Annotated in this window: 127 protein-coding genes and 1 tRNA gene (2 of these 128 running past the window's edge); 88 read left to right on the top strand and 40 right to left on the bottom strand. The window is 30.0% G+C overall.

Annotation, left to right across the window (positions count from 1 at the left end; translation table 11 throughout):
- From VP90_RS05005 to hemE, 9 genes are all read right to left on the bottom strand, one after another.
- Positions 1 to 729 carry the 5' portion of a ParB/RepB/Spo0J family partition protein gene (locus VP90_RS05005; RefSeq protein ID WP_262590020.1) on the bottom strand. The gene continues 111 nt to the left of window position 1, outside the view, so the window shows 729 of its 840 coding nt (coding positions 1-729); it begins with the start codon at positions 727 to 729; the stop codon falls past the left edge of the window.
- Positions 729 to 1523, bottom strand: a complete 795-nt coding sequence (locus tag VP90_RS05000) for a ParA family protein (RefSeq protein ID WP_262590018.1) — start codon at positions 1521 to 1523, stop codon at positions 729 to 731. The genes VP90_RS05005 and VP90_RS05000 overlap by 1 nt, the downstream gene beginning before the upstream one ends.
- Before the next feature lie 21 nt (positions 1524 to 1544).
- Complete coding sequence (locus VP90_RS04995; protein WP_262590017.1) at positions 1545 to 2189, bottom strand: 16S rRNA (guanine(527)-N(7))-methyltransferase RsmG; 645 nt, start codon at positions 2187 to 2189, stop codon at positions 1545 to 1547.
- On the bottom strand, positions 2189 to 4060 hold the full coding sequence (mnmG, locus tag VP90_RS04990) for a tRNA uridine-5-carboxymethylaminomethyl(34) synthesis enzyme MnmG (RefSeq protein ID WP_262590016.1): 1872 nt from the start codon (positions 4058 to 4060) through the stop codon (positions 2189 to 2191). Before mnmG ends, VP90_RS04995 begins: the two co-directional genes overlap by 1 nt.
- A gap of 116 nt (positions 4061 to 4176) precedes the next feature.
- Complete coding sequence (gene mnmE / locus VP90_RS04985; RefSeq protein WP_262590015.1) at positions 4177 to 5508, bottom strand: tRNA uridine-5-carboxymethylaminomethyl(34) synthesis GTPase MnmE; 1332 nt, start codon at positions 5506 to 5508, stop codon at positions 4177 to 4179.
- Positions 5509 to 5567: 59 nt separating this feature from the next.
- Positions 5568 to 6836 carry a transcription termination factor Rho gene (gene rho / locus VP90_RS04980; protein WP_262590014.1) on the bottom strand — a complete coding sequence of 423 codons (1269 nt, stop codon included), beginning with the start codon at positions 6834 to 6836 and terminating at the stop codon, positions 5568 to 5570.
- A gap of 66 nt (positions 6837 to 6902) precedes the next feature.
- Positions 6903 to 7337, bottom strand: a complete 435-nt coding sequence (hemJ, locus tag VP90_RS04975; protein WP_262590012.1) for a protoporphyrinogen oxidase HemJ — start codon at positions 7335 to 7337, stop codon at positions 6903 to 6905.
- 3 nt (positions 7338 to 7340) lie between these two features.
- Complete coding sequence (hemH, locus tag VP90_RS04970; protein ID WP_262590011.1) at positions 7341 to 8333, bottom strand: ferrochelatase; 993 nt, start codon at positions 8331 to 8333, stop codon at positions 7341 to 7343.
- 3 nt (positions 8334 to 8336) lie between these two features.
- Entirely contained in the window at positions 8337 to 9338 is a 1002-nt protein-coding gene (gene hemE / locus VP90_RS04965; protein WP_262590010.1) for a uroporphyrinogen decarboxylase, read from the bottom strand.
- A gap of 267 nt (positions 9339 to 9605) precedes the next feature.
- Here hemE and VP90_RS04960 point away from each other — a divergent pair, with 267 nt between their 5' ends.
- The 5 genes from VP90_RS04960 to dnaQ are packed head-to-tail and all read left to right on the top strand — an operon-like array spanning position 9606 to position 13023.
- Positions 9606 to 10433, top strand: a complete 828-nt coding sequence (locus tag VP90_RS04960; RefSeq protein ID WP_262590009.1) for a pyruvate, water dikinase regulatory protein — start codon at positions 9606 to 9608, stop codon at positions 10431 to 10433.
- Entirely contained in the window at positions 10423 to 11010 is a 588-nt protein-coding gene (locus VP90_RS04955) for a Maf family nucleotide pyrophosphatase (RefSeq protein WP_262590007.1), read from the top strand. Before VP90_RS04960 ends, VP90_RS04955 begins: the two co-directional genes overlap by 11 nt.
- On the top strand, positions 11007 to 11801 hold the full coding sequence (gene aroE / locus VP90_RS04950) for a shikimate dehydrogenase (RefSeq protein ID WP_262590005.1): 795 nt from the start codon (positions 11007 to 11009) through the stop codon (positions 11799 to 11801). Before VP90_RS04955 ends, aroE begins: the two co-directional genes overlap by 4 nt.
- Entirely contained in the window at positions 11791 to 12363 is a 573-nt protein-coding gene (coaE, locus tag VP90_RS04945; protein WP_262590004.1) for a dephospho-CoA kinase, read from the top strand. Before aroE ends, coaE begins: the two co-directional genes overlap by 11 nt.
- The gene (gene dnaQ / locus VP90_RS04940) at positions 12364 to 13023 is read left to right on the top strand and encodes a DNA polymerase III subunit epsilon (protein WP_262590003.1); all 660 of its coding nucleotides are present in this window, start codon (positions 12364 to 12366) and stop codon (positions 13021 to 13023) included.
- On the opposite strand, the gene VP90_RS04935 is transcribed toward dnaQ, so the two are convergent.
- Together VP90_RS04935 and VP90_RS04930 are read right to left on the bottom strand one after the other, a co-directional pair.
- On the bottom strand, positions 13020 to 13445 hold the full coding sequence (locus tag VP90_RS04935) for a protein-export chaperone SecB (protein ID WP_262590001.1): 426 nt from the start codon (positions 13443 to 13445) through the stop codon (positions 13020 to 13022). The genes dnaQ and VP90_RS04935 overlap by 4 nt on opposite strands.
- A complete protein-coding gene (locus VP90_RS04930) occupies positions 13426 to 13854 on the bottom strand; it encodes an FxsA family protein (RefSeq protein WP_262590000.1) in 429 nt (142 codons plus the stop codon). Before VP90_RS04930 ends, VP90_RS04935 begins: the two co-directional genes overlap by 20 nt.
- Positions 13855 to 13912: 58 nt before the next feature.
- On the opposite strand from VP90_RS04930, the gene VP90_RS04925 reads away from it, so the two are divergent.
- From VP90_RS04925 to VP90_RS04915, 3 genes are read left to right on the top strand one after another with little or no spacing between them, the layout of a single operon-like run.
- A complete protein-coding gene (locus VP90_RS04925) occupies positions 13913 to 14509 on the top strand; it encodes a Tim44/TimA family putative adaptor protein (protein ID WP_262589998.1) in 597 nt (198 codons plus the stop codon).
- Positions 14510 to 14926, top strand: a complete 417-nt coding sequence (locus VP90_RS04920) for a Smr/MutS family protein (RefSeq protein ID WP_262589997.1) — start codon at positions 14510 to 14512, stop codon at positions 14924 to 14926.
- Complete coding sequence (locus tag VP90_RS04915; RefSeq protein WP_262589996.1) at positions 14923 to 15762, top strand: sulfotransferase domain-containing protein; 840 nt, start codon at positions 14923 to 14925, stop codon at positions 15760 to 15762. The genes VP90_RS04920 and VP90_RS04915 overlap by 4 nt, the downstream gene beginning before the upstream one ends.
- Positions 15763 to 15769: 7 nt before the next feature.
- On the opposite strand, the gene hslU is transcribed toward VP90_RS04915, so the two are convergent.
- Complete coding sequence (gene hslU, locus VP90_RS04910; RefSeq protein WP_262589995.1) at positions 15770 to 17143, bottom strand: ATP-dependent protease ATPase subunit HslU; 1374 nt, start codon at positions 17141 to 17143, stop codon at positions 15770 to 15772.
- Positions 17143 to 17658 (bottom strand): ATP-dependent protease subunit HslV, encoded by a 516-nt coding sequence (gene hslV / locus VP90_RS04905; RefSeq protein WP_262589994.1) that lies wholly within the window; start codon positions 17656 to 17658, stop codon positions 17143 to 17145. The genes hslU and hslV overlap by 1 nt, the downstream gene beginning before the upstream one ends.
- Before the next feature lie 89 nt (positions 17659 to 17747).
- Here hslV and hisB point away from each other — a divergent pair, with 89 nt between their 5' ends.
- From hisB to VP90_RS04870, 7 genes are read left to right on the top strand one after another with little or no spacing between them, the layout of a single operon-like run.
- Positions 17748 to 18338 (top strand): imidazoleglycerol-phosphate dehydratase HisB, encoded by a 591-nt coding sequence (hisB, locus tag VP90_RS04900; RefSeq protein WP_262589993.1) that lies wholly within the window; start codon positions 17748 to 17750, stop codon positions 18336 to 18338.
- 5 nt (positions 18339 to 18343) lie between these two features.
- On the top strand, positions 18344 to 18970 hold the full coding sequence (hisH, locus tag VP90_RS04895; protein WP_262589992.1) for an imidazole glycerol phosphate synthase subunit HisH: 627 nt from the start codon (positions 18344 to 18346) through the stop codon (positions 18968 to 18970).
- Positions 18970 to 19695, top strand: a complete 726-nt coding sequence (gene hisA / locus VP90_RS04890; protein WP_262589991.1) for a 1-(5-phosphoribosyl)-5-[(5-phosphoribosylamino)methylideneamino]imidazole-4-carboxamide isomerase — start codon at positions 18970 to 18972, stop codon at positions 19693 to 19695. Before hisH ends, hisA begins: the two co-directional genes overlap by 1 nt.
- Complete coding sequence (hisF, locus tag VP90_RS04885) at positions 19688 to 20443, top strand: imidazole glycerol phosphate synthase subunit HisF (protein ID WP_262589990.1); 756 nt, start codon at positions 19688 to 19690, stop codon at positions 20441 to 20443. Before hisA ends, hisF begins: the two co-directional genes overlap by 8 nt.
- A 1-nt stretch (position 20444) precedes the next feature.
- On the top strand, positions 20445 to 20717 hold the full coding sequence (hisE, locus tag VP90_RS04880) for a phosphoribosyl-ATP diphosphatase (protein WP_075506069.1): 273 nt from the start codon (positions 20445 to 20447) through the stop codon (positions 20715 to 20717).
- The gene (locus VP90_RS04875; protein ID WP_262589989.1) at positions 20714 to 21079 is read left to right on the top strand and encodes a histidine triad nucleotide-binding protein; all 366 of its coding nucleotides are present in this window, start codon (positions 20714 to 20716) and stop codon (positions 21077 to 21079) included. The genes hisE and VP90_RS04875 overlap by 4 nt, the downstream gene beginning before the upstream one ends.
- Positions 21076 to 21579: a GNAT family N-acetyltransferase gene (locus VP90_RS04870; protein WP_262589988.1), complete on the top strand. Its 504-nt coding sequence runs from the start codon at positions 21076 to 21078 to the stop codon at positions 21577 to 21579. Before VP90_RS04875 ends, VP90_RS04870 begins: the two co-directional genes overlap by 4 nt.
- Here VP90_RS04870 and VP90_RS04865 read toward each other — a convergent pair.
- Together VP90_RS04865 and VP90_RS04860 are read right to left on the bottom strand one after the other, a co-directional pair.
- Positions 21576 to 22121 (bottom strand): outer-membrane lipoprotein carrier protein LolA, encoded by a 546-nt coding sequence (locus VP90_RS04865; RefSeq protein WP_262589987.1) that lies wholly within the window; start codon positions 22119 to 22121, stop codon positions 21576 to 21578. The genes VP90_RS04870 and VP90_RS04865 overlap by 4 nt on opposite strands.
- Positions 22121 to 24205 carry a DNA translocase FtsK gene (locus VP90_RS04860; protein WP_262589986.1) on the bottom strand — a complete coding sequence of 695 codons (2085 nt, stop codon included), beginning with the start codon at positions 24203 to 24205 and terminating at the stop codon, positions 22121 to 22123. The genes VP90_RS04865 and VP90_RS04860 overlap by 1 nt, the downstream gene beginning before the upstream one ends.
- 62 nt (positions 24206 to 24267) lie before the next feature.
- On the opposite strand from VP90_RS04860, the gene VP90_RS04855 reads away from it, so the two are divergent.
- Positions 24268 to 25344, top strand: a complete 1077-nt coding sequence (locus VP90_RS04855; RefSeq protein WP_262589985.1) for a ubiquinone biosynthesis protein UbiB — start codon at positions 24268 to 24270, stop codon at positions 25342 to 25344.
- On the opposite strand, the gene VP90_RS04850 is transcribed toward VP90_RS04855, so the two are convergent.
- Complete coding sequence (locus tag VP90_RS04850; protein ID WP_262589984.1) at positions 25345 to 25989, bottom strand: LON peptidase substrate-binding domain-containing protein; 645 nt, start codon at positions 25987 to 25989, stop codon at positions 25345 to 25347. It abuts the gene before it with no gap.
- A gap of 82 nt (positions 25990 to 26071) precedes the next feature.
- On the opposite strand from VP90_RS04850, the gene VP90_RS04845 reads away from it, so the two are divergent.
- Together VP90_RS04845 and VP90_RS04840 are read left to right on the top strand one after the other, a co-directional pair.
- Positions 26072 to 26146: transfer RNA gene (locus tag VP90_RS04845), tRNA-Gly, on the top strand.
- 6 nt (positions 26147 to 26152) lie between these two features.
- Positions 26153 to 26500: a 4a-hydroxytetrahydrobiopterin dehydratase gene (locus tag VP90_RS04840; RefSeq protein WP_262589983.1), complete on the top strand. Its 348-nt coding sequence runs from the start codon at positions 26153 to 26155 to the stop codon at positions 26498 to 26500.
- Here VP90_RS04840 and purH read toward each other — a convergent pair.
- The 6 genes from purH to VP90_RS04810 all read right to left on the bottom strand — a co-directional run bounded on the left by purH (position 26490) and on the right by VP90_RS04810 (position 32843).
- Positions 26490 to 28025 carry a bifunctional phosphoribosylaminoimidazolecarboxamide formyltransferase/IMP cyclohydrolase gene (purH, locus tag VP90_RS04835; protein ID WP_262589982.1) on the bottom strand — a complete coding sequence of 512 codons (1536 nt, stop codon included), beginning with the start codon at positions 28023 to 28025 and terminating at the stop codon, positions 26490 to 26492. The two genes, VP90_RS04840 and purH, sit on opposite strands and share 11 nt — an antisense overlap.
- Positions 28025 to 29650 (bottom strand): heparinase II/III family protein, encoded by a 1626-nt coding sequence (locus tag VP90_RS04830; RefSeq protein WP_262589981.1) that lies wholly within the window; start codon positions 29648 to 29650, stop codon positions 28025 to 28027. Before VP90_RS04830 ends, purH begins: the two co-directional genes overlap by 1 nt.
- Before the next feature lie 4 nt (positions 29651 to 29654).
- Complete coding sequence (gene rpe, locus VP90_RS04825) at positions 29655 to 30314, bottom strand: ribulose-phosphate 3-epimerase (protein WP_262589980.1); 660 nt, start codon at positions 30312 to 30314, stop codon at positions 29655 to 29657.
- Positions 30315 to 30342: 28 nt separating this feature from the next.
- On the bottom strand, positions 30343 to 30699 hold the full coding sequence (locus VP90_RS04820; protein WP_262589979.1) for a hypothetical protein: 357 nt from the start codon (positions 30697 to 30699) through the stop codon (positions 30343 to 30345).
- A gap of 69 nt (positions 30700 to 30768) precedes the next feature.
- A complete protein-coding gene (locus VP90_RS04815) occupies positions 30769 to 32583 on the bottom strand; it encodes a sodium:solute symporter family protein (RefSeq protein ID WP_262589978.1) in 1815 nt (604 codons plus the stop codon).
- On the bottom strand, positions 32583 to 32843 hold the full coding sequence (locus tag VP90_RS04810) for a DUF4212 domain-containing protein (protein WP_262589977.1): 261 nt from the start codon (positions 32841 to 32843) through the stop codon (positions 32583 to 32585). Before VP90_RS04810 ends, VP90_RS04815 begins: the two co-directional genes overlap by 1 nt.
- 121 nt (positions 32844 to 32964) lie before the next feature.
- Between VP90_RS04810 and VP90_RS04805 the strand changes: the two genes are divergently transcribed.
- Positions 32965 to 33588: an esterase gene (locus VP90_RS04805; protein WP_262589976.1), complete on the top strand. Its 624-nt coding sequence runs from the start codon at positions 32965 to 32967 to the stop codon at positions 33586 to 33588.
- Here the strand turns inward: VP90_RS04805 and acs are convergent.
- From acs to tsaD, 3 genes are read right to left on the bottom strand one after another with little or no spacing between them, the layout of a single operon-like run.
- Positions 33585 to 35651 (bottom strand): acetate--CoA ligase, encoded by a 2067-nt coding sequence (acs, locus tag VP90_RS04800; protein ID WP_262589975.1) that lies wholly within the window; start codon positions 35649 to 35651, stop codon positions 33585 to 33587. The genes VP90_RS04805 and acs overlap by 4 nt on opposite strands.
- 13 nt (positions 35652 to 35664) lie before the next feature.
- Positions 35665 to 36078 (bottom strand): EVE domain-containing protein, encoded by a 414-nt coding sequence (locus VP90_RS04795; RefSeq protein WP_262589974.1) that lies wholly within the window; start codon positions 36076 to 36078, stop codon positions 35665 to 35667.
- Positions 36078 to 37151: a tRNA (adenosine(37)-N6)-threonylcarbamoyltransferase complex transferase subunit TsaD gene (gene tsaD / locus VP90_RS04790; RefSeq protein ID WP_262589972.1), complete on the bottom strand. Its 1074-nt coding sequence runs from the start codon at positions 37149 to 37151 to the stop codon at positions 36078 to 36080. The genes VP90_RS04795 and tsaD overlap by 1 nt, the downstream gene beginning before the upstream one ends.
- Before the next feature lie 55 nt (positions 37152 to 37206).
- On the opposite strand from tsaD, the gene hemC reads away from it, so the two are divergent.
- The 8 genes from hemC to VP90_RS04750 all read left to right on the top strand — a co-directional run bounded on the left by hemC (position 37207) and on the right by VP90_RS04750 (position 42412).
- On the top strand, positions 37207 to 38124 hold the full coding sequence (gene hemC, locus VP90_RS04785) for a hydroxymethylbilane synthase (RefSeq protein WP_262589971.1): 918 nt from the start codon (positions 37207 to 37209) through the stop codon (positions 38122 to 38124).
- 1 nt (position 38125) lies between these two features.
- Positions 38126 to 38824 (top strand): uroporphyrinogen-III synthase, encoded by a 699-nt coding sequence (locus VP90_RS04780; RefSeq protein WP_262589970.1) that lies wholly within the window; start codon positions 38126 to 38128, stop codon positions 38822 to 38824.
- Between the two features lie 2 nt (positions 38825 to 38826).
- Positions 38827 to 39912, top strand: coding sequence for a mechanosensitive ion channel family protein (locus VP90_RS04775; RefSeq protein WP_262589969.1), 1086 nt, complete (start codon positions 38827 to 38829; stop codon positions 39910 to 39912).
- Positions 39909 to 40199: a YggT family protein gene (locus VP90_RS04770; protein WP_262589968.1), complete on the top strand. Its 291-nt coding sequence runs from the start codon at positions 39909 to 39911 to the stop codon at positions 40197 to 40199. Before VP90_RS04775 ends, VP90_RS04770 begins: the two co-directional genes overlap by 4 nt.
- An 8-nt stretch (positions 40200 to 40207) precedes the next feature.
- Complete coding sequence (locus VP90_RS04765; RefSeq protein WP_262589967.1) at positions 40208 to 41053, top strand: bifunctional 5,10-methylenetetrahydrofolate dehydrogenase/5,10-methenyltetrahydrofolate cyclohydrolase; 846 nt, start codon at positions 40208 to 40210, stop codon at positions 41051 to 41053.
- Between the two features lie 79 nt (positions 41054 to 41132).
- On the top strand, positions 41133 to 41336 hold the full coding sequence (locus VP90_RS04760) for a hypothetical protein (protein ID WP_262589965.1): 204 nt from the start codon (positions 41133 to 41135) through the stop codon (positions 41334 to 41336).
- A gap of 3 nt (positions 41337 to 41339) precedes the next feature.
- Complete coding sequence (locus tag VP90_RS04755; RefSeq protein WP_262589964.1) at positions 41340 to 41612, top strand: SHOCT domain-containing protein; 273 nt, start codon at positions 41340 to 41342, stop codon at positions 41610 to 41612.
- 8 nt (positions 41613 to 41620) lie between these two features.
- Complete coding sequence (locus VP90_RS04750) at positions 41621 to 42412, top strand: TauD/TfdA dioxygenase family protein (RefSeq protein ID WP_262589962.1); 792 nt, start codon at positions 41621 to 41623, stop codon at positions 42410 to 42412.
- Here the strand turns inward: VP90_RS04750 and VP90_RS04745 are convergent, their stop codons facing one another.
- Genes VP90_RS04745 through VP90_RS04735 form a run of 3 tightly spaced genes read right to left on the bottom strand, consistent with a single transcriptional unit; the run spans position 42413 to position 45176 of the window.
- Positions 42413 to 43396, bottom strand: coding sequence for an MBL fold metallo-hydrolase (locus VP90_RS04745; protein WP_262589961.1), 984 nt, complete (start codon positions 43394 to 43396; stop codon positions 42413 to 42415).
- A gap of 3 nt (positions 43397 to 43399) precedes the next feature.
- Complete coding sequence (locus VP90_RS04740; RefSeq protein WP_262589960.1) at positions 43400 to 44491, bottom strand: PQQ-dependent sugar dehydrogenase; 1092 nt, start codon at positions 44489 to 44491, stop codon at positions 43400 to 43402.
- Entirely contained in the window at positions 44466 to 45176 is a 711-nt protein-coding gene (locus VP90_RS04735; protein WP_262589959.1) for an SDR family NAD(P)-dependent oxidoreductase, read from the bottom strand. Before VP90_RS04735 ends, VP90_RS04740 begins: the two co-directional genes overlap by 26 nt.
- A gap of 27 nt (positions 45177 to 45203) precedes the next feature.
- Here VP90_RS04735 and VP90_RS04730 point away from each other — a divergent pair, with 27 nt between their 5' ends.
- Genes VP90_RS04730 through VP90_RS04700 form a run of 7 tightly spaced genes read left to right on the top strand, consistent with a single transcriptional unit; the run spans position 45204 to position 49694 of the window.
- Positions 45204 to 46697 (top strand): cryptochrome/photolyase family protein, encoded by a 1494-nt coding sequence (locus tag VP90_RS04730; RefSeq protein ID WP_262589958.1) that lies wholly within the window; start codon positions 45204 to 45206, stop codon positions 46695 to 46697.
- Positions 46694 to 48097, top strand: coding sequence for an FAD-binding oxidoreductase (locus VP90_RS04725; RefSeq protein WP_262589957.1), 1404 nt, complete (start codon positions 46694 to 46696; stop codon positions 48095 to 48097). Before VP90_RS04730 ends, VP90_RS04725 begins: the two co-directional genes overlap by 4 nt.
- A gap of 10 nt (positions 48098 to 48107) precedes the next feature.
- Positions 48108 to 48437, top strand: coding sequence for a hypothetical protein (locus VP90_RS04720; RefSeq protein ID WP_262589956.1), 330 nt, complete (start codon positions 48108 to 48110; stop codon positions 48435 to 48437).
- 1 nt (position 48438) lies between these two features.
- Positions 48439 to 48567, top strand: a complete 129-nt coding sequence (locus VP90_RS04715) for a DUF2256 domain-containing protein (RefSeq protein WP_262589955.1) — start codon at positions 48439 to 48441, stop codon at positions 48565 to 48567.
- Between the two features lie 5 nt (positions 48568 to 48572).
- On the top strand, positions 48573 to 49292 hold the full coding sequence (locus VP90_RS04710; RefSeq protein ID WP_262589954.1) for a type 1 glutamine amidotransferase: 720 nt from the start codon (positions 48573 to 48575) through the stop codon (positions 49290 to 49292).
- Entirely contained in the window at positions 49289 to 49480 is a 192-nt protein-coding gene (locus VP90_RS04705; protein ID WP_262589953.1) for a hypothetical protein, read from the top strand. The genes VP90_RS04710 and VP90_RS04705 overlap by 4 nt, the downstream gene beginning before the upstream one ends.
- The gene (locus VP90_RS04700) at positions 49473 to 49694 is read left to right on the top strand and encodes a hypothetical protein (RefSeq protein WP_023854586.1); all 222 of its coding nucleotides are present in this window, start codon (positions 49473 to 49475) and stop codon (positions 49692 to 49694) included. Before VP90_RS04705 ends, VP90_RS04700 begins: the two co-directional genes overlap by 8 nt.
- On the opposite strand, the gene VP90_RS04695 is transcribed toward VP90_RS04700, so the two are convergent.
- Genes VP90_RS04695 through VP90_RS04665 form a run of 7 tightly spaced genes read right to left on the bottom strand, consistent with a single transcriptional unit; the run spans position 49691 to position 55077 of the window.
- A complete protein-coding gene (locus tag VP90_RS04695; protein WP_262589951.1) occupies positions 49691 to 50830 on the bottom strand; it encodes an FAD-binding domain-containing protein in 1140 nt (379 codons plus the stop codon). The genes VP90_RS04700 and VP90_RS04695 overlap by 4 nt on opposite strands.
- 6 nt (positions 50831 to 50836) lie before the next feature.
- Positions 50837 to 51217 carry a phosphate-starvation-inducible PsiE family protein gene (locus VP90_RS04690; protein WP_075504930.1) on the bottom strand — a complete coding sequence of 127 codons (381 nt, stop codon included), beginning with the start codon at positions 51215 to 51217 and terminating at the stop codon, positions 50837 to 50839.
- Positions 51217 to 51675, bottom strand: coding sequence for a hypothetical protein (locus tag VP90_RS04685; RefSeq protein ID WP_262589950.1), 459 nt, complete (start codon positions 51673 to 51675; stop codon positions 51217 to 51219). The genes VP90_RS04690 and VP90_RS04685 overlap by 1 nt, the downstream gene beginning before the upstream one ends.
- Positions 51676 to 51728: 53 nt before the next feature.
- Positions 51729 to 52346 carry a DsbA family oxidoreductase gene (locus VP90_RS04680; protein ID WP_262589949.1) on the bottom strand — a complete coding sequence of 206 codons (618 nt, stop codon included), beginning with the start codon at positions 52344 to 52346 and terminating at the stop codon, positions 51729 to 51731.
- A 4-nt stretch (positions 52347 to 52350) separates the two neighbouring features.
- On the bottom strand, positions 52351 to 53538 hold the full coding sequence (locus VP90_RS04675; protein WP_262589948.1) for an argininosuccinate synthase: 1188 nt from the start codon (positions 53536 to 53538) through the stop codon (positions 52351 to 52353).
- A 4-nt stretch (positions 53539 to 53542) separates the two neighbouring features.
- Positions 53543 to 54052 (bottom strand): invasion associated locus B family protein, encoded by a 510-nt coding sequence (locus tag VP90_RS04670; RefSeq protein ID WP_262589947.1) that lies wholly within the window; start codon positions 54050 to 54052, stop codon positions 53543 to 53545.
- A complete protein-coding gene (locus VP90_RS04665) occupies positions 54043 to 55077 on the bottom strand; it encodes an aldo/keto reductase (protein ID WP_262589946.1) in 1035 nt (344 codons plus the stop codon). The genes VP90_RS04670 and VP90_RS04665 overlap by 10 nt, the downstream gene beginning before the upstream one ends.
- A gap of 79 nt (positions 55078 to 55156) precedes the next feature.
- Between VP90_RS04665 and VP90_RS04660 the strand changes: the two genes are divergently transcribed.
- Positions 55157 to 55918: a Bax inhibitor-1/YccA family protein gene (locus tag VP90_RS04660; protein ID WP_262589945.1), complete on the top strand. Its 762-nt coding sequence runs from the start codon at positions 55157 to 55159 to the stop codon at positions 55916 to 55918.
- Position 55919: 1 nt separating this feature from the next.
- Here VP90_RS04660 and VP90_RS04655 read toward each other — a convergent pair whose 3' ends face one another.
- Positions 55920 to 56264, bottom strand: coding sequence for a DUF2794 domain-containing protein (locus VP90_RS04655; protein ID WP_262589944.1), 345 nt, complete (start codon positions 56262 to 56264; stop codon positions 55920 to 55922).
- A complete protein-coding gene (locus VP90_RS04650) occupies positions 56257 to 56808 on the bottom strand; it encodes a septation protein A (RefSeq protein ID WP_262589943.1) in 552 nt (183 codons plus the stop codon). The genes VP90_RS04655 and VP90_RS04650 overlap by 8 nt, the downstream gene beginning before the upstream one ends.
- Positions 56809 to 56894: 86 nt before the next feature.
- Between VP90_RS04650 and hspQ the strand changes: the two genes are divergently transcribed.
- From hspQ to VP90_RS04575, 15 genes are all read left to right on the top strand, one after another.
- Positions 56895 to 57215: a heat shock protein HspQ gene (gene hspQ, locus VP90_RS04645; protein ID WP_262589942.1), complete on the top strand. Its 321-nt coding sequence runs from the start codon at positions 56895 to 56897 to the stop codon at positions 57213 to 57215.
- Between the two features lie 177 nt (positions 57216 to 57392).
- Positions 57393 to 58100: a heme ABC transporter permease CcmC gene (ccmC, locus tag VP90_RS04640; protein WP_262589941.1), complete on the top strand. Its 708-nt coding sequence runs from the start codon at positions 57393 to 57395 to the stop codon at positions 58098 to 58100.
- Positions 58097 to 58324, top strand: a complete 228-nt coding sequence (locus VP90_RS04635) for a heme exporter protein CcmD (protein WP_262589940.1) — start codon at positions 58097 to 58099, stop codon at positions 58322 to 58324. Before ccmC ends, VP90_RS04635 begins: the two co-directional genes overlap by 4 nt.
- Before the next feature lie 10 nt (positions 58325 to 58334).
- On the top strand, positions 58335 to 58754 hold the full coding sequence (ccmE, locus tag VP90_RS04630) for a cytochrome c maturation protein CcmE (protein ID WP_262589939.1): 420 nt from the start codon (positions 58335 to 58337) through the stop codon (positions 58752 to 58754).
- The gene (locus VP90_RS04625) at positions 58755 to 60629 is read left to right on the top strand and encodes a heme lyase CcmF/NrfE family subunit (protein ID WP_262589938.1); all 1875 of its coding nucleotides are present in this window, start codon (positions 58755 to 58757) and stop codon (positions 60627 to 60629) included.
- Positions 60626 to 61144: a DsbE family thiol:disulfide interchange protein gene (locus VP90_RS04620; protein ID WP_262589937.1), complete on the top strand. Its 519-nt coding sequence runs from the start codon at positions 60626 to 60628 to the stop codon at positions 61142 to 61144. The genes VP90_RS04625 and VP90_RS04620 overlap by 4 nt, the downstream gene beginning before the upstream one ends.
- A complete protein-coding gene (locus tag VP90_RS04615; RefSeq protein ID WP_262589936.1) occupies positions 61141 to 61500 on the top strand; it encodes a cytochrome c-type biogenesis protein in 360 nt (119 codons plus the stop codon). The genes VP90_RS04620 and VP90_RS04615 overlap by 4 nt, the downstream gene beginning before the upstream one ends.
- A 6-nt stretch (positions 61501 to 61506) precedes the next feature.
- Positions 61507 to 62019 carry an acyloxyacyl hydrolase gene (locus tag VP90_RS04610; protein ID WP_262589935.1) on the top strand — a complete coding sequence of 171 codons (513 nt, stop codon included), beginning with the start codon at positions 61507 to 61509 and terminating at the stop codon, positions 62017 to 62019.
- Positions 62020 to 62028: 9 nt separating this feature from the next.
- Entirely contained in the window at positions 62029 to 63180 is a 1152-nt protein-coding gene (locus VP90_RS04605) for an alpha-hydroxy acid oxidase (RefSeq protein ID WP_262589934.1), read from the top strand.
- Positions 63181 to 63253: 73 nt separating this feature from the next.
- Complete coding sequence (locus tag VP90_RS04600) at positions 63254 to 64417, top strand: pyridoxal phosphate-dependent aminotransferase (RefSeq protein ID WP_262589933.1); 1164 nt, start codon at positions 63254 to 63256, stop codon at positions 64415 to 64417.
- Between the two features lie 3 nt (positions 64418 to 64420).
- A complete protein-coding gene (locus VP90_RS04595) occupies positions 64421 to 65917 on the top strand; it encodes an FAD-linked oxidase C-terminal domain-containing protein (protein WP_262589932.1) in 1497 nt (498 codons plus the stop codon).
- The gene (locus tag VP90_RS04590) at positions 65871 to 67151 is read left to right on the top strand and encodes an FAD-binding protein (RefSeq protein ID WP_262589931.1); all 1281 of its coding nucleotides are present in this window, start codon (positions 65871 to 65873) and stop codon (positions 67149 to 67151) included. The genes VP90_RS04595 and VP90_RS04590 overlap by 47 nt, the downstream gene beginning before the upstream one ends.
- Entirely contained in the window at positions 67151 to 68440 is a 1290-nt protein-coding gene (gene glcF / locus VP90_RS04585; RefSeq protein WP_262589930.1) for a glycolate oxidase subunit GlcF, read from the top strand. The genes VP90_RS04590 and glcF overlap by 1 nt, the downstream gene beginning before the upstream one ends.
- A gap of 7 nt (positions 68441 to 68447) precedes the next feature.
- Positions 68448 to 69401: a 2-hydroxyacid dehydrogenase gene (locus tag VP90_RS04580; protein WP_262589929.1), complete on the top strand. Its 954-nt coding sequence runs from the start codon at positions 68448 to 68450 to the stop codon at positions 69399 to 69401.
- 6 nt (positions 69402 to 69407) lie between these two features.
- On the top strand, positions 69408 to 70613 hold the full coding sequence (locus tag VP90_RS04575; RefSeq protein WP_262589928.1) for an MFS transporter: 1206 nt from the start codon (positions 69408 to 69410) through the stop codon (positions 70611 to 70613).
- Here the strand turns inward: VP90_RS04575 and VP90_RS04570 are convergent.
- Positions 70610 to 71698 carry a sigma-54-dependent Fis family transcriptional regulator gene (locus tag VP90_RS04570; protein ID WP_262589927.1) on the bottom strand — a complete coding sequence of 363 codons (1089 nt, stop codon included), beginning with the start codon at positions 71696 to 71698 and terminating at the stop codon, positions 70610 to 70612. The two genes, VP90_RS04575 and VP90_RS04570, sit on opposite strands and share 4 nt — an antisense overlap.
- A gap of 143 nt (positions 71699 to 71841) precedes the next feature.
- Between VP90_RS04570 and VP90_RS04565 the strand changes: the two genes are divergently transcribed.
- The 14 genes from VP90_RS04565 to VP90_RS04500 all read left to right on the top strand — a co-directional run bounded on the left by VP90_RS04565 (position 71842) and on the right by VP90_RS04500 (position 85543).
- Positions 71842 to 72903 (top strand): NAD(P)-dependent alcohol dehydrogenase, encoded by a 1062-nt coding sequence (locus tag VP90_RS04565; protein ID WP_262589926.1) that lies wholly within the window; start codon positions 71842 to 71844, stop codon positions 72901 to 72903.
- Positions 72904 to 72923: 20 nt separating this feature from the next.
- Positions 72924 to 74462 (top strand): extracellular solute-binding protein, encoded by a 1539-nt coding sequence (locus VP90_RS04560; protein WP_262589925.1) that lies wholly within the window; start codon positions 72924 to 72926, stop codon positions 74460 to 74462.
- A gap of 72 nt (positions 74463 to 74534) precedes the next feature.
- A complete protein-coding gene (locus VP90_RS04555; protein WP_085114993.1) occupies positions 74535 to 75398 on the top strand; it encodes a carbohydrate ABC transporter permease in 864 nt (287 codons plus the stop codon).
- A 3-nt stretch (positions 75399 to 75401) separates the two neighbouring features.
- Entirely contained in the window at positions 75402 to 76250 is an 849-nt protein-coding gene (locus tag VP90_RS04550) for a carbohydrate ABC transporter permease (protein ID WP_262589924.1), read from the top strand.
- Positions 76250 to 77329: an ABC transporter ATP-binding protein gene (locus tag VP90_RS04545; RefSeq protein WP_262589923.1), complete on the top strand. Its 1080-nt coding sequence runs from the start codon at positions 76250 to 76252 to the stop codon at positions 77327 to 77329. The genes VP90_RS04550 and VP90_RS04545 overlap by 1 nt, the downstream gene beginning before the upstream one ends.
- On the top strand, positions 77322 to 78395 hold the full coding sequence (locus tag VP90_RS04540) for an ABC transporter ATP-binding protein (RefSeq protein ID WP_262589922.1): 1074 nt from the start codon (positions 77322 to 77324) through the stop codon (positions 78393 to 78395). The genes VP90_RS04545 and VP90_RS04540 overlap by 8 nt, the downstream gene beginning before the upstream one ends.
- 125 nt (positions 78396 to 78520) lie before the next feature.
- Positions 78521 to 79681 carry a TRAP transporter substrate-binding protein gene (locus tag VP90_RS04535; RefSeq protein WP_262589921.1) on the top strand — a complete coding sequence of 387 codons (1161 nt, stop codon included), beginning with the start codon at positions 78521 to 78523 and terminating at the stop codon, positions 79679 to 79681.
- A gap of 76 nt (positions 79682 to 79757) precedes the next feature.
- A complete protein-coding gene (locus VP90_RS04530; protein WP_262589920.1) occupies positions 79758 to 80342 on the top strand; it encodes a TRAP transporter small permease subunit in 585 nt (194 codons plus the stop codon).
- On the top strand, positions 80332 to 81693 hold the full coding sequence (locus VP90_RS04525; protein WP_262589918.1) for a TRAP transporter large permease: 1362 nt from the start codon (positions 80332 to 80334) through the stop codon (positions 81691 to 81693). Before VP90_RS04530 ends, VP90_RS04525 begins: the two co-directional genes overlap by 11 nt.
- Before the next feature lie 6 nt (positions 81694 to 81699).
- Positions 81700 to 83028, top strand: a complete 1329-nt coding sequence (locus VP90_RS04520) for an amidase (RefSeq protein WP_262589917.1) — start codon at positions 81700 to 81702, stop codon at positions 83026 to 83028.
- Positions 83029 to 83205 carry a hypothetical protein gene (locus tag VP90_RS04515; protein ID WP_179850415.1) on the top strand — a complete coding sequence of 59 codons (177 nt, stop codon included), beginning with the start codon at positions 83029 to 83031 and terminating at the stop codon, positions 83203 to 83205. It begins immediately after the preceding gene.
- A 17-nt stretch (positions 83206 to 83222) separates the two neighbouring features.
- Entirely contained in the window at positions 83223 to 84128 is a 906-nt protein-coding gene (locus VP90_RS04510) for a DMT family transporter (protein WP_262589916.1), read from the top strand.
- Between the two features lie 85 nt (positions 84129 to 84213).
- Positions 84214 to 84930: an alpha/beta hydrolase gene (locus VP90_RS04505; protein ID WP_262589915.1), complete on the top strand. Its 717-nt coding sequence runs from the start codon at positions 84214 to 84216 to the stop codon at positions 84928 to 84930.
- Positions 84931 to 84979: 49 nt separating this feature from the next.
- On the top strand, positions 84980 to 85543 hold the full coding sequence (locus VP90_RS04500) for a hypothetical protein (RefSeq protein WP_262589914.1): 564 nt from the start codon (positions 84980 to 84982) through the stop codon (positions 85541 to 85543).
- On the opposite strand, the gene ftsY is transcribed toward VP90_RS04500, so the two are convergent.
- Both ftsY and dapF read right to left on the bottom strand, forming a co-directional pair.
- Entirely contained in the window at positions 85536 to 86453 is a 918-nt protein-coding gene (ftsY, locus tag VP90_RS04495) for a signal recognition particle-docking protein FtsY (RefSeq protein ID WP_262589913.1), read from the bottom strand. The two genes, VP90_RS04500 and ftsY, sit on opposite strands and share 8 nt — an antisense overlap.
- Positions 86453 to 87277, bottom strand: a complete 825-nt coding sequence (gene dapF / locus VP90_RS04490; protein WP_262589912.1) for a diaminopimelate epimerase — start codon at positions 87275 to 87277, stop codon at positions 86453 to 86455. Before dapF ends, ftsY begins: the two co-directional genes overlap by 1 nt.
- A 166-nt stretch (positions 87278 to 87443) precedes the next feature.
- On the opposite strand from dapF, the gene ffh reads away from it, so the two are divergent.
- The 24 genes in view from ffh to priA are tightly spaced (at most 39 nt apart) and all read left to right on the top strand, a layout consistent with a single transcriptional unit that may run on beyond the window.
- Complete coding sequence (gene ffh, locus VP90_RS04485) at positions 87444 to 88802, top strand: signal recognition particle protein (protein ID WP_262589911.1); 1359 nt, start codon at positions 87444 to 87446, stop codon at positions 88800 to 88802.
- A gap of 17 nt (positions 88803 to 88819) precedes the next feature.
- Positions 88820 to 89290: a 30S ribosomal protein S16 gene (rpsP, locus tag VP90_RS07685; RefSeq protein ID WP_316963601.1), complete on the top strand. Its 471-nt coding sequence runs from the start codon at positions 88820 to 88822 to the stop codon at positions 89288 to 89290.
- 14 nt (positions 89291 to 89304) lie between these two features.
- Positions 89305 to 89991 (top strand): tRNA (guanosine(37)-N1)-methyltransferase TrmD, encoded by a 687-nt coding sequence (gene trmD, locus VP90_RS04475; RefSeq protein ID WP_262589910.1) that lies wholly within the window; start codon positions 89305 to 89307, stop codon positions 89989 to 89991.
- 16 nt (positions 89992 to 90007) lie between these two features.
- Positions 90008 to 90562 carry a 50S ribosomal protein L19 gene (gene rplS, locus VP90_RS07700; protein WP_262589909.1) on the top strand — a complete coding sequence of 185 codons (555 nt, stop codon included), beginning with the start codon at positions 90008 to 90010 and terminating at the stop codon, positions 90560 to 90562.
- An 11-nt stretch (positions 90563 to 90573) separates the two neighbouring features.
- Positions 90574 to 91977, top strand: coding sequence for a 3-isopropylmalate dehydratase large subunit (leuC, locus tag VP90_RS04465; RefSeq protein WP_262589908.1), 1404 nt, complete (start codon positions 90574 to 90576; stop codon positions 91975 to 91977).
- Positions 91978 to 92583: a 3-isopropylmalate dehydratase small subunit gene (gene leuD / locus VP90_RS04460; RefSeq protein ID WP_262589907.1), complete on the top strand. Its 606-nt coding sequence runs from the start codon at positions 91978 to 91980 to the stop codon at positions 92581 to 92583.
- A complete protein-coding gene (gene leuB / locus VP90_RS04455) occupies positions 92576 to 93682 on the top strand; it encodes a 3-isopropylmalate dehydrogenase (RefSeq protein WP_262589906.1) in 1107 nt (368 codons plus the stop codon). Before leuD ends, leuB begins: the two co-directional genes overlap by 8 nt.
- 26 nt (positions 93683 to 93708) lie before the next feature.
- On the top strand, positions 93709 to 95472 hold the full coding sequence (locus VP90_RS04450) for an acyl-CoA dehydrogenase family protein (RefSeq protein ID WP_262589905.1): 1764 nt from the start codon (positions 93709 to 93711) through the stop codon (positions 95470 to 95472).
- Between the two features lie 2 nt (positions 95473 to 95474).
- Positions 95475 to 97091, top strand: coding sequence for an acyl-CoA synthetase (locus tag VP90_RS04445; protein WP_262589904.1), 1617 nt, complete (start codon positions 95475 to 95477; stop codon positions 97089 to 97091).
- 8 nt (positions 97092 to 97099) lie between these two features.
- Positions 97100 to 97876, top strand: a complete 777-nt coding sequence (locus VP90_RS04440; RefSeq protein ID WP_262589903.1) for an alpha/beta fold hydrolase — start codon at positions 97100 to 97102, stop codon at positions 97874 to 97876.
- Entirely contained in the window at positions 97873 to 98982 is a 1110-nt protein-coding gene (locus VP90_RS04435) for a dimethylsulfoniopropionate demethylase (protein ID WP_262589902.1), read from the top strand. Before VP90_RS04440 ends, VP90_RS04435 begins: the two co-directional genes overlap by 4 nt.
- Positions 98983 to 98997: 15 nt before the next feature.
- Positions 98998 to 100005 carry an aspartate-semialdehyde dehydrogenase gene (locus tag VP90_RS04430; RefSeq protein WP_262589901.1) on the top strand — a complete coding sequence of 336 codons (1008 nt, stop codon included), beginning with the start codon at positions 98998 to 99000 and terminating at the stop codon, positions 100003 to 100005.
- Entirely contained in the window at positions 99995 to 100378 is a 384-nt protein-coding gene (gene sdhC / locus VP90_RS04425) for a succinate dehydrogenase, cytochrome b556 subunit (protein WP_262589900.1), read from the top strand. The genes VP90_RS04430 and sdhC overlap by 11 nt, the downstream gene beginning before the upstream one ends.
- A 1-nt stretch (position 100379) precedes the next feature.
- Entirely contained in the window at positions 100380 to 100706 is a 327-nt protein-coding gene (gene sdhD / locus VP90_RS04420; RefSeq protein ID WP_262589899.1) for a succinate dehydrogenase, hydrophobic membrane anchor protein, read from the top strand.
- Entirely contained in the window at positions 100706 to 102481 is a 1776-nt protein-coding gene (gene sdhA, locus VP90_RS04415) for a succinate dehydrogenase flavoprotein subunit (RefSeq protein ID WP_262589897.1), read from the top strand. The genes sdhD and sdhA overlap by 1 nt, the downstream gene beginning before the upstream one ends.
- A complete protein-coding gene (locus VP90_RS04410; RefSeq protein ID WP_262589896.1) occupies positions 102481 to 103260 on the top strand; it encodes a succinate dehydrogenase iron-sulfur subunit in 780 nt (259 codons plus the stop codon). Before sdhA ends, VP90_RS04410 begins: the two co-directional genes overlap by 1 nt.
- Positions 103261 to 103299: 39 nt before the next feature.
- Entirely contained in the window at positions 103300 to 104799 is a 1500-nt protein-coding gene (locus VP90_RS04405; protein WP_262589895.1) for a CoA-acylating methylmalonate-semialdehyde dehydrogenase, read from the top strand.
- A gap of 10 nt (positions 104800 to 104809) precedes the next feature.
- Positions 104810 to 105772 (top strand): malate dehydrogenase, encoded by a 963-nt coding sequence (mdh, locus tag VP90_RS04400; RefSeq protein WP_262589894.1) that lies wholly within the window; start codon positions 104810 to 104812, stop codon positions 105770 to 105772.
- A 2-nt stretch (positions 105773 to 105774) separates the two neighbouring features.
- Positions 105775 to 106935 carry an ADP-forming succinate--CoA ligase subunit beta gene (sucC, locus tag VP90_RS04395; RefSeq protein ID WP_262589893.1) on the top strand — a complete coding sequence of 387 codons (1161 nt, stop codon included), beginning with the start codon at positions 105775 to 105777 and terminating at the stop codon, positions 106933 to 106935.
- Entirely contained in the window at positions 106936 to 107811 is an 876-nt protein-coding gene (gene sucD / locus VP90_RS04390) for a succinate--CoA ligase subunit alpha (protein ID WP_075506079.1), read from the top strand.
- Between the two features lie 36 nt (positions 107812 to 107847).
- A complete protein-coding gene (locus VP90_RS04385; protein WP_262589892.1) occupies positions 107848 to 110766 on the top strand; it encodes a 2-oxoglutarate dehydrogenase E1 component in 2919 nt (972 codons plus the stop codon).
- 6 nt (positions 110767 to 110772) lie between these two features.
- Positions 110773 to 112074: a 2-oxoglutarate dehydrogenase complex dihydrolipoyllysine-residue succinyltransferase gene (gene odhB / locus VP90_RS04380; protein WP_262589891.1), complete on the top strand. Its 1302-nt coding sequence runs from the start codon at positions 110773 to 110775 to the stop codon at positions 112072 to 112074.
- Positions 112075 to 113475: a dihydrolipoyl dehydrogenase gene (lpdA, locus tag VP90_RS04375; RefSeq protein ID WP_262589889.1), complete on the top strand. Its 1401-nt coding sequence runs from the start codon at positions 112075 to 112077 to the stop codon at positions 113473 to 113475. It begins immediately after the preceding gene.
- 22 nt (positions 113476 to 113497) lie between these two features.
- Positions 113498 to 115343, top strand: partial view of a replication restart helicase PriA gene (priA, locus tag VP90_RS04370; protein WP_262589888.1) — the 5' portion only. It continues 110 nt past the right edge of the window; 1846 of the gene's 1956 nt are visible here — the first part of the coding sequence; it begins with the start codon at positions 113498 to 113500; its stop codon lies off the right edge, out of view.

The raw sequence follows: 115343 nt of genomic DNA, 5'->3' as shown, positions 1-115343 counted from the left end.
GCCAATTTTATTTGAAATAGAAAGCTCAAGTGAAATAATATTTGAATCTTTAGTAGTTTTAGATTTTTTTCTAGTTTTAAAAATTTTAACAAGATTTTCTGCCTGCCTTACTGATAATTTTTTTTCAATAATTTTATTTGCAATAAAAATAGCATTATCAAGACCAACTAAAATTTTCGCATGACCAGCTGTTAATTTTTGAGTTTCAATTAATTTTATCACATCATCTGGCAAGCTTAAAAGTCTTAAAGAATTGGTAATGTGAGACCTGCTTTTACCAATAAATTTTGATACTTTTTGTTGATCATAGGAAAACTCATCTATTAATCTTTTATAACCTTGAGCTTCCTCAAGAGGGTTTAAATCATGTCTTTGAACATTTTCTACAATTGCAAATTCTAAAGATTTTAAATCGTCAGCTTCAGTAATAACAACAGGAACATTATGTAAACCTGCTCTTTGTGCGGCAAGCCACCTTCTCTCTCCAGCTATTATCTCAAATTTTCCGTCACTACCATTTGATTTTCTGACAATGATTGGTTGTATCATTCCCCTTTCTTTAATTGAATTAGTAAGATCAATTAAATTATTTTCATCAAATATTTTTCTTGGCTGATACTTGTTTGGAACAAGATCACTTATTTGTAATTGATTTTTCTCTGGCTCTACTTTAGCCTCACCAATCAATGATGATAAACCTCTCCCTAGACCCTTTTTAATTTTATCCATTAAGCAGCACTTCCTATTGTTGACTCTTGATTTATAAATTCATCTGTAAAACTAAAATATGACTTACTGCCTGGACATGATTTATCATAAATTAAAACTGGCATACCATGCGAAGGTGCTTCAGATAATCTAACGTTCCTTGGTATTACTGTTGAGTAAACTTTTTCATTAAAATAATCTCTTGCTTCTTTTTCAACTTGTGAAGATAGTTTGTTTCTTTTGTCATACATTGTTAAAAGTATACCCCTGATTTTTAATTCTGGGTTTAAACTTGCTTTTATTCTTTCAATAGTTTTCATAAGCTGCGTTAGCCCCTCAAGAGCAAAAAATTCTGTCTGCAGAGGAACCAGAAGCGAGCCTGAACATACAAGAGCCATAACAGTCAATAGGCTAAGTGAAGGAGGGCAGTCTATCAGAATATAATCATAGGATCCACTAGAATCATTTAAATAAGCGGCTAATTTGCGCTTTAAGATAAAAGCTCTATTTGAATCATCAGCTATTTCAACCTCTAGACCTGATAAGTCAACATTGGAGGTTACCAAATCCAAATTTTCAAACTGGGTTTTCTTTATTACTTGATAAATTTCTTTAGTTCCATTCAAGACTCCATAGATTGTATCGCTTGAGTTTTCCATATTAGATAATCCAAGACCTGTAGTAGCATTTCCCTGAGGATCTAGATCAATAACTAGAATTTTTTTATTCAGTTGTGACAGACCAGCTGCTAAATTGATTACTGTTGTGGTTTTTCCCACCCCACCCTTTTGATTTATGACTGAAATAATTTGCATTTGATTTTTTTTAATTTTTTTTTAATTTTTTTTTTTAATTTTTTTTATATTTATTAAAAATGAATCATTGCTTGTTAAACTTTTCTTTTCTATATATTCCAAACTCCATTTTTTTTTAGAATTTTCAAAAACTTTTTTTCCACTTTTGCCCATAAAAAAAATTAAATTTTTATATTTCGAAAAATTTTCATAAACTAAATCTAAAACAACAGGCATAGGTTTAAATGCTCTCGACATAATCGTACCTGTCTCTAAATTTTTTATCTCAAAAATATTTTTTTGAAATACTTTTGTATTTAAATTTAATTTTTCTGAAACTTCTTTCAAAAAATGGCTTTTATGGTAGCTTTTTTCATATAGATGGACATTCATTTTATTTTTCATGTTTTTTAGTATAATTGCTACTATAATCCCTGGTAAACCAGCTCCAGATCCTAAATCTGTGGTTGTATTGCAATTTAAATCAATAAAATCAATTATTTGTGCTGAATCTATAATATGACGATCAATTATTGTATTTTTTGATGCTGTATTTTGACCAATTATGTTAATTTTTTTATTTTTTTCCAGAATCAGAGATATATAGTTTTCAAAGTCTAAAAATGTTTCACGTGAAACATTTAGATCATTAAGTCTAGAGTAAGAATTTAAAATTTCTTGATCCATTAAGCTATATGCTTAATAGACTTTCTTTTTACATGTGACAACAAAATATATACAGCTGCTGGGGTTATTCCATCAATTCTTAAAGCTTGACCCATAGTTTTAGGCTTTATTTCTTTAAATTTAGCTTTAACCTCATTAGACAAACCTGAAAGCCCATCATAATTGATTTTATCAGGAATAATTAAGTTCTCATCCCTCTTAAATGCTAAAATATCTGCTTTTTGCTTCTTTAAATACCCCCTGTAATGAGCATTAATTTCTACTTGTTCATCAATTTCTTTACTAAAATAGGGGATTTCAGGCCATATTTCTCTAATTTTACTCATATTTACGTCTTTTTGAGTTAGTACCTCATTTGAAGATCTCAATATTCCATCTTTCGCTATTTTAATCCCAAATTTTTCTGCTTTAGATGGTGAAATACTAGATTTATTCATTTTGAAATTAATTTTTTCAATTTTGTCAAATTTATCCAAATATAAAGCTTTTCTTTCCTCTCTAATTAACCCAATTTCTATTCCCTTAGCTGTTAATCTTTGATCTGCATTATCTGCTCTCAAACTTAATCGATATTCTGCTCTTGAAGTAAACATACGGTATGGCTCTGCAACTCCCTTAGTAACTAAATCATCAATCATTACACCAATATAGGCATCGGATCTATCAAGGATAAAAGGCTCAGAATTTTTAACAGATAAAGCTGCATTTATCCCGGCTATAAGGCCTTGCGCAGCTGCTTCTTCATATCCTGTTGTTCCGTTAATCTGCCCAGCAAGATAAAGATTGCTGATCTTCTTAGTTTCAAGGGTCAAGAATAGTTCACGTGGATCTATATAGTCATATTCTATAGCATATCCTGGTCTTATAATAGTAACATTCTCTAAACCATTGATATTATTACATATTTCTTCTTGTACTTCCGAGGGAAGCGATGTGGAGATCCCATTTGGGTAAATTGTGTGATCATTAAGCCCTTCTGGCTCTAAAAAAATCTGATGACGAACTTTATCTGCAAATTTTACTATCTTGTCTTCTATAGATGGACAATATCTTGGGCCTATTCCTTTAATATTACCTGAGTACATTGCACTTTTAGATAAATTTTTTTCTATAATTTTATGAACCTTCTCATTGGTATAGGTCATTCGACATGACACTTGTTTGTTTAAATTTTTTTTAGTCAGGAAAGAAAAAAAATAAGGATCATCATCTGCAAATTGTTCTTCAAGGTTTTCAAAATTTATCGTTCTTGCATCTAGTCTTGGAGGCGTTCCAGTTTTTAATCTTCCAATTTTAAAATCATATTTTGCTAATTGTTCACTTAAACCTGTTGAAGGCTTTTCATCATACCTACCTGCTGGTGTTCTTTCATCACCTATATGTATCAAACCATTTAAAAAAGTTCCTGTTGTTAGTATTAACTTGTTGCATAATACTTTTTTACCTTCTTTAGTTTCAAAACCGCTTATAGTGTTTTTATTAAAAATAAACTTTATTACAGGATCTGAAAAAATGTTTAAATTACAGTAGTTTATAAGTTTTTCTTGCATAAATTTACGGTAAAGCGCTCTATCTGATTGAGTTCTTGGTCCACGTACTGCTGGACCTCTGCTTCTATTTAATAATCTAAATTGTATGCCTGATTTATCTGCAACATCTCCCATAACACCATCAAGTGCATCTATTTCTCGAACTAAATGACCTTTACCCAAACCACCAATTGCAGGGTTACATGACATCTCACCAATAGTTTCTATTTTATGGGTGAATAGGGCAGTGTTAACTCCTAGTCGAGCAGAAGCAGCAGCTGCCTCACATCCTGCATGACCTCCACCAATTACAACTACATCAAATGACAAATCATTTTTCATGGGTTGAATTTATATGTGAATACATAATTTACAAGACAGGCTTAATTTTTTGTAAATAAACGTTAATTATCAATAGTTTTGGATAAAAATCTCTAAAAAATAAGGAAAATAGGGGATTACTTACCGATGCAAAAATCGTTGAAAATACTACCTAATATCTCCTCTACATCAACTTTTCCAACGATCATGCCCAAATGTCTAGTAGCTAACCTTAAATCTTCTGCTGCTTTATCAAAATCTTCTATTTCTTTTTTTTGATTAAAGTTATTCAAATGATCTAAACACTGTTCCAAATGTTGTCTGTGTCTTTCTCTAGTAATTAAAATATCATCACTAGTTATAAATTTATTTTTTAAATTATTTTTTATTTTTGAAATTAGTTCATCAATATTTTTATTATCCTTAATTGAGATTAAAACATGATTTATATTTTTAATTTCTGGATCAATTTCTTTTTCTAAAAGATCAGACTTGTTTATAACTAAAATTGCATTTTCATCTAATAAACCCTTCAAAACATCATTAAAATCAAGGCTTTTTGCATCCACCACTACAAGCTTTAAATCTGCTTCTTCTGCTCTATTTAAAGATAATTTAATACCTTTTTTTTCTATCTCATCTTTAGATTCTCTGATACCAGCTGTGTCAGATATTATTACGGGATAACCATCTATACTAAGATGAGTTTCTATAACATCTCTTGTAGTACCAGCTATTTCAGAAACAATTGCAACATCTCTATTTGATAAATGATTTATTAAACTAGATTTCCCTGCATTAGTGGGTCCAAGAATTGCAATCTTAAAACCTTCTCTAATTCTTTCTCCAACTTTTTGATCATTTAAAATTTTTTCAATTTTTTTAATAACTTCACTTGAGTTATTTTTAATTTCATCAAGGATAGTGTTTGGCAAATCTTCATCCGGAAAATCTATTTGAGCTTCAACATGAGCCAGAATTTTTAAAAGTTTTTCTCTTAAAAAATTGAATTGATCTGCAGACTTACCATTCATAATATTAATTGCTTGTTGTCTTTGAATTTCTGTTTCCGATGAAATTAAATCAGCAATACTTTCTGCTTCTAATAGGTTTATTTTTCCATTTTGGAATGCAAGTTTAGTAAATTCACCTGGTTCTGCTAATCTACAATTTTCAATTTTAGAAATAGAGGATTGTAGGGCGTCTACCACAGCCTTACTACCATGGACTTGTATCTCAGCCATATCTTCGCCTGTGTAGCTCTGAGGCCCCGGAAACCACAATATTATACCTTCATCAATTAACTCAGAAGTGTTGATTTTATTGATTTTTCTTAATGTTGCTACTCTTGGCTGAGGAACCTTTTTACCTGTAAGGATCTTAATTACTTTTGAAGATTGTTCTCCTGAAATTCTAACAATTGCAACACCTGAAACACCGGGTCCAGTAGATAAAGCATAAATTGTCATTTGAAGATTATATCTTCAAATTTGCATCGCTGTAAAACTTAAAATGTTATAGAAAATTTTTATGCTGGTTTGTTCATTGAGTTAAAAAACTCAGCATTATTTTTAGTATCTTTTAATTTTGAATTTATAAACTCTATTGCATCCATAGTTCCCATTGGAGCAATTATTCTTCTTAATACATTCATTTTTTGTAAATCGTTTTTATCAAACAAGAGCTCTTCTCTTCTTGTTCCAGACTTTGTTATATCAATTGCAGGATAAATTCTTTTATCTGCAATTTTTCTATCTAGGACAGTTTCACTGTTACCTGTTCCTTTAAATTCCTCAAAAATAACTTCATCCATTCTACTTCCAGTATCAATCAAAGCAGTAGAAATAATAGTTAATGATCCACCTTCCTCTATATTTCTTGCAGCACCAAAAAATCTTTTTGGTCTCTGAAGTGCATTTGCATCTACACCTCCTGTTAAAACTTTTCCTGAACTTGGTATTACAGCATTATATGCTCTTCCCAATCTTGTTATCGAGTCTAATAGGATAACAACATCCTTTTTGTGTTCAGTTAATCTTTTTGCCTTTTCTATAACCATTTCAGCAACAGCTACGTGTCTTTGTGCTGGTTCGTCAAAAGTAGAACTAATTACTTCGCCTTTTACAGTCCTCTGCATGTCTGTAACTTCTTCAGGCCTTTCATCAATCAATAAAACAATAAGGTAACACTCAGGATAGTTTTTGGCTATTGAATTAGCAATACTTTGTAAAATCATAGTTTTACCAGCTTTAGGTGGAGATATAATTATTGATCTTTGACCTTTTCCAATTGGGCTAACTAAATCAATTAATCTTGGGGTAAGATCTGGCTTTTTTTCTACCTTTGTTGTTTCAATTTCCATTACCAATTGTTTGTCTGGGTATAATGGCGTTAAGTTGTCAAAAGCAATTTTATGTCTTGCTTTTTCTGGTTCTTCAAAATTTATCTTACTTACTTGTAACAACGCAAAATATCTTTCTCCTTCTTTAGGGGCTCTGACTGGTCCTTCAACAGTATCTCCAGTTCTTAAACCAAATCTTCTAATTTGGCTTGGACTCACATATATATCATCTGGTCCTGGAAGATAGTTCGACTCCATTGCTCTAAGAAAACCAAAACCATCTTGTAAAAGCTGTAAAACACCTACACCAGTTATTTCCTCTTTTTCAGCAACTTTTTTGAGGATAGCAAAGAGAATTTCTTGTTTTCTTAATGTGCTAGCATTTTCAATCCCAAGCTCTTCTGCCTGTGTAATGAGCTGTTCAGATGATTTAAGTTTTAGTTCTTGAATGTTCATGATTAATTTTTTGATAAGGACTTATCAACAAGGTTATATATATATGCTGATTTTTTTATTTCAACCCTAGATTGGCTTAAAAATAGCTAAAAATACAACAATAATCAAAATTACAGTTGGTATTTCATTAATAATTCTAAAAAATTTAGCAGATCTTGTGCTTGTAGAATTTTTTAAACTAACAAGACATTTTCCCAAAAAGTCATTATAGGCTGATAACAAAACTATCAGAACTATCTTAATCTGAAACCACAACTGTGCAAAAATTTCTATTCCATTTAAATAAATCAAAATCAATCCAAATACCCAAGTAAATATCATTGCGGGACGCATAATATAAAAGAATAATTTTCTCTCCATCACTTCAAATATATCGGTGGCTTCTTTTTTTTCTTTATTCTCGACATGATAAACAAAAATTCTTGGTAGATATAAAAGACCAGCCATCCAGGAAACAACTGCTATCAAATGTAAAGATTTAAATAGTAAATATGTATTCATTAATTAGATATTGTTTTCAATTAAAGATTTTAACAAAAATATATGATCATCATTGTCATTTAAACATGGAACCATATCAAAATTTAACCCTCCAGCATTTATAAAACTTTCTTTCCCTTGAATTAATATTTCTTCCAAAGTTTCTACGCAGTCTGATGAAAAACCTGGACAAATTGTGAGAATATTTTTAATTCCTTCTTTAGGTAAACTTTCTAAAGTTTTGTCAGTATATGGTTGAAGCCATTCTTGCGGACCAAATCGTGATTGAAAAGTAGTTTTAATTTTAATGGAGGTAAATTTTTCTGAAATAAGTCTTGTTGTTTTGTGACAATAGCAATGATACGGGTCTCCTTTATCAAAATATTTTTTTGGTATCCCATGGTATGAAGCTATAATTAAATCTGGTTTCCAATTAATTTCATTAATTTTTTTATTTATCGAATTAACTAATGCATCAATATAAAAAGAATTAGATTCATAATGTGGAATTATTTTTAGAGAAGGTTGCCATCTCATTTTCATTAAAGTTCTATAAACTTCATCACAGACTGTGGCCGTTGTAGCTGCCGCATATTGTGGATAAAGAGGAAGTATAACTAAATTTTCACAGCCCATATCATGCAGTTTTGCTATTTTGCTCTTTATACTTGGATTACCGTATCTCATCGCAAAGTCTATTATGATATTTTCTTTATTAAATAATTGAGAAGTCTTTTCACTTTGTTGTTTGGTATAATAGAGAAGCGGAGACATATTTTCGTTTTTCATCCAAATTTGTTTGTAAGCCTTGGCAGTTTTTGAAGGTCTAAGAGTTAAAATAAATAAATTCAAAATTATTTGCCAAATTATAGGATTTACTTCAATCACTCTTCTATCTGAAAGAAACTCTCTTAAATACTTTCTTATATCAAACCAGCTAGTTGAATCTGGTGTTCCTAAATTAATAATTAGAACACCTGTTTTTCCATATTTTATTGGTGGATGATTAACGTCCATATTTTAATTATTTTTTACTATTTTTATTAAATTTTCAACCATCACTGGATTAGTCTCTGGCAAAATACCATGACCTAAATTAAATATATATGGATGGTCTTTGAAAATTTCTAAATATCTAGAAGTTTCTTTTTTTAAATTTTCATAATCTGTTAAAAGAACTTTTGGATCTAAGCCTCCTTGAATAGGAATTTTTATATCTTTAAGTATTTTTTTAGGGTCCACATTATAATCAATGCTTATTGCATCAGGATTAACAACTTCGCAAAATTCCTTATAATTTTTAATTTCCCTAGGAAAACATATCACCGGTATATTAAAAGATTTAACATAATCTACTAAATTCAAAGTAGGTGTGTAAATATAATTAGGTAAGTCTTTTTCTTCTAGTAAACCAGCCCAACTATCAAAAATCTGAATAACATTTGCTCCACTATCTATTTGGTTTTTAATATGAACTTTTAAAAATTTTTCTATAATTAATAAAATTCTGTTTATTAAAAACTCATCTTTAAAAAAATTTTCATTTAAATCTTTCTTCGGAGATTTTAAATTAATCATATAAACTAAAAGAGTCCATGGAGCGCCTACAAAACCAATAGTATTTTTGTTTTCTACGATTGGATCTGAACTTACTTTTTTGATAGCTTTGTAAACTGGGTATATCTTTTCAACAAAATCTATTTCGTCCAATTTTGCTATTTTATTTAAATCTAAATTTTCTAGCTTCGGACCAAAATTTTTTTCAAATTTTACTTTTTGGCCTAGACCATAAGGTAACATTAAAATATCGGAAAAAATTATTGCAGCGTCAATATCAAATCTTTTTAATGGTTGTAATGTTATCTCAGCTGATAAGTTGTCATTTAAACATAGATTAATAAAATCAAGATTTTTCTTTCTAATTTCTCTAAATTCTGGCAAATATCTACCTGCTTGTCTCATTATCCAAAGAGGATTGAATGAAGTGTCTTTGTCGATAATTACTTTGTTTAAAGGTTTCATATAAAAGTCTTATAAATTATTGTAGTATTAATATATCTTGTGAATAAAGGTGATTATTTTTTATAAACATTATATTCACAACTTACAAACATGTTTGCTGATTAAAATTGTTTAAAATGAAGCTTTTTTGATTATTTTAATTTTTGTGGATTGTTTTAGCTTATTTATTATTATTGTTAATAAAAGTCAGGTTTTACGGATTTTATTGGAGAAATTTAAAATTGTATAATTTAATCAAAATAATACACATTTATTAACAATTTATTTATGAGTAATACATATCAAATTTATTTAATTTCTGATTCTACTGGCGAAACTTTAGATAGAATATTTTTGGCTCTAAAAGCACAATTTTTAAATATAGAATATAAAGTTCATTCATATTCATTTACAAGAACAGAAAATCAAATATTAAAAATTCTAGAAGACGCAAAAAAAAATGAAAATTCGATAATTTTATATACCATTGTAGACAACAACCTTGCAAAATATTTGTCAAACGAAAGTGAAAAAAAAAAGATTCCTTGTTTTGGAGTATTAGGTAATTTAATTTTAAATTTTTCTAAAATTTTAAATCAAAAAGCAACCCACGAACCAAGCGGACAACACGTTTTAAATGATGAATATTATGATAGAATTGAAGCAATTCAATTTACAATGAATCATGATGATGGAAATTTGATTAGTGAAGTTGAAGAATCCGATATTATTCTTGTAGGTGTTAGTAGAACCAGCAAAACACCAACTTCTATTTATCTTGCTAACAAAGGCTTTAAGACATCAAATATTCCCTTGGTTAATGAAAACTCCTTACCAGAAAAACTTAAACAGAATCCCCATATAACTTGTGTTGTTGGATTAAGTACAGAACCTGAACGATTAGCAGATCTAAGAAAAAATAGAATGAATTCCTTAAAAGAAACAGAAAGTATAGATTATACTAACTTAGAGAGTATAAAAAAAGAAGTTCTACAAGCAAAAAAAACATTTCAGAAATATAAATGGCCCTTAATAGATGTAACAAGAAAATCTGTTGAAGAAACAGCTGCTTCTATAATTAAAATTCACGAAATATTTTTAAATAATGCAAAATGAAATTATTCTAGCGTCTAAAAGTAAAGTTAGAAAATATATTTTAGATAAAAATAATATAAAAAACATCATAGAACCTTCAAACGTTGATGAAGATATTGTAAAACTCTCTTTACTTAAGGAAAATGCTAGCCCAGAAATAATTTCAAAAAATTTAGCAGAGTTAAAAGCAAACAAAGTTAGTGCTAAAATTCAAGACAGAATAGTACTTGGAGCAGATAGTGTTATTGATTTAAATGGAGAGTTAATTTCAAAACCTGAGAATAGAGATGAAGCAATGAAAATACTAAAAAAATTGAATGGAAAACCTCATTTCCTTATAAGCTCTGTTTGTATTTCAAAAAATGGTTCCATGATTTGGAACTATACTGATAAGGCAATCCTTAAAATGAAAAATTTTTCAGATTCGGAGTTGGTAGAATATTTATCTAAGATATCGGATGAAAATCTTTACGCTTATAATGTTTACCAAATTGAGGGGGAAGGTAGAAATTTATTCAGCAGTATCGAAGGGGATGAAGATACAGTAATGGGCTTACCTATAAAAAAAATTAAAGAATATTTAAATTTACAAAAATGAAAAAATATTTTGTAATCGGAAACCCAATTAATCATTCATTATCTCCAAAATTGCACAATTATTGGTTAAAACAAAATAGTATTAATGCAGTTTATGAAAAAATTAAACTTGAAAAAAACGAAATTGAAAATTTTTTTCTTAAAATAAAAAAACAAGAAATAAATGGTTGCAATGTTACTGTTCCATTTAAAAAAACAGTAATTCCCTTTTTAGATAGATTAAGTTTAGAAGCAGAACAGACACAGTCAGTAAATACAATTTGTTTTCATAACGGTAACCTTGTTGGTCACAATACAGATATAAGTGGTTTTCAGAAAGCAATAAATAGTTTGAACTACAAAATTAAAAATAAGAAAATTTTAATTTTAGGTGCTGGTGGAGTGGTCCCATCATTAATTTTTGCTTTAAGTAAAATGGAGGCTTCAGAAATAACTATAAGCAACAGAACTAGTAATAAAGCTCAGGATTTAAAAAATCAATTTAATAAAATTAATACTGTAAGTTGGGGTGAGTTACCTGATTTTGATATGATTATAAACGCCACAAGTTTAGGTTTAAATAATGAGACCATCAACTTAAACACTCTTAAGATTGGTACAGATAAGTTTTTCTATGATGTTATTTATAATCCTAAAGAAACTAATTTTTTAAAATTAGGAAAAAAATTAGGAAATCAAACAGAAAATGGTAAATTAATGTTTATTTATCAAGCTTTTGAAGCATTTAAATTGTGGCACAACATTGAGCCAAATATAAATAACAAAGTACTTGATTTACTAGATGATGATTAGAATAGGTATAGTTGGAGATATTGGGTCTGGAAAATCATTTGTAGCAAAAAATTTTGGATATCCTGTTTTTAATGCAGACCATGAAGTTTCAAAATTATACAAAAAAAACAAAAAGACATACCTTAAGTTAAAAAAAAAATTACCTAAATATATTTATACTTTTCCTGTAGATAAAATTGAGATTGCAAAAGCAATATTGGCAAACAAAAATAATCTTAAAAAGATAAATGACATTGTTCATAAAGAAATTAGAGAAAAATTAAAAACTTTTTTAAATAGAAATAAAAATAAAAAATTTGTTATCTTGGATATACCTTTACTAATTGAAAATAAAATTTTTGATAAAAAAGATATATTGATTTATGTAGACTCGAAAAGAAAAGACATTGATCGAAAACTTAAAAAAAGACAAAATTTTAATATTAAAGTTCTAAATATATTTAGAAAAATTCAGTTAAAACCAAGTTATAAAAAGAAAAAATCTCATTTCGTAATTAAAAATACTTTTAAGGAAAAGCCTGTTAAAATACAAATAAAAATAATTTTAAAAAAAATTTTATAGATGAATGAAATAGTTTTAGATACAGAGACAACCGGAATATCTATCAAAGATGGCCATAGGGTTGTAGAAATTGGGTGTATAGAATTAAATAATTTAATTCCAACTCAAAATAAATTCCACTGTTATTTAAATCCTGAAAGAAAAGTTTCAGAAAAAGCCTTTGAGGTACATGGATATTCTGATGAATTTTTATCAAAACAAAAAAAATTTGGTGAAATAGCTGACAGTTTTCTAGAATTTATAGATAACAAGAGACTTATTATACATAATGCTGAATTTGATTTAGCTCATTTAAATAATGAGCTTAATTTATTTGGTAAAAATAAACTTCAAAATGAAGTTGTAGATACATTGACTTTGGCAAGAGAAAAATATCCTGGATCTCAAATAAATTTAGATGCGTTATGTAAAAAATTTAGAATAGATAACTCTCGTAGAACTCGTCATACTGCATTAATAGACTGTGATTTATTAGCAAAAGTATATATTAATTTAATTGATCAGAAAGAACCTACCTTAGATTTTAGTAGTAATAAAATTTTAGATAATATTGGAAATATAGAAGTCGATTATTATAAAAAAATAATAACACCAACTAAAGAAGAAATTCAAAGACATAAAGAATATTTAAAAACTAATCTTAAAAAAAATTTTTTTTAATTAAGTCGTTGATTATATAAGTTTTCAAAATTAATTTTTTTGTCAAATTTTACACCTGGATAACCTGAATTATGCAACAAATCCAACAATGATTTTTCCATATGCGGGTAAATTTTTGTCTGAAGATCACATAATATTATTTTTTCTAATTCTTTTTTTTCTATGGTTTCATCATTTATTTTTATTATTGTGGAAAAAACAATTTCAAAATAAGATTTTTTTTTACTATCTTCACTATCATGAAATTTAAATTTTGTGTTAACTTCAATCATCTTATTTTTTAGTGCTACAGAATTTATATCTATACCTAGCTGATATTTATTTATTCTCTCTTTTACAAATAAGTATGTTTCTGTATCTGGAGTTTCAGCTGAAAGATCTTTTATATATTTTCCTAAAATTTTATATTTTTCTGTTTTCATCGTCATTTCCTATATCTTCATATTCTCCATCAATAAAATTATTTCTCTGTTTTTTTTTTATATTAAAATTTTCAAAAATAGTTTTAAAAATTAACTTTCTGCTAAATGGAAAAATTAGCAAAAATCCGGCCATATCAGTTGCAAAACCTGGAATTATCAAAAGTAATGCCGCGAAGGCAATTGCAGCACCTGATATAACCTCATAAGCCGGTGTTTCTTTTTTTTTTATTTGTAAAATTCCAGATTTAAGAGTGTTTAATCCCTCATATTTTGCATAATAAACCCCAATTATTGCAGTAAAAAAAATTAATAAAATAGTATAAATCGCTCCAATTTCTGCTCCAATTTTAATAAAAAGATATATTTCAATTATTGGCACTAAAATTATTAATATTAAGATTGTGTTCATTTGTCTTTAATCTAAATTGCCGGTTGAAATTAATCAATAGAGTAATTACTATCTCACCATGCAATATAGTTTTCAATACATTGATATTATTTTATTAGTCATGATCGCAGGATTTATTTTTTTAAGGTTGAGAGGAATTTTGGGGAAAAGAACAGGTTTTGAGGGAAAAACTCCAGCACAATTTAAAGAAGCTATTAAAAAAATAAATGTCGAGCGCAACAAAAGCTCAAAAAATAATTTTGATGATAAAGCAAAAAAAGAATTTTTGGATGGTGCAAAGATAGCTTATGAGACAATCATTACTGATTTTGGTGATAACGATAACAAAATTACTAATGCAAAACCTTTGTTAAACAATAAAATATATGATCAATTTGATGAAGCTTTAAAAGAGAGAACAAAGAGAGGTCACTTTGCCGAGATTACTTTCATTGGAATTAATAAAGCTGACATTAAAGAATATAAAAAGATTGGAAATATTTTAAATGTAACAGTAGATTTTATTGCTGAAGTAATAACATGCGTTAAGGATAAAGAAAAAAAAATTGTATCAGGGGATCCTGAAAAAATTAAAAAAATTTATGATACGTGGGTATTTTCAAGAGACACCACATCAACTAATCCTAACTGGCAGCTTATTAACATTTTAACATAATTGAACAATAATTTTTCAGGTAAAGATAAAAAAGATTGGGAAAACTTTTTGTCTAGTAAAGAGAAGTTAATTGATAAAGAAAATTATATTAAAAAAAAAACCACTAAAATTTCATATATTGATTTACATGGATATACTTTAGATGATGCAAATAAAAAAATAGAAAAATTTATTAAAGAGTCTTTCGAAAATAATATAAATTTAATAAGAGTGATAACTGGAAAAGGCCTTCATTCCAACAACGAAAGCAATCCATATATCTCTAAGGATTTAAGTATTTTAAAATATTCCGTTCCAGAGTATATAAAAAATAATAATGAACTAATGAAATTAATAATTGAATTTAAAAAAGCATCAATCGAAGATGGAGGTGAAGGGGCTTTTTATATATTATTAAAAAAAAATAAAATTAAATGATCGTTTGGCTTGCTTCCTATCCAAAAAGTGGAAATACACTTTTAAGATCTATTTTGAGTTCTTATTTCTTCTCTAATAATGGAGAATTTAGTTTTGAAAACTTATATAAAATAACGCAATTTCCTCTATTAAGTCATTTATTATCTGTTGGAGTAGATATTAACAATGAAAAAGATTCTTTTAAAAATTTTATTAAGGCCCAAGAATTTATAAATAAAGAAAAAGGAAATTTAAAATTTTTTAAAACTCATAGTTCATATGCAAAGGTTTATGATAGTGATTTTACAAATTTAAAGAACACATTAGGTACAATTCATATAGTTCGTGATCCTAGAAATGTAGTTTCTTCTTTAACTCACCATTATGATTATACTATCGATGAGGCAATTGAAACGATGATTAACAAAGAACAATTTATGGCCAAAACAGATTTAAATGCAAAAGTATTTATTGGATCATGGAGTTTTAATTTTAACTCATGGAAACAATTAAAAAATCATAGTAATTATTTGCTTATTAAATATGAGGATTTAATAAATAAAAAAAAAACAGTTATGCTTAAAGTTCTTAAATTTTTGAAATCACTAGGGGCAAATATAGATATAGATATGATTAAGTTAAATAGGGCAATTAAATCTACAGAATTTAAGAACATGAAAATTAAAGAACAAAAAGAAACATTTACGGAAGCAGTCATTGACAAGAAAACTGGTAAAAGAAAAAATTTTTTTAATCTTGGGCCAAAGAATGATTGGAAGAATAATTTGAGCGATGAAATTAGAAAAAAAATTGAAAAAGAGTTTGAAAAAGAAATGTCAGAGCTTGGATATTTATAGAGGCTGCTTAAAGTATAAATTTTGAAAGGTCGGTATCTTTGACTAAATTATCAAGATTTTTATTGATATAATCTTTGTTTATAACAATTTTTTCCCCAGCACGATCAGTTGCAGTGAAGCTTATTTCATCTAAAATTTTTTCAATTATTGTGTGCAACCTTCTGGCTCCAATATTTTCAACTGTAGTATTTACTTCTGATGCAATATTGGCAATGGCATCAATACCATCATCAGAAAATTCAAGATCAACATTTTCAGTTTTCAAAAGGGCCACATATTGTTTTATCAAACTAAAATCAGGCTCCCTTAAAATTCTTTTAAAATCTTCGCTAGTTAAAGCTTCAAGTTCCACCCTAATCGGTAATCTTCCTTGTAATTCAGGAAGCAGATCAGAGGGTTTTGCGAGCTGGAAAGCACCTGATGCAATAAATAAAATATGATCAGTTTTAATTGGACCATGTTTTGTATTAACAGTTGTTCCTTCAATCAAAGGTAATAAATCTCTTTGAACTCCTTCTCTTGAGACGTCTCCTCCAACCCTATCAGTTCTTGCAGAAATTTTATCTATCTCATCTAAAAAAACTATACCATTATTTTCTGTTGAGAGTTTTGCTGCTTTAATAATTTTATCTTGTTCGATTAGCTTATCTGACTCATCATTGATTAAAATTTCATGTGATTCTTTGACTGTCATTTTTTTCTTCTTTTCTTTAGTTCCCATTGATTTCCCAATCATTTCACCAATGTTAATCATACCAACGTTTGCTCCAGGCATGCCAGGAATTTCAAAAGAAGCACCATTTGAACCACTATCGCTGACTGAAATTTCAATTTCATTATCATCTAAATCACCATTTCGTAATCTTTTTCTAAAACTTTCTCTAGTAGCTAAACTTGCTTTTTTTCCAACTAAAGCATCTAAAACTTTTTCTTCTGCAGCTTTTTGAGCTTGAGTAAAAACTTCTTTTCTCTTTTTTACTTTTTCCATTGAGATTGCGATTTCAATTAAATCTCTTACAATTTGTTCAACGTCTCTTCCCACATATCCAACTTCTGTAAATCTTGTAGCTTCTACTTTTACGAAAGGAGCTTCAGCAAGCTTTGATAGTCTTCTTGAAATTTCTGTTTTACCAACACCAGTTGGTCCAATCATTAAAATGTTTTTTGGTAGAACTTCATTTTTCATTTCACCCTTTAAAGCTTGTCTTCTCCACCTGTTTCTTAAGGCAACAGCAACAGCTTTTTTTGCTTTGTTTTGTCCTACAACAAATCTGTCTAATTCTGAAACTATTTCTCTTGGAGACAAAGAACTAACTAAAGAGGTGTCTTCTTTTTGATTTTTTTCTTTTGGGTGTAGTGGGGTTACGTTTGAATTATCCATTATATTTTTTCAATTTTAACATTATCATTTGTAAAAACACAAATATCAGATGCAACTTTAATTGCTTTTTTTGCAACTTCTTCTGCAGATAAATTACTTTCCATTAAAACTTTTCCTGCTGCTAAGGCATAATTTCCACCAGAACCAATTCCAATTACATCACCTTCAGGCTCTAAAACATCTCCAGTTCCAGAAATTATATAACTTTTATTTTTGTCACCAACAGCCATTAATGCTTCTAATCTTCTTAAGTATTTATCCGTTCGCCAATCTTTTGCTAACTCAACAGCAGCTCTAGATAAATTACCAGCATGTTTTTCTAATTTTCCTTCTAGTCTTTCAAATAAAGTTAATGCATCAGCAGTTGATCCTGCAAATCCTGCAACCACATCTCTCTTTTCAATTTTTCTAACTTTCGATGCTGTGCTTTTAACAACAGTATTTCCCATACTTACTTGTCCGTCACCGGCAACTACAACTTCATTATTTTTTCTAACTAGTACAATTGTTGTCATATCTAATAAATGGTAACTATTTTTGATACTTCAAGTCTTTACACTAATATTGATATAGTTGGATTAAGTATGTATACCATTTAAAATATATGGCTAGAAAAGGAAAAGTTTCTCGAAAAACAAAAGAAACCAGTATTAATGTTGAATTAAACATTGATGGTAAAGGTAAATACCAGATTGATACTGGAATAGGTTTTTTAGATCATATGCTTGAACAACTGTCTAAGCATTCATTAATAGATTTAAAGGTTGAAGCAAAAGGTGATACTCATATTGATCTTCACCACACTACAGAAGATACAGGCATTGCGATTGGTGAAGCTTTAAAAAAAGCTGCAAACAAATTTGTAGGAATTAAAAGATATGCACACAGAGTTATTCCTATGGATGAAACATTAACTAGAGTTGCAATAGATGTATCGAACAGACCTTATTTAATTTGGAAAGTAAAAATAAAAGTTGAGAAACTTGGTGAGATGGATACTGAATTGTTTAAGGAATGGTTCCAGGCATTTTCACAGGCCGCAGGTATTACAATGCATGTTGAAAATATTTATGGTGATAACAGTCATCACATTATAGAGTCTTGTTATAAAGCATTAGCAAGATCATTAAGAGAGGCATTAGAGATGGATCCTAGAAGCAAAAAAAGTATTCCATCAACTAAAGGCTCATTATAAGTTTAATGAACGTAACTATTGTTGATTATAATTCGGGCAATATAAGCTCGGTAATAAACTCGTTTAATGAAGTTGCCAATAATAAAGTAAATATCGAAGTAACCTCAAATTTAAACAAGATTAAATCTTCCGATAAGGTGGTTTTGCCAGGGCAGGGTTCGTTTAAAAGTTGTGTTGATGCATTGAACAATATCAATGGTTTAGCCGATACTTTGAATGAATTTGCAAATAATAATAAAAAACCTCTTCTTGGCATTTGTGTTGGACTACAAATGTTTGCAGATATTGGATATGAAGAAATAGAAACCAAAGGCCTTGGTTGGATATCTGGCAAGGTATCTAAAATAGATAATCAAAATGGAAAATTTAAACTCCCTCACATTGGATGGAATGAAATTGATATAAAGAAAGATAGTAAAATATTTAAAGGTATTGATAATAAATCTCACATGTACTTTGTACACAGTTATGAGTTTATTCCAGAAGATAAAAATGTGATTTCTGCAACTACAGATTATTCTTCAAATATCGTTTGTTCAGTTGAAAAAGAAAATATTTTTGGAACACAGTTTCACCCTGAAAAAAGTGATAAAATTGGACTCAAAATAATTGATAATTTTATAAATTTATAATGAAGATATTTCCAGCAATAGACATTAAAGACAAAAAGTGTGTGAGGTTAGTAAAAGGAGACTTTGATAATAAAACTGAATATGAAATGTCTCCTGTTGAACAAGCTAGAAAATATAAAGATCATGGTTTTAAAAACTTACACATAGTTGATTTAGATGGGGCATTAACTGGTGAAACAGTTAATTTAGATATTATTCAAGAAATAGTTACTAAATTTGATCTTAAAATTGAGATTGGCGGAGGTGTAAGAAATTTTGAAAGTATTCAGAAATATACTGATGCTGGTGTTGAAAAAGTTATTTTAGGAAGTGCTGCCATAAAAGATAAAAATTTTTTAAAAGAAGCCTGTAAAATATTTCCAGACAAAATTGCCTTAGGTTTAGATGCTAAAGACGGTTATTTGTCTGTTTCTGGTTGGAAAGAAAATTCAAATCAATTGACTTTAGATTACTTAAAAGAAGTAAATGAATATGGAGCAAGTAGATTGATTTTTACTGATATCAATAGAGATGGAATGAAGCAAAGTCCTAATTTTGAAGAAACAGCTAAGGTTGCTGATACATCTCATTGTCCAGTTATTATATCAGGTGGAGTTTCTTCAATAGATGATATTAAAAAAGCAAAGGAATTAAATAATAAAAATATTGAAGGCATTATAGTTGGAAAAGCTATATACGATGGCGATATTAAATTGGATGAATTAGGCAAAGAAGTAAATGCTTAAGAATAGAATAATACCTTGTTTAGATGTTAAAAATGGCCGTGTTGTAAAAGGGATTAACTTTGTTGATCTGAAGGACGCAGGTGACCCTGTCGAACAAGCTAAAATTTATTCAGATGGTGGCGCAGATGAAATTTGTTTTTTAGATATTACTGCATCAAATGAAAATAGAGATACAATTTATGATGTCGTACAGAAAACTTCAAAAAAATGTTTTGTTCCATTAACAGTTGGAGGGGGCGTCAGAAGTATTGATGATATTAATAAATTACTTAATTGTGGAGCAGATAAAGTTTCTATTAATACGGCAGCAGTTAAAAATTCTGAGGTAGTAGTTGAAAGCTCAAAAAAATTTGGTTCACAATGTATAGTGGTTGCTATTGATGCTAAAAAAAATGCTGACAGATGGGAAATTTTTACACACGGTGGAAGAAATAATACTGGAATTGATGCAATAGAATTTGCATCAAAAATGGAAAGTAGTGGGGCAGGCGAGCTATTGATAACATCAATGGATAGAGATGGCACTCAAGTAGGTTATGATATTGAGCTTATGTCTAAAATTTCATCCAGGGTAAATATTCCTGTCATTGCTTCGGGGGGAGTAGGGAATCTGGATCATTTAGTTGATGGAATTAAATTGGGAAATGCTAGTGCAGTCTTAGCAGCATCAATATTTCATTATGGCAAACACTCTGTAAAAGAGGCGAAGGAATATTTGGATTCAAAAGGAATACCTGTTAGAATTTAATATGCTTAATACATTAGAAAATTTAATTAAACTTGCAAGAGAAAGAAAAACTAATCCAGTTGAAGGTTCATATACAAACAAATTGCTTACAGACAAATCTCTTAGTAAAGCAAAGGTCTTAGAAGAAATTGATGAATTAATTGAAGCTATAGAGGAAAATACAAACAAAATTCACGAAGCAGCTGATGTCTTTTATCATCTGCTAATGTATTTAGAAGCTAATGATGTAAAAATTGAAGAAGTAATGGAAGAATTAGAAAAAAGAAAAAAATGAACTACGATGAGAATAATATTTTTGCTAAAATTTTACGTGGAGAGATACCTTGTAATAAAATTTACGAAGATGATTATGTCTTGTCATTCCATGATATTAACCCACAAAAGAAAGTTCATGCTCTAGTAATTCCTAAGGGAAAATACATAGATCTTGACGATTTTAGTATCAATGCATCACCAGAAGAGATGGCCGGTCTTTTGAAAGGTATTAGCATAGTTGCAAAAAAGCTTGGTATTTCAACAGAAGTAGGTCAAGGTTATAGGGCACTGGCTAATATTAGTGAACATGGTGGTCAAGAGGTCCCTCATTTGCATTTTCATTTATTTGGCGGTGAACGTGTTGGAAAAATGGTCGAGTGACAGAAGAAGTTAAAAGAAATTATTTAGAAATAAACTCACTGCATGATTTAAAATACGGTGAACTACCTTCACAAGATTACAAAGTTAATTTAATTGAACCGATTGATTTTCAGTTAAATAAATTTTTTTATAAAAATATAGGTAAAAAACATAAATGGATCGATAGATTAATATGGACAGAAGAGCAGTGGATCAAATACGTATCTAACAAAAATGTTAAAACATTTGTATTAAAAAATAAAAAAGATTTAGTTGGTTTTTTCGAATTAATTATTCATTCAGATAAAAAAGAAGTAGAGATCGCGTACTTTGGAATATTAGAAGAATATCAAAATAAAAAATTAGGCTCATTTTTACTATCGGATGCTATTAAAAAATCATTTCAACAAAATGTAGAGAGAGTTTGGCTTCATACGTGTTCTTTGGATCATAAAAATGCACTTAATAATTATCTAGCTAGAGGAATGAAAATATTTAAATCAGAAATTGTTAAAATTTAATTTTGAAGAGGAATTTTAAATATTTTTTCATCAACAATTTGATTTGATTTAATTGAATAAAGAAGTGTGACAGCAATATTTTGATAAATATCCTTAGTTTGCCAGCCAATTAAATTATAATTATTTATATCAAAAAAAATCTCTATTGATTGATTATTTTCATTTATTGTAAATTTGACCAGAGAATTATTAATAATTTCTTCATTTAATTCGGATATTTTTTTTAATAAGAAATTTTTATCTAAAATAAAATTTAATGGTGTTTTGTCCAATGGATATCTATAGTAGCTCGAAGTAGATTTTATAACTAAAGATTTTCCATTTGAAACTATAACTTTGTTTTTTCGATCATACACACAAAACATTTTTTTTGGATATTGAATTGTACAGTTCCCAAACTCAATTTTTCCATTTATATCTTGCTCAAAATCAAAATTTAAATTTAAAGTATCTTTTAATTTATTAATTATTTGATTTTTATTATTTGCATTTACCTCGCTAGATAAACTAATTAGACAAACTAATAGAAACAATCTCAACATCAAAGAACGTCTCTTTTACCCACATGATTTGCTTTGCTAACAATTCCAGCAGCTTCCATCATATCAATTATTCGTGCAGCTCTATTGTACCCAATTTGAAGTTTTCTTTGTAAAAAAGAGGTAGAGGCTTTTCCTTCAGATCTAATTATTTCAACAGCTTGTTGATATAATTCATCTTTATCTCCTTGATCTGTATTTGATCCTAACTCTTTCTCATCTGCAAAATTTAAGATTTCATCAATATAGTCTGGTTCAGCTTGTGATCTTAAGAAATTGTTTATTTTCTCTATTTCATTATCTGAGACAAATGGAGCATGAATTCTTACTATTCTGTTAGCAGATGACATATAAAGCATATCTCCCTTTCCTAATAATTGTTCTGCTCCTTGTTCACCTAAAATTGTTCTACTATCTATTTTTGAAGTTACTTGAAAAGATATTCTTGTTGGAAAATTAGCTTTAATTGTACCTGTTATTACATCGACACTAGGCCTTTGCGTAGCCATAATAATATGAATTCCAGCTGCTCTAGCCATTTGAGATAATTTTTGAATATAGTTTTCTATCTCTTTTCCTGCCACTAACATTAAATCTGACATTTCATCTACCACTACCACTATGTAGGGCATTGGAAGTTTGTGCTTGGCATTGTAACCATCAATATTTCTAACTCCTTCTTTTGTCATCAACCTGTATCTACTTTCCATTTCTTTTACTACCCAACCAAGAACTGATGCAGCTTTCTTAGCTTCAGTTATTACAGGGCAAAGTAAGTGTGGTATGCCTTCATATGTTGAAAGCTCAAGCATTTTAGGATCAATTAATATAAACTTACATCTTTCAGGTGTGTGACGGTAAAGAAGAGATAAAATAATTGTATTGATACAAACAGATTTTCCTGAACCTGTGGTACCAGCAATCAGTAAATGCGGCATAGAAGATAGATCTCCTACAACAGGTTTTCCAGAAATATTTTTACCAAGAGCTATTGGTAATTTTGTTTCCTTCTTTTTAAAATCGACATTATTTAGAATTTCACTGAGATAAACGTTTTCTCTTGAATTATTAGGTAATTCAATTCCTATAGTATTACTCCCAGGTATAGTTGAAATTCTAGCAGATTCAGAGCTAGTATTTCTAGCGATATCATCTGATAAATTTATAATTTTAGAAACTTTTACTCCAGCAGCTGGCTCAAATTCATTGAGTGTTACAACTGGTCCATGACTTACTTTCTGAATTTCCCCCTTAACTCCAAAGTCCATTAGAATTTTTTCTAAAAATTTAGGATCATTTGTTTCATTTTTATTTGAGTTTTCTCTTTCTTTCTTGGTTGGAACTTTTAACAATTCTATTTTTGGTAATTGAAATTTATTTATAGAGTTTGATTTATTCTCTGCTTTAATAAATGGTAAGTCTTCCTGTATTAAGTTTTTGATTTCCTCTTGAGGAATATATTCGCTTATAAGTTCACTTTTATCAGTGTAAGATTTATTTTCTTTTTTATTCAAAAATTGAAAAATTTTAATTAAAAATTTATAAAATTTAATTGGATGGAAATTTATACTTAATAAAAATAAAGTAATTATCAGTATAACTAAGACATAGTAAATTAATGTTTCATTTATAAGAATTATTGAGTTTAAAAAAGTTTGTCCAAAATAGTCTCCAACAAAACCTCCATTTCCATTTATGTAAAGTGTAAAAGCATCAGAATAAAAATGGTTTAAAAATAGTGTTCCAATTGTAGTGTATAATATTGCTATAAATGTATTTTCAATTATTAAAAAAAATTCTTTTAATCGAAATATATTAATTCCAGTAATTATGTATGTGAAAGAAATTAGATAAGCAATAAATCCAAAAGATTGAAAAAACAGATCAGAAATAAAACTTCCTTGAAACCCTAACAAATTTTTAATTTCAGTATCTTTAGGAAAAATAAAGTTAGGGTCTTCAGGTGAATATGAAAAAAGTGCAATAAATAAAAGAATACCAGCAGAGAAAATTAATATACCAGATATTTCTGCTAATCGTTTTAAAGTAAAATTAAGTAATAAATTAGCTGTTTTTTTAATATCCATTTATACAAATCAATTATACCACTTTGTATCATCTAATTTTTGTTGTTAAAATTAAAAATAATATGAGGATTTGTTTAATAGGAAGTGGACTAACTAGTTTAGCTTTAGCTAAAGCTTTAGTTAATCAGAATATACATGTAGATATTTTAAGAGATAAAAAAAAACAAATAATAGATCAATCTAGAACAATAGGTATTACAAGAAGTAATGTTGAATATTTTAATAATAATATAGTCAATATTAATAAAATAATTTGGAAATTAAATAAAATAGAAATTCTTTCTGACAAACTAAATAAAGAAAAATTATTGGAGTTTAAAAATAATAATCAAGAACTTTTTTCAATGGTTAGAAGTTTTGATCTTTATAATATTTTAGAAAAAAGTCTCAAAAAAAATAAATTTTTTAAAATACAAAATCAAATAAATTTAGAAAATATTCAGAATAAATATAATCTCTTAATAAATTTAAATTTTACAAATGTAATTGCAAAAAAATTTTTTAGTAAAAAAATTATCAAAAAATATAAAAGCTTAGCTTACACTTTAATACTAGAACACGAGAAAATTGATAATATAATTGCAAGACAAGTATTTACAAAGATTGGACCTTTGGCATTTTTACCTATTTCTGATAAAGAAACTTCTGTTGTTTATTCTATAAAAAATAGTGCTCAAATTAAAAAAAAGAATTTAATAGAACTTATAAACTTATATAATCCAAAATATAAAATAAAAAAAATTAAAAAAATATCTTCATTTAAATTATTCTCTGCAAGTTTAAGAAATTATTATCATAAAAATATTCTGGCTTTTGGTGAATTAACTCACAAAATACATCCCTTAGCTGGACAAGGATTTAATATGACGATTAGAGATATAAAAATATTATTAGAGATAATTCAAAATAAAATAGATCTTGGATTACCAATAAATAATTCTGTTAATCAAGAATTTCAAAAAAATACAAAACATAGAAATTATATTTTTTCAAACGGCATTGACTTTATTTATGAATTTTTTAACCATGAAAGTAAGGTTAGGAATAATTTACTTTTAAGTTCTTTAAAATATATAGGAGGCAAAAATTCTATAAATAACATGCTAAAAAAATTAGCAGATACTGGTTTGAGTTATTGATTATTGAATAGTGTTATTTTCATAGATGTCGTGAGTATATGTTTTTAATATCTCAGCAATTTTATTTTTTCTAATATCTAAATTTTGAGCTTCTAATAAAACTTGTTTTTCCTCTAGAGAAAAAGGTGAGGCCATAGATAAGGCGTTTATTGTTTCATCTAGACTTTGTTTTTCCAGTGCTTTCCAATTAATGATGAAACCTTTTTTTTCAAACAAAGACTTTAGGTCTTTAAAGATTAACTCTAAATCTGAAAATTTAAGATCTTCTTTTTTATTATCTAAATCTTGAATGTAATCACTATAATCTACGTGTAAGATTCTATATTTAGTTAAAGTATCTAATTCTTCGACAGATTTAAATCTTATGACACCTTTTAATTCTATTAAATATCTACCGTCATCTGTTTCTCTAAAACTAGTTATTTTACCAATACAACCCACTTTATGAAGCTCAGGTTGAACTTTTTGATAGCTAGATGATTGAGGTTGTATCATTCCTATTATTTTATTTGATTTCATACTATCGTTAATCATATCAATATAACGAGGTTCAAAGATATTTAATGGGACTGTAGTTTTTGGAAAAATGATAAAATTACTTAATGGAAATACGGGAATATTAATTGGTAGATCTTCTTTTTTCATAATAAAATTAAATATAACATAGAAAATGTAAATTAGTATTGATTGAATTAAAAAAAGTGTTTAGTTATAATATTTTTTTTAAGCGGGCATAGCTCAGTGGTAGAGCGTCTCGTTGCCAACGAGAAGGTCGAGGGTTCGACCCCCTTTGCCCGCTCCAAATTTTATGAGTGATGATCTTTTAAGAAAAAAATGTTTACCTTGTGAAGGTGGAGTCCTTCCTTTTGATGTATCTGAAATTCATAAATATCAGAAGAAAGTTGATGGCTGGGATATTATAGAAGATGAAAATAAAATATTTTTTCTATTTAAAAAATTTAGATTTGAAAACTTTTTAAAAAGTCAAAATTTTGTTAATGAAGTTGGTAAAATTTCTGAGGAAGAGGGTCATCATCCAGATATAAATTTTGGTTGGGGTTATGCAGAAATTAAAATTACCACACATGCAATCAAAGGCCTCTCAGAAAATGATTTTATTTTAGCTGCTAAGATAGATAAAATTACTAATGTCTGAAATGTCTTGTCTTTGAAAAGAGTAGAATTGTATTTGTTTCATTTGCAAATTTAATAATTTCTTTATCTCTAATTGATCCAGAAGGCTGAATTACAGCTTGAACTCCTGATTGAACTAATTTTTCAATTCCATCTACAAATGGAAAGAAAGCATCTGATGCTGCAACTAAATTATTTCCAAATAAATTAAATTTTATCATTTTACTAATTGCTATCTCGCAGCTATCTAATCTGCTTGGTTGACCTGATCCAATACCAACAATTGATTCATTTCTTGCAAGAACTATTGCGTTGGATTTGACATATCTACAAACATTGAATGCAAAAATTAGATTTCTAAGCATCTTAGGGTTTGGTTTTCTTTTAGATACAACTTTAAAATCTGTATTTTTAAATATTTTTAAGTCTTCAGATTGAACTAATATTGCTTCGTTTGATGAATTGAATTTTGTAATTTCACTGAGTGAATAATTTGTTGCATCAATTACACGTAAATTTTTTTTAGTTTTAAGTATTTTTAAGGCGTTACTATCAAAACCATTAGCAATAATTACTTCTAAAAAAAGTTTATTTAGCTCAACTGCAAGATTTTTCGTTATTTTAAAATTACAAGAGACTATTCCCCCAAAAGCGCTTATGGGATCACATGCTAATGCAGATTTATAACTATCTATAGGATTTGAATTTATTGATACACCACAAGGGTTTGCATGTTTTACAATTACTGTGCCTTTATTTTTTGGTAATGATTTTGAAATAGTCAAGGCAGCAAATATATCATTATAATTATTATAACTTAGTTGCTTTCCATGAATTTGTTTTAAATTAGTTTTTAAATTTTTTGAGTAGTATCCACTGAATTGATGTGGATTTTCTCCATACCTAAGTTTTTCAATTAAATTTGCAGAAAAAACTTTTTTATCTGGCAGGTGTATGTTTGCTTTTTTATTAAAATAGTTTGAGATTATCGAGTCATAGTAAGCAGTTTCTGTAAAAGCTGTTCTTGATAGTTTTTCTCTGAAATTTAATGATGTAGCTCCGTTATTTTTATTCATCTCATCAATTAATTCTTGATATTGATTAGAAGAGGTAATCACGGTTACATCATTATAATTTTTAGCAGCAGACCTAACCATTGTGGGACCCCCCACATCTATATTTTCAATTATTTTTTTATGATTATTTGTAGTTTCTAAAGTTTTTTCAAAGGGATAAAAATTTACAATTACTAGATCAATATTTTCAAAATTGTTTTTTTTTAAGTCATTTAAATGTGTTTTATTATTTCTTTTATTAAGGATTCCTGCGTGTATTTTTGGATGCAAGGTTTTAACTCTTCCCTCTAAAATTTCAGGAGAATCTGTAAAATCAGATACTTCTAAACAATTAAATTTTAATTTCTTTATTTCTTTATAAGTTCCGCCAGAACTAATAATTTTGATTTGATATTTTTTTAAAATTTCTAAAACTGGTTTTAAATTATTTTTATCTGATACAGAAATAAGAGCTGTCTTTATTTTTTTCATTAAATTTTACTTATTTCCCATTTAATTATTTGTTCACTTTCATTACTCATGCCAGAGATAAATATATTTTGGTTTTCTTGATACGAATTTTTATTACCGAAATATAAACCATTATCAATATTTATATCATAGTTATCACAACTAAATTGCCAACCTTCATCTTCTAATTGTATTAATATAAACTTATTATTTTGTGTTTTCATAACTTTAGAGTCGGGATGAAGATGAAATCTAATATCAAATTTAATTTGCTTATCAGGATTTTTCCTTACTATTTTATCATGACCAATAAATTTAAATTGTTCAGGATAGAATTCTATTTCTCTATGATGATCTAATTTAAACTTTTTCAAGTAACCATTATGACTAGCTGAAATTTTCCAATAATTCTTCTCAAAAACTATATTTTTATTTTCAATTTTTAAATCTTTTTGTATCAAAAAATTATCTCCAGCTTTAATAAAATCACATGAAGAATAATCTTCAATTGAAAGTGTACTTTGCAAAGCAGTGCTTTTGGAAAATTTATTCAGTCTGTTTTTTGGATCTGGATAATATCCAGAATTTGAAATTAATTTTTTATCGTTAGAAAAAATTTCAAAAGATAAGGCGCCTGCCTGATAATTTTTGGTATATATTTTTTCAGGATTTGATCCAATATCAGCTGCAAGGATAAATTTTTTATTTTGTAATATTGTATACCCAGCTAACTCATTAATTTCATTTTTAAAAGTATATCCAAATCGTTTTAAATATTGGTCAAATTCATTATGATTAGATGAATAATTTCCATTAAAAAAGATATCTTGTTTTATGTTTTGCCATATAAAAGCATAACTGGATCCTAAATAATATATAGTTTCATCAACATATTCTGGAATTGGATTTTGTGATTCTTTAAACCATTCTCTAATAATGATTAGATATTTAAGATAAAAAACTAAATTTTGAATATTTCTTGATTTGGGAAAACCTTGTTTATCAAGAGAGTTTTTGATTAAATTTTTTAATATATTTAAACCACTCTCTAAATAATTTTTCTCATCTTTATACGCTAAACCTGTTAAAATTATTGCCGCACAGCCAATCAGTTTTTCTTCTGTTTCATCTAAATTTTTGATCTCATTTAATAAATGGTTAGTTTGTTTTTGAAGCATATGATTAAAATATAATCTATATTCCTCATTACTATCTTCATAAGTTAACTGATGATTGGAAAGCCAAGCAATAATTCTTTTTGCAGTAATATTGAATTCCCAAATATTTTCATCAAATTTTTCATTTTTATTAATCCAATTGAGAATAATAGATTGCGTGGTTTCTTTGGATGATTTTAAATCCAAACTAAAAAACCAAAAAAAATTGTTTAGTTTTTTAAAGTCTTTAGAAGAAATATTGTTTGTCCAGATAGTTTCAGTTACAAAATCTTCAATCTTATATTTTTTTTTCTGATACTTTATAATTGAAGATAAAAGATGAGGACTTGGTTTATATTCAAAATTGTTATCAAAAGTTTTTGAAATTCGTTTTTCATAAAAATTTGAATTTTTATATAATTTTTTAAATGAAGATTTTAACTTAAAAAATATTCCATTAGAAAGATTTAAGGAATTTCGAGATTGCATTAACTTATTTTGTTTTTAATAAATTAATATTCTTTTTAATATCTCCATCATTGCTTTTAAAAACCGTTGTACCAGATACAAGAATATTAGCACCAGCTTCAATTGCTATTTTACAATTATCAAAATTTATCCCACCGTCTATTTCAATATCAAAGTTAAGTTTTTCTATTTCTCTAATTTTTTTTAATTGTTTAATTTTTTCTAAAACTTCTGGCATAAATTTTTGTCCACCAAACCCAGGATTTACACTCATTATTAAAACTAAATCAATTTTATCTAAAAGATTTTTTATTAAATCTATACTTGTTTCAGGATTAAGAGAAACTCCTACCTTTTTTTTTAGATCTATTATTTTATTTATTGAATCTTCTAAATTGTCAGTTGCTTCTGGATGCACAGTAATTATATCTGCACCCGCATCCGCATAAGCTTCTATGTATTTATGTACTGGAGAAATCATTAAATGAACATCGAATTTTAATGAACAATGTTTTCTGAGAGCTTTAATTACTGGAGGGCCGATTGTTAAGTTTGGAACAAAGTGTCCATCCATAACATCTACATGAATCATGTCGGCCCCACCTTCCTCAAGTCTTTTTATTTCATTCCCTAATTGGCTAAAATCAGCTGATAAAATTGAAGGTGATATTTGTATATTTTTCATTGATATCTAGATTTACTAGTATCAATTTTTAAAATTTAATTGAATTAAAAAATTGATAAATCTGCCTAGAAATTTCACTTTCAAGAGGAAAAGACAACATCCCCATAACTGAATATCCTAAGATCCAAGGCATCAAATAAAATCTAATCATGAAAAAGAACCAAGCTACGTAAAGTGGCACTAATGGTTGTATAATAAATGATGGTGTGACAAGCTTAAAAATTCTCAATATGGGATTTGTAAATTTTACAAAAACTTTCATAAAGAAAAATTCAGAGTCTTCTCTTTGAAAGATATTCATTGCTACTCTTCCAACTAAAGTCCACATTATAATTCCAAGGATATAGTCAATTATATAAACTAAAGGATGAAAGTTAGCTGACATTAAGGGATTTATATTTGATCTTAAAAAGAAATAAAAGGGGCGAAATTAATCGCCCCTTAAAAAGATTATTTATTTTTGGCCGCCGATTACAGACGCACCCGCAGGTACCCTAGAATCATCAACCATTTTTTGTGTTGCAGCGCTCGGTGCTGAAGTCATTAAACTTACAACAACCATAGCCACTAAGCTAACAGTAGATCCGAAGATACCAAATGTTAACTGAGTAATTCCTAAGAATCCGCTTCCACCACTTCGTACCCAAACTAGATACGCGAAACCAGAAACTAATCCTAAGACCATACCAGCTATAGCACCTTCTTTATTAGCTCTCTTCCACCATACACCAAGTACAAGTGGCCAGAACAATCCAGACATCGCAAAGTCAAAAGCCCAGATTACTGAACCTAAGATACCTTGGATCTCCATTGCTGCTATAGTTGCTCCTGCAAAACCAATTACTACAAGTAATACCCTCGCAACAACTAGTCTCTTAGCAGTCTCAGCTTTAGGGTCTACCATTTTGTAGTAAACATCATGTGAGATTGCATTTGCGATTGCAAGAATCAAACCATCTGCAGTTGACATCGCAGCTGCCAAACCTCCAGCAGCAACTAGACCTGAGATTACATATGGTAATCCAGCAATTTCTGGTGTTGCTAATACAACGGCTTTACCACCCATGAAGAACTCGTTTAATTCAACAGTTCCATTTCCATTAAAGTCGTTTACAAACATCAGATTTGCTTGGTTCCAGTTTTGATACCAATCGATTGCTTGAACTTCTGCAATTGATTTACCAATAATACCTGTTGGTAAGTTTGGATCAATCAAAGCAAGTTTAGATAATGTCGCTAACATTGGTGCAGAAGAATATAGTAGGAAGATAAAGAATACCGACCAACCTACTGATTTTCTAGCTGCTTTTACACTTGGAGTAGTAAAGAACCTCATCATTACGTGTGGTAATGAAGCTGTTCCCATCATCATTGCTAATGCTAATGAGATGAAAGCCCAAGGTGTTGCGTTTACTTCAGAGTGAGCCTTAGTAATACCAGCTAACCCTTTAGGTACTGTAGCTAAATCAGCAGCAGAGTTTTTAACAAACCCATACTGTTGCTCTAACTCACCAATCCTAGCAACTTCATCAGCTAACATGAAATGTGGGAAGAAACCCGCACCAATGTTGTTACTGATCCAGAATACTGGAAGTAGGTAAGCTATGATTAGTACAATGTATTGTGCAACCTGTGTCCAAGTTACCCCTCTCATACCACCAAGCATTGAACATAGTAAAATACTAACTAGTCCAACATATACTGCGTATTGGAATGGGATATCTAAAGCAACAGCTGCAATAGTACCTGTAGCGTTAATTTGTGCAGTCACATATGTGAATGATGCAACAGTTAAAACGATAACCGCCATCAATCTTGCAGTATTACCACCGTATCTAGTACCTACGAAATCTGGAACTGTGTAACATCCAAATTTTCTTAAGTATGGTGCTAATAAAGTTGCAACTAACACATAACCACCTGTCCAACCTACAAGCAAAGCCATATATCCATAACCCTTGAAGTAAATACCACCTGCCATTGCAACGAACGAAGCACCAGACATCCAGTCGGCTGCTGTTGCCATTCCGTTGAACACAGTTGGAACCGTTCTTCCAGCTACGTAATAGTTACTTGCTTGGGCTGTTCGAGATAGCCAACCAATTGCTGCGTAGATGAAAATGGTAAAACCTACAAAGCAAATACCTATTGCTTTTGCAGACATACCCATCTGCTCACCAATCGCCATTAAGATTATGAAACCTATAAATCCACCTGTGTAGATTCCATAAACTTTAGGCAAGTTATCTATAAAATTACCCTTAATCATTAGTCGTCTCCTTTTTCACTAAAGCCGAACTCTTCATCAATTTTTTCTTGTCTACCTGCAAACCAGAAAATAAGGATTACAAATATTGCAAGAGAACCCTGACATGTGAACCAATAAGTTAATGGATACCCAAAAGGTCCAGAAACTTCGTTCATTTCAGCTCCGAAAAGGAATATACCCATTGAGAATACAGCCCAGATTGCAAGTGTTACAAACAACAAGCCTCTGGTCTTTTCCCAGTGTTGAGCGTTTTTCGCCATGTATACCTCTCTTTTTTAGTTATAACTGTTAAAACCTTAACCATTATGAAAGAGAATAAAAGTGTAAAATTAGCCGTATTAGGTTAATTTTTTCTAATAATTTCAATAAAATTAACTTTTTATGGATAAAAAAAAATTAAGTTGGAAAGATTTATCATTGAGTGATTTCAAAGTTTATTTTTTTTCATTGTTTAAAGCTTTTGTACCAAAAAAAAAAATTAAAACTTTAGATGAGTTAGAAGAGTTTGTTCAAACAAAATCTGCATGGATATCTCAAGTTACACTTTATAGTTATTTAAAAACTAGGATGGGGACAAGATATGTTCTTCATTTTGATAATGATGAATTTATGAAGTCTGTAAATGAAGCTAAATGGAATATATATTCTGTTGCTCTTCAAGATTTAACGTTTTTTACTTTTTCTTATTTAAAGGTTAATTCTAGTTTTAATGAACTAGATAAAGCTAAGGAAATTTTTTTAAAAATTTTAGATGATGAGACAACGAACAACATGCCTTTAAATGTCATCGAAGTTGCAAAAAAAGAATTTGATGAAAGACTAATTAATATTGATTGGGAAAAGTATCATAATGATCGTCCTTTCAACCCAAGTGCTTTATCAATGTATAAATGGGCACCAATAGCTGATGAGCTAAAAACACTTGATCGAAAAATAGTTTTAAATTCTGTTATTTTAAAATGGGATGTTATTAAAAAAGAATTTAAAGACAGAATACAGTTTTAAATATTTTTTCTGTTTTCAACCAAACTATCAACAACGCTAGGATCGGCCAAGGTAGTTGTGTCTCCTAATTGACCATGTTCATTTGCAGCAATTTTTCTTAAAATTCTTCTCATAATTTTTCCAGATCTTGTTTTTGGAAGTCCTGGAGTGAAATGAATTAAGTCAGGTGTAGCAAGTGGACCAATTTGTTTTCTTACCCAAAGTTTTAGATCTCTTTCGAGTTCACCAGTTTCCCTTTCACCAGCATTTAATGTTACATAACAATATAATCCATTACCTTTAATATCATGTGGGTAACCTACTACTGCTGCCTCTGCTACTTTTGGATGAGCTACAAATGCACTTTCAATTTCAGCTGTACCTAAGTTGTGTCCTGACACAATAATTACATCATCTACTCGACCTGTAATCCAATAATATCCATCTTTGTCTCTTCGACATCCGTCACCAGTAAAATATTTGCCTTCAAACTGAGAAAAGTAAGTATCAATAAATCTTTGATGATCCCCATATACTGTTCTCATTTGTCCAGGCCATGATTGTGCTATGCAAAGTCTTCCTTCTCCAGGTCCTTTTATCTCTTTGCCTGATTTATCAACCAACATGGGCTTAATTCCATAAAATGGTTTTGTTGCAGAGCCAGGTTTTAAAGGAATAGCACCTGTTTGAGGGGCAATTAATATCCCTCCTGTTTCTGTCTGCCACCATGTATCTACAATTGGGCACTTAGAATTTCCAACTGTTTTGTAATACCACATCCAAGCTTCTGGATTTATTGGTTCACCAACAGTTCCAAGTAACTTTAAAGATTTTCTAGATGTTTTTTTTACAGGCTTATCACCTTCTCTCATTAGAGCTCTGATTGCAGTGGGTGCAGTATAAAAAGTATTTACTTTGTATTTATCTACTATTTGCCACCATCTAGAACTATCAGGATAGTTTGGTATTCCCTCAAACATTATAGTTGTTGCACCGTTCGAAAGAGGACCATAGATAATATAACTGTGACCTGTTACCCAACCAATATCAGCAGTACACCAATAAATATCTTTTGGTTTGTAATTAAAAATATATTGATGAGTCATTGATGCATACACCATGTATCCACCTGTTGTGTGCAAAACTCCCTTTGGTTTTCCAGTTGAACCTGATGTGTATAAAATAAATAAAGGATCTTCTGCGTTCATTTCCTCTGGCTCACACTGTGAAGGAACATCTTTAATTAAATCATGATACCAAACATCTCTATCATAATTCCAACTAATTGAATTTCCTGTACGTTTAACAACGATACATTTTTTTACATTAGGACAGCTCTCTAATGCTTCATCAGTTGTTTCTTTTAATGGAATAGTTTTTCCTCCCCTAACACCTTCATCTGCTGTAATTATATATTCAGACTCACAGTCATTCACTCTTCCAGAAATAGAGTCTGCTGAAAAACCTCCAAAAATAATTGAGTGGACAGCACCAATTCTAACGCATGCTAACATTAAAATAGCAAGTTCTGGTATCATCGTAAGATAAATTGTAACTCTATCCCCTTTTTTAATACCTAATTTTTTTAAACCGTTTGCTGCTTTAGAAACTTTTTGATGAAGCTGTTTGTAAGTAATTTTTTGACTATCTTTTGGATCATCACCAACCCAAATTATTGCTGTTTTATCTTTTTTATCTTTTAGATGTCTATCGATACAGTTTGCAGATGCATTTAGTGTTCCATCTTCAAACCATTTAATTTTTACTTCTTTAGAACTGTATTTAACATCTTTAATTTTTTTATAAGGTTTAATCCAAGTAATTCTTTTTCCTTCTTTTTTCCAAAATTCGTCGTTATTTTTTATAGATTGAGAATATTTTTGCTCGTATTTACTTTTGTTGGCCAAACTACTTTTGATCCACTCAGGTTTAGTTTTTATAATTAATTCAGGAGCAGATTTTTCACTTTGTTTTAAAATTTTTTTTGATTTTTTTCTTTTAACTTTAGTTTTTTTCTTAACTGCAGTTTTCTTTCTTACTTTAGTTTTTTTTTTAGATTTAGCTTTTTTCTTTTTTTTTGGCATGGATTATTTTTTTTTAAATTTTACTCATGTTATTTATAATTTTCCAGCTTTTATCATCAATTGGCATTACTGAAAGTCTACTTTGTTTAATAAGCGCTAAATCGCTTAAATCCTTATTTTTTTTGATATTTTCAAGGGTCACTGGTTTAGAGAACTTACTTTTAAATTGGACTGTTACTGCAACAAATCTTCCAGTCTTATCAGTTTTATCTAAATAGTGTTCTTTAATTACTTTTACTATCCCAACCACTTCTTTGCCAATATTAGAGTGATAAAAAAAACATAGATCACCCTTCTTCATATTTTTTAGATTGTTTGCTGCTTGATAATTTCTAACACCATCCCAGGGTGCACCTTTTTTGCCAGCCTTAATTTGTTGCTCAATGGACCAAACATCTGGCTCAGATTTTAATAACCAATAATTCATTATAATTGTACTCCCGCACCTTTTAAAAATGCAGCTTTTTCATCTAAAGGCCATCTAGGTTTTGCTGGGTAATCTAAAGTATTAAATTTATTTAATTTATATTTTTCTAAACCTACCATTGCAATCATAGCAGCATTGTCCCCACAAAGTTCTATTGGTGGAAATATACTTTTATAATTTTTAGCCTCACATAAATTAATTAACATTGATCTAATTTTTTTGTTAGCAGCAACACCACCAGCAACTACAAAAACTTTTTCTTTTAATTTGTTTTCTTTTTCAAATTCTTCAAATGCTATCTTTGTTTTTTTATTAAGAATTTCTTCAACAGTTTTCTGAAAAGAGGCTGCTAAGTCAAATTTTTCTTGATCTGTTTTTATAGATTTTGCAATTTTTAAAATTGCAGTTTTTAATCCTGCAAAAGATAAATTACATCCACCTTTATTAAAAATTGGTTTAGGCAAATCATATTTTTCAGGATCTCCTTTTTTTGCCAAAACCTCGATTTGTGGTCCACCAGGAAATTCAATTCCTAAAAGTTTAGCTGTTTTATCAAATGCTTCACCTAATGCGTCATCAATAGTTGTTCCTAATCTTTTATATTTTCCAAGACCTTGAACACTTAAATACTGTGAGTGACCTCCTGAAATTAATAATAATAGATAGGGATAATTTAAATGGGAATTTAACTTAGGACTTAATGCATGACCTTCAAGATGGTTAACTGCTATAAAAGGTTTATTAATTGCGCTTGCAAAAGCTTTTCCAAAACTTAAACCAACTGACAAACAAACAATTAAACCTGGCCCAGCAGTTGAAGCAACAGCATCAATTTCTTCAATTTTTTTTCCACTATCTGAAATTGCTTTTTCAACAATCCAATCTATTTTTTCTATATGTGATCTTGCGGCTAGTTCGGGAACTACTCCCCCAAATTCTTTGTGAACATCTACCTGACTAGAAACAATATTGGATAAAACTGTTGGAATTCCTTTGTCATTTTCAGTTATTATAGATGCTGCAGTTTCATCACAGCTAGTTTCTATTCCAAGAATTAAGGGTTTTTTACTCATTCAAATAGTTTTTAATAATTGTACAATCTCAATACAAGTAAGAAATAAATTTTTAATGAATAGAAAAATTATAATTGGTTCAAGAGGAAGTAAATTGGCTTTGCTTTATGCGCAAAAAGCTAAAGATAAAATTATTGAAGTTTTAGACTTACCAGATGATCAGATTGTCATTCAAACAATAACCACAAAAGGTGATCAAATTCAGGATCGAAGATTGTCAGAGGTCGGTGGTAAAGGTTTATTTTCTAATACGATTGAGAAAGAACTGAAAGAAAAAAAAATTGATATAGCTGTGCATGCATTAAAAGATATGCCAGCCACTGAAACTGAGGGACTTAGAACAAATTCATTCTTAGAAAGGACAGATCCAAGAGAAATTTTAATAACAAATGACAAGAAAAATATTAAGGAATTAAAACAAAATGCAATAGTAGGAACCTCATCTTATAGAAGGGAATTTCAAATTAAAAAAATAAGATCAGATGTTATCTGTAAATTAATAAGAGGAAATGTAGATACTAGAATCAAAAAGCTAAAGGAAGGTATTTATGATGCAATAGTTTTGTCTTATGCGGGTATAAAATATTTAAATTTAGATAATGAAATTTCTGAAATTTTTCCGACTGATCAAATTATTCCAAGTGCAGGCCAAGGTATTATTGCTTTACAGTGTAGAGATGATGATGATGAAATTATAAAAGTTTTGGAAAAAATAAATCACAAAGATACTTATATGAGAGCTCACATAGAGAGAAACATTTTAAAGGTATTGGAAGGCGACTGCGAAACTGCAATAGGTGCTCATTCAATTATAGAAGGGAATAAAATTACCGTTGAAGCTGAACTATTCTCACTAGATGGTTCTCAAATATTTTATGAAAAAAAATCTGGTAATATTGATATGTTTAAAGAAATTGGAACAGAAGTTGGTAACACTTTAAAAATTAAATCTAATAATTCGTATAAAAAGTAAAATGCACATTTTGTTAACTAGACCTATAGAAGATTGCTCAGAAATGATAGTTAAGTTTCAATCTTTAGATCATAAAGTATCTCATCTACCATTAATAAATATTCAAAAAGTTCAACATGAAGAAATTAACTCTCGTGATTATGGTGGTTTAATTTTTACAAGTTCCAATGCTGTAAAAAATTTAAATGTAGAAAATTTAAATAAAAAATTAATTTGTTTTTGCGTTGGTAATGCTACAGAAAAAAAAGCTAGAAATTTAGGTTTCCAAAATACAATTTCTGCAGAAGGGAATGTTTCAAATCTTAAAGAACTAATTCTACAAAATTATGAATTAAAAGAAACTCCACTTCTTTATATAAGTGGTGAGATCATAACAACTGATTTAGACAAACAATTGTTAAAAGAAGGGTATGCTGTTAAACGTATTATCAATTATAAGGTAAATCATACTGAAAATTTTGATGAAAATTTTGTTAACGAATTAAAGCAGAATATACCAGATATTGTTTATGTTTATTCTCAAAATAGTGCCTCTAGTTTCTTAAATTTTATAAAAATCTATCAAACAGAAAACCTTTGGATGAATACAAACTTGATGTGTATAGGTGAAAAAACCTCGTCAATATTGAATGAAATCAAATGGAAAAAGATATTTCTTTTTAATCCTGGAGAAGAAGAGTTTTTGTTATATAAAATTTAGGTATGGAATTAATAAATAATTTTTCTGAAATATTTTTATCTGTTTGGAACAAAGGAATACTTGGTGTTGATATTTTTCAAATTTTAATTGGAATAGGGATATTCTTACTTTTTTTGGTTTTTAGAGGGTTAATTAGTAAATTAATTATAAAAAAATTAGAAATTATCTCAAAAAGAACAACAAACAAATTAGATGATACTTTTGTTCAGTCATTAATTGGTCCAGCTAGATTTTTACCAATTGTATTAGGTTTCTTTATTGCAAGTTACTACATGACTTTTTCAACAGAGGGTAGAGAAGTAGTTGATACAATTAATAGAACGTTAATTACGATATTAATTTTTTGGGTTATTCACCAAATTATTGAACCCATTTCATATATCTTAAGTGGACTAGATAAACTTTTAACTAGAGAACTTATTGGTTGGATAATTAAATCACTTAAGATTTTAATATTTATTTTAGGATTAGCTGCAGTACTAGAATTATGGGGTATTAAGATAGGACCAATTATTGCTGGTCTTGGTTTGTTTGGGGTTGCTGTTGCGCTTGGAGCACAAGATTTATTTAAAAATTTAATTTCTGGAATTTTAGTATTAGTTGAAAAAAGATTCAAAATTGGAGATTGGATTGCAGTAGATGGGATTATTGAAGGCACAGTTGAAAAAATTGGTTTTAGATCAACAACAATAAGAAAATTTGATAAATCTCTAGCGATTATTCCTAATTTTCAATTTGCAGAAAATGCTGTGGTTAATGTTAGCGAAACATCTAATTGGAGAATTAGATGGATAATTACATTGCAGTACGACTCTACGATTGATCAATTAAAGAAAATAAGAGAGGAAATTGAAAGTTATATAAACAACAGTGAAGACTTTAATCAATCAACTGGGGTTGCGGTTAGAATTGAGAAGTTTTCTGATAGCTCAATAGATTTATTGGTAAGATGTTTCACGAATTCAAATAGTTGGAGTAATTCACTAGAAGTTAAAGAGAGATTGGCAATTGAAATTAAGCAGATTGTAGAAAAAAATAAGGCCTCTTTTGCTTTCCCAAGTCAGTCAATTTATGTTGAGAAAAAATGATAGCAATTTTTTATTTAGTTTTACAGATTTTAAAACTGTATTCTTATGTAGTAATTGCAAATGTAGTTATAAGCTGGTTGATAGCATTTAATGTTTTAAATACTCAAAACAGATTTGTTTACTCAATTTTGGAGCTTACTTACAAATTAACTGAGCCAATTCTTAATAAAATTAGACGTTTTTTGCCTAATTTAGGATCACTAGATATTTCACCAATCATTCTTCTTCTGTTGATTTGGTTTATTGAAATGTGTATGAAGCTCTACATTGCACCAATTATATTTTAAAAAGTAAAATGATTTTAATTGACGGAAAAAAAGCTGCAGCTGAATTAAGAGAAGAATTAAAACAAGAAGTATCAGGACTTAAATCCAAATATAATAAAGTTCCTGGTTTAACGGTGATATTAATTGGGGATCTTACTCCAAGTCAAATTTATGTTCGTAATAAAGAAAAATCAGCAAACGAAGTAGGGTTAAAATCAGAAGTAATTAAATATCCTGATAGTGTTGAAGAAAAAACTGTTTTAAAAAAAATTGAGGAACTAAATAAAGATGAAACAGTTTCGGGTATTTTAGTTCAATTACCATTACCAAAACATATAGATAAACAAAAAGTTATTGAGACCATTGATCCTTCTAAAGATGTAGATGGTTTTCATCCAATGAATGTAGGAAATCTTTCATCGGGTTATGAAAGCTCAGTTCCTTGTACACCTCTTGGCTGTTACTTGTTAATTAAAAAAATTGAACCAAATTTAAGTGGAAAAAAAGCAGTTGTAGTTGGTAGATCAAATTTAAATGGAAAACCAATGACCCAATTACTCTTGAAAGAAAATTGTACTGTAACAATTACTCATTCAAAAACTAAAGATCTAAAAACTGAATGTTTAGAAGCTGATATAATTGTTGCAGCAGTTGGAATACCTGAGCTTGTAAAAGGAGATTGGGTAAAGAAAGATGCAATAGTAATTGATGTTGGTATCAATAAAACTGACAAAGGTATTGTTGGAGATGTTGATTTTGAAGATGTTTCAAAAAATGCAAAAGCTTTAACCCCAGTTCCAGGTGGTGTAGGGCCAATGACTATCGCTTGTTTATTAAAAAACACAATTGAGTGTTTTAAAAGATCACAAAAATAAAGACTTTTTATCTAAGTTTAATTGTCTCAAGGATATTTAAACTGATTAAATTACTGTTGTATTTGATAAGCTAGTCTAGATGAAAAAACCTAAATACGAATACAGAATTGCAATTATAATGATTTTGTTAACTGCAGTTCCAATTGGAGCTACTCAATTGGGTTGGTATTTATATAATAAGCAAGTTGGATTTGATTTTGGAATGATTGCTGGAGTTTTTTCTGTTATCTTAGCTGGATATTTGATGTATGAAAAAGGTTGGAGAGATGAGGATGAGGATTAATTAATGGAAAAAATTATTTTTTTTGCTTTAGCAGTGCCAATTTTAGGATTTGTTTTTTACCTAGGTGGTTCTGCAATCATGAAGGGCTTTAAGGCTAAAGTTGATAATCGACCCAATAAACCTGGGGAAACAGAAGCAGATTCAGAAACAGTAATTAGACCTTCAAAAAGTAACGATCTAAGTTCTGAAATTTCTAAATTAAATGAGTTGTATAAAAATGGAGCTCTTACTCAAGAAGAGTTTGAGAAAGCTAAAAGTAAATTACTAAATAATTAAATTTAGACATGTTTAAGATAATTCCCAATAAAAAAAATATTGGGGCAGAGATTACTGGTAACGTTAAAAAAATTTCTAAAAAAGATTTTAAATTTTTTTTTAAAGCACTCGAACTTTATGGTATGATTTTTTTTAGAAGACAAAAACTAAATTCTTCAGATTATATAGCGTTTGCTAAACATTTTGGTAAATTAGCAAAATATCCAAGATTAAAAGGATTAAGTACGAAATATAAACAAATTACTGTCGTTCAAAGAAAAGCAACAGACAAGGGACCTAGTTTTGGAGAACAGTTTCACACAGACTCAATCTACACAAAAAAACCACCTAGATTTACAATGCTTTATTCTAAACTAGTTCCTAAAAAGGGTAGAGCAAATACTGAATTTTCCTCTCAATATTTAGCTTATGATTATTTGTCTAAATCAATAAAAAATAAATTAATTAAAGTGAAGGGAAGGTACTCTTCTGAAGGACCAATTTCAGTTACTACAAGAGAAAGAGTAAAAGAGAAGGGTAGAAAGATTGAAGAATTAAAATCTATTCATAAAATTATAAAAAAAATAAACTCTAAAAATACGATTTATTGCAGTCCTGGACATCTTGTAGGATTTTCTCCAAATTTAAAAAATTCTGAAAAAGTTAAAAAACAATTATTTAAGCACCAAGTTAAAAAAAAATTTCAATACTCATTAGAATGGGAAAAAGATCAGTTAGCTATTTGGGATAATAGATCCATGCTCCACCAAGCTACTCCTTTTAAAGGCAATAGAATTATGCATAGAATAACTATATTGTAGTTATAATAATTCGTTTAAGGATTTTACCTCACCAATATTAAATGTAATTACATCTTCTCTTTTAAATCCATAATTTTCTGCATTATCTTTAAATCGAATTGGTGGTTCCATAATTGGCTCTAAAGATAAAACAAAAGTCCCCCAATGCATTCCTAATACTTTTTTGCTTTTAAGATCTTTTGCTATATTTAAAGCTTCTTCTGGAGTTGTATGATAAATAGTTTTATCAAACATTGGTTTAAAATTATATGCTCCAATGTTGATCATAGTAAGATCAATTGGACCATATTTTTCTCCTAGTTCTTTATAGATATTTCCATAACCAGTATCACAAGCAAATAAAATTTTTCTATTTTTATATTCAATTAAAAAATTCCCCCACAAAGTTTTATTTGTGTCTGTTAGGCTTCTTTTTGACCAATGAACTGCTGGTAGTAAGGTTATTTTTAAATCACTATTAATATTTTTGTTATCATACCAATCCATTTCACTTACATCTTCATAATTCTTAAAATATTTTCCAAGGTTAAGTGGAACTAATACTTTTGCATCTTTGTATGGAAAATTTCTGATAGTTGACATGTCTTGATGATCATAATGATTGTGAGTCAATAAAAATAAATCCGTTTTTGGAATTTCGTTCAGATCTAGTGCAGGTTTAGTAAATCTCTTTGGTCCAAATATTAACGGACCAGCATTTTTTGAAAAAACGGGATCGGTAATAATTGTTGTATTACCTAATTTAATTAAATAAGTAGCATGCCCAATCCAGGCAATGTAATCACCATTTTTGTATTTTTCTAAATCAGATTTAACTTTTTCTTTTTCAACAACATGCTCTTTTGGAAAATTAAGACTAATATTTTTTCTTAATTTACTAAAAGTTCTATAAGAAAATTTCCCTGATCTAGATATTACAACAGGTGAACCCTTAGGATTTCGAAAAGTTCCATCAGATAAGTGGTGATAAGGTTTCTCTTTCATTTATTAATTTTTTTTTTCCATTAGCCACAAATCATCTCCAGCTAGAAAGTAAATTTTCCCATCAATAGGGTGAACTTGTATGTCTCTAATTCTTCCAATTTTATCTTTAAAAATAACTTCCTCTTGGATTTCAGATGTGTTTGAAAATATTAATTTTCTTAAGGATTTATCTTTAAGAGAAGTAATTAATGCATGACCATTCCATTCTTCAAACTCTTTACCTTTATAAATTGTAATAGCACTTGCAGCGATTGAAGGAGCCCAATATTGAATGGCTTTTGTAAATCCTAGTTTCCATTTTGGACCAATCTTAGTTCCTGAGTAATTTGTTCCTCCCCAACCTAAAATTTTCCAACCATAATTTTCGCCTTTTTTGGCTTCTCCAAACCAGTCACCACCCCTTGCTCCATGATTGCTCATATAAATTTTTCCATCAAATTCTGAAAAAGTTAAACCCTGAGGATTTCTAACTCCTATCTGGTATATCTCTGGAAGCCAATCTGGCTTATCCTCAAACTTAGGGTTATCTTTTGGAAAACTTCCATCTAAATTTATTCTAATAATGCTTCCTGGATGTTGAGTTGGATCTTGAGCAATCATATTCATGCCCCTTTCACCTGCAGAAGCAAATAAGTAATTTTCCTTGATAGCAAGTCTAGATCCAAAATGATATCCAGACTCAATTGGTGGATTTGCTTGAAATATATTTTTAAAATTTAAAGAATTCTTATTTAAATCTGCTTTTGCAATTGAGGTACTGGTTTTCCAGTCTCCTCTATTTTCTGAATATGAAATCCATAATTTTTTATCTTTATGAATAATATCTAAAAGACCACCTTGACCATGAACAAAATAGTTTAAATTATGTTCAACTTCAGAAATATTTTTTGAAACAATGTTTATTATTTTAATTTTGCCACCTTTTTCTGTAACAATTAATTCTTCACTATTAATGAAACTTGAACCCCATGGTTCACTAAAAGACCCTAATTTTTCAAAATTATAATTTTTAGAATTTGCTGTTGCAGAAATAAAAATAAAAAAAAATATAAAAATAAATTTTTTCACTTTATGAAAGTTTAGATCTACCACCATCTACAGCTATAACTTGACCAGTGATCCAAGAACTATCTTCTGTAAGTAAAAATTTAGCAACTGATGCTGAATCTTTTCCTTCCCCCAATCTTTTTAATGGATGAGCTTTTGCAATACCTTCTGCTAAAGCAGCATTTTTTAACATGGGTTCAGCAATTTTAGATTTTGTTAAGCTTGGTGCCACACAATTTACTCTTATGTTTGGAGCAAATTCTGCAGCCAAAGAAACAGTCAGACCTTCAACAGCTGCCTTTGCTGATGCGATAATTGCATGATTAGTGAAACCTCTTTGTGCGGCAACAGTTGAAAACATTACAATTGAACCTTTATTTTTTTTTAAAGTTTCTTGATATCCCTTGATAGCTTCAACAGCAGAATAAAGATTCAGTTTCATACATTTTTGAAAATCTTGTTCATTAATCATTCTAAGTGGCTTTAAGTCTATGGATCCTACACAGTAAGCCAATCCTTTGATTTCAGGAATATCTGATTTAACTTTTTCTACGAAACCTTCTTCAAGAACATCTGCGATCGTATATGAACACCCAAGCTTTTCTACAATTGGAGCAAGTTCACTTTCATTTCTTGCAACTAAATGAATATCATTTCCTGAATTTTTTAATTGTTCTGCTAAACTAGATCCAATCGAGCCAGTTGCACCAAAAATAAGATATTTTTCTGACATAAAAACTTTTATTAGTTATATTTAAATATGAAGTTATTTTTTATACTTGGCAACCAATTATTTCCAACAAAATACATAGACCGCTTCAAAAAAGACCATCTATTCTTTATGGCTGAAGATAAGGCTTTATGCACTTATGAAAAGCATCATAAACAAAAAATTTTATTATTTTTATCATCAATGCGATCTTATGCCGATGAGTTAAAGAAAAATAAATTTAAATTAGACTATGTCAAAATTGAAGACAAAGAGTTTCATGATGATTATTTAAAAAAGTTAAAAAAAATTATTACTCAAAAAAAAATAAAAGAAATTTCTAGTTTCGAAGTAGAGGATAAATTTTTTGAAAAAAAAATTTCTCAATTTTTAAAAAAAGAAAAAATTAATTGGAATGTAATTCAAACACCAATGTTTTTAAATTCTAGAGAGTATTTTAAAAATTATTTATCAAAATCAAAGAAACCATTTATGGCAACTTTCTACAAGGATGTTAGAAAAAAATCTGGAATATTGATGGGGTCAGATGGTAATCCAATCGGAGGTAAATGGAGTTTTGATGAAGATAACAGAAATAAATTACCAAAAAATATATTAATTCCTAAATTTCCCAAAATTAATGAAACTAGTCATACAAAAAAATTGAAGCCTATTATTGAGAAGGAATTTAAAAATCATCCAGGAAGTACAGAGAATTTTTGGTTTGCTACTACATATGATGATGTAGTTAAACTTTTAAATTTTTTTATAAAAGAAAAATCCAATCTATTTGGTGATTATGAAGATGCTGTAGATCAAAAAGACAATATTCTTTTTCATAGTGCTTTAAGTCCTTATATAAATTTAGGTATAATAACACCTGAATTTGTTATCCAAAAAATTTTAGATTTTCATAAAAAAAATAAAATTAGAATCAATTCTTTAGAGGGCTATGTACGTCAGGTAATTGGTTGGAGAGAATTTATGCGTGGAATTTACCAGTCCTACTCACAAGAAATGGAAACTGGAAATTTTTTTAAACAGAATAGAAAAATGAAAAGTTCATGGTATGAGGGTTCAACTGGTCTTCCACCTTTAGATTATGCAATTAAAAATGCAGTCAATTATGGTTGGTCACATCACATTGAAAGATTAATGATCTTATCCAACATCATGAATCTTTGTGAGATAAAGCCCACAATTGTTTATAAGTGGTTTATGGAGATGTTTGTAGACTCATCAGATTGGGTAATGGTTCCCAATGTATATGGAATGGGATTGTTTAGTGATGGAGGGATTTTCGCGACCAAACCATATATTTGTGGATCTGCATATTTTATGAAAATGATGGATTTTAAGAAAGGTGATTGGTGTAACACCATGGATGGTCTTTACTGGAGATTCATAGATAGAAACAGAAAATTTTTTTTAAAAAATCCTCGTCTTTCAATGATGGTTCGTATCTTTGATAAAATGAAACCTGATAGAAAAAAATTAATTTTATCTGAAGCAGACAAATTTATCAGAGAGAATACTATAATATGAAAAATGATAAAATTGAGAAAAAATTAAAATCTATCTCAAAGTATATTACTTATTCAGAAGACAAAGAGTTAAATAAAAAATATTCATCAGATTGGAGAGGAAGATTTACTAAAATTTCTTTAGGTGTAATATTTCCAAAGACAACAAAAGAAGTTTCAAAAATTGTTAAACTTGCAAAAACTTATAATATCAAACTAATTCCTCAAGGGGGTAATACAGGTCTTGTTGGTGGAACTGCACCCTCTAAAAATAGAAATCAAATAATTTTAAATTTAGAGAAAATGAATCAAATTTTAGAAATTGATGAGCAAAATTTATCAGTTGAATTAGAGGCTGGTGTTATTCTTCAGCATGCTATTTCCAAGTTAGAAGATAAAGATTATACTTTTCCATTAAATATGAGTTCTATTGGCTCCGCTCAAGTTGGTGGAGCAATATCAACTAACGCAGGTGGAATGAATGTTATTAAATATGGTTCAATTAGAGAAAATATTTTAGCTTTAGAGGTTGTATTATCAAATGGAGATATTTTAACGCTTGGCTCTAATTTAATTAAAGATAATACAGGTTACAATTTAAAGGATATTTTTTGTGGTTCTGAAGGAACATTAGGTATTATCACAAAGGCAAGAATAAAAATTTTTCCTAAACCTGTAAATGAATCTACTTGTTTTATATCAATTGCAAATTTTGAGAATGTCATAAATATTTTTAAATATGTAAGAAAAAATTTTGGAGATAAAATTGAAAGAATTGAGTTTATTTCAGACCTATCTTTCGAACTTTGTTTGAAACACAATTTATTAAATAAAAGGTTTTTTAAAAAAAAAACTAATTATTATTTATTAATTAAGTTTATTTATTTTGATAGATCAGAAAAATATATGGAAAATTTAGAGCAATTTTTCATAGACCAAGAAAAAAATTGCGTTGAATTTTTGCTTGGTCAAAATGAAAAAGAAAATATTGATTTTTGGAAATTTAGAGAATCTTTAACTGAAGCTCAGAAAATAGAGGGTAAACTTCTTGGTTTTGATATTTCTGTTCCAATAAATTATATGGATATATTTTTAAAAAAGTCAAAAGAGCAAATAAATAAATTATTACCTGGAATTAAATTTCATATTTTTGGTCATTTGGGAGACTCTAATATTCATTTCAACCTAATAGAACCTGAAAATTTACAAAAAGATTTTTATAAATTTGAAAAAAAAATAAAAAAAATAATAAACAATTTAATAATTGAGTTTAAAGGATCTGTAAGTGCAGAACATGGAATAGGAATTTTAAAAAAAGATGATTTTAAAAAAACCAAAAGTGTTAAGGAAATAGAGATAATGAAAAAAATAAAAAAACTTTTAGATCCTCAAAATATATTAAACAAAGATAAAATTTTTTAATTAGATTATTATGTACATTGCAATAACTGGTCTAAAACCAAAAAATTTTTTTTCAAAATTAAGATTTTGGTTGTTGGCAATCCCATCTTTTAGGGCAGCACAAAAAGCTGAAGGAAACATATTTTGTGAAACAAAGCCATTTAACGGATACCAGCATACTTTAACAGCTTGGAAAGATAGAAAGCTGATGGTTAAATATTTAAATGGAACAGAGCATTCAAAAGCAATGAGAAATTTTAGAGCAATTGCAACAGGTTCTACATATGGTTATGAAAGCGATCATATTCCAAATTGGGATGAAGCTTTAGATCTTTGGAATAAAAATTTTAAAGAATATTAAATTGAAAAAACAAAACTTACCCTCAAAAATATGCCCTGTATGCAAAAGACCATTTACGTGGCGAAAAAAATGGAAACTTAATTGGGATAGAGTAAAATATTGTTCCAAAAAGTGTTCTAAGCTAAGTTAATCATAGTGAATATAATTGTACTACAACATATTAAAATAGAGGATCCAGGCTACATTAAAGATTTAATGCTATCTGATGGATTTAATTTAACCACAATAGAGTTAGACGAAGGTGAAAAAATACCAGAAGATCTTAGTAAATTTGATGGAATGTTTTGTATGGGAGGACCAATGGATACCTATATGGAAAAGGAATACCCATGGCTAATTGAAGAAAAGAAAAAAATCAAAGAGTTTGTTGTAGATTTAAAAAAACCTTATTTAGGTTTTTGTTTAGGTTGTCAATTATTAGGAGAGGTAGTGGGTGGTAAAGTTGTTAAATCAAATCCTGCAGAAATTGGTATTATGGATATTGATTTTTCTAAAGAAAAAGAAAACGATAATTTGTTTTCACAATTTCCTGATAAGATAAAAAGTTTACAATGGCATTCTTATGAGGTTCAAGGTATTGAAAACAATAATGATATAACTTTATTGGCTTCCTCTCCAATTACTAAATATCAAATATTTAAATATCAAAACCACGCTTACGGAATTCAATTTCATATAGAAATAAAAGATACAACAGTCAATGAATGGGGATGTGTTCCTGAATACAAGAAAGCTTTAGAGGATCAGTTTGGTAATAACGCTTTAGAAAAATTTGATCAATCAGCAAAAGATAATATGAATGATATGAACAATTATTCTACAATTCTTTATAATAATTTTAAAAAAATTCTATGATTTGCATAAAGACTGAAATACCTAATGAGCTAAACGATATAGATGATGAACTTAAAGCAATCTACCACAGCAAAGATACAGTTTGTTTTTACATTTTCAAAACAAGAGAGTTAAGAAATGAATTTTTAGAAAAAACAAAGGGTATGAACAAAAGTGAGCGTGAAGAGATATATAAAAATTATGAATAATAAAATTTTTGAATGGGCAGGGGTTATTACAGCAATATTGTATTCTTTATTTGTGGCTTTAAACATAGGAATAGAATTTTTTGGTTTTTGCTTATTACTTTTGTCAGCTATTCTAATTGGAATTTGGGCTTACAGGGGTGGCCATAAAGGAATTCTCTTACTGCAATTTTTTTATGCTACCGCTGGAATTATAGGTATGGTTCGATGGTTTTAACTTAAGGTTGAAACAATTTTGGGAATATAATTTTTAAAATTAAAAAAACCTTTATTACAATATTGCCAAGCTAACTGATCAAGGCTTCTGTATAAAAAACTTACATTTATATCATTTGAATTTAAGTAGTCTAAATTTTCACCTACTGTTGGATACAAACCATAACAATTTTCAATGTCTATAACTTCACTTATATCAATTAACTGAAAATCAATAGATTGATTTTTTAATCTTTGTGCTTGGTCTTCTATTAACTGAGATTTAAATTTCACTAATTTTTCACTGAGTTTTATAGATCTATTTTCATTTTTGTTAGAAACTAAGTAAATTTTCTTAAAGTTTTTTTCTTTAAAGTCAGTGATTTCAAATGAGAGATTATTATCAAAAATTAAAAGATTTTTTTCTTCAATATTTTGTGGATTAGTAAAATCTTGTTTTATTATTTGATAAGATTTTTCTGAGATTTTAGGAGGGGCATTTTCATTTAATTTTACGTTTTGAAATCTATTGTTTGTGAATTTTTTAATATTCCATTCACTAGCAAGATAATGTTTTCCTTGAGTTTGAACACCTGCAACCCATCGCCATCCAAGAGTATTTGATGCAGCATCTCCATCATAAAGATTTTGCATGAAAAATTCTGCGCCTAATTGCCAAGGTAGTTCTAAGGTAAAAATCCAAATACTAGCAAACCACATTCTTGTATGATTATGCAAATAATTGTTTTCTTTTAGCTCGTTAACCCATTCATTAAAGCATTCAATATCTGTTTTTCCCTCAATTGCTGAGAGATAATTTTTATTATTTTGAAGTTCATTTTTTATTTGATTTAATTCAATAAGATAATCTGCCCAAACATTTGGTCTTAGCTCTAACCAACCTTTCCAATAAGTTCTCCATAAAACTTCTTGAATAAATTTTTCATTTTTTGAAAAAGAAAATTTGCTTAGAGCTTTCTGGATGACTTCTTTTTCGTTTATAATTCCGTGTGTTATGTATGGAGATAAGCATGATATATTAGATCTTTTTTCAGGACCAAAATCAAAATTTCTTAATTTAGAATAATCTGCAAGATTGTTATCGATAAAATTATTTAATTGATTTAAGGCCTTAGCCCTTGAAGCTTCAAACATCATTTTAAATTATTTTGATTTTTTTTTCTTGAGACCCAATTTATCACTATGTCTCAATCTTAAGACAACAATTGCTCCAGCAATTAATAAAATCGCGACCGCTTCATAAACAAGTGCAGTAGGATCCATTTCTTTTCCTTGTAAAATAATAAATCGTGCAAGAGCAGTAATTGCAATAAGCAGTGGAAGGGTAATACTAATTGATTGTTGGTTCCAAAAAACTCTAACCATCGCCAGGACCTCTAGATAAAGAAACATTAATAGTAGATCAGCTAATGTTACAGATTGATTTAAGAACATATTTTTCATCTCAATTCCAACTGCAATAACTGTGCTGATTAAGATAATAACCATCAAAGCTAGTTGTAAGTTTTTTGCTATCTTGTCCATTATTTATCTTTACTAAATGGAAGCCATTTTTCAAAAACTGATTTTGACGGCCCATCATAAGGAATTGAATAAGAACTTGGATTAGGACTAGTTAATACTTCAATACCTTTTGAAAAAACAAATATAAATACTATCACAAAAACAATTACCATAATCTTAAATGGGTCAAAATTTTTAGTTTCAAATACACTGCTAGATCTTTCCTCTGCTTTATGAAATTGTTTAAAAGTCATATACACAGCAAAAATTAATCCTACATGCGCTACATAAAGACCTGCCCAACCAAATGCAAATGTTGTGTATGAGAATACATATAAACTAAAAACTGTAGTCCAAATAAAACTTAGAACTAAAAGAATTTGAAGTCTAACTGTTTTGGGTAGTGCTCTCAGATCATTTTTACTATCATCAAACAAAATGTTTGCAGCATCTTTCATCCAGTTTTTTAACGAGTCCATGTATTTAACATATAGTTTTAAAAAGTTATAACAAAGGAAAAATTGACTTAATTTTAGTTTAAGTTTGAATTTATTGCATTTTCCAAGTGTGTTACACTTTGAGCACCTGATATAAAAACATTTCCTATCTCATAAAACGGAACACCACTTATATTTTTTTTTGTAGCAATTAATATTTTTGAATTTACAACCGCAATATTTTTATCATTGATAAAATTTTTAAAGATCTCTTCAGAAATATTATATTGTTTTGCAATATTGGTTAAAACATCAATATCTCCTATGTCGAGACCATCAATAAAATATGATTGATAAATTTTTTCTTTTACCTGATTTTGTATATTAAACTTTTCACTCAAAATTATTAGTAAATGAGATAGAACTGTATTAGGAGTTTTTTTTATTTTATCTAAATTAAAATTCATTCCAGACTCTTTTGCTTTTAATTTCATATTTTCATACATAGGTTCTGCAAATTTTTTCCCACCAAATTTTATCTCAAGATATTTATCACGAGCTATTCCCTCTAGAGGCATATCCGGGTTTAATTGAAAAGGTATATGTTTAATTTCAAATTTTATGTTTGGAAATTTTTTAATCGCTGTATTTAAATTTTTATGACCTATGTAACACCATCCACAAATAGTGTCTGCGAATATATTTATTTCCATTTATTTATGAACGAAGTTTTTTCTTATGATAATTAATAAATCTCTCAACGTTAGATTTATTAAATGTTTTATTTTCTTCAAAAGAAACTTTTTTCATAGAGTATGCTGAACTATTTGTAATTCGAGATTCGATTATTACATTTCCTTTATAAAGTTTAAGTTTTACTGAGCCATTAACTTTGTTTCTTTTCAGATCAACAATTTTTTGAAGTTTAAATCTTTCTTTTGAATACCAATAACCATTATAAATAAGTTCAGCATATCTTGGCATAATCTGATCTTTTTTATGCATTGTTTCTTTATCTAATGTTACAGATTCGATTGCTCTATGTGCATGAATTAATAAAGTTCCACCAGGTGTTTCGTACACACCTCGAGACTTTATTCCAATAAATCTATTTTCAACTAAATCGACTCTTCCTATTCCATTTTTTCCAGCAATGTTGTTCAATTTTTCTAATAATTTTGAAGGAGACATTTTTTTTCCATTAATTGCAAATGGGTCTCCTTTTTTAAAGTTGATTGTAATAAATGAAGGTTTGTTTGGAGCTTTCTCAGGAGAAGCTGTTCTTTGGTAAATAAATTCTGGCGCAGAATTTTTTGGATTTTCTAATACTTTCCCCTCAGTTGATGTATGAAATAAATTGTCATCTACTGAAAAAGGTGGAGCACCCTTTTTATCTTTTGGTATTGGTATACCATGTTTTTTTGCATAGTTAATTAAATCAGTTCTTGATTTTAATTTCCAAATTCTCCATGGAGCAATAATTTTTATTTTTGGTCCAAAGTAATGATAGCCCAATTCAAATCTTACTTGGTCGTTTCCTTTTCCTGTAGCACCATGTGATACTGCATTGGCTTTAAATTTTTTAGCAACTCTTATTTGGTCTTTTGCTATTAGTGGTCTAGCAATAGACGTCCCTAAAAGATACACCCCTTCATAAATTGCATGTCCTCTAATCATTGGGTAAACGTAATTTTTTACAAAAGTATCTTTTAAATCTTGGATAATAATATTTTTGACACCAAATTTTTTTGCATTTTTAAAAATTTTTTTTCTATCAATTTCTTGACCAACATCAGCGGTATAACAAATTACTTCAGCATTATAATTTTCTTGAAGCCATTTTAAAATTATGGATGTATCTAAACCGCCTGAGTAGGCAAGTACAATTTTATTTTTTGATTTCATTTAATTATGTACAAGCTTTTTTTGATGCGTTGTAAGCTTTGGTAAATCCAAGCAAAGAATAATGATCAATTGTTTGGGATCCATTTTGATTGTAACCAATAATCATTATTCTTGATCCCTTCTTCATTCTACTAATCATTTTTACTTCAATTTTGTTATCAGCAATCCATGCAAAGCCTTGTTGCATTATATCAAACTTAAATTTGTTCTTTCCAGATGCCGCAATAACAGAGTTTTTGTTATTAAATTCATATCCAGGAGTAACACTTACTTCATTTGAGATGCTTTCTTCTGGTCTAAAAGTTACAAATAATTTTGCATCTCTTTTGTTTGATTTTGGTGCTTGAAGCACTGGTACTGATTGTGCAAAACATACTTTGCCATCAGGTTCATATGCTACCATTGCTTCCCAATCTTTATATTTACCAATTTTTTTTACTTCTTGTGCAAGTAAATGATTTGAACTTAAGATAAATACAGTTGATAAAATTATTATTTTTTTAATTAAGGACATGGGTTTGGATAAATTGTTTGAACTTGATTGATTTCTTCAATGACATCATTAGATAAATTTACATTTACACTTTCTATATCTGATTTCAACTGCTCCATAGTAGTTGCACCTATAATAACACTTGTCATAAATTCTTGGATTTCACAGAATTTAATAGACATTTGAGTCATATTTAAATTGTGTTTCTTGCAGATTTTAAAATAAAGTTCTACAGCAGCCTCTGTGTTAGGTTTTCTATATCTTGTCCAAAAATCAAAGTCTCTTTCCATTCTTGATCCTTTAGGAAAATTCTTATTTCTATACTTTCCTGTTAAGTATCCACTTGCTAGAGGTGAGTACGCAAGACATCCAATTTTTTCTCTAATTGAAACTTCGGCTAATCCTACTTCATAAGTTCTATTTAGTAAGCTGTATGGATTTTGAATAGACATCATTCTTGGTAAATTTTTATCTTTTGATAGCTGCAAATAATTTAACGCTCCCCAAGGAGTTTCGTTCGAAAGACCAACGTATCTTATTTTCCCAGCTTTAATATATTTATCTAATTCCCCAAGAACATCTTCAAATTGATTCCAATCATTTTCTTTATGAACATAACCAAGTCTTCCAAAATTATTTACATTTCTTTCTGGCCAATGCAGTTGATATAAATCAATATAATCTGTTTTAAGTCTTTTGAGACTATTGTTCAAAGCCGACTCTAAGTTTGGACCTGTAAAACTATTTTCTCCATTTCTTAAATAATCTCTTGCTGGACCAGCAACTTTAGTAGCTAAAATAACTTCTTTTCTTTTTTTTGTTTTTTCAAACCAATTACCAATTATTTCTTCAGTGTCCCCATAAGTTTCTTTACGAGGAGGAACTGCATACAATTCAGCAGTATCCCAAAAATTAACTCCATTACTTAAAGCAAAGTCCATTTGTTCAAATGCTTCGTCTTGAGTATTTTGTTCGCCCCAAGTCATTGTACCGAGACAAATTGTACTCACATCAAGATCGGTATTTCCCAATTTTTTGTAATTCATTAATGTTTTATGTTAACTTTTTATTAATCTTTTAAGGTATCTTGAATAATTATTAAAAGACTATTATATGTAACATATTATGGAATTTGATAAAAACGGAATATTAAACAGAGCAAAGGCAGCGCAACAAACTGCTGCTGTAATGGATGAAGGCTTAAGAGCCTACATGTTAAAAGTTTATAACTACATGGCAACAGGTGTGTTGTTAACAGGGATCATCGCACTAATAACATTCAAGATGTCAGTAGTAACTGATCAATCAGGTGCAATTGTTGGATTAACACAAATGGGGAATGCAATTTATTTATCAGGACTTAAATGGTTGGTAATGTTAGCTCCTTTAGGTATCGTTTTTTACATGAGTTTTGGAATTAATAAGATGAGCGCTTCAAAAGCTCAAACAACATTCTGGGTGTTTGCAGCTTTAATGGGTCTTTCATTGTCTTCAATCTTATTAGTTTATACTGGTTTAAGTGTTACTAGAGTGTTCTTCATAACTTCAGCAACTTTTGGAGCTATGAGTATTTATGGTTATACAACTAAAAGAGATTTAACAAAGTTTGGATCATTTTTAATGATGGGATTGATTGGTATAATTATTGCATCAATCGTTAACATTTTCTTAAAATCTTCAATGATGTACTTTGTAATTTCAATTTTAGGTGTTTTAATTTTCGTAGGTTTAACAGCTTATGATACTCAAAAAATTAAAAACATGTATGTTGCAAGTGACTCTGGTGAAATCGTTGGAAAAAAAGCAGTAATGGGTGCTTTAACATTATACCTAGACTTTATTAATCTATTTATAATGTTGTTAAGACTTTTTGGTCAAAGACGATAGTTTATTTTTGAAGTTTCTTCCAATTAGTATTTTTAAGTAAAGATTTAAGTTCGTAAGAATTTTTTAATATCTTACCAGTTGTATCTGTGATTAAGTATTTTAAATTCTTATTTCTTGGCTTAAAGTTTTTGCAGATTTTATAGAGTGCATTTTCTGCTGCATTCCTAAATACACTAAAGCTAACTTGTTTGCTTGATATGTTGAGACCATAATCTTTCCAAGAACCTTCGGAAACCATCTTAGCATAAAGATCTAAAATAATTTTAAGTTCATCTTTTTCAAAAAATTGTTTTTCCTCTATTTTGTTATGTGGATTGTTTACTACTAATCTTAAGTTATTACGCATCTATTTTATATTTATTTATTAAAGGTACCTGAAATCCTGTAAACACTATTGTTATTGGAAGCATTCCCCATACTTTAAAATTAACCCAAAATTCTTCAGTTTGCGTTCTCCAAACAAATTCATTTAATAATGCAAGTCCGAAGAAAAAAAACATCCATCTTCGATTTAAAATTTCCCATCCGATATCTGACAAAGGTATTGATTTACCCATAACTTTTTTAAGAATTGGTTCTTTCGTAAAGTATTTTCCAAAATATAAAGCTAAAGCAAACATGATATTTATTATTGTTGGTTTTACATAAATAAATATTGGATCATTAAAATAGATAGTGAGACCACCAAAAAAAGTTATTAAAATTCCACTTAACAAAGGCATAGGTGGTATTTTTTTTTCAAAAAACCAAACAACTGTTAATGCAATGATAGTTGCAACTATTAAGGGAGGAATTGCTACTGATAAATTTTTTCCACTGTTGTAATAATAGAAAAAAAATATTGCTAAAGGTCCAAAATCAGTAACAAATTTTAAAAAAGATTTATTCACTTAAAAGATATTAACATATTTGCCACATCACAAAACATTAATATTTTTTACATTGATTTTTATTTTTAAATACCCATACTAACTACATGGCAATCCAGAAAGCTAAATTCTCAATTGGAGATATTGTTAAACACAAGCACTTCGAATTTAGAGGAGTTATTTATGATGTAGACTTCGAGTTTAACAATTCTGAGGAATGGTATCAGTCAATTCCAAAAAATGTTAGACCAAGAAAAGATCAGCCTTTTTATCATCTGCTTGCCGAAAATGATGAAATCACTTACGAAGCTTATGTTTCAGAGCAAAATCTTTTGATGGACGATTCAGACGAGCCTATAAAACATCCGTTAATTGAAGAAATTTTTTCAGGTAAAAAAGGCTCAAGTTATTTCAAGCTTTCTAATTAGCTATCATTATTCAAACACATTTATTTCAAATCTAGGCCACACTAATTTTTAATTAAATAGTCATATTCTGATCAAGAGTGTTAAAAGTTAATCTTTCTTTATTATCTCCCCCTCTTCATTCTTGATCAGATAATTTTTGACAATAGTATTTTTAAAATAAATCCCTAAATTAGAGATATGTTTAAACTTTTAGAGCCAAATAAAATTTTTCAAATTACTTCGAAAGCACCAAAATATGTTTTATTTTTATTCGTTGTTGTTCTATCTGTTGGATTAGTTGAAGCACTTATATTGTCTCCAGAAGATTACAAGCAGAGTGACGCTGTTAGAATTATGTATGTTCATGTTCCTGCTGCATGGATTTCTCTCGGAATTTTTTCTTCGATAACTGTTTTATCAATTTCAGGATTTATTTTTAAAAACAAAAATTTTTTTTTAATATCCAAAAGTTTAGCACCTTCAGGTTTTGTTTTTAACATTATTGCTTTGGTAACTGGTTCTATTTGGGGGAAGCCTACTTGGGGTACATGGTGGGCCTGGGATGCTAGGATTACTTCGATGTTAATTTTAGCTCTATTTTATGCTTTATACTTAATCTCTTGGAGAATTTATGAAAATGAAGAAAAAGTTTTTAAAATCTCAACTTTTATTACCATTCTTGGAATTATAAATGTGCCAATAATTAAGTACTCTGTTGATTGGTGGAATACACTTCACCAACCTGCCTCAATAAATGTTTTATCTAAAAGCTCAATTCATTCATCAATGCTTTATCCTTTATTGATAATGACTGCGGCATTTGCTCTATTTTCGTTGTTAATTTTCTTAATGAAATATAATACAGAACTGATAAAAATTAAAAATAAAGGCTTAGATAGATTATGATTAACGAATTATTATTTATGAATGGATATGCAGCATACGTTTTATCTGCATTTGGTTTTACTTTATTAAGTTTCCTAAGTTTATATTTAGTAACAAAAGTTCAATTCATGAAAGAACAAAATAAATTTGTTGCTAAATTTGGATCACTTAACACTGAACAAGCTAATTCTGCAAAATCACAAAGAATAAATAAAGAAATTTTAGCTGACGCAACAAATAACTAATTTTTGATCGATGTATGGTCGAAAAGTTAAGTTAAGATTTCTATTTGTTTCTACTATTTTATTAATTTTAATATTAACAGTTTTTTTAGTTCTAAAATCTTTAGAAGAAAACGTTGTTTATTTTCAATCTCCTTCGGAGATTAAATCATTAACTGAGCTGACAAACAATAAAATTAGAGTAGGTGGCATGGTTAAAAAAAATTCTATTAGTATGAATTCTAATGAAGTGAATTTTATTATTACAGATTTTAAAAATGAGATTAATGTTACCTATTCAGGAGCAGTCCCAAATTTATTTGAAGAAGGAAAAGGAGTTGTAGCTGAAGGAGTTCTGAAAGATAGAAATTTTTTTTCAGCAACAAAAATTTTAGCAAAGCATGATGAAAATTATATGCCCCCAGAGGTTAAAGCTGCATTGGAGGAAAATTAATTGATTTATAGCGCCGTTGGATACTATGCACTGATTTTAGGGTTAATTAGTGGTTCAATTTTGATTTATTTTTCAATTCAAAATTTCAGAAATTCAGAAATTTTAGATACTAAAATATTATCATTATCATTTTTACAATTATTTTTTGTTGTTGTTAGTTTTTTTGGTTTAGTTTTATCTTTTGTAGTTTCAGATTTTAGTAATGAAACTGTATTTAATAATTCTCATACTACTAAACCTTTATTTTACAAGATTACAGGAACTTGGGGAAATCATGAGGGTAGTTTGTTATTGTGGTTGTTGGTTTTAACGTTATTTATTTTTATTTTTTTGTTAAGAACAAATAATCAATCAATAAAGTACAAAACTCTAACAACAATATTTCAGCAGATAATAATTATTGGTTTTTTTATATTTTTATTAAAAACTTCTAATCCATTTAATTACTTGTTCCCAATTCCTGAAGAAGGTTTAGGTTTAAATCCAATCTTGCAAGATCCCGCATTAGCAATTCATCCACCTGTTTTATACTTAGGCTATGTTGGTTCATCAATAATATTTTCCTCCGCACTAGCAGCCACAACTTTAAAAATGGTTTCAGGAAGCTGGGCAACTCATATAAAAAAATGGACTTTAGTTTCTTGGATATTTTTGACATTGGGAATTTTACTAGGTTCTATTTGGGCTTATTATGAACTTGGATGGGGAGGATTTTGGTTTTGGGATCCAGTGGAAAATGTATCTCTTATGCCTTGGTTAGCACTAACCACATTGCTACATTGCATGTTAGTTTTAGAGAAAAAATCGATTTTAACTTCTTGGGTTATAATTTTATCTATAGCTACATTTTCACTTAGTATGTGTGGAACTTTCTTAGTTAGATCAGGTATCCTTAATTCAGTTCATACTTTTGCTAATGACCCTGAAAGAGGTCTATTTATATTAATATTTTTGTTTGTTCTAATTTTTATTTCTTTATTTATTTTTTTCTTTTTTCATAAAGAAGATCAAAAGAATTCAATAAATCTTTTTTGGTTAAGTAAAGAAAGTGCAATTATATTGAATAATTGGTTCATGATGTATTTTTTATCTGTGGTTTTAATTGGTACAGTTTATCCAATTTTTTTAGATGTAATTTCTTCAGAAAAAATATCAGTCGGCCCACCGTTTTACCACAAACTAATTATCCCTTTCTTAATTCCATTTTTAATCGCTATGGCAATTGGACCTCAATTGAAATGGATTAAAACTAATTTAGAGAGTAAAAAAATTCTTTTATTTTTGTTGTTTATTTCTATTTTAATATCTTATTTAATTGTTAAGAATTTTGATAAAAATTTACTTGTAAACACTATTTTAATCTCAAGTGCATTTTATTTGTTTTTTATTACTGTAAGGGATTTTTTTACAAAAAAATTTAAAAACATTTCTCAAAATATAGCTCACTTTGGATTTAGCTTATTAATTTTAAGTATTTTATTTAATAATTTGCTCTCTAGTGAAGTAATAACCAATCTTAAAATTGGTCAGAGTTATGAAAACTCAAAAATTAAAATTACACTTGAAGATATAAAGCAGAGAGATGAACAAAATTATAGCTCGGTAGTAGCAAATTTTAAAATTGTTTCTTCAAATGGGAAAATTAATAAAATGTCACCTGAGTTAAGAATTTATAACCAGCCAAATATAGTAACCAGTGAAGCTGATATTAAAACTTCTTTAATGAAAGATAAATTTATTGTCATAAACTTAGTACAAAATCAGGAATATTTTAATGTTAGATATCAAGACAAACCCTTCATGCTTTGGATATGGGTGTCAGTATTATTATTAAGTATGGGTGGAATATTAAGTTTGTTTAGAAAGAGAATATGAAAGATAAATTAATACCTTCAATAATAATAATAAGTTTTATAATTATTTTTTTTATATTTTATAAAGGTTTACAGGAAACAAATATCTACACCCCTAAGTCAGAAATAAAAAAAGATATTCCAATTTTTTCTGGCGTTAAATTTGATAGCAAAGAAAATGTTAACTCATCAGAAATATTTAATTCAAATAAATTTTATTTATTAAATATATGGGCCTCATGGTGCGTACCCTGTAGACAAGAACATTCTTATTTAATGAAATTAAGTGAAAACAATAAAGTAACTTTAGTTGGATTAAATTATAAAGATAATTTTAATAATGCTCAAAATTTTCTAACAAAATTTGGAAATCCATACGAAACAATATTATTAGATGAAGATGGTACAATTTCAATAGAGTGGGGAGCATATGGTGTACCAGAAACTTTTTTAATTCATAAAAATAAAATAGTTGCAAAATATATTGGACCATTAAATGAAAAATTAATTAACGAAATTAATTCAATAATAAAATGAGAATTTTAAAAATTACTTTAATTATTTTATTAATGATTCCAAAAATATCATTTGCTGATGATCAGCTCGAAAGAAATAAAATTACGAAAAATTTAAGATGTTTAATTTGTCAGGGTCAATCTGTGTATGATTCAGATTCAGATTTTGCAAATAGCATGAAAATTTTAGTTGATAAAAAACTTGATGAGGGATTATCTGAAAATCAAATCTATGATTTTTTTAAGGAAAAATATGGTGAATGGATTTTGTATGACCCTAGTTTAAATAAAAACACTTATATTCTTTGGATATTGCCAATATTGATATTTTTACTTGGAGGTGCAATAATCTTTAAAAAGTTAAAATTTAAAAATTAATCCAAAATGCACTTAAAAAAAATTCTGATTTTACTTTCATTGCTAACATTCACGATTCCATTAAACGCAGAGGAAATCAAATCAAATGATTTAAATACAGAATTTAATGTTTACACAGGTATGTTTGATTTTAGTGATGATGGTAAAAAATCAACTTTGTTAGGTTTTCAGCATCAAAATGAAAATTTAAATAGAGATACTTTTTTAGGAAATTTGTCACCAATAACTGGCGCTATCCTTACAGCGGATAGTGCGGCTTATGTTTATACTGGAGTAGAGGCGCAATATAAAATAGGGTCTTTAAATTTTAATCCAAGTTTTGCTCCTGGATTGTATCATGAAGGTGATGGAAAAGATCTTGGTCACATTTTAGAATTTAAAACAGAGCTTCAAATATCACTGGATATGTCTGAAAGCAGCCAATTTGGATTTTCATATAATCACTTATCTAATGCTAGTTTAGGAAGTAAAAATCCTGGGGCAAATAGTTATATGTTTAATTTCTTTAAAAGCTTCTAATAAACAATCATGAATTTAAAAGACTGTTATAATTTTGATGACTTTAGAAAATTAGCCAAGAAGAAACTACCAGCTCCGATCTTCCATTATATTGATGGAGGTGCTGATGATGAAATTACTTTAAATAGAAACACAAATTCATTTAATGATTGTGATTTAGTTCCAAATATTTTGAATAGTGTGGGAGAACCAAATTTATCGACAACAGTGTTTGGTAGAAAGATTGATATGCCTTTATTTTTGTCACCAACAGCGATGCAAAGTTTGTATGATCCTGAGGGAGATAAAGCTTCGGCAAGAGCTGCAGAAAAGTTTGGCACAATGTATAGCATGTCTACTATGGCATCTTTTTCTATTGAGGAAATTGCAAATATTTCAAGTGGCCCCAAACTTTTTCAACTTTACATTCATAAAGATAAATCAATTACAGATGATTTAATTGATAGATGCAAAAGAGCAAATTTTGATGGTCTTTGTTTAACAGTAGATACTTTAGTTGCTGGTAATAGAGAAAGAGATCATAGAACTGGTTTTACAACTCCTCCTAAATTAACTTTAGAAAGTTTACTAAGTTTTGCTATGAGACCAGAGTGGGTATTTAAATATTTAATTAATAAAAAATTTGAGTTAGCAAACATTAAAAACAAAACAGACAAAGGGACAAATATTGCGAAATCAGTGATTGATTATATCAATGAACAATATGATCCTGCTATGAACTGGGAAGACGCCGAGTACTGTATTAAAAGATGGAATGGTCCGTTCGCTCTTAAAGGTGTTATGTCAGTAGAAGATGCAAAAAAAGCAATTGATATAGGTTGTACTGCTATAATGATATCAAATCATGGTGGAAGACAATTAGATGGATCAAGATCACCATTTGATCAAGTTAAAGCAATTAGAGATGCAGTAGGTGATAAATTGGAAATTATTCTTGATGGTGGAGTAAGAAGAGGAACGCACGTTCTTAAGGCTCTTGCGGCTGGCGCAACAGCTTGTAGTTTTGGAAAAGCTTTTCTTTTTAGTTTAGGTGCTGGTGGACAGAAAGGTGTTGAAAGATTGCTAGAGAACATGCAAAAAGAAATTAGAAGAAATATGATTTTGATGGGTTGTAAATCTGTAAAAGATCTTGATGTATCAAAAATAATCTACAGAAATTAAGATAAACTAAGGAAATTCAAATTTTATCTTAATAGACATTCAATTTAATTTATGTATATTTTCCAATTTTATTATGAAACTAGCAGCATCACTTAATAGACTTGGAACAGAAAGTGCTTTTTCAGTTTTAGCAGAAGCTAAAAAATTAGAGGCACAAGGAAACCCAATGATACATCTTGGATTGGGTCAACCAGATTTTAAAACACCTAAACATGTTGTTGAAGCTGCAAAAAAAGCTTTAGATGATGGTCATCATGGTTATGTTCTTTCAAACGGAATTTTAGAGTGCAGACAAGCTGTTACTAGATGGATCAAGAAAAGATATAATACTGAAGTAGATCCTGAAAGAATTATTATAATGCCAGGTGGTAAACCTACAATGCATTATGCAATACAGTGTTTTGGTGAACCAGGAGCTGAAATTATTCATCCAACTCCAGCTTTTCCTATTTATGAATCTATGATTAATTATACAGGCTCTACTGCTGTGCCTTATGATTTAACAGAAGATAAAGATTTAAAATTTAGTGCAGACAAAATTTTATCTTTAATAACTGAAAAAACTAGATTGCTAATTTTAATTAATCCTAATAACCCAACAGGCAGTTTTGTTGAAAAATCTGAAATTGATAAATTAGCGGAGGGTTTAAAAAAACATCCTCACGTGACTATTTTAAGTGATGAAATTTACAGTAGACAAATATTTGACAATAAAGAAATGCCAACATTCTTTAATTATCCAGAGTTAAAAGACAGACTAATTGTTTTAGAAGGTTGGAGTAAAGCTTACTCAATGACAGGTTGGAGATTAGGTTGGAGTTTTTGGCCTGAAAATTTAATAGAACATATTAATAAATTACTAATCAATAGCGTTTCTTGTGTTAATGCAGCTGCTCAATTTGCAGGAATAGCAGCACTTGATGGACCAGACGATTCAATTGATTTGATGATGGAAAAATTTACACAAAGAAGAAAATTAATTCATGAAGGATTAAATAGTTTACCTGGAGTAGAATGCAGTTTGCCAGGAGGAGCATTTTACGCATTTCCAAAAGTTATAGGTACTGGAATGGATGGTTCAGAGTTTTGTAAAAGAGCTATGCATGAAGCGGGTGTTGCTATTGTCCCAGGCACAGCATTTGGAAAAACATGCAAAGATTACGTAAGATTTAGCTTTGCTGCATCTCAGGATAACATTTCTAACGCATTGGAAAATATCAAAAAAATGCTAGGTTAAGCTATGTCTGAAATAGCTTTGCCAAAAATTGATAGATCTATTGTATCTAATAAATCTCAGATAGTAAAAAAACTATCAAGTATAACTAACCCAGAAAACGTTTTAAGCGAAGCTGATGAACTAAGACCTTATGAAACTGATGCACTTTCAGTTTATACCCAAACTCCTTTAGCAGTGGTCTTGCCTGAAAACACTAAAGAGGTTAGCGAAATTCTTAAATATTGTAATGAAGAAAATATCAAAGTAGTTCCAAGAGGAGCTGGAACAGGTTTGTCCGGAGGGGCATTACCTTTACAAGATGCCATTCTTTTGGGTTTAGGAAAATTTAATAAAATTTTAGAAATTGATTATGAGAATAAATGTGTGATCACTCAACCTGGTGTTACTAATTTAGGAATTACTCATGCTGTAGAACATAAGGGTTTTTATTATGCTCCAGATCCATCTAGTCAATTAGCATGCTCTATAGGTGGTAATGTGGCTGAAAATTCAGGAGGTGTTCATTCTTTAAAATATGGAACCACTACAAATAATATTTTAGGTGTGGAGATGGTAATGATGGATGGAACCATTTGTAAAATTGGAGGAAAATCTTTTGATCAAGAAGGCTATGACCTAATGGGATTAATTTGTGGTTCAGAAGGATTATTAGGTGTTGTTACTGAAGTAACAGTGAAGATTCTTAAAAAACCAGAAGTTGTTAAGGCAGCTTTAATTGGTTTTCCATCTATTAAAGAAGGGGGGAATGCAGCGTCTGAAATAATTTCAAGCGGAATAGTTCCAGCTGGAATGGAAATTATGGACAAAGCTCTTATTGAAGCAACAGATAATTTTAGCAAAGCTGGTTACCCAAGAGATGCTGAATTATTACTAATTGTTGAACTTGATGGAACAGAGTCAGAAGTAAATGAGTTGATCAAAAAAGTTGAGATAATTTGTAAAAAAAATAATTGTTCAAGTTTAAAACTAAGCAAAAATGAAAAGGAAAGATTATCTTTCTGGGCTGGGAGAAAAGCTGCTTTTCCAGCATGTGGAGCGATGGCTCCAGATTATTACTGTATGGATGGCTCAATACCTAGAGGTAAACTTGCAGAAGCTTTACTTGAAATAAAAAAACTTTCAGAGAAATATAATTTACCAGTGGCTAATTGTTTTCATGCGGGTGATGGAAATTTACATCCACTAATTATGTTTGATGGAAATGATAAAGAGCAGTTAAGAAAAACAGAAGAGTTTGGATCAGAAATATTAAAAACTTGCGTAAGACTTGGAGGAGTAATCACAGGAGAGCATGGAGTTGGTATCGAAAAAAGAGAACTTATGTGTGAGATGTTCAATGATAATGATATTCAACAACAGTTAGATATTAAAAAATCATTAGACGAGAAAAACTTATTAAATCCTGGAAAAGTATATCCTATTCTTAGAAAATGCGCGGAGGAAGGAAGGGTTCATGTCCATAAAGGCAAAGATAAATTCCCAGATCTTCCAAGATTCTAATAATATCTATTATCCAAAAAACGAGAGTGAAGTTTCAGAATTAATTAGAGAACTTTATAAAAAAGATTCTCCTACAGAAATAATAGGAAATAATTCTAAAAGCTTTATAGGAAATAAAGCTCAATCAGCAAATACAATGTCGCTTTCGAAATTAACAGGCATAATAGATTACAGACCTGAAGAATTGTACATTAAAGTAAAGGCTTGCACACCAATCGAAGAAGTTGAAAAAATACTTGATGAAAATAATCAGGAATTAGCCTTCGAGCCTATTGATTTTGGTTATATAAAAAATGGTGTATCTAACAAAGGAACAGTTGCAGGGTATTTATCCTGTAATTATGCAGGCTCAAGAAGGTTTAAAGTTGGAAGTGTTAGAGATCATGTGTTGGGTTTTAAAGGAGTAAATGGCAAAGGGGATCTTATCAAATCAGGTGGAACGGTAGTTAAAAATGTTACTGGTTATGACTTGTCAAAACTTATAGCTGGATCTTTTGGCACATTAGTAGCTTTAACAGAAATCACTTTAAAGGTTTTACCAAAAAAAGATTCATCAAATACAGTCGCAATTTATATTGATAAATTTGAAGAGATTTTTGATTTATTTATTAAGTTATCAAGTTCAAGTAGTGAAATATCAGGAGCAGTTTATGTTCCCAATAAATCAAAGGATGATGATTTCTTAAAGAAAAAAAATTCTGTACTAAAATTTAACGATTTAAAATCTAATACTTCTTTTCTAGCTTTTAGAGTAGAGGGAGATAAAATTTCAATAAAGGAAAAAATTAAAAATTTAAGCAAAGAACTTGAAATTGATAAATTTGAAACATCAACTTTAGATGTTTATCAGTCAGAACCATTCTGGCAAAAAATTAATAATTTGGAAATTTTTGAGAATACAAAAAATAATTTAATCAGAATGGTTATTCCTCCAGCAAAAGGATCAAATTTATTAAAATTTTTAGATAATAAATATAAATATTTTGTGGATTGGTGTGGATCATTATTTTGGATAGAAGTTGATGAACAAAAAGAAGAAAAAATAAAAGAGCTAAAGAAAATAGCTTTGGAATCTGGTGGTTATTTAACTGTAATAAAAACTTCTGCAGATTATGATTATGGAGAATCAATTTTTACAGTCGATGATATACGTTTGATGATTTCAGAAAAAATTAAGAAAAGTTTTGATCCAAAAAGAATTTTAAACCCTGGAAAAATGTATAGAGGAATTTAATGCAGACAAAATTTACTGAACAGCAACTTAAAGATTCTGATAATTTTGCTACAGAAAAAGTATTTAAAAAGTGTGTTCACTGTGGAATGTGTAATGCTACTTGTCCCACACATCAGCTGTTAGGTGATGAATTGGATGGACCAAGAGGTAGAATTTATCTTATTAAAGACATGTTGGAAAATAACAGAAAACCAACTGAAAAAGTTGTTAAGCACATTGATCGTTGTCTTTCATGTTATAGCTGTATGACTACTTGTCCTGCAGGTGTAAATTACATGCACATCATAGATCATGGAAAAAAATATATTGAAAAAAATTATGAAAGATCTTTTTTTGATAAACTAATTAGATATTTTTTATCAATCACTTTACCAAATGTTAAAGTATTTAGACTTTCAAGTTTTTTTGTTAAATTGGCAATGCCATTCAAATTCTTAATGCCTACAAAGATTAAAGACATGATTGAATTAATGCCAACAACTTTTCCAAAAAAAACTTTACCTATTAAAGAGATTTACAAAGTTTCAGACAAGAAAAGAATAGCAAGAGTTGCTCTATTAACTGGATGTGTACAAAAAGAAATTTCACCTCAAATAAATGAAGCAACAATCAGATTATTAAATAGACATGGGGTTGAAGTTGTAGTTCCAAAAAAAATTCGTTGCTGTGGATCTTTAAATCACCATCTAGGAAAAGAAGAGGATGCTCACCAAGATTTTAAAAATAATATAAATACTTGGTATGAGGAGCATCAAAAGGGAAATTTAGACGCAATTTTATCTAATACATCAGGTTGCGGTACTACCATGAAGGATTATGGTTTTATTTTTAGAGATGACAAAGAGTTAAGTAAAAAAGCAAAAGTCATATCAGATCTTACAAGAGATATTTCTGAGTATATTTTTGAAAGTTTAAAACTAAATATAAAATCTAAAGGAAAGAAATATAAAGTTGCTTATCACTCTGCATGTTCAATGCAGCATGGTCAAAAGGTTCATTCACAACCAATTTCATTACTTGAGAAAACTGATAATGAAATAATGGAAATTCCACAAGGGCATATTTGTTGTGGATCAGCTGGAACCTATAATATTTTGCAATCAAAAATTGCAAAACAACTATTAAAAAATAAGGTAAATAACATAGAAAGTTTAAATCCTGATTTTATTTCAACAGGAAATATTGGTTGTATTACCCAAATTTCTCATGGTACTAAAGTCCCAATTTTACATACAATTGAAGTTTTAGATTGGTACACAGGCGGTCCCAAACCTGAAATTTTAAAATAGGGGTTTTATGAAAAAAATTTTAATTACTAGAAGACTGATCCGAGAGAGTGAAGATAAAGCGTCAAAATTATTTGAAGCTAAATTTAATTCAAATGATGAACTTTATTCACAATCAAAAATTATTGAAATGAGTGAAGGATGTGATGGAATTTTATCATCTTTAACTGAAAAATTAGATGCTGATATAATAAATAAACTTCCAGATAGTATTAAAATAATTTCAAATTTTGCAGTTGGTTTTGGAAACATTGATTTAGATGCTGCTAAAAAAAGAGGTATTGCTGTAACTAATACCCCAGAAGTTTTGTCAGATGCTACAGCTGAGATAGGAATATTGCTTATATTAGGAGCTTGTCGAAGAGTATCAGAGGGAATTGAGTCTGCGCGTGAGGGTGGATGGAAATGGTCTGCAGATTATTTAATTGGAAAACAATTAACAGGAACAAGATTAGGAATTTTAGGTATGGGTCGTATTGGTCAAAAAATTGCAAATATTGCTAAATCTTTAGGCATGGTTATCCATTATCATAATCGTTCAAAATTAAGTGAAGATAAAGAACAGGGAGCAATTTATCATGACAGTATAAAGAGTCTTTTTTCAGTTTCAGATGTTTTATCTATCTGTTGCCCAGCTACAAAGGAAACTGAAAACTTAATAAATAAAGAGACAGTAGAGTATTTCCCTAAAGGTGCTGTTATAACAAATGTTGCTCGAGGTGATATAGTTGATGACGAAGCTTTGATTGATGCATTGAATAGAAGAAAAATTTATGCTGCAGGATTAGATGTTTATAAAAATGAACCAAATTTAAATCCTGGTTATTTAAAAATCCCGAGTGTTTTTGTTTTGCCTCATTTAGGAAGCGCTACAAAAGATACTAGAATTGCAATGGGTAACTTAGCGATAGACAATATAGAAGAATTTTTTAGAACTGGTAATTGCGTCAATAAAGTTAATTAAATTTTAATGAATAAACCGGTTCTAGCTAAATCAAAAGCTATTATAATTTTTTTAGTTTTTGCTTTAGGATATTTTATTTCTACTCTCTTAAGAGCAATAACAGCAACAATCTCACCTGAATTAGTAAACGAATTTAATCTCTCTGCAGGAGAGCTTGGATTATTGGGAGGTGGATATTTTCTTGGATTTGCAAGTGTTCAAATCCCTTTAGGTTATATGCTAGACTTGAGAGGTCCAAGAAAAATTGTTTCATACTTTTTATCATTAACCATTGTTGGTTTATTAATATTTGCCTTTGCTCAAAATTTTTTAACTCTTTTAGTATCTAGAATTATTATAGGAGTTGGTGTTGGAGCTTGTTTAATGGGGCCTTTGACTGCTTATCGGATTTGGTATCAAGATGAAACCCAACAACGTGCAAACTCATGGATGTTAATGGTCGGTGCAATTGGTATGTTGTCATCAAGTTTACCAGTTCAATTTTTCATACCTATAATTGGTTGGAGAAATATATTTTTGCTTTTAGCTTTCATAACTTTGGTTTGTATAATTTTGATAATTATTTTTATCCCTAAGTGGACTTCAAAAGGTAATCAGAGAAACGATGAAGCAAAATTGAGTATTGTTTGGCAAAATCAATTCTTCAGAAGTGTTATTCCAATGGGATTTTTTAGCACTGGAGGATTATTTGCTATCCAAACACTATGGGCCGGTCCTTGGATGATAAAAGTATCTGGGTATACACCAGAGGAAAGTGCAAAAGGGTTATTTTTAATTTATTTTTTTATGCTGCTATCATTTTTAATTTGGGGATATTTTGTTCCAAAATTTTCAAAGAACGTTAATGATGCAATCAGATTGTTGAAATATGGTTCACCATTAAGTTTATTGGTATTGGGTGTAATTATTTATCTAGGTCCAAATACAGAGTCAATTCATTGGGCATTATTTATAGTTTCAGCTGTATTCCTGTCCTTAATCCAGCCAGCTGTTGGAATGGCTTTTTCTGTTTCTAATGCAGGTAAAGCTCTAACGTCTTATAATCTATTGATATTTATAGGTGCCTTCTTTCTGCAATGGATAATTGGGCTTATTATAGATTTAGGATTAAGTTTAAACTACTCTGAAATTGTTTCATTTCAATTAGCAATGTCTTTTGTACTAGTTACGTCTTTAACTTCTTATTTATATTTTTTATTAAAAAATAATTAATTTAGATGTTTATAAATTGTAGTTCTAGATACACCCAATTTTCTTGATGCTGCAGAAATATTATTAGTCTCACTAAAAGTTGATCTAATTAAGATACATTTCTCTCTTTTAATTTTTGTATTCTCACAATTTTTACAAGCGTAAGTTTTGTTTTGTTTGCCAGTTTCTATAAATTTACTTTCTTTAAAATTTTGACTTTTGACTACAAAAACAGATGAACCTAGATGATCTGTTATCTTTAGAGTTTTATTATTTAAGATATCTGATGCAATTGATGAAAATGAAGTTGTAAAAATTTTATTAAAATTTTCATTTTTCAAGTCAACTAGTCCGTTAAGCATAATTTTTGCATTGTTGTTTGCACCAACAATTAATCCATCACCATTTATTGCAAGCATCCCAACACTAGTTGTAGTTAGATATTCTTGTCTTGGGTGAAAAGAAATAATTAATTCGTTTTCAAACTTTTTAATAAACAATTTGGTTTCGATACTTCTAGTTGCAAGCCTAACTAAAGCTAGCGTATGTTGTTCTCTGGACATCGAATCTGTTGAAGCATCAATAATACCAATAATTTTACCGTCATAATTTATGATTGGACTTGCAAAGCATGAAATATTTTCATGAGCAGTAAAAAAGTGTTCTTTACCTGAAACGATAGTTGGTTTTTTTAGTTCAACAGATAATCCAAGACCGTTTGTTCCACAAATTTTTTCTGCCCAGATTGAACCTGGTATTACTGTTTTACCAACGTCAGTTTGTAAACAAGATTTGTCATAAATTGTATCCAAGACTAATCCTTTCTCATCTGAGTAAGCCACCATAAAATTTGTTCCTGCTATTTGGGAATATAAAAGTTCTAGCTCAGGAATAATTATTCTTCTGATAGTTTCATTTCGCTCTTTTATTTCTTTTAATTCAATTGATGAAATTACACTTTGTTTAGGATCATTAAACGGATCAAGGCCTTCATTGATACATCTCAACCAACTTTCATTAATATCTTTTCCCATTTCATAAGAGCCCATATTCCTTTTATGAAGGATATTTTTAAGTTCGCCGTTTGAGTGACTTAAGTTTGACATTTTAAAAGTTTATTTGTTTTTTTAGATACAACAACCAACCACAGGTTGTAATTGTTAACTTTTTGTACATATAAAGATGCCGTTGACTCCATTCTATATCAGAACTTTAATAGTGTTACTGAAATATTAAAGGAGAGATAATAATGAAAGCACAGGTTTTGCATAAATATGACCCTGAAATGAAAGAAAAGGTCTGGGTCACAGGTGAGGAAATGCCAGATCCTAAAATTGAAAAGGCGTCAGACGTTATAGTTAAAATTGGTGCTGCAGGAGTTTGCAGAACTGATTTACATATTATTGAAGGAGTATGGAAACACATCCAAGATCCAGATGGAAAATTATTACCATGCGTAATGGGACATGAAAATGCTGGTTGGGTAGAAGATGTAGGTTCAGACGTTACTGAATTTAAAAAGGGTGATCCTGTAATATTACACCCACTTATTTCTGGAACAGGAGGAACTTGTTTAGATTGTAGAAGAGGTAATGATATGCACGCTGAAGCAGGTGCATTTCCTGGATTAAGTATTAAAGAAGGAGGCTACGCTGAACTATTAAAAACTAGCGTTAGAAATCTAATTAAACTTCCAAAAGTATTAGCGCCTAAAGATGTTGCACCTTTTTCAGATGCAGGTCTTACAGCTTATAGAGTGGTAAAAAAAGCAACAAGACATTTGCTACCTGGTCAGAGCTGTACAATTATTGGTGCAGGAGGTTTAGGTCACATCGCTATTCAATGTTTAAAAGCTATGTGTGCAGCAGATATTATTATTGTTGAAAAATCTGAAGCAGCATTGAAACATGCAATGGAACTTGGTGGTGACCACGGAGTTTTAATTGATGGAAACGAAATTGAAAAAGTTCAAGAACTAACAAAAGGAAAAGGTTCTGAAGCTGTAATTGATTTCGTAGGTGAAAAAGGATCTACTGCCATGGGAATTCAAATGACTTCTAATGGTGGTTTTTACTACATAGTTGGATATGGAGAAGAAATTAAATCACTTGCAGTTGATTTAATTATTTCTGAGAAAACAATTGTAGGTAATTTAGTGGGAACGTGGTCTGAATTATATGAATTAATGGAGTTAGCTGACAGAGGTAAAGTCAAGCTCTCTATGCAGGAGTATAGTTTAGACGATGCTAATAAAGCACTTCATGATCTTAACGATGGTAAGGTTAAGGGACGAGCTGTTTTAGTTCCATAAAAAAAAAAAGAGAGGTAATAATGAAAATAATAAAAACCTGCTTAACGGCTGTAATATCAAGCATGATGATATTTAGCCCTATGGCATATGCTGATAAGTGGAGTGATCAATTCCCACATATCAAAGCAACAGGAGATATTCCAGGTGATTGTTCTTATGAGGAAATGTCTAAGAAAAATTATAAAGGAAAAACTCTTAAAATAAATACTCACGCAATTCCAGTAATGGGAGAGCCAACAGCTCTTCATGCTGAACAGTTTGAAAAATTAACTGGAGCTAAAGTTGATGTTACACATACACCAGCAGGTGATTTGTATTCAAAAGCAATGGTTCCTTTTCAAGCTGGACAAGCACCTTACGATATTGTGTTTGGATTTTCTAACTTTATCAATGACTGGAAAAGATATTTAGCGCCAGTTCCTAAGAAGTATATGAACTCAACAGAGATGAAAGACGTAACTAAATCTCATATGGGTGTATCATCTTGGGATGGAACTATGTACCAGTACCCAGTTGATGGTGACAGACACTATTTAAAATATAGAAAAGACGTCATTGATAATCCTGAAATGCAAAAAAAATATAAAGCAGAAACAGGGAACGATCTAAAAGTTCCAACAACTTGGAAAGAATATGCTGAGATGGCAAAATTCTTTAATGGTTGGGACTGGGATGGAGATGGTGAGTTAGAATATGGTTCAGCTGAAGTTATGAAAAAAGACGATTTAATGTTTGCAGCTTTTTTCAGCAGATCAGTTGCATATGCTAAAAATCCAAGAACTCCAGGTGGTTTCTTTTTTGATTTAGAGACTATGAAACCAAACATTAATAATCCAGGTTTCGTTGAAGCTTTAACTGATTGGGTTGAGGCTACTAAATATGTTCCTCCAGGAGGAATTAACTTTGGTTTAGGTGACGAAATTGGATCATTTGGTGGTGGACAAACTTTATTTAGTTTTTCATGGGACGATGCATTTATTGCAGCAATGCAAGATGACAGCCCTATTAAAAACAAAGTAGGTACAGCTCCTCTTCCAGGTGCTAACAAAGTTTGGAACAGAGTTTCAAATAGCTGGGAAAACCAATACAACCAAGCTCCTTACATTGTTTGGGGTTGGGCAGTTGGTGTTGCTAAGAAAAGTAAAGTAAAAGATATGGCGTTTGATTATCTTTGCTTCTTCTCAAACGGAGCAAATCACCAAGCTGATTTAGCAATTGGAAGATTTGGTGTTAACCCATTCAAAAACTCTGACTTCGACCCTAATATTTATATCAATAGTATGGGTTGGGATCCAGAGATTGCTAACAGTTACACTCAAACACTTTTAGATATGGAGAAAAGTCAAAACAGAGTTTTCCCTTTAAGAGTTCCAGGTGTATTTGAGTTTACAAGTGCTGTCGCTACAGGAACTTCTAAAGCTTTAGCAGGACAATTGTCTCCTCAAGAAGCATTAGACGAAGTTGCTAAAGAGTGGGAAGCAATTGTAAGCAGAGTAGGTAAAAAAGCAGTAAGAGATGCCTACGCTGTTGGTGTTAAAATGGAAGACAACCAATTATAAAAATACTTAATTTATGTGGCCATTAATTAAAATGGCCACATATAAAAAACATAATATAATCCAAGTTTATAAATGAACTTTAAGCATAAATATTTTTTTCTGTTTCCAGGTTTATTTGTGCTTATTGGAATTTTAATCTTTCCAATTATTTTTGTAGTTCGATTAAGTTTATCTGGGTGGAATAGTTACAATCCAGGTTTAGATTTTATAGGTATAGAAAATTATATTCGTCTTTTTACAGACGACCCAAGATTTTGGGAATCTTTTTTTAGATTAAGTTTTCTGTCTGTTACAACAGTAATTCTCCAGTATGTGATTGGATTTGCTCTTGCACATATGGTTTGGAAAGACATTAAATTTAAAAGATTTTTTAGAGTTTTATTTTTAGTACCAATGATGACAACTCCAGTTATCATGACTGTTATTTGGAGAACTTTTTTTCATGAATCTTTAGGACCTGTTAATGATATTTTATCTAATTTTGGTTTATCTCCTAAATGGTTAACAGACCCAGCTTTAGCTAAATTTACAGTAATTATAGTTGAGGTTTGGCAGTGGACACCATTTATGTTTCTGCTTTTATTAGCAGGTTTATTGTCATTACCCAAAGAACCATTTTTAGCTGCTGCAATTGATGGTGCCAGTCCTGTTAGAAAATTTATTTACGTAACTTTTCCATTAATGGCTCCAATATCAATTGGTGCAATAATTATAAGATTAATTGAGGCATCTAAAATTATGGATACCGTATATGTTTTAACTTCAGGTGGTCCTGGAACTGCAACCGAAACATCAAGTTTTTATATTTTTATTAAAGGATTAAGAGAGTTTCAAATGGGATATGCAGCCTCGATGTCTTTTACTTACTTAATTATTATGATCATAAGTTTAACAATTATTGCAAAGGTTTTAACTAAATTACTTTTAAAAGAATAAATTATGAGCAAATTTTATACATTTTTAAAATATTTTTTTATTGTCTTCTGGGCAGTGTTTGTTGTTGCTCCTTTTCTATGGGCTCTAACTACATCGTTCAAAGATTTTCAATCTGTAAATGGGGGAGTTACCTACATACCGTGGGTAGATTTTGAGCCTAATTTAGAGGGTTGGAAAGTTTTGATAAAATCTCCAGCCAAAGGTGGAGTTGATATAGTAGAACCTTATTTCAATAGTTTATTTGTAACGTGTACTGCAAGTTTAATTAGTATAATTCTTGGCACACTGTCAGCTTATGCTTTATCCAGATACACCTTTAAAGCGGGTTTTGTAAAAAATAATGACATTACATTTTTCTTTATCTCTCAAAGAATTATGCCGCCAATTGTTTTATCAATTCCATTTTTCTTATTTTTAAGTTCAATCAATCTACTGGATAGTCTTTTAGGATTAATTGTAGTTTATATTGTTTTACTGATGCCTATAGCAGTTTGGATTATGGTTGATTTCTTTAATAAAGTTCCAAGAGAAATTGATGAAACAGCTTTGATTGATGGATGTAATCCTTATCAAGCTTTCTTAAAAGTAGTGTTACCAAATTCTATACCGGGATTAATTGTTGCTGGTATGTTTTGTATTATTTTTGGATGGATTGACTTCTTCTTTGCATTCATTTTAACTTTTACAGAAGTACAGTTATTACCAGTTAAAATTGTTGCTCTGAACTCATCTGTTACACCATGGTGGAGTTTGTCAGCATCTGCTCTCGTTTCTGTTGCACCATTAATTATAGTAGCCTTCATTGTTGAGAGATATCTATCTAAAGGAAATCTATCAGGAGCAATTAAATAATGAATTTAATAGCTAACAATTTAACTTATAAACCAAGTGAGGAATATCACTTAAATGAAGTATCATTTAATTTTAAAGAGGGGAATTTATACACAATTCTTGGAAGAACATTATCAGGTAAAACAACTTTATTAAAAACTATAGCTGGGCTTTTAACCCCAGACAGTGGTGCCATCGAATTTGATGGTAAAGATTTTTTAAAGATTCCAGTTTGGCAAAGAAATGTAGCGATGGTGTATCAACAATTTATTAATTATCCTCATTTAAATGTATTTGAAAATATTGCTTTTCCTTTAAGACAAAGAAAAATCGATAATGAAGAAATCAAAAATAAAGTAATGGAATCTTTAAAATCGGTTGGGTTAGTTGGTTACGAAAATAGAAAAATCCAAGAGTTATCTGGTGGTCAGCAACAACGTGTCTCTCTAGCAAGATCATTAGTTAAAAATGCTAAAATATTATTGTTAGATGAGCCTTTGGTAAATTTAGATTACAAACTGAGAGAACAACTTAGAGAAGAATTTAAGAGCTTGTTTTCAAAGGGTTTAGCGGATGAAACTATCTTAATTTATTCTACTACAGATCCAAGAGAAACCATGGAATTAAATGGAGAGGTTATTGTTTTAGATGAAGGTAAGGTACTACAAGTAGGTCCAGCAAAAGAAATATTTGAGAACCCAAGCTCATTAAAAGTTGCTGAAATTTCTAACGATCCACCAATGAATATTATTGAAGCAGAAATATCTAACGATCAAATTAGATTTGAAGGTATTGAAATCAAAGCGCCAAATCATTTATCAAAGTTAACAGATAGCGGATTAAAGATTGGTTTGAGATCATCAGATATTGAACTTGATGAAAATGGTCATGAATTTGAAGTTGAGCTTGCTGAAATTAGTGGTTCCGAAACTTTACTCCATCTAAAAAGAGGAAGTATAAAAATTATTATTTCTATAGAAGAGGTTTTAAATTTTAAAATTCATGACAAGATTAAAATAGATTTTAAAATAGACAGAGCTTATGCCTTTGGTGCTAATGGTAAATTAGCATCCTCACCATTTGGAGAAAATAATGGCTAAAATTGATTTAAGTAATATCTCGCATTCTTATAATCCAAATGATCCAAATCCAATTTATGCATTAAATCCATTTTCGATGACTTGGGAGAATGGAAATAGATATGCAATCCTAGGTCCTTCTGGATGTGGAAAAACAACAATGTTAAATATTGTTTCTGGATTAGTTAGACCATCAGCTGGAAAAATATTGTTTGATGATAATGATGTTACAGATTTAAAAACAGAAGAAAGAAATATTGCTCAAGTTTTTCAGTTTCCAGTAATTTATAACACTATGACAGTTTTTGAAAATCTTGCTTTTCCACTAAAGTGTAGAGATTTCTCAAAAGCTAAAATAGATGAAAGAGTTAATTCTGTTGCAGAAACTTTAAATTTAAAATCTTTTTTAAATTTCCCTGCACGAAAATTAACAGCAGATCAAAAACAATTGATATCTTTAGGAAGAGGTTTGGTTAGAGAAGATGTTGCAGCGGTTTTAATGGATGAGCCTTTGACCGTTATTGATCCTGATTTAAAATTTAGATTGAGAAGAAATCTAAAAGAAATAAACGAGCAATACAAAACAACTTTAGTTTATGTAACACATGATCAAAACGAAGCTATGACATTTGCAGACAATATAATTGTGATGAGTGAAGGAGAAGTTGTGCAAACAGGTTCACCTAAAGAATTATTTGAAAGACCAAATACAACTTTTGTTGGTTACTTTATTGGTTCACCTGCTATGAATTTATTTGATAGTGAAGCAACTTCAGAAAATACTGTTAAAATAAATAATATAACAATTAAGACGAATACAGATTTGTCTAATTTAAAAAGTAAAAATATAAAATTAGGAATTAGATCTGAGTTTATTAAAATTGCAAAAAATCAAAGCGATAACCTTATTGATGTAAATGTTCAAAAAGTTGAAGATTTTGGTAATTACAAATTGATTACTGCAAGAATGGATAACTTTGAAATTAAGTCTAAAGTTAATAGAGAAACTGAAATTTCAGGTGAAAAAATTAAACTACATATACCAGCTGAAAAATGCTGTATTTACGAAAATAATAAACTAATTTAGTTTTTAAATTCTACCTATAATTGTAAAAAAATCCTATCTAACCCATTCTAGGTAACTTTTTAGAAGGACTCTAATCTAAAAATATGTTTTAGTGCTCGCCAAGTTAATTAACTAGAGGAGAATAAATGATTAAGAATAAAAAATCTTTGAAGAGTTCTAAAACTCCTTCAAGAAGAAAGTTCTTCAAAGCAGCGGCAGCAACTGGTGCAGCAACAGCAGCAGCAGTGGCTATGCCAAACATTGCTTTAGGTGACGGTCACGTTACTTTAAAAATGCAAGCTGCTTGGCCATCAGGTGCTAACATATTTTTCGAAATGGCTTCAGACTATGCGAAAATGGTTAGTGACATGTCAGGTGGTAAATTAAAAATTGATGTGCAACCAGTTGGAGCAGTTGTAAAAACTTCTGAAATTGGTCAAGCAGTTAGTTCTGGAGTAGTAGATATGGGTCACTGGGTGACAGCATACTGGTACGGAAAAAACCCTGCTGCATCTCTTTTTGGAACAGGTCCTTCATACGGAATGTCGTCTCAAGAAGTTATGGGATGGATGGAGTATGGTGGAGGAAGAGCATTATATGAAGAAGCTGTAAAAAGTGTAGGATTTAATTACACAGGTTTCTTCCATATGCCAATGCCTGCACAGCCTTTTGGTTGGTTCAAAAAGAACGTAACTAAAGTATCTGATGTTAAAGGTATGAAGTATAGAACTGTTGGTCTAGCGACTAACGTTTTAACTGCTATGGGAATGGTTGTAAGACAGTTACCAGGTGGTGAAATCCAACCAGCAATGAAAACTGGTTTGATTGATGCTGCTGAGTTTAACAACCCAACATCAGACTCACAGTTTGGAATGCAAGACGTCTCTAAACACTATCACTTAGGAAGTTTCCACCAATCTCAGGAAATGTTTGAAATTCCTATGAACACTAAGAGACTAAACAGCCTTTCACCTGAACATCAAGCTATCTTGAGAAATGCTGCTTATGCTGCAAACTCAGATAACTACTTTAAAGCATTGGTTAGATATTCAACTGACCTTGCTAAGTTGATGAATGAGCATAAGGTTAATGTTTACCAAACGTCTGATGCTATCCTAGCAGAACAATTAAAAGGTTGGGATAAAGTTGTAGGAGAGTTTTCTGCTAAAGATGCTTTCTTCAAAAAAGTAGTAGACTCACAAAAAGCATACGCTAAGAGAACTATGAAGTATCTGTTGATGAATCAACCGAACTACAAATTAGCTTATGAAAATGAGTTTGGTCCAATCGAAAAAGTTAAAATCTAATTAACTTTAAAATAAATTTAAAAGGGGGTTGAAAAACCCCCTTTTTTTTACACGTATTTTAATATATTTCTTTGATATGAAGTCATTTATTCAATTTGCAGATACTCTCAGCACATCGATGGGTAAAGCTTTTTCGTGGTGCATAGTAGTTTTAATGGGAGGAACTGTTTATGAAGTAGTTATGGCTTATGTTTTTAATTCACCTACACTTTGGAATTTTGATTTTAGTATGCAAATGTATGGTGCAATTTTAATGATGTCAGGCGCATATTGTTTAGCTACAGAATCACATGTTAGAGGTGACGTTATTTACAGATTATTTAGTCAAAAAACTCAGGCTTGGATTGATTTGGTTTTATACTTTATTTTCTTTTTTCCAGGTGTGATCGCGTTAGCTTTTTATGGATATGAATATGCTGCGCTTGCTTGGAAAATAAAAGAGACTAGTTGGAGTAGTCCAGCTCAAATCCAAATTTATATGGTTAAATCGATGATACCAGCTGCAGGTGTTTTATTAATTATTCAAGGCATCAGTGAAGTATTTAGATCTATTATATGTATTCAAACAGGTCAATGGCCAGCACGAATGGTCGTTGCTGAAGAAACAGAACAAGTTTTAATGAGAACAGCTCAAGAAGAGGACAAAAAAAATGTTATTTAGTTTAACAAATCCAGAAATTGCAATTTTAATGATGGGTATGTTTTTGTTTGCAGTTCTTTTAGGTTTCCCGATTGCTTTCACTTTAATGGCTATGGGAATAGGCTTTGGATATTTTGCTTATTACGATGCAACAATGATGGAGCACATTTTTGATAATCGTATATTCCAATTGTTTGTTCAAAATACTTATACTGTTATGGACAACAACGTTCTTACGGCTGTGCCTTTATTTTTATTCATGGGATATCTAGTTGAAAGAGCAGGGATTGTAGCTAAACTATTTTTTGCAATTAGATTGGCAGCACATAGACTTCCAGCTTCAATGGCGGTAGCTGCACTAATTACTTGTACATTATTTTCGACAGCTACAGGAATTATTGGTGCTGTTGTAACTTTGATGGGATTGTTAGCATGGCCTGCAATGGTTAAAGCAGGTTATGATAAAAAATTTGCGTCAGGAATTATTTGCGCTGGTGGATGTTTAGGAATTTTAATTCCACCGAGTATTATGCTTATTGTTTATTCAGTAATAGCCCAACTATCACCATTAAGACTTTTTGCAGCAGCAATATTTCCAGGTCTACTTTTAGCAGGTCTTTACATTGCATATGCAGTATTTAGAGCATGGTTAAATCCATCTATTGCTCCTAGACCTCCAAAAGAAGATATTCCACCAACTGGTGAAATTTTAAAAGAAGTTTTGGTTTCTTTCGTTCCCCTGTTTGGTTTAATTATGCTTGTATTAGGTACTATTTTGGCAGGTATTGCAACTCCAGCAGAAGCAGCTGCAGCAGGAGCTTTTGGGGCAATACTTTTATCTTGGTTTTATAAAACACTTAAATGGCAAAACTTTAAAGAGTCTGTGTTTTTAACCGCTAAGACAACTGCAATGATCATGTGGTTGTTTATTGGTTCCTGGACTTTTTCATCAGTGTTTTCTTATTTAGGTGGACACGAAGTATTTGAGCACTTCTTTACCTCTATAAATATTACTACGTGGCAGTTTTTAATCATTACTCAAATAATCATTTTCCTTTTAGGATGGCCTTTAGAATGGACTGAAATTTTGATTATTTTTGTTCCAATATTCTTGCCATTGTTAGAGGTATTTGGTGTTAATCCATATTTCTTTGCAATGTTAATTGCTTTAAATTTACAAACATCGTTTTTAACCCCACCCATGGCTATGTCGGCTTATTATTTAAAAGGAGTTCAAAAATCTAATGTTGAACTTATGGATATATTCAGAGGAATAATGCCATTTTTAGCAATTGTAATATTTGCGATGTTTTTAATGTATATGTTCCCAGGAATAGCGCTTTGGTTACCGGAAACTTTATTTGCACAATAAAAGAAAATGACAGATGTTTTTTCATTAAAAGTTGAAGAACTTGCTGTAAAAATTAAAGAAGCACAAATTACATCAGTAGAGTTATGTAAAATTTATATAGACAGAATAAATAAATTTGAAAAAGATGTAAAAGCATGGGCGCATTTAGATAAAAAACTTTTACTAGAAAAGGCATCAGAGGCTGATGAACATAGGAAATCAGGCAAACCACTCGGTCCACTTCATGGAATACCTGTTGCGGTAAAAGATATTGTTGGAACTGTTGATATGCCTACAGAATGTGGAACATCAATAAGAAAAGGGAAATCATATTCTCAAAATGCTGAAATAGTTGATCTATTAATATCTGCTGGAGCAATTATAATGGGCAAAACATCAACATCAGAATTGGCATTTTTAGGTCCTTCAAAAACTACAAATCCTCATGATTATTCTAGAACCCCAGGTGGATCATCTAGTGGATCTGCAGCAGCAGTAGCTTCTTTTATGGCTCCGCTTGCAATTGGTTCTCAAACAGGAGGTTCGGTTATAAGACCTGCATCTTATTGCGGAGTTGTTGGTTATAAGCCCAGTTATGGATTAATAAGTAGAAATGGAGTTCTTAAAACATCTGAAAAATTAGATCACATAGGTGTTTTTGGAAGATCGGTTGAAGATGTTGCTCTTCTTGCTAAAATTTTAATCAAAAAAGATAATTATGATACAGCAACAGTCCATTACTCTAGTGATGAAATGTTAGTAGAAACAAAAAAAGGACCTATGTTTGATCCTAAATTTATTTTTTACAAAACTGATCATTGGAAGCTTCTTGGAAAAAAATCAAGAGAAGCATTTGAATACTTTATAAAATCATTCAAAAATAATATCGAAGTTTTTGATACACCTTCGTACTTTAAAGATATTCATAAATACCATCAAATAATTCATGAGACAGATTTAGCTAATAATTTTTCACTCTATTATAAAAAATATAAGAAAAAATTATCTAAGTATATGCAAGATGCAATTTCAAAAGGTAACAAACATTCCGCAAAAGAATATGCAGAAGCTATAGATTTTATGAAAAGAAGCTATGAATCTTATAAGGAAGTTTTTGAGGACTATCATGGTGTTTTATCTCCATCTAGTCCTGGAGTAGCACTGAAAGGTTTAAAAAGCACAGGAACGGCAGAATTTAATAAAGTATGGTCTTATTTAGGTACACCTTGTATATCATTACCTATACTTCAAGGTGAAAACAATTTACCTTTAGGTGTACAATTAATTGGTGCAAAATACGATGATCAAAGATTTTTAGGTGTTGCTAATTGGCTAGAAAAAGAATGTAATAATTAAATGCAAAAATTTACAACATTTTTAGGTTCTCTTCTCGCAATTGCTTTTTTAGTAGGACTTGCAACAACATTGACTAGATCATCGATGATTGGATTTTTTGATGTCCTTCCTGTTTATATTTTGATGGGTGGAGCAATTTTTATGATGGTTTACGAAGCGTTTTTCGATAAAAAATAATTTTTCTTAATATACAATTGTTTAGTCAAAATAAAAATTTATTAGCCTACCCAATACTTTTCATTCAGCCTATTTTTATGGCTTCTAATTTAATAATTGCCCGAGGTGGTGTTGAATTTGTGCCTCCAATATCTTTAGCTTTTTGGAGATGGTTATTTTGTTTTTTGATATTATTGCCTTTTACTTTTAATTATTTATTCAAGAATTATAAAATTTATAAAAAGGAGCTACCAAAGTTATTTATATTAGGATCTTTGGCCTGTGGTGTTTGTGGAGCATTTCCCTTTATCGCTGGTAAAACTACAACAATAGTTAACATGGGTATAATATATTCATCATCTCCTATATTTATAATTTTAATATCCTACTTCTTTTTCAAAGAGAAATTAACATTTTTACGAGCAATAGGAATTTTTATATGTTTTAGTGGTGTTTTGTTAATTATTATCAAAGCAGACTTAAGTACTTTGTTTAATCTCAAATTTACATCTGGAGATATTTGGATGGTAGGTGCATCTGTAGGCTGGGCTTTATATACTATTTATTTATATCACTGGAAATCTTCACTTCCTTTATTAGAAAGATTCACTCTAATATCAATGTTTGGATTTATTAGTCTACTACCTTTTTTTTTAATAGAAAACTTTTATTATTTCAAAACAACATTTAGTTATGAGTTTTATTTTTGGGTTCTTTTTGCTGCATTATCTCCTAGTATAATTGCTTTTTTACTTTTTAATCATGTTAATAAAATTTTAGGAGCATCAATTACAGGTTCGGTTCTTTACTTGTATACAGTTTATGGTGCAGCGTATGGCCACTTCTTCTTCAATGAAAATTTATATTTTTATCATTTGGTAGGATCTTTGATGGTATTTTTAGGTATTTATTTAATAAGAAAAAAATATGAAACTAAAACGTAGGAATTTTTTTTTGCAAATTATAATTTGGATCTTAGTTATATATTTTATTTTACTAGCTTATCTTTTTATATTTCAAAGAAATCTAATGTATCATCCCCAGGAAAATAATTATTCAGGAGATAAAATAGAAGTAGAAATAGAAAAAGTTCAAATTCAAACAACAGACAACATTAGCCTTTTAGGATGGTTTCATAAAAAAGATTTGAAAAAATTTAAGACTGTTGTTTATTTTCATGGAAATGCAGGAAGCCTAGAAAATAGAATTCATAAATTGAATCATTTTAAAAATATGAATGTAAATTTTTTAATTATCGCTTGGCGTGGATTTAGTGGAAATTTAGGAAAACCATCTGAAAATGCTTTATATGAGGATGGAAAAAGTGCAATTAACTGGCTTAAAAATAAAGGTTTGAGTGACAGTGATTTAATCATTTATGGAGAGTCACTTGGCACAGGAATTGCAACTGAGGTTTCTCAAAATAAAAAATATGCTGGTTTAATTTTAGAAACACCTTTCACTTCAATGATTGCTGCAGCTAAGAATTTTTATCCATACGTTCCTGTCTCTCTAATATTGAAAGATAAATATAAAAATGATGAAAAAATAAAAAATATTAATATTCCAGTTTTAGTTATGCATGGCGAAAAAGATCAAATTGTTCCTTTTTCAATGGGCAAGAAGATGTTTGATTTAGCAAATGATCCAAAGTCCTCTTATTTTACCAAACATGACGATCATATGATGGAATTTGATAATAATATGGTTTTCCAACTAAGTTCATTTATAAAAAGTTTAAATTAAGCCACAATCAAAACAATTTTATTCCAAAAATTCTAATTAATTTTTAATCATGAAGAAATTATTCATTTATATTTTTTTGACTTTTCTTATTTCAGGAACTTCTTTTTCTAAAGAAAATTTGTCTTCAATTGAAAATTTATTTTTTATTGATCAAATGAACTCACATGATGAAAATTTTGCTTTGTATTTTAAACCAAGAGAAAAGGCTATATTAGCAAAAGGGGAAGTAAGTAATTACATCAATGATTACCCTAAAGATCTCTATATATATGATTATAAAACAGAACTATCATCACCATTGATTTCTTATGAATGGTTTCCAAGAAAAGCAAAAAATTTTTTAAAGGAATATAATTTTCCAGTTTTTCCAGATGATTTTGCTTATTATCTATTAAAGGATAACAAAACATTGGTAATGATTAGTGCTGTTAAAAGTTTAAAAGTAAATTTCAAATACGATATTGTTGAAAAGAAATTAGATTTATATCCAACTAATGGAAAATTTGATTTCATTATTTCATCTATTGCAAAGGATTGTGGACACTACAAATTTAAGGATAATTATAGATGTAGTTTCTATAAACCTTTAATATCAAGCACTTTAATTAAGTAATTTGTGTAAAGGCATCAGCAAATTTTTCAGCTTCAAAAATTTGCAGATCATCTTCTTTTTCCCCTAAACCAAGTGCAATAATTGGTATTTTATACTTTTTGGCTACAGCTAGAAGTATTCCCCCCTTAGCTGTTCCATCTAATTTTGTCATTACTAATCCTGTAATTGGAATAATTTTATTAAATTCTTCAACTTGATTTAAAACGTTTTGACCTGAAGTTGCATCTAAAACTAAAATCACATCATGAGGTGCACTTTCATCTATTTTTTTTGTAACATTTGCTATTTTTTTATATTCTTCCATTAGGTTTTTTTTATTTTGTAATCTTCCAGCAGTATCAATTAAAACTTGATTAAAATTGTTTGATATAGAAGTTTCTATTGCCTTATAGGCTACAGATGCAGGATCAGAACCTTGTGAAGATTTTGTAATTTCAACATTAATTTTTTTTGCCCAATTTTCTAATTGCTCTATAGCAGCAGCTCTAAATGTATCTGATGCTGCCAACATAACTTTATTACCATTTTCTTTTAATATTTTACTAATTTTCCCAATAGTTGTTGTTTTACCAACGCCGTTAACTCCAGAAACTAAAATGGCATTAAGTTTTTCTTTATTTTTAAAAAATTCATTATTTTCTAGAGGTTTCATAACTGAGATTATGTAGTCTTTAAGAATATTATTTATCTCAGTAGTTAAATCTTTGTTTGGATCTATTTTTGTTTTTGAGATTATTTCTCTAATTTCTGAGGCAGAAGCTACCCCAACATCTGATTGAATTAAATAATCCTCAATTCTGTCTAAAGTTTTGTCATCAATTTCTTTTTTGACAACTATATCTCTTAGGCCCGATGTAAAAGCTGAAGCACTTTTTTTAAACCCTGATTTAAATTTTTCGAAAATTCCCATTAAATTTCTATATTGATTTCTTTTATATCAGAAACAGGACCTTTCATGTGGATACTATCGTTTTCATCTATAGATATCGTCAATTTTCCAGTAGAAAATTCGATGTTAACTTTATCGCTAGCAAGTCCTGCCTGCTTAGCAGCAAAGGCAGTAGCACAAGCTGCAGTTCCACATGCTTTTGTCAAACCAGCTCCTCTTTCCCAAACTTTTACTTTTATTAACTCTTTGTTTACTATTGTGGCTATTGTGACATTACATTTTTCTGGAAACAGTTTGTGGTTTTCTATTTCTGGGCCAACTTTTTCTATTTTGAATTGTTCGTTGTCTTCCACAAAAAAAATTATATGAGGATTTCCCACATTGACGGCCGTTCCTCCAAAAAATTCATTATTATTTGAATCAACAATTTTAATATTTAAGTTTTTAGTTTCTAATTCTTCAGATAATGGAATTTCATTCCATTTAGTTCTGCCCAAACCAATTTCAGTAGATACTAATTTTTCTCCTAAAATATGAGATTTTAAATGGCCAGATAAAGTTGTTAATATAATCGTGTCTTTATTTTTTTCTTTTCCTAATAGCTCAGCCACACACCTTGTACCATTTCCACATGCACCAGAAATCCCACCGTCAGAGTTAAAAAATTCTATTGAAGCATCGTAATTTTGGTCTTTATTAATTAATATAAGTTGGTCGCATCCTATAAAGTTTCTGTCACAAATTTTAATTATTTGGTCTTTGGTAAGATTTGTAACTTTTTCTCTATTATCAATAATTACAAAATCATTGCCTAAACCGTCCATTTTAAATGCTTTAATATTCATAATTAGATATTTAACTTATTTATTGACTTTTTGAACCTCTATTATAGGTTGTTGCCGTTTCCGCAAAAACATTAACTTTGCGGTGTCTTTGGAAACAAAGAGATCGACACTAGTCAGCGAGAGTTCGCCCACTAGTGCGTTACTGCTATGCGTAACAAAAAAATATATGTTTGAAAATTTAACAAATAAATTTGAAGAAATTTTTTCTTCTTTAAAAAAAGCACCCTCTCTGAATGAAGCTCAGGTAGATGAGGGTTTGAGAAGTATTAGACAAGCATTACTTGAGGCAGATGTTTCTTTAGATGTTGCAAAAGAATTTGTTGAAAACGTAAAACCTAAAGCTTTAGGACAAGAAATTATAAGATCAACTTCTCCTGGAGATATGGTTGTAAAAATTGTCTACGATGAGCTAGTAAATTTACTAGGTTCTAGCAATGCAGACATAAATTTAAATGCTGTACCACCAGTTCCTATGATGATGGTTGGTTTGCAGGGTTCGGGTAAAACAACTTCTACTGCAAAATTAGCTAAATATTTAGAAGATAATAAAAAGAAAAAAGTGATGATGGTCAGTTTGGACATTTATAGGCCAGCAGCACAAGAACAGCTTAGATCTTTAGGTGAACAGAATAATATTTTGACACTTCCAATTATCGAAGGTCAACAACCAACTGATATTTGCCAAAGAGCCATGAGTGCAGCAAATCTAAATGGAGCAGATATAATTTTGTTTGATACAGCTGGGAGAACTCAAATTGATTTACAAATGATGAGCGAGATCAAACAAATTGAGAGCATTATTAATCCAGCAGAAACTTTTCTTGTAGCGGACTCTCTTACAGGTCAAGTTGCTGCTTCAGTTGCAAAAGAGTTCAAAAACACAGTTAACTTATCTGGAATAATATTAACTAGAGCTGACGGTGATGCCAGAGGTGGAGCTGCCGTGAGTATGAAATATGTATCAAATGTTCCAATAAAATTTTTGGGTATAGGTGAAAAAATAGAAAATTTTGAGGTATTTCATCCAGATAGAATAGCAAATAGAATTTTAGGAATGGGAGACATTGTTTCTCTTGTAGAAAAAGCTGCTCAAGATTTAGGCGAAGAGAACATTAAAAAAGCTGAAGAAAATTTAAAAAAGGGTCAATTTTCTATGGAAGATTACCTTTCTCAATTAAGACAAATGAAAAAAATGGGAGGCATTGAGGGGATCATGTCTTTTATGCCAGGAGTATCTAAAATTAAATCTCAAATGGATTCAGCAGGGATTGACGAAAGTATTATAACAAAAAACGAAGCTATCATTTTATCAATGACAAAAAAAGAGAGAGAGAATCCAAAAGTAATTGATGGTTCAAGAAAAAAAAGAATTGCTAATGGTTCTGGCACAGATCCAGCCACTATCAATAAATTGCTTAAGCAATTTAAAATGATGTCTGAAATGATGAAAAAGATGTCAAAAGGAAATCTGAAAGGTATGTCTGATCAAGGGATACCACCAGAGCTATTTAATAAACTAAAATAATAAAATAAGGAGAACAAATGTTAAAACTTAGATTATCAAGGGGAGGCTCTAAAAAGAGACCAGTTTACAAAGTTGTTGTAGCTGACAGTCGTTTCCCAAGAGATGGAAGATTTATAGAAAAAGTTGGTTTTTTTAACCCACTACTTCCTAAAGATAAAAAAGAAAGAGTAGGTCTTGAAGCTGAAAGAATTAAATATTGGCTAGGTCAAGGCGCTAAACCAACAACAAGAGTTGAAAGAATTTTAGGTGAAAATGATTTAATCCCTATGCCAGCAGCTGGAAATAATCCAAATAAAGCTGTTCCTAAAAAAGAAAGAAATAAAAAAGAGGAAGATGGTGCAGAAGCTCCTAAAGCTCCAGCAGCAGAAGCAGCTCCAGCAGCAGAAGCTCCAAAAGAAGAAGCTCCAAAAGAAGAAGCTCCTAAAGCAGAAGCAGCTCCAGCAGCAGAAGCTCCAAAGGAAGAAGCTCCAGCTGAGGAAAAAAAATAAACTAAAGATAATCTATGTGGCAAGCTCAAGTGTTTACACTTTATCCAGATATTTTTCCTGGTCCTTTGTCTAAAGGTCTGTATGGAAAAGCAATGTCTAAAAATATTTGGAATTTAAAAGTGGTAAACATTAGAGATGCTGCTGAGGATAAACATAAAACTGTAGATGATACTCCATATGGAGGTGGTTCAGGTATGTTGATGAAGGCAGATGTATTAGCTAAATCATTAGATCAAAATAAAAATGAAGGAGAAAAAATATTATATTTATCTCCTAGAGGAAAAAAATTTGATCAAAATTATGCCAAAGAATTATCGAAGGAAAAATCGGTTTCGATAATTTGTGGACATTTCGAAGGAGTTGATGAAAGAGTGTTAAGCACAAGAAATATAGAAGAAGTTAGTATTGGAGACTTTATTTTATCAGGAGGAGAGTCAGCAGCATTTGTGGTGATTGATAGTATTTTGAGACTTTTACCCGGTGTTCTGGGAAATGAGAATTCTAAGGTAAACGAAAGTTTTGAAAATGGATTATTAGAGTATCCTCAGTTCACAAAACCTCAAATTTGGGAGGAAAAAGCGGTTCCTGAAGTACTTTTGTCAGGAGATCACAGTAAAATTAAACACTGGCGTTTATCTCAATCTGAGGCTATAACACGCGTCCGAAGACCAGATTTATGGGAAAAATATAAGAAGAATTAATTTGATAAATATAACTATGAAAACAATTGAAGAGATAAATCAACATAACGTTAAAAAAATACTTTCAGAAAAAAAGATACCTGAATTCTACCCTGGAGATGTAGTTAAAGTAGGTGTTAGAATTACAGAGGGAAAAAAAGAGAGAATTCAGTATTTTGAAGGCGTTTGTATTGCAAAAAAAAGCAGAGATTTAAACTCGTCTTTCACAGTTAGAAAAATTTCTTTTGGTGAAGGTGTTGAAAGAACATTTCCACTTTATGGAACTCTAATTGACTCAATTAAAGTTATTAGATCAGGAAAAGTAAGAAGAGCAAAATTATACTATCTAAGAGATAGAACAGGTAAATCAGCAAGGATTGCAGAAAAAATCAGAAAAAAAATTGGTATTGATGTTGATGCGAAACCTGAAACAGTTACTGAAGAAAATGTAGCACCACCAACAGAAGCTCCAAAGGAAGAGGCTCCTAAAGTAGAAGCAGCACCAGCTGCAGAAGCTCCAAAAGAAGAAGCCCCTAAGACAGAAGAAGCTACTGCCGAACAATCAACAGAAAGTACTTCAGAAAAAAAATAATTTTTTTTTCAATGTCCACTACTCTTTACGATAAAATTTGGAATGATCATTTAGTAGATCAGCAAGAAGATGGAACAGCTTTATTGTTTGTCGATAGACACTTAATTCATGAAGTTACTAGTCCACAAGCTTTTGAAGGCTTAAGAAATTCAAATAGAAAAGTTCGTCATCCTAATTTAACTTTAGCTGTTGCTGATCATAATGTTCCAACGACAGATAGAACTAAAGGGATATCAGATCAGGAATCAAAAATACAAGTTGATACATTAGAATCAAATTGTAAGGAATTTGGTGTACAGCTTTTTGGTATGGATGATAAACGACAAGGAATTGTTCATATTATTGGACCAGAACAAGGTTTTACTCAACCAGGAACAGTTATTGTATGTGGAGATAGTCATACTGCAACTCATGGAGCTTTTGGATCATTAGCTTTTGGTATTGGAACATCTGAAGTTGAACATGTTTTAGCAACGCAAACACTCGTTCAAAAGAAAGCAAAAAATTTTAGAATTAATGTTAATGGAATACTTCCATTAGGAGTAACATCTAAAGATGTAATACTTCAAATCATCGGAAAGATTGGTACTGCAGGAGGAACAGGTTGTGTAGTTGAATATGCTGGAGATTTAATAAGATCTTTGAGTGTTGAACAGAGAATGACTATTTGCAATATGACCATTGAGGGTGGTGCAAGAGCTGGATTAATTGCTCCAGATGAAAAAATATTTGAATATTTAAAAGGTAAACCCATGTCTCCAAAAGGAGAAAATTGGGAAAAGGCACTTGAATACTGGAACAGTTTAAAAACAGATGCTGATGCAAGTTTTGATAAAGAAATAAATCTTAATGCAAATGATATTTTACCAATGATTACTTGGGGGACTTCACCTCAAGATGTAATTACAATCGATGGAAAAGTACCAAATCCTCAAAATGAAAAAGATGAGGATAAAAAGAACTCAATTGAAAGAGCATTAAAATATATGGGACTAACACCTGATATGGCAGCAACTGATATCAAGATAGATAAAGTTTTTATTGGAAGCTGTACAAATGGAAGAATTGAAGATTTAAGAGAAGCTGCCAAAATCTTAAAGGATAAAAAAATATCATCTCATGTAAATGCCATTGTAGTTCCAGGGTCAGGATTGGTTAAAGAACAAGCTGAGCAAGAAGGTTTAGATAAAATATTTGTAAATTCAGGATTTGAATGGAGAGAGCCAGGCTGTTCTATGTGTTTAGCAATGAATGCAGATAAATTAAAACCAGAGGAAAGATGTGCATCTACTTCAAACAGAAACTTCGAAGGAAGACAGGGAAGAGGTGGCAGAACGCATCTAGTGAGCCCCGGGATGGCAGCTGCAGCTGCAATCTCTGGTAATTTAGATGATGTAAGAAAGTATCAAAATTAAATGCAAAAATTTAATACATTAAAAAGCATTCCTGCTTATTTACCAATCGTAAATATTGATACAGATATGATTATTCCTAAGCAATTTTTAAAAACAATAAAAAGAACTGGACTTGGAAAAAATTTGTTTTTTGAAATGAGATATGACGATAATGGAAAAGAAATTAATGATTTTGTATTAAATCAGGAACCATTTAATAACTCAAAAATTTTAATTGCAGGCAACAATTTTGGATGTGGTTCATCAAGAGAGCATGCTCCATGGGCATTGTTAGATTTTGGAATTACTTGTGTGATTAGTTCAAGTTATGCTGATATTTTTTATAGTAATTGTTTTAAAAATGGAATTTTACCAATAATTCTTGAAGAAGAAAAAATAAAAGAACTTTCTGAATATGCAAATAGAAAAGAAGAAATTTCTGTAGACTTAAATGATCAAAAAATTATTTACGGAAACAATGAAATTAAATTTGAAATAGATCCATTTAAGAAAAAATGTTTGTTAGAAGGATTAGATGACATTGCTCTTTCTTTAAAAAAATCTGATAAAATTCAAAATTTTGAAAATCAGTTAAAAGATAAAAAACCTTGGGTTTTTAATGATTAAAGTAAAAAAAAGAAAAATTCTATTATTACCAGGTGATGGTATTGGACCTGAGGTAATTGGAGAAGTTAGAAAAATAATTAATTGGTTTAATGATAAAAAATCTTTAGACTTTGAAATAGATGAAGATCTTGCGGGTGGATGTTCTTACGATAAACACGGTACACCTATAACAGATGAAGTTTTTTATAAAGCTTTAGAGAGCGAAGTTGTTATGCTCGGTGCAGTTGGAGGACCTAAGTGGGATAATATTGAGTTTTCAAAAAAACCGGAGAGAGCTTTATTAAAATTAAGAAAAGAATTAAAATTATTTGCAAATTTGAGACCTGCCATATGTTTTGAACAGTTAGTTGGTGCATCAACACTTAAACCAGAAGTAGTTTCGGGTTTAGATATAATGATTGTAAGAGAATTAACAGGTGGAATTTATTTTGGTGAACCAAGAGGTATTAAACCAATAGAAAATGGTGAAAGAAAAGGAATAAACACTCATACTTATACTACTAGTGAAATTACTAGAGTTGCAAGAGTTGCCTTTGATCTTGCTAGAAAAAGATCAAATAAAGTTACATCTTGTGAGAAATCTAATGTTATGGAAGCTGGACAACTATGGAAAGAAGAAGTTCAGGAACTTCATGAAAAAGAATACAAAGATGTTGAGCTAAGTCATATGCTTGCAGATAACTGTGCAATGCAATTACTTAGAAATCCAAAACAGTTTGATGTAATTGTCACTGATAATTTATTTGGTGATATGCTTTCAGATCAAGCTTCGATGTTAACAGGATCTTTAGGGTTATTACCTTCTGCATCTTTAGGTGCAAAAAATAAAGATGGTGAAATGAGAGCAATGTATGAACCTATACATGGTTCAGCTCCTGATATTGCAGGAAAAGGGCTAGCAAATCCAATCGCAACAGTACTAAGTTTTGCAATGGCTTTAAGATATTCTTTAGATCTTGATAATGAAGCTGATGCTTTAGAAAATGCAGTGCAGGCTGTATTAAATGATGGTCTAAGAACGAAAGATATCCTTTCTGAGGGTATGAAAGAAGTATCTACTTCGCAAATGGGCGATGCGATAATTTCAAAATTGCAATAAATCTCTAAGTATTCTAAGCTTTTTAAATGCCAAGTTATTCTGCACCTGTCAAAGATATGATGTTTCTCTATGAAAAATTAAGAGATAACAAAAATTATAATGATCTTGAAAGATATAATGAAGTCAGCTCAGATTTGGTTAAAGATATTTTAGAAGAAGCAGCTAAAATCAATCAAAATTTAATTTTACCACTTGCTAAAGCAGGTGATGAAAATCCGGCAGTTTTAGAAAATGGTGTAGTTAGAACACCACCAGGATACAAAGAAACTTATCAAAAATATATTGAGGATGGATGGACTTCATTGTCATGCGATCCAAAATATGGTGGTCAAGGAATGCCAAAAACAGTGAGTGCTTTTTTTGACGAAATGCTGTCTTCAGCGAGTTTATCTTTTAAACTTTATAGTGAATTAAGTATTGGAGCATACAATTGTATTAATCATCACGCTACTGATGAAATAAAAGATAAATATTTACCTAAAATTGTAGAAGGTAAGTGGAGTGGTACGATGTGCTTAACAGAACCTGTTTGTGGTACTGATTTAGGTTTACTTAAAACAAAAGCAGTTAGTCAATCTGATGGAACTTATAAAATAACTGGCCAAAAAATTTTCATCACATCAGGCGATCATGACTTAACAGAAAATATTGTTCATTTAGTCTTAGCTAGATCTACTGACTCACCTACAGGAACAAAAGGAATAAGTTTATTTTTAGTACCCAAGTTTTTAGTAAATCAAGATGGATCGGTTGGACAAAGAAATGGCATTTCAACGGGATCTATTGAAACAAAAATGGGAATTAAAGGTTCGGCAACTTGTGTCTTAAACTTTGATGATGCAACAGGATATATGATTGGTCCTAAGGACAAAGGTTTAAATGCAATGTTTACCATGATGAATCTTGAGAGAATTGTAGTCGGTATTCAGGGATTGGGTATTTCAGAAATTGCTTACCAAAATTCACTTGCTTATGCAAAAGAGAGAAAACAAGGAAAAACTAATAATTCTAAATCTTCAAATGGTGCAGATTTTATTATTGACCATGCAGACATAAGAAGAACTTTATTAAATATGAAATCTATAATTGAGGGAGAAAGAGCTTTATGCTTTTGGTTGTCTCAACAAACTGAAGTTAGTCTTCATCATCCAGATGAAAAAATTAAACAGGAAGCTTCTGATTATGTTTCTTTGATGACACCTGTAGTGAAATCTTTATTTACTGATTTAGCTATGGAGATTACGAGTGATGCTATGCAGATTCATGGAGGGTACGGTTATACCAAAGACCAAGGTATTGAACAGTTATATAGAGATAATAGAATTACACCGATATATGAAGGAACCAATTCAGTTCAAGCTGCTGATTTAGTATTTAGAAAATTAATAAATAGAAATGGTGATGTAATTTCTAAATTTTTAGAAATGATAAAATCTGAATGTGAAAACAAACATGAAAAGGTAAAATCTTTTACAAAAGATCTTACATATTATCTTGATATTTTATCAAAGTTCACTGGTTGGATTGTAGACAAAAGTAAAATAGAAAAAGATGATGTTTCTGCAGCTGCAAATGACTATTTAAAAACACTTGGTTATATTTCGATTGCTTTTTCATGGATAAAAATCTTAGAAATCAGTTTTAAAGATTATGAGGAAAATAAAGAGTTTTATTCAGACAAAATTAATACAGCTACATTCTACTTTGAAAAAGTGTTACCAAGAGCAGAATATCATTATAAATCAGCAGTTTCAGGTAGCTCAAATATAATGAAATTTAAATTTAATTAACAATGAATCATTACGATATTAATCTGGATAGAAATAATGCAAATTATGTTCCATTAACACCACTAACATTTTTACAAAGAGCCAAAGATGTTTATCCTGATTATGAGGCTATAGTTTATGAGGATAGAAGCTATACTTGGAATGAAGTTTATAAAAGAGCAGTAAAATTTGCCAGTGCACTTTCTAAAATTGGTATTCAAAAAGGAGATACAGTATCTTTTTTAGCTTTTAATACTCCTGAAATTTTTGAGGCACACTACTCAGTTCCAATGACAGGAGCCGTTTTAAACACAATTAATATAAGATTAGATGCTAATACAATTAATTATATTTTAAATCACAGTGATGCAAAGGTATTGGTTGTAGATAGACAATTACATGTAGAAGTAAAAAAAGCTTTAAAAAATTTAAATAAAAAAATCACTGTTATAGATATTAATGACAAACATGCTGATCAATCAAAATTGGAAAAAATTGGAGATTTAGAATACGAAAGTTTTTTAAATACTGGAGATGAGAATTTTGATTGGAAAATGCCTGATGATGAATGGCAGGCAATATCTTTAAGTTATACTTCAGGTACAACTGGCAATCCTAAAGGTGTTGTTTACCATCATAGAGGTGCGTACTTAATGTCCACAGGAAGTACTGTTGCCTGGAATATGCCTAATCGTTTAAACTTTTTAACAGTTGTACCTATGTTTCATTGTAATGGCTGGTGCTATCCATGGACAGTTCCAATGTTAAATGGAAGAACAATTTGCTTAAGAAATATTGATGTTAAGAAAATTTTTGAGCTTATTGATAAATATGACATTACTCATTTTGGAGGAGCGCCAATAGTTTTAAATATGATAACTGGAGCTCCAGAAAGTGATAGAAAAAAATTAAAGCATAAAGTTTACGTCTTAACTGCTGGAGCACCTCCGCCAAGTATTATTTTTAAAAAAATGAAATCTCTTGGATTTGAAGTTATGCATGTTTATGGTCTTACAGAAACTTATGGTCATGTTACACAATGTGCGTGGAATGATGGATGGAATGATTTAGATGAAGATAAACAAAATGAGATTAAAGCAAGACAAGGAGTAAGGTATCCCAATACAGAAGGAGTAACAGTTTTAGATCCAGAGACGATGAAAGAAGTTCCTAAAGATGGAAAAACTATCGGTGAGATTATGATAAGAGGAAACGTAGTAATGAAGGGTTACTTTAAAGATAAAGAAGCTACAGACAAAGCAATGAAAGATGGATGGTTTCATAGTGGTGACTTGGCAGTTATGTTTCCTGATGGATATGTAAAAATTCAAGATAGATCTAAAGATATTATTATCTCAGGGGGAGAAAATATTTCATCAATAGAAATTGAAAATACTTTATCTAAACATCCTTCGGTTTCAATAGCAGCAGTAGTTGCTAAACCTGATGAAAAATGGGGAGAAGTACCTTGTGCTTTCATCGAGATGGTTCAAGATAAGCCTGTTACTGAAAAAGAATTAATTGATTTTTGTAAAGAAACTTTGGCTGGATTTAAAGTTCCCAAAAAGGTCGTTTTTTGCGAACTACCTAAGACATCAACTGGAAAAATACAGAAGTTTGAACTGAGAAAAAAAGTTTAGGAATCTAATTGATATTTGAAATCGAAAATAAAAGTATTTTTGCTTCAGACAATGGCAAAGGTATAGATAAAAACAAAGATACCATTGTTTTTCTTCATGGAAGTGGCTTATCTCATATTGTTTGGTCATTAAGTGAGCAATTTTTTTCAAATAATAATTTCAATGTATTATCTATTGATCTACCAGGACATGGAAATTCTGAGGGGCCATGTTTAAAAACTATTGAGGAAATAGCAGAATGGTTGGAACTTGTATTTGATGCCTTAGATCTTCAAAATTTAATTTTAGTTGGTCATTCACAAGGATGTTTAGAAATACTTGAGTATTCCCATAGATACAAAGATAGACTAAAAAAAATAGTTTTTGTAGGTGGATCCAATAAAATGCCTGTTCATCCTGATTTGATTGAGCTTGCAGAAAATGGAGATTCTGATGCAGTAAAGTTAATGATGAAGTGGGGATATGAAGGTTCAAAAAAATTTATAGGTGGAAATCCAGTAGAAAGAATTATTCAATCTCCAAAAGATATAAGTGAAATACTTGCAGTAGATCTTATAGCTTGTAATAATTACAAAAATGGTTCAACCGCAGCTGAATCTGTCGAGGTTCCATCAATGTTTGTTTTTGGTTCTTTAGATAAAATGGTTAATTTAGAATCTGGAAAAAAATTCTCTCAATTGATTAAAAATTCAACTATACATGTAATTGAAGGATGTGGGCATATGATTATGATTGAAAAAGCATTTGAAATGCGGGACAAGGTTTTAGATTTTTTAAATAAATGAAAAATTATTCAATAGCAAAATCTAGAAGACTTAGAAGTACACCTTATACTTCAAGAATAGAAAAACAAGGTGTAACAGCTTATACAATCTATAACCATATGTTGCTTCCAGCAGCCTTTGGATCTGTAGAAGACTCTTATCATCACTTAAAAGAACATGTTCAAATTTGGGATGTTGCAGCAGAAAGGCAAGTTGAAATTTCAGGAAAAGACTCAGCTAAATTAGTTCAATTAATGACTTGTAGAGATTTATCTAAATCTAAAGATGGTAGATGTTATTATTGTCCTATTATAGATGACCAAGGTGGATTAATTAATGATCCTGTAGTGCTGAGATTAAGTCAGGAGAAATGGTGGATATCCATTGCAGACTCTGATGTAATTTTATTTGCAAAAGGATTAGCAATTGGAAATAAATTTGATGTGAAAATCTTTGAACCAAATGTAGACATCATGGCTGTTCAAGGTCCAAAATCATTTAAGTTAATGGAAAAAGTATTTGGCGAAAAAATAACTAAATTGAAATTTTTTGGATTTGATTATTTTAATTTTGAAGGAGTTGAACATTTAATTGCACAATCAGGTTGGTCTAAGCAAGGTGGCTATGAAATTTATGTTCAAAATACTGAGTCTGGTCAAAAGTTATATGATCATTTATTTGAAGCTGGTAAAGAATTTAATGTTAAGCCTGGATGCCCTAATTTAATAGAAAGAATTGAAAGTGCTCTTCTATCATTTGGAAACGATATGGATAACAATGATAACCCGTTTGAGTGTGGTTTTGATAAGTATATTAACTTAGATACTGATGCAAAGTTTTTGGGTAAGGAAAAATTAATCAAAATAAAAGAAGAAGGAATTACTAAAAAATTGATGGGTATAAAAATTGATATTAATGAAATCAGTGTAACAGGTTCTCTAGATTTGACAGATGAACACAATAACCTAATTGGAGAATTAAGATCTGCTTGCTATTCACCTCACTTCAAAAAAGTAATTGGTATAGCTATGATGCAAAAAGAATACTGGAATCCTGAGCAAAATATAAAAGTTGTTGTAAATGGACATAATTGCGCTGGAAAAGTTTGCGATTTACCTTTCATTTAGTATAACAACCCCATCATGAATATAGCTATAGTCGGAGCCACGGGCAATGTTGGAAGAAAAGTACTAGAAGTGCTTGAGAGGAAAAATTTGCCTATTTCAGAAATTTTTTTAGTTGCATCTGCAAGAAGTGCTGGTTCAAAAATTAATTTTAAAGGTAAAGACATAGAAGTTGAAAATTTAGAGACTTTTGACTTTTCAAAAGCAAAAATTACTTTTTTTGCAGCGGGTGGAAAAATTTCAGAAGCTTATGCCTCAAAAGCAGCAAGTCACAGTATTGTAATAGATAATTCTAGTTTTTATAGAATGGACCCTGATGTTCCTTTAATTGTACCTCAAGTAAATGCGGATGACTTAAAAAATATAAAAAAAAATATTATTGCTAATCCTAATTGCTCAACTGCACAATTAGTCTTACCATTAAAACCAATCCATGATTTATTTAAAATAAAAAGAGTAGTTGTAGCTACATATCAATCAGTATCTGGTGGTGGTAAAGCACCAATGGATGAATTAGTAGAACAGACTAAGTTAGCACTAGAAAACAAAGCAATTGTATCAAAAAATTTTACAAAACAAATTTCATTTAATTTAATTCCACATATTGATGTATTTGCTGATGACGGATACACAAAAGAGGAATTAAAAATGACCAATGAGACTAAAAAAATTCTAGATCAAAATATTGAATTATCAGCAACTTGTGTAAGAGTACCAGTTTTAGTTTCTCATTCTGAAGCAGTAAATTTAGAATTAGAAAAAGAATTTACAATTGATCAAATTAAAGAATGTCTTGAGAAAATGGAAGGCTGTAAAGTTATTGATGAGAGACAAGATGGTGGATATTCAACACCACTTGAAGCGGCTGGAAAAGATGAGACATTCATTTCAAGAATTAGAGAAGATAAGACTAAAAAGAATTGCTTAAATATGTGGATTGTCTCAGACAATTTACTTAGAGGTGCAGCTTTAAATGCAGTTGAAATTGCCGAAACATTAATAAAAAATAATTTTTATGGAAAGTAAAAAACCTCTTTCTCCTCATATACAAATTTATAGATGGCACATATCCTCACTAGTATCTATTTCTCATAGAATAACTGGAATAATAAATATCTTAGCAATAACTTTAGTTTGCGTCTGGGTTTCTTGGCTAATTTTAGGAGAACCAAAATATGATTTGATAAACTTTTTTTTTAATTCATTTCTTGGAAAATTTGTTGCAATAGGGTTAGCGTGGTCTTTTAGTTTTCAGATACTTAGTGAAATCAGACATATAATAATGGATATGGGTTATGGCTATGAACTAAAGACTACTCGTATAACAGGTTTGATGGTGATCTTTGGTTCATTGATTTTAACTATTTTATTTTACTTAATTGGAAAAAACTTTTTTTAATATGAATTTAGCTACAAAAAAATGGATATTTTTAAAATTATCATCAATAATTTTAGTCCCTTTAATGTTTTGGTTTATAATTAATTTCATATCAGTTTATGATGGAGACTATTCTGAAGTAGTTAGTTTTTTTTCAAACAAAACAAATAAGTTTTTATTTAGTATATTTTTAATTTTTGCTTATTTTTTTTCTGCCCTAAGTATTAGTGAGGTTTTTGAGGACTATATTTCTAATGAAAAAACCAAATATGTCGCAAACAGACTTCTCTATATTTCTGCTATAATTATTCCATTATTAACAATAATAATTTTACTTAATCTAAAATAATGAGCGCTTATAATATTATAGATCATGAATATGATGTAGTTGTCTTAGGAGCTGGTGGATCTGGCTTGAGAGCCGCTGTTGGATTAAGCGAAGCTGGATTGAAAACAGCCTGTATTTCAAAAGTATTTCCAACTAGAAGCCACACATCTGCTGCACAAGGAGGTATCTCAGCTGCACTTGGTAACATGGGAGAAGATGACTGGAGATGGCACATGTATGATACGGTTAAAGGTGCAGATTGGTTAGGTGATCAAGATAGCATTGAGTATTTATGTAAAGAAGCTCCAAAGGCAGTCTTAGAGCTAGAAAAATATGGAGTTCCATTTAGCAGAACTGAAGAGGGAAAAATATATCAAAGACCTTTTGGTGGAATGACAAAAAATTATGGAAATGGAATTGTACAAAGAACATGTGCTGCTGCGGATAGAACTGGTCATGCAATTCTTCATACGCTTTATGGACAAGCCTTAAAACATAACACTGAGTTTTTTATAGAATATTTTGCATTAGATCTTTTAATGAAAGATGGAGCGTGCAAGGGATTAATTGCATGGAATTTAAATGATGGAACAATCCATAGATTTAGAGCACATACTGTAATTATAGCTACAGGTGGATATGGGAAAGTCTATTATTCAGCTACATCTGCGCATACTTGCACTGGAGATGGAAATGCAATGGTATTAAGAGCTGGATTGCCTCTTCAAGATATGGAGTTTGTTCAATTTCATCCAACAGGAATTTATGGTCATGGCACGTTAATAACAGAAGGTGCTAGAGGTGAGGGTGGTTATCTAACTAACTCCAAGGGCGAAAGATTTATGGAAAGATATGCTCCAAATGCAAAAGATTTAGCATCAAGAGATGTTGTTAGTAGATCAATGTCTATTGAAATAAATGAAGGAAGAGGAGTTGGAAAAGATCAAGATCATGTTCATTTAAACTTAAGTCATTTAGATAAAGATATTATTGAAAGTAGACTTCCAGGAATTACTGATGCTGCAAGGTTATTTGCAAATGTAGATGTAACTAAAGAGCCTATACCTGTTGTCCCAACAGTTCATTATAATATGGGTGGTATTCCAACAAATTACAAAGCAGAAGTTTTAACTGTTAATGGTTCAGAAAAAACTGTTCCAGGTCTGATGGCTATAGGAGAAGCAGCATGTGTATCTGTTCATGGTGCGAATAGACTTGGCTCTAATTCATTAATTGATTTAGTAGTATTCGGAAGAGCAGCAGCAAAAAGGGCAGCAGAATTAGTTAAACCTGGAACTCCTCATGAAGAGTTACCCGAGTCTGAGACACAAAGATGTTTAGATAGATTTGATAAGTTAAGAAATGCAGATGGTAATAATAGTACTGCAGAACTTAGACTTTCAATGCAAAAAACAATGCAATCTAAATGTGCAGTATTTAGAACAGAAAAAAATTTAAAAGAAGGCGTTGATGATATTAGAAAAGCTTATGATGGAATGGACTCTATTTCTGTTAAAGATAGATCTTTAGTATTTAATACTGATTTAGTTGAAACTTTAGAATTTGATAATTTAATAAGACAAGCAGTAACAACAGTAGAATCTGCATATCACAGAAAAGAAAGCAGAGGAGCTCATGCAAGAGATGATTATCCAAAAAGAGATGATGATAAATTTATGCAACATACTCTTGCTTGGTGTGATGGAAAAAATACAAAAATTAGTTATAGGCCAGTTCACAAGTCAACTTTGACTAATGAAGTTCAATATTTCCCACCACAAGAGCGGGTATACTAATGGTACAATTGAATTTACCAAAAAATTCTGAAGTCAAAAAAGGTAAATATTTTAAAGATAAAACAGGCTCTAAAAATCTTAGAAGAGTAAATGTTTATAGATGGGACCCTTCTACTGAAGAAAATCCAAGAATTGATACTTATGAAGTTGATATGGATAATTGTCCTTCAAAAGTTTTAGATATTTTAAATAAAATTAAAAACGAAATTGACCCAACATTAGCTTATAGAAGATCTTGTGCTCATGGAGTTTGTGGTTCTTGTGCTATGAACATGGGTGGCAAAAATGGTTTAGCGTGCACAACTCCGCATTCGGAAATTGATGGAGATATAGACATATATCCGCTACCGCACTTGAAAGTTAAAAGAGATTTAATTGGAGATTTGGATGGTTTGTATAAACAGTATCAATCTATTGAACCTTGGTTAAAAAATAATTCAAAAAAAGAAACAACAGAAATTTATCAATCTCAAGAAGATAGAGCAAAACTTGATGGCGCTTATGAATGTATTATGTGTGCATGTTGTTCAACATCTTGCCCAAGTTATTGGTGGAATGGAGATAAATACTTAGGTCCAGCAGTCCTTCTACAAGCTTACAGATGGATCGTTGATAGTAGAGATGAAGAAAGAAAAGCAAGATTAAAAAAAGTTGCTGATGAATTAAAACTTTACAGATGTCATACTATTTTAAATTGTACAAATGCTTGTCCCAAAGGCCTAAATCCAGCAAAAGCAATTGCAGAAATTAAAAAAATGTTAGCTACGGCCAATGTTTAAATAGACTATTAAGTTTTTTTGATTTAAAAGACCGTATTCATGAAATTAATAGAGCACTTCGTTAATGGAAAAATAATTCCAGGTTCATCTGATAGAAAAGGAAAAGTATTTAATCCTGCAACAGGAGAACAAGAATCTGAGGTTAGACTTGCAAGTAAATCTGATTTAGATCAAGCTGTAGAAGCAGCCAAAAAAGCATTTGAAACTTGGTCTGCAAAACCTCCTTTACAAAGAGCAAGGATAATATTTAAATTTAAGGAATTAATAGAAAAAAATTCTGATGAGTTAACAAAGCTAATAGTATCAGAACATGGAAAAGTTTTTGAGGATGCAAGAGGATCTTTAACAAGAGGGCTTGAGGTAGTTGAGTTTGCTTGTGGAATTCCTCATTTGTTAAAAGGTGAATATTCAGAAAATGTTGGTACAAATGTTGACAGTTGGTCAATGAGACAACCTTTAGGGGTAGTAGCTGGTATTACTCCATTTAATTTTCCAGCAATGGTACCAATGTGGATGTTTCCAATAGCAATTGCTTGTGGAAATACATTTATATTAAAACCTTCAGAAAAAGATCCTTCATGTCCACTTAGATTAGCAGAGTTACTTAGTGAAGCTGGATTGCCTGAGGGAGTATTTAACGTAGTTAATGGTGATAAAGAAGCTGTTGATGCAATTTTAGAAAATAAAGATATTAAAGCTGTAAGCTTTGTCGGATCCACTCCAATTGCAAAATATATCTACGAAAATTCAGCTAAAAATGAAAAAAGAGTACAAGCACTTGGAGGTGCAAAAAATCACTTAGTAGTCATGCCAGATTGTGACTTGGATGGTGCAGTAAATGGATTGATGGGTGCAGCTTACGGATCTGCAGGTGAGAGATGTATGGCTCAATCTGTTGCTGTTGCTGTTGCTGTTGGAGATATTGGTGATGAACTAGTTTCAAGACTTTCAAAAAAAGCAGAGGCCTTAAAAGTAGGACCTGGTATGGATAAAACTTCAGAGATGGGACCTCTGGTTACAAAAGAACATTTAGAAAAAGTAAAAAGTTATGTTGATTTAGGAGTTGAAGAAGGTGCTAAATTAGTTGTCGATGGAAGAAACTTAAAACTCCAAGGTTATGAAAACGGATTTTATATAGGTGGTTGTTTATTTGATCACGTTAATAAAGACATGAGAATTTATAAAGAAGAAATTTTTGGTCCAGTTCTATCTGTAGTTAGAGTTAAAACTTTTGAAGAGGCTGCAAAACTAATCAATGATCATGAATACGGAAACGGAGTAAGTATTTATACTAGAGATGGTGATGCAGGCAGAACATTTGCTAGTAAAATTCAAGTAGGAATGGTTGGTATCAATGTTCCAATTCCAGTTCCTATGGCCTTTCATAGTTTTGGTGGTTGGAAAAGATCATTATTTGGAGATAGTGGCATGCATGGCATGGAAGGAATAAAATTTTATACTAAACTTAAAACTGTAACATCACGATGGCCTTCAGGTGTGCGTACAAACGCAGAATTTGTAATGCCAACAATGAAATAAGAGGAAATAAATGAAAAAAATATCTTTAATTGGCGCAGGCCAAATAGGTGGAACATTAGCACATTTAATCGGAATAAAGGAGCTTGTTGATGAAGTTGTTTTATTTGACGTTGCAAGTGGAATAGCTAAAGGAAAGGCTTTAGATATAGCTCAATCATCATCAGTTGATGGATTTAATGTAAAATTATCAGGTACAGACGATTATAAAGATATTAAAGATTCTGATGTTATTATAATTACAGCAGGAGTTCCTAGAAAGCCAGGAATGAGTAGAGATGACCTTCTTGGTATAAATTTAAAAATTATTAAACAGGTAGCTCAAGGAGTAAAAGTAAACGCTCCGAACGCCTTCGTAATTTGTATCACCAACCCTTTAGACGTAATGGTTATGGCGTTTCAAAAGTTTTCAGGTTTGCCTGCAAATAAAGTTGTCGGCATGGCAGGAATTTTAGATAGCTCAAGATTTAAACTATTTTTATCATTAGAGTTTGGTGTGCCTGTGAGAGAGATTGAAGCAATGGTTATGGGTGGTCATGGAGATACTATGGTTCCAATGCCAAGATTTACAAAAGTATCTGGCAAACCTTTATTGGATCTTGTGAAAGAGGGAAAGATTTCTCAAGAGAGAGTTGAAGAAATTAATCAAAGAACTAGAGACGGTGGAGCAGAAATTGTTAAGTATTTAGAAAAAGGTTCTGCTTTTTATGCACCTGCAGCATCGGGAGTTCAAATGGCTGAATCATATTTAAAAGATGAAAAAAAATTATTACCTTGCGCAGTACAGTTAAATGGCGAGTACGGAGTAGAAAATGTTTATGCTGGAGTACCAGTTGTAATTGGTAAAGATGGAGTTGAAAAAATTGAAGTAGTGGATTTAGATGAAAAAGAAAATAAAGAGTTTATGCACTCTATTGATGCTGTAAAAGCTCTTTGGGAAGCTGCCTCTAAAATAGATCCAGATCTTTCAAAATAATAATGAATATTCACGAGCACCAAGCTAAAGAAATTTTAAAGAAATATGGAGCAATAGTTCCAGCAGGATTTTTTTCAACAAATGTTGATGACTTGATTGAAAAAGCAAAAAATTTAAAAACTGAAAAGTATGTTTTAAAGGCTCAAATTCATGCTGGTGGTAGAGGTAAAGCTGGAGGAGTTAAAATTCTTAATACACTTGAGGAATTAAAAAATTCAGCAAATGAGTTGCTTGGAAAAACACTTGTAACTCATCAAACTGGACCAGAAGGAAGAGAAGTTAAGCGATTATATGTTGAAGAATCCTCTAATATAGAAAAAGAATTCTATTTATCATGTTTAGTTGATAGAGCGAGCTCAAAGATCGCATTTATTTCAAGTGACCAAGGTGGAATGGATATTGAAGAAGTAGCAAGCTCAAATCCAGAAAAAATTATTACAACTAAAGTTGATATAGCTGAAGAAATATCAGATGCAGATTGTGAGTCAGTAATTAAAATTTTTGATTTAAACAGTGATGCAAAAGATCAAGCAATTTTACTAATCAAATCGATTTATAAAATGTTTATTAGTACAGATGCTAATATGGTTGAGGTAAATCCTTTAATTTTAACAAAAGAGAGAAAGATTGTTTGTTTAGATGCGAAAGTTAATTTCGATTCTAATGCATTATTTAGACACCCTGAAATTTTAGAATTAAGAGATCTAAATGAAGAAGATCCAACTGAGATTGAAGCTAGCAAACATGATTTAGCTTATATCAAGTTAGATGGAAGTATTGGATGTATGGTTAATGGTGCAGGTCTAGCAATGGCAACTATGGATATAATCAAATTATATGGTAAAGAGCCAGCTAATTTCTTAGATGTAGGAGGTGGAGCCTCAAAAGAAAAAGTTTCTGCAGCATTTAAAATTATTCTTTCAGATAAAAATGTGAAGGGAATTTTGATAAATATTTTTGGGGGAATAATGAGATGTGATGTGCTTGCACAAGGAGTAGTGGACGCTGCAAAAGAAATTAATATTAGTGTACCTTTAGTAGTTCGACTTGCAGGGACAAATTTTAAAGAAGGAAAAGAAATTTTAGATAATTCAGGTTTAAAATTAATTTCAGCAGAGAACTTAGATGATGCTGCTAAGAAAATTGTTGAGGCTATTAAATAAATGTCAGTTTTAGTTAATAAAGAAACTAAAGTAATTTGTCAGGGTTTTACAGGTGCACATGGAACTTTCCATTCAGAGCAAGCAATAAAATATGGAACAAATTTAGTAGGAGGTGTTACTCCTAAAAAGGGAGGTCAAAAGCATTTAGACAGACCTGTATTTAATTCTGTAGCTGAAGCTAAAGATGCAGTTGGGGCAGATGCCACTATGATTTATGTGCCTGCAAAATTTGCTGCCGCAGCAATTATAGAAGCTATCGATGCATCTGTTGAATTAATTGTTTGCATTACTGAAGGTATCCCAATTCAAGATATGCTTAAGGTTAGAAAAAAATTAGATGGATCTAATAGCAGACTTATAGGTCCAAATTGTCCAGGAATTATAACTCCAGATGAATGTAAAATTGGAATTATGCCTGGTAATATTCATAAAAGAGGTTCAGTTGGAATTGTATCTAGATCTGGAACTTTAACCTACGAAGCGGTTGCTCAAACAACTGAAAATGGATTAGGGCAATCAACATGTATCGGAATTGGAGGAGATCCTATAAATGGTACAAATTTTATAGATTGTTTAGATCTGTTTTTAAATGATGAAGAGACACAATCAATTTTAATGATTGGAGAGATAGGAGGTTCTGCTGAAGAGGAAGCTGCAGAATTTTTGAAAAACCATAAGATTAAAAAACCAACAGTTGGATTTATAGCTGGAATTACCGCGCCACCAGGGAGAAGAATGGGGCATGCAGGTGCAATTATTTCTGGAGGTAAAGGTGGTGCAGAGGATAAAATAAAAAAAATGGAAGAATGTGGAATTACAGTCGCAAAATCACCATCAATAATTGGTAAAACTTTATTTGATAAACTGTCTAATTGAAAAATATTTTTTACAGGGATATATTAAATAAATAAGATGTCATCATCAAAAAATCTCTATTTCGAAAAAAATTCATTTTTACATAAATCAAATAGTGCATTCATTGAGCAAATGTACTTAAAATTTATTAACAAAGATAAAGATCTCCCTGAAAGTTGGTTAAATTATTTTGAAGGAATCGGTGATGAAATAAAAGTAATTGCTAATGAAATAAATGGACCGTCATGGGGACCAGAAAAGACCAAAATAAATATTGATGAGCTTCAAAAGAAAATAGATGAAAATGAAATTACTAATTTAAATAATGAAAAAATAGATACTTCAGAAAAATTTAATTTTCAATTACTTGCAGATTCTAACAAAGATTCAATAAGTGCAGTTGCGTTAATCAGAGCTTACAGATTAAGGGGGCATTTGTTAGCTGATCTTGATCCTTTGGGAATGAGAGAGTCTGAATATTTAGATGAACTTCATCCAGAGTTTTATGGTTTTAAGAAAGAAAACTATGAAAGAAAAATTTTCTTAAACGGCGTGATAAATAAAAAGTATGCCAATATTAAAGAAATTTTAAAATTTATGAAAAAAACCTATTGTGGAAAAATAGGTTATGAGTTTATGCACATTTCTAATCCTGATGAAAGAAAATGGTTTAGAGATAGAATTGAGCAAGATGATAAAGCTCTTCAGTTTACTAAAAATGGTAAGGAAGCAATTCTAAATAAATTAGTTCAAGCAGAAGGTTTTGAAAAATTTTTAGCAACTAAGTATGTTGGTACAAAAAGATTTGGATTAGATGGAGGAGAAAGTTTAATTCCTGCACTTGAGCAAATAATTAAAATTGGTGGTCAACAACAAATTAAAGAGGTTAAAATTGGAATGTCTCATAGAGGCAGACTAAATGTTTTGGCTAACGTTTTACAAAAATCTTATAAAAGAATATTTAATGAATTTGCTGGTGAATATAGTGATGACTCTGAGGATAGTGCTGGAGATGTAAAATATCATCTTGGTGCATCTTCTGACAGACAATTTGATGGAAATTCTGTTCATGTTAGTTTGACAGATAATCCATCTCACCTTGAAGCAGTAAATCCTGTCGTTTTAGGACAAACTAGAGCAAAACAATTTTTTCATAAAGACAAAGAGAGAAACAAAGTTATCCCAATACTAATTCATGGTGATGCTGCATTTGCTGGTCAGGGTGTGGTAGCAGAATGTTTTGCTATGTCAGGTCTACCAGGACATAACACTGGTGGAACTATTCATATAATTGTAAATAATCAAATTGGTTTTACAACGAGTCCTCGATTTGCAAGATCGTCACCTTATCCTTCTGATGTTGCAAAAATGGTTGAGGCTCCAATTTTACATGTTAATGGAGACGATCCAGAGGCAGTTGTTTATGCTACCAGAATAGCTACAGAATTCAGATTAAAATTTAATAGAGACGTTGTAGTAGATTTAATTTGTTACAGAAGGTTTGGTCATAATGAGGGAGATGAGCCATCGTTTACTCAGCCATTGATGTATCAAAAAATTAAATCTCACCCCAGTGTATATAAAATTTATGGGAATAAACTGGTTAATGAAAAATCAATTACTCAAGAATTATTAAATCAAAATGTTAAATCATTTAAAGATTTATTAGATGATCAATATAAAAGTGCAAAAGACTACAAGCCTAAAATAGAATGGTTTGAGGGTACATGGTCAAGATATAAACCTGAGAAAGGAAAAGATAAAAGAGGAATATCAGGTTTTGATGAGGAGAAATTAAAAATAATTTCAAAAAAAATAAATACAGTACCATCAGAAAAAAATATTCATAAAACTATTAGTAAAATATTAAATACGAGAAGAGACTCGATTGAAAAAGGAGTGGGAATTGATTGGTCTTCAGCAGAAGCTCTTGCGTTTGGATCTTTGTTAGTTGAAGGATATCCAGTTCGTTTAGTTGGACAAGACTCTGGTAGAGGAACTTTTAGTCAAAGACATTCTGTACTAAGAAATCAAATTGATAATTCGAGATATATTCCATTAAATAATATTGTCAAAGGTCAAAAACAATTTGAAGTAGTAGATAGTTTTTTATCTGAACTTGCAGTTTTAGGTTTCGAATATGGTTACAGTTTAGTTGAACCAAACACTCTAACAATTTGGGAAGCTCAATTTGGAGATTTTGCAAATGGAGCTCAAGTTGTGATTGATCAGTTTATAGCATCAGGTGAGAGAAAATGGAATAGAGCATCAGGCCTTGTAATGTTGTTACCTCATGGATACGAAGGTCAAGGTCCTGAACATTCATCTGCTAGATTAGAAAGATTTTTACAGTTATGTTCAAACGACAATATGCAAGTTATGAATTGTACAACTCCAGCCAATTATTATCATGCATTAAGACGTCAAATGCATAGAGATTTTAGAAAACCACTAATTATAATGACTCCAAAGTCATTACTCAGAAATAAATACTGTGTTTCTAACTTAGAGGATTTTAACAAACAAAATACTTTCCATAGAGTTTTGTGGGATCATGCGATCGATCCAAAATCAAATGGTTTTATTAAGCTTAAAGAAAGCTCTGAGATTAAAAAAGTTATTTTGTGCTCAGGCAAAGTTTACTTTGACTTACTTGACGCTAGAGAAAAATTAAAAAGAGATGATGTAATTATGTTTAGAATAGAACAACTTTATCCTTTCCCAGCAAAAGCTTTAGTAAACGAACTTAAACCTTATGCCAAAAATGCTAAATTCTTTTGGTGTCAAGAAGAGCCAAAGAATATGGGAGCATGGTTTTCAGTGAGAGATTATATTCAATGGACATTAGATACTTTAAAGGCTAAATATAATGAAATTTCTTATATAGGAAGAAGCCCTGATGCAACTCCAGCAACTGGATATGCAAAGAGGCATAATTCTCAGCAACAAGAAATAATTAATAAGGTGTTTGATTAAATTATAATGAGTGAAAAAATAGTAGTTCCAGTACTTGGTGAGAGTATTACAGAAGCAACGGTTGCAAAATGGTTAAAAAAAACCGGAGATGCAGTTGAAGCTGATGAACCAATTGTAGAACTTGAAACTGACAAAGTTAATTTAGAAGTCCCATCACCAATAACTGGTGTTTTAACAGAAATTAATTCACAAGATGGCTCCACAGTGGAAGTTGGAGCTTTATTAGGTTCTGTTTCGGAAAATGGTTCAGCAAAAGTGATACCAACTGAAAAAAAAGAGGAACCCAAACAAGTTGAAGAAGCTCCTCCTGAAAACAATGTAATAAAATTAGATACAAATAAAAAAGAACCAGAAATTTTTGAAGATAAAAAAACAGAAATTCAAAAACCTAAGCCCTTAGTTTTGACTGAGGAAGTAGCACCAAAACCAGCGCCAGTAATAGATAATAAAAATGATACTTTGTCTCCTGCTGTCAGAAAAATTGTTACTGAAAATAATATTGATGTTAATTCAGTTCAAGGTTCAGGAAAAAATGGTCAGGTTTTAAAAGGAGATTTAATTGGTCTAATGGGAGCAAATCCAAAACCATCAGAGAGAAAAATTCAATATGGTCAAGAAGAACGAATTAAAATGACTAGACTAAGACAGACAATTGCTAAGAGATTAAAACAAGCTCAAGAAAATGCTGCATTACTTACAACTTTTAATGAAGTTGACATGACAAATATAATGGAAATGAGAAAAGAAAATCAACAAGACTTTCAAAGTAGATATGGAATTAAATTAGGCTTCATGTCATTCTTTGTTAAAGCATGTGTAGTGGCCTTGAAACATTTCCCTGCTGTTAATGCTGAAATTGATGGCGATGAAATTATATATAAAAACTATTATAATATTAGTTTTGCTGTAGGTACGGATAAAGGTTTAGTTGTTCCAGTTTTAAGAAATGCAGATGAGCTTTCATTTGCAGATATTGAAAAAAATATCAAAGATATTTCTGAAAAAGCTAGAGATGGAAAATTAACAATTGAAGATTTACAAGGAGGAACATTTACTATCAGTAATGGTGGTGTGTATGGATCAATGTTATCAACTCCAATTCTAAACTTACCTCAATCAGGTGTTCTAGGTATGCACAACATTGTAGAGCGCCCTGTGGTAGTAGAAGGTGAAATAAAAATAAGACCTATCATGTATTTAGCTCTTTCTTATGATCACAGAATTATTGATGGCAAAGAATCTGTTTCTTTCTTAAAAATGATTAAAGAAAATCTAGAAGATCCTAGAAGATTATTTTTGGATATTTAAATGTCAGAAAAATTTCAAGCTGTAGTTATTGGAGGAGGGCCTGGTGGTTATGTTTGTGCGATTAGGCTTGCACAATTAGGTTTGAAAACAGCATGCATAGAGTCTAGAGGTTCACTAGGTGGAACTTGCTTAAATGTTGGCTGTATACCCTCAAAAAGTTTATTAAATCTCTCTGAAGAATTTCATAAAGTTAAAAATTTATCCAATAAGGGTATCGAGATAGGTGAGGTGAAACTTAATCTTGAAAAGATGATGAAAAGTAAAGATAAAGCTGTAACAATATTGACTAAAGGTGTTGAATTTCTTTTAAAAAAAAACAAAGTTACTTATTTTAAAGGTCACGGAAGCTTTAAATCAAAAAATCAAATTTTAATTAAAGATGATAAGAATAATGAGACAATTATTGAGTCAGAAAAAACAGTAATAGCAACCGGATCTGTACCAGTTTCATTACCTGGAATTGATATTGATGAAAAAGTAATTGTTTCCTCTACAGGGGCCTTAAAATTAGAAAAAGTACCAAATAAAATGGTTGTGGTTGGAGGTGGTTACATTGGTTTAGAGATGGGTTCAGTTTGGTCGAGATTAGGTTCAGAAGTTCAGGTTGTAGAATTCTTAGATCATATTACACCTGGAATGGATAAAGAAATTTCATCTGAGTTTATGAAAATCTTAAAAAAACAAGGCATTAAATTTAATATGCAAAACAAAGTTGAAACAATTCAGAAAAATAACAACGGAGCAGTTGTTTCAACAGTAGATAAAGATGGCAATAAAAACAATTTTGAATGTGATGTGGTATTAATTTCTGTTGGAAGAAAGCCAAATACTGATGGATTAAATTTAGATGCAGTAGGAATTGATTTAGATGAAAGAAAAAGAATAAAAACTGACAAAACTTTTAAAACAAATGTCGAAAATATTTTTGCTATTGGCGATGTAATAGTAGGACCAATGCTAGCTCATAAAGCTGAAGATGAAGGAATTGCTGTTGCTGAAAATATTGCAGGGCAATCTGGACATGTTAACTATGATACAATTCCTGGTGTCGTATATACAACTCCAGAAGTTGCATCTATAGGAAAAACAGAAGAACAATTAAAAGAACTCAATCAAAAATATAAAGTTGGTAAGTTTTCATTTATGGCAAATTCTAGAGCTAAAGCAATTGATGATGCTGAAGGATTTGTAAAAATTTTAGCAGATGAGCAAACAGATAAAGTATTAGGAGCTCATATTATAGGTCCTCACGCAGGAGAATTAATTGCAGAAATTGGTGTAGCTATGGAATTTGGTGCAAGTTCAGAAGATATAGCGAGAACGTGTCATGCACACCCAACGTTTTCAGAAGCAGTTAAAGAAGCTGCATTATCAGTAGATAAAAGAGCAATACACTCTTAATTTTTTTTCATATTATAAAAATATGAAATTTCCGATTCTTTTACCTAATATTTTTGATCATCCATTTACTTATGAAAGTAGTATTGATCTCGAATTGGGAGACTATGTGGAAGTTCCTTTTGGTAAATCAAAAATTACAGGTGTAGTTTGGGATGAATTTGAAAAAAATAGCAACAAAACGTTTAAAATAAAAAAAGTTTTGAGGAAGTTAGATGTGACTCCTCTAAAAAAAAATACTATTAAATTTTTAAACTGGTTTTCAGAGTACAATATTATTCCAAAAGGAATGGCTCTAAAGCTTATTTTATTAAGTAGTCATGCAATAGAAAATAAGGAGCTAAGTTCTTATAATAATTTTAAAAGTAAGATTAAAAATACATCTATAAAATTAACCAAAGATCAAATCAAAGCATATGAAGAAATGGTAAGCACTAACCAAAATTTTAGAGTACACGTGTTACAAGGAACAACAGGATCAGGTAAAACTCTTGTATATTTTGAAGCTTTAAAAAACCTTATAAAACAAGGATATCAGGGCTTAATTTTGTTACCTGAGATAGGTTTAACAGGTCAATTTGAAAAAAAATTTAATGAATATTTTGGTTTTAATGCAGCTGTGTGGCACTCAGGAGTTTCAAAAAAAAAGAAAGAATTAATTTGGAGTGGAATATCAAATGGAGAAGTTAAAGTAATTATAGGAGCAAGATCATCATTATTTTTACCTTTTAAAAATCTAGGTATGATAATTGTAGATGAAGAGCACGATCAATCATTCAAACAAGATGAGGGTGTAATTTATAATGCACGAGATATGGCAATCTCTAGAGCTTCATTTGAAAATATACCAATTAATTTAGTTACAGCTGTTCCATCAATTGAAACTTTTGAAAATATTCAAAAAGGAAAATATTCCTTATCAAGACTTACAGAGAGATATAAAAATGCTTCATTACCTAATTATGAAATTATAGATCTTAATAAAACCAAACTTGAAAAACAATCATGGTTATCAGATAAAATAATTGAAAAAGTAAATTTTCACCTTGAGAGAAAAGATCAGGTTTTATTCTTTTTAAATAGAAGAGGTTTTTCACCCCATGCGTTGTGCAAAAATTGTTTAACAAGTTATTCTTGTCCAAATTGTACTATCAATCTTGTTTATCATAAAAATAAAAATAATTTATTATGTCATTATTGTGGTTTTAAAACTGATTTAAAAAGAGATTGCTCAAAAGAGGATGAATGTAATTTTGTCTTTAGTGGACCTGGTGTAGAGAGAATATCTGAGGAAGTTAAAAAAAAATTTCCTAATAAGGAAGTTGAAATTTTTTCGAGTGACACAATGAATAAAAAAGACTCATCAAATAAATTAGAAAGAATTATAAATAATCAAACTGAAATATTAGTTGGTACACAATTAATTTCTAAAGGATTTCACTTTCCAAGTTTAAATTGTATTGTTGTTGTTGATATTGATCTATCAGCTAACGGGAATGATTTAAGAGGTGCAGAAAAAAATTTGCAGTTATATCATCAGTTATCAGGACGAGCTGGAAGAACAGGAAAACCTGCAACAGTATATTTTCAAACTTATAATAATAATAAGAATATGATTTTAGAAATTACAAATAAAAATCCTGATATATTTTTAAAAAGAGAACTAGAAATTAGAAAAAAAAATAAACTTCCACCTTATCAAAGATTTATTTCCCTGATCATGACTGGTGAAAATCAAAAAAAATTAGAAAAAGAGGCTTATGACTTTAAAAATTATTTAGAAAATAAAATTGAGGGAAATATATTGGGTCCAGTTGAGGCTCCTATATTTAGACTAAAAAGAAATTTTAGGGTCAGATTTTTAATTAGAG

The sequence above is a fragment of the Candidatus Pelagibacter ubique HIMB140 genome, from assembly GCF_025558165.1.
Lineage (GTDB): Bacteria > Pseudomonadota > Alphaproteobacteria > Pelagibacterales > Pelagibacteraceae > Pelagibacter > Pelagibacter ubique_T.
Note: the sequence above shows the minus strand (reverse complement) of the source record. Positions and strands in the feature narration are given on the sequence as shown.

What these genes read in the sequence shown, in the direction of transcription:
- VP90_RS05000 (WP_262590018.1), bottom strand. Translation starts at nt 1,523, where the DNA reads ATGCAAATTATTTCAGTCATAAATCAAAAGGGTGGGGTGGGAAAAACC.
- VP90_RS04995 (WP_262590017.1), bottom strand. Translation starts at nt 2,189, where the DNA reads ATGGATCAAGAAATTTTAAATTCTTACTCTAGACTTAATGATCTAAAT.
- mnmG (WP_262590016.1), bottom strand. Translation starts at nt 4,060, where the DNA reads ATGAAAAATGATTTGTCATTTGATGTAGTTGTAATTGGTGGAGGTCAT.
- mnmE (WP_262590015.1), bottom strand. Translation starts at nt 5,508, where the DNA reads ATGACAATTTATGCTTTATCTACTGGACCCGGTGTTTCAGGTGTTGCA.
- rho (WP_262590014.1), bottom strand. Translation starts at nt 6,836, where the DNA reads ATGAACATTCAAGAACTAAAACTTAAATCATCTGAACAGCTCATTACA.
- hemJ (WP_262590012.1), bottom strand. Translation starts at nt 7,337, where the DNA reads ATGAATACATATTTACTATTTAAATCTTTACATTTGATAGCAGTTGTT.
- hemH (WP_262590011.1), bottom strand. Translation starts at nt 8,333, where the DNA reads ATGGACGTTAATCATCCACCAATAAAATATGGAAAAACAGGTGTTCTA.
- hemE (WP_262590010.1), bottom strand. Translation starts at nt 9,338, where the DNA reads ATGAAACCTTTAAACAAAGTAATTATCGACAAAGACACTTCATTCAAT.
- VP90_RS04960 (WP_262590009.1), top strand. Translation starts at nt 9,606, where the DNA reads ATGAGTAATACATATCAAATTTATTTAATTTCTGATTCTACTGGCGAA.
- VP90_RS04955 (WP_262590007.1), top strand. Translation starts at nt 10,423, where the DNA reads ATGCAAAATGAAATTATTCTAGCGTCTAAAAGTAAAGTTAGAAAATAT.
- aroE (WP_262590005.1), top strand. Translation starts at nt 11,007, where the DNA reads ATGAAAAAATATTTTGTAATCGGAAACCCAATTAATCATTCATTATCT.
- coaE (WP_262590004.1), top strand. Translation starts at nt 11,791, where the DNA reads ATGATGATTAGAATAGGTATAGTTGGAGATATTGGGTCTGGAAAATCA.
- dnaQ (WP_262590003.1), top strand. Translation starts at nt 12,364, where the DNA reads ATGAATGAAATAGTTTTAGATACAGAGACAACCGGAATATCTATCAAA.
- VP90_RS04935 (WP_262590001.1), bottom strand. Translation starts at nt 13,445, where the DNA reads ATGAAAACAGAAAAATATAAAATTTTAGGAAAATATATAAAAGATCTT.
- VP90_RS04930 (WP_262590000.1), bottom strand. Translation starts at nt 13,854, where the DNA reads ATGAACACAATCTTAATATTAATAATTTTAGTGCCAATAATTGAAATA.
- VP90_RS04925 (WP_262589998.1), top strand. Translation starts at nt 13,913, where the DNA reads ATGCAATATAGTTTTCAATACATTGATATTATTTTATTAGTCATGATC.
- VP90_RS04915 (WP_262589996.1), top strand. Translation starts at nt 14,923, where the DNA reads ATGATCGTTTGGCTTGCTTCCTATCCAAAAAGTGGAAATACACTTTTA.
- hslU (WP_262589995.1), bottom strand. Translation starts at nt 17,143, where the DNA reads ATGGATAATTCAAACGTAACCCCACTACACCCAAAAGAAAAAAATCAA.
- hslV (WP_262589994.1), bottom strand. Translation starts at nt 17,658, where the DNA reads ATGACAACAATTGTACTAGTTAGAAAAAATAATGAAGTTGTAGTTGCC.
- hisB (WP_262589993.1), top strand. Translation starts at nt 17,748, where the DNA reads ATGGCTAGAAAAGGAAAAGTTTCTCGAAAAACAAAAGAAACCAGTATT.
- hisH (WP_262589992.1), top strand. Translation starts at nt 18,344, where the DNA reads ATGAACGTAACTATTGTTGATTATAATTCGGGCAATATAAGCTCGGTA.
- hisA (WP_262589991.1), top strand. Translation starts at nt 18,970, where the DNA reads ATGAAGATATTTCCAGCAATAGACATTAAAGACAAAAAGTGTGTGAGG.
- hisF (WP_262589990.1), top strand. Translation starts at nt 19,688, where the DNA reads ATGCTTAAGAATAGAATAATACCTTGTTTAGATGTTAAAAATGGCCGT.
- hisE (WP_075506069.1), top strand. Translation starts at nt 20,445, where the DNA reads ATGCTTAATACATTAGAAAATTTAATTAAACTTGCAAGAGAAAGAAAA.
- VP90_RS04875 (WP_262589989.1), top strand. Translation starts at nt 20,714, where the DNA reads ATGAACTACGATGAGAATAATATTTTTGCTAAAATTTTACGTGGAGAG.
- VP90_RS04865 (WP_262589987.1), bottom strand. Translation starts at nt 22,121, where the DNA reads ATGTTGAGATTGTTTCTATTAGTTTGTCTAATTAGTTTATCTAGCGAG.
- VP90_RS04860 (WP_262589986.1), bottom strand. Translation starts at nt 24,205, where the DNA reads ATGGATATTAAAAAAACAGCTAATTTATTACTTAATTTTACTTTAAAA.
- VP90_RS04855 (WP_262589985.1), top strand. Translation starts at nt 24,268, where the DNA reads ATGAGGATTTGTTTAATAGGAAGTGGACTAACTAGTTTAGCTTTAGCT.
- VP90_RS04850 (WP_262589984.1), bottom strand. Translation starts at nt 25,989, where the DNA reads ATGAAAAAAGAAGATCTACCAATTAATATTCCCGTATTTCCATTAAGT.
- VP90_RS04840 (WP_262589983.1), top strand. Translation starts at nt 26,153, where the DNA reads ATGAGTGATGATCTTTTAAGAAAAAAATGTTTACCTTGTGAAGGTGGA.
- purH (WP_262589982.1), bottom strand. Translation starts at nt 28,025, where the DNA reads ATGAAAAAAATAAAGACAGCTCTTATTTCTGTATCAGATAAAAATAAT.
- VP90_RS04830 (WP_262589981.1), bottom strand. Translation starts at nt 29,650, where the DNA reads ATGCAATCTCGAAATTCCTTAAATCTTTCTAATGGAATATTTTTTAAG.
- rpe (WP_262589980.1), bottom strand. Translation starts at nt 30,314, where the DNA reads ATGAAAAATATACAAATATCACCTTCAATTTTATCAGCTGATTTTAGC.
- VP90_RS04820 (WP_262589979.1), bottom strand. Translation starts at nt 30,699, where the DNA reads ATGTCAGCTAACTTTCATCCTTTAGTTTATATAATTGACTATATCCTT.
- VP90_RS04815 (WP_262589978.1), bottom strand. Translation starts at nt 32,583, where the DNA reads ATGATTAAGGGTAATTTTATAGATAACTTGCCTAAAGTTTATGGAATC.
- VP90_RS04810 (WP_262589977.1), bottom strand. Translation starts at nt 32,843, where the DNA reads ATGGCGAAAAACGCTCAACACTGGGAAAAGACCAGAGGCTTGTTGTTT.
- VP90_RS04805 (WP_262589976.1), top strand. Translation starts at nt 32,965, where the DNA reads ATGGATAAAAAAAAATTAAGTTGGAAAGATTTATCATTGAGTGATTTC.
- acs (WP_262589975.1), bottom strand. Translation starts at nt 35,651, where the DNA reads ATGCCAAAAAAAAAGAAAAAAGCTAAATCTAAAAAAAAAACTAAAGTA.
- VP90_RS04795 (WP_262589974.1), bottom strand. Translation starts at nt 36,078, where the DNA reads ATGAATTATTGGTTATTAAAATCTGAGCCAGATGTTTGGTCCATTGAG.
- tsaD (WP_262589972.1), bottom strand. Translation starts at nt 37,151, where the DNA reads ATGAGTAAAAAACCCTTAATTCTTGGAATAGAAACTAGCTGTGATGAA.
- hemC (WP_262589971.1), top strand. Translation starts at nt 37,207, where the DNA reads ATGAATAGAAAAATTATAATTGGTTCAAGAGGAAGTAAATTGGCTTTG.
- VP90_RS04780 (WP_262589970.1), top strand. Translation starts at nt 38,126, where the DNA reads ATGCACATTTTGTTAACTAGACCTATAGAAGATTGCTCAGAAATGATA.
- VP90_RS04775 (WP_262589969.1), top strand. Translation starts at nt 38,827, where the DNA reads ATGGAATTAATAAATAATTTTTCTGAAATATTTTTATCTGTTTGGAAC.
- VP90_RS04770 (WP_262589968.1), top strand. Translation starts at nt 39,909, where the DNA reads ATGATAGCAATTTTTTATTTAGTTTTACAGATTTTAAAACTGTATTCT.
- VP90_RS04765 (WP_262589967.1), top strand. Translation starts at nt 40,208, where the DNA reads ATGATTTTAATTGACGGAAAAAAAGCTGCAGCTGAATTAAGAGAAGAA.
- VP90_RS04760 (WP_262589965.1), top strand. Translation starts at nt 41,133, where the DNA reads ATGAAAAAACCTAAATACGAATACAGAATTGCAATTATAATGATTTTG.
- VP90_RS04755 (WP_262589964.1), top strand. Translation starts at nt 41,340, where the DNA reads ATGGAAAAAATTATTTTTTTTGCTTTAGCAGTGCCAATTTTAGGATTT.
- VP90_RS04750 (WP_262589962.1), top strand. Translation starts at nt 41,621, where the DNA reads ATGTTTAAGATAATTCCCAATAAAAAAAATATTGGGGCAGAGATTACT.
- VP90_RS04745 (WP_262589961.1), bottom strand. Translation starts at nt 43,396, where the DNA reads ATGAAAGAGAAACCTTATCACCACTTATCTGATGGAACTTTTCGAAAT.
- VP90_RS04740 (WP_262589960.1), bottom strand. Translation starts at nt 44,491, where the DNA reads ATGGTGGTAGATCTAAACTTTCATAAAGTGAAAAAATTTATTTTTATA.
- VP90_RS04735 (WP_262589959.1), bottom strand. Translation starts at nt 45,176, where the DNA reads ATGTCAGAAAAATATCTTATTTTTGGTGCAACTGGCTCGATTGGATCT.
- VP90_RS04730 (WP_262589958.1), top strand. Translation starts at nt 45,204, where the DNA reads ATGAAGTTATTTTTTATACTTGGCAACCAATTATTTCCAACAAAATAC.
- VP90_RS04725 (WP_262589957.1), top strand. Translation starts at nt 46,694, where the DNA reads ATGAAAAATGATAAAATTGAGAAAAAATTAAAATCTATCTCAAAGTAT.
- VP90_RS04720 (WP_262589956.1), top strand. Translation starts at nt 48,108, where the DNA reads ATGTACATTGCAATAACTGGTCTAAAACCAAAAAATTTTTTTTCAAAA.
- VP90_RS04705 (WP_262589953.1), top strand. Translation starts at nt 49,289, where the DNA reads ATGATTTGCATAAAGACTGAAATACCTAATGAGCTAAACGATATAGAT.
- VP90_RS04700 (WP_023854586.1), top strand. Translation starts at nt 49,473, where the DNA reads ATGAATAATAAAATTTTTGAATGGGCAGGGGTTATTACAGCAATATTG.
- VP90_RS04695 (WP_262589951.1), bottom strand. Translation starts at nt 50,830, where the DNA reads ATGATGTTTGAAGCTTCAAGGGCTAAGGCCTTAAATCAATTAAATAAT.
- VP90_RS04690 (WP_075504930.1), bottom strand. Translation starts at nt 51,217, where the DNA reads ATGGACAAGATAGCAAAAAACTTACAACTAGCTTTGATGGTTATTATC.
- VP90_RS04685 (WP_262589950.1), bottom strand. Translation starts at nt 51,675, where the DNA reads ATGGACTCGTTAAAAAACTGGATGAAAGATGCTGCAAACATTTTGTTT.
- VP90_RS04680 (WP_262589949.1), bottom strand. Translation starts at nt 52,346, where the DNA reads ATGGAAATAAATATATTCGCAGACACTATTTGTGGATGGTGTTACATA.
- VP90_RS04675 (WP_262589948.1), bottom strand. Translation starts at nt 53,538, where the DNA reads ATGAAATCAAAAAATAAAATTGTACTTGCCTACTCAGGCGGTTTAGAT.
- VP90_RS04670 (WP_262589947.1), bottom strand. Translation starts at nt 54,052, where the DNA reads ATGTCCTTAATTAAAAAAATAATAATTTTATCAACTGTATTTATCTTA.
- VP90_RS04665 (WP_262589946.1), bottom strand. Translation starts at nt 55,077, where the DNA reads ATGAATTACAAAAAATTGGGAAATACCGATCTTGATGTGAGTACAATT.
- VP90_RS04660 (WP_262589945.1), top strand. Translation starts at nt 55,157, where the DNA reads ATGGAATTTGATAAAAACGGAATATTAAACAGAGCAAAGGCAGCGCAA.
- VP90_RS04655 (WP_262589944.1), bottom strand. Translation starts at nt 56,264, where the DNA reads ATGCGTAATAACTTAAGATTAGTAGTAAACAATCCACATAACAAAATA.
- hspQ (WP_262589942.1), top strand. Translation starts at nt 56,895, where the DNA reads ATGGCAATCCAGAAAGCTAAATTCTCAATTGGAGATATTGTTAAACAC.
- ccmC (WP_262589941.1), top strand. Translation starts at nt 57,393, where the DNA reads ATGTTTAAACTTTTAGAGCCAAATAAAATTTTTCAAATTACTTCGAAA.
- VP90_RS04635 (WP_262589940.1), top strand. Translation starts at nt 58,097, where the DNA reads ATGATTAACGAATTATTATTTATGAATGGATATGCAGCATACGTTTTA.
- ccmE (WP_262589939.1), top strand. Translation starts at nt 58,335, where the DNA reads ATGTATGGTCGAAAAGTTAAGTTAAGATTTCTATTTGTTTCTACTATT.
- VP90_RS04620 (WP_262589937.1), top strand. Translation starts at nt 60,626, where the DNA reads ATGAAAGATAAATTAATACCTTCAATAATAATAATAAGTTTTATAATT.
- VP90_RS04615 (WP_262589936.1), top strand. Translation starts at nt 61,141, where the DNA reads ATGAGAATTTTAAAAATTACTTTAATTATTTTATTAATGATTCCAAAA.
- VP90_RS04610 (WP_262589935.1), top strand. Translation starts at nt 61,507, where the DNA reads ATGCACTTAAAAAAAATTCTGATTTTACTTTCATTGCTAACATTCACG.
- VP90_RS04605 (WP_262589934.1), top strand. Translation starts at nt 62,029, where the DNA reads ATGAATTTAAAAGACTGTTATAATTTTGATGACTTTAGAAAATTAGCC.
- VP90_RS04600 (WP_262589933.1), top strand. Translation starts at nt 63,254, where the DNA reads ATGAAACTAGCAGCATCACTTAATAGACTTGGAACAGAAAGTGCTTTT.
- VP90_RS04595 (WP_262589932.1), top strand. Translation starts at nt 64,421, where the DNA reads ATGTCTGAAATAGCTTTGCCAAAAATTGATAGATCTATTGTATCTAAT.
- VP90_RS04590 (WP_262589931.1), top strand. Translation starts at nt 65,871, where the DNA reads ATGTCCATAAAGGCAAAGATAAATTCCCAGATCTTCCAAGATTCTAAT.
- glcF (WP_262589930.1), top strand. Translation starts at nt 67,151, where the DNA reads ATGCAGACAAAATTTACTGAACAGCAACTTAAAGATTCTGATAATTTT.
- VP90_RS04580 (WP_262589929.1), top strand. Translation starts at nt 68,448, where the DNA reads ATGAAAAAAATTTTAATTACTAGAAGACTGATCCGAGAGAGTGAAGAT.
- VP90_RS04575 (WP_262589928.1), top strand. Translation starts at nt 69,408, where the DNA reads ATGAATAAACCGGTTCTAGCTAAATCAAAAGCTATTATAATTTTTTTA.
- VP90_RS04570 (WP_262589927.1), bottom strand. Translation starts at nt 71,698, where the DNA reads ATGTCAAACTTAAGTCACTCAAACGGCGAACTTAAAAATATCCTTCAT.
- VP90_RS04565 (WP_262589926.1), top strand. Translation starts at nt 71,842, where the DNA reads ATGAAAGCACAGGTTTTGCATAAATATGACCCTGAAATGAAAGAAAAG.
- VP90_RS04560 (WP_262589925.1), top strand. Translation starts at nt 72,924, where the DNA reads ATGAAAATAATAAAAACCTGCTTAACGGCTGTAATATCAAGCATGATG.
- VP90_RS04555 (WP_085114993.1), top strand. Translation starts at nt 74,535, where the DNA reads ATGAACTTTAAGCATAAATATTTTTTTCTGTTTCCAGGTTTATTTGTG.
- VP90_RS04550 (WP_262589924.1), top strand. Translation starts at nt 75,402, where the DNA reads ATGAGCAAATTTTATACATTTTTAAAATATTTTTTTATTGTCTTCTGG.
- VP90_RS04545 (WP_262589923.1), top strand. Translation starts at nt 76,250, where the DNA reads ATGAATTTAATAGCTAACAATTTAACTTATAAACCAAGTGAGGAATAT.
- VP90_RS04540 (WP_262589922.1), top strand. Translation starts at nt 77,322, where the DNA reads ATGGCTAAAATTGATTTAAGTAATATCTCGCATTCTTATAATCCAAAT.
- VP90_RS04535 (WP_262589921.1), top strand. Translation starts at nt 78,521, where the DNA reads ATGATTAAGAATAAAAAATCTTTGAAGAGTTCTAAAACTCCTTCAAGA.
- VP90_RS04530 (WP_262589920.1), top strand. Translation starts at nt 79,758, where the DNA reads ATGAAGTCATTTATTCAATTTGCAGATACTCTCAGCACATCGATGGGT.
- VP90_RS04525 (WP_262589918.1), top strand. Translation starts at nt 80,332, where the DNA reads ATGTTATTTAGTTTAACAAATCCAGAAATTGCAATTTTAATGATGGGT.
- VP90_RS04520 (WP_262589917.1), top strand. Translation starts at nt 81,700, where the DNA reads ATGACAGATGTTTTTTCATTAAAAGTTGAAGAACTTGCTGTAAAAATT.
- VP90_RS04515 (WP_179850415.1), top strand. Translation starts at nt 83,029, where the DNA reads ATGCAAAAATTTACAACATTTTTAGGTTCTCTTCTCGCAATTGCTTTT.
- VP90_RS04505 (WP_262589915.1), top strand. Translation starts at nt 84,214, where the DNA reads ATGTATCATCCCCAGGAAAATAATTATTCAGGAGATAAAATAGAAGTA.
- VP90_RS04500 (WP_262589914.1), top strand. Translation starts at nt 84,980, where the DNA reads ATGAAGAAATTATTCATTTATATTTTTTTGACTTTTCTTATTTCAGGA.
- ftsY (WP_262589913.1), bottom strand. Translation starts at nt 86,453, where the DNA reads ATGGGAATTTTCGAAAAATTTAAATCAGGGTTTAAAAAAAGTGCTTCA.
- dapF (WP_262589912.1), bottom strand. Translation starts at nt 87,277, where the DNA reads ATGAATATTAAAGCATTTAAAATGGACGGTTTAGGCAATGATTTTGTA.
- ffh (WP_262589911.1), top strand. Translation starts at nt 87,444, where the DNA reads ATGTTTGAAAATTTAACAAATAAATTTGAAGAAATTTTTTCTTCTTTA.
- rpsP (WP_316963601.1), top strand. Translation starts at nt 88,820, where the DNA reads ATGTTAAAACTTAGATTATCAAGGGGAGGCTCTAAAAAGAGACCAGTT.
- trmD (WP_262589910.1), top strand. Translation starts at nt 89,305, where the DNA reads ATGTGGCAAGCTCAAGTGTTTACACTTTATCCAGATATTTTTCCTGGT.
- rplS (WP_262589909.1), top strand. Translation starts at nt 90,008, where the DNA reads ATGAAAACAATTGAAGAGATAAATCAACATAACGTTAAAAAAATACTT.
- leuC (WP_262589908.1), top strand. Translation starts at nt 90,574, where the DNA reads ATGTCCACTACTCTTTACGATAAAATTTGGAATGATCATTTAGTAGAT.
- leuD (WP_262589907.1), top strand. Translation starts at nt 91,978, where the DNA reads ATGCAAAAATTTAATACATTAAAAAGCATTCCTGCTTATTTACCAATC.
- leuB (WP_262589906.1), top strand. Translation starts at nt 92,576, where the DNA reads ATGATTAAAGTAAAAAAAAGAAAAATTCTATTATTACCAGGTGATGGT.
- VP90_RS04450 (WP_262589905.1), top strand. Translation starts at nt 93,709, where the DNA reads ATGCCAAGTTATTCTGCACCTGTCAAAGATATGATGTTTCTCTATGAA.
- VP90_RS04445 (WP_262589904.1), top strand. Translation starts at nt 95,475, where the DNA reads ATGAATCATTACGATATTAATCTGGATAGAAATAATGCAAATTATGTT.
- VP90_RS04435 (WP_262589902.1), top strand. Translation starts at nt 97,873, where the DNA reads ATGAAAAATTATTCAATAGCAAAATCTAGAAGACTTAGAAGTACACCT.
- VP90_RS04430 (WP_262589901.1), top strand. Translation starts at nt 98,998, where the DNA reads ATGAATATAGCTATAGTCGGAGCCACGGGCAATGTTGGAAGAAAAGTA.
- sdhC (WP_262589900.1), top strand. Translation starts at nt 99,995, where the DNA reads ATGGAAAGTAAAAAACCTCTTTCTCCTCATATACAAATTTATAGATGG.
- sdhD (WP_262589899.1), top strand. Translation starts at nt 100,380, where the DNA reads ATGAATTTAGCTACAAAAAAATGGATATTTTTAAAATTATCATCAATA.
- sdhA (WP_262589897.1), top strand. Translation starts at nt 100,706, where the DNA reads ATGAGCGCTTATAATATTATAGATCATGAATATGATGTAGTTGTCTTA.
- VP90_RS04410 (WP_262589896.1), top strand. Translation starts at nt 102,481, where the DNA reads ATGGTACAATTGAATTTACCAAAAAATTCTGAAGTCAAAAAAGGTAAA.
- VP90_RS04405 (WP_262589895.1), top strand. Translation starts at nt 103,300, where the DNA reads ATGAAATTAATAGAGCACTTCGTTAATGGAAAAATAATTCCAGGTTCA.
- mdh (WP_262589894.1), top strand. Translation starts at nt 104,810, where the DNA reads ATGAAAAAAATATCTTTAATTGGCGCAGGCCAAATAGGTGGAACATTA.
- sucC (WP_262589893.1), top strand. Translation starts at nt 105,775, where the DNA reads ATGAATATTCACGAGCACCAAGCTAAAGAAATTTTAAAGAAATATGGA.
- sucD (WP_075506079.1), top strand. Translation starts at nt 106,936, where the DNA reads ATGTCAGTTTTAGTTAATAAAGAAACTAAAGTAATTTGTCAGGGTTTT.
- VP90_RS04385 (WP_262589892.1), top strand. Translation starts at nt 107,848, where the DNA reads ATGTCATCATCAAAAAATCTCTATTTCGAAAAAAATTCATTTTTACAT.
- odhB (WP_262589891.1), top strand. Translation starts at nt 110,773, where the DNA reads ATGAGTGAAAAAATAGTAGTTCCAGTACTTGGTGAGAGTATTACAGAA.
- lpdA (WP_262589889.1), top strand. Translation starts at nt 112,075, where the DNA reads ATGTCAGAAAAATTTCAAGCTGTAGTTATTGGAGGAGGGCCTGGTGGT.